We start from the raw sequence: 115343 nt of genomic DNA on the forward strand, positions 1-115343 counted from the left end.
TGCTGGGTGCCGGGCACCGACCATGCCTCCATTGCTACCGAGGCCAAGGTCGTGAACAAACTTGCGGAACAAGGAATCAAGAAGACCGACCTTACGCGCGATGAATTTCTCAGCCACGCATGGGACTGGACCCATGAGCACGGAGGCATTATCCTGAAACAGTTGCGCAAGCTCGGGGCGAGCTGCGACTGGGACCGGACGGCGTTTACCATGGACGAAACCCGCAGCAAGAGCGTCATCAAGGTGTTCTGCGACTTATATAATAAAGGATATATCTATCGCGGCGTGCGCATGGTAAACTGGGATCCCATGGCTCAGACCGCCCTCTCTGACGAAGAGGTAATCTATAAAGAGGAGCACTCCAAGCTCTTTTATCTCAAATACCGCGTCGTAGAGGACGACTGCAAGCAGGTTGCCGAGGGCAACATCATGCACAAGGACGAGAAGGGCTATTATGCCGTCGTCGCCACCACGCGCCCCGAGACCATCATGGGGGATACTGCCATGTGCATCAATCCCAACGACATCAAGAACACCTGGCTCAAGGGAAAGCATGTCATCGTGCCCCTCGTAGGCCGTGAGATTCCCGTTATTGAGGATGATTATGTAGATATTGAGTTCGGAACAGGCTGCCTGAAGGTTACTCCCGCCCACGATGTCAACGACCATGCCTTAGGTCTGAAGCACGCATTGGCCAGCATTGATATCTTTAATGATAATGGCACTATCAGTAAGGCGGCAGGACTTTATGTCGGACAAGACCGCATGGAAGTGCGCAAACAGATATCCCGAGACCTCGAGGCAGCCGGATTGATGGAGAAGGTGGAGGACTACGAAAACAAGGTGGGATTCTCCGAGCGCACCGATGTGCCCATCGAGCCCAAGCTCTCCACCCAGTGGTTCCTGAAGATGCAGCACTTTGCCGACATTGCGCTGGCACCTGTCATGAACGACGACATCGAGTTCTATCCTAGGAAATACAAGAATACTTACCGCCATTGGCTGGAGAACATCAAGGACTGGTGCATCAGCCGACAGCTCTGGTGGGGGCATCGTATACCTGCCTACTACTTCAAGGATGCCGACGGAAAGAATGCCTGCGTAGTGGCAGAGACGGCTGAGGACGCCCTGAAAGAGGCACAACGGCAGAACCCCGCGCTGAAGGCTGAAGACCTGGAGCAGGAAAGCGACTGCCTGGACACATGGTTCTCGTCGTGGCTGTGGCCGATTTCCGTCTTCGACGGCATCAACAATCCCGACAACGCAGACATCAAATACTATTATCCTACATCCGACCTGGTAACCGGTCCGGACATCATCTTCTTCTGGGTAGCCCGCATGATCATGGCCGGATACGAGTATAAAGGCACCTTCCCGTTCAAGCATGTCTACTTCACAGGTATCGTGCGCGACAAGCTCGGGCGCAAGATGAGCAAGAGTCTGGGCAACTCCCCCGACCCTATCGAGCTCATCGAGAAGTTCGGAGCCGACGGCGTGCGCATGGGAATGATGCTCTCCGCCCCTGCCGGTAACGACATCCTCTTCGATGAGAGCCTGTGCGAGCAAGGACGAAACTTCAACAACAAGATATGGAATGCCTTCCGCCTTGTCAAGGGATGGCAGACGGCAGCCCTCGAGCAGCCGTCAGCCAACCAGATTGCCGTCAGCTGGTTTGAGGCCAAACTGAAGGAAGCCAACGCGATATTGAACGAGCAGTTTGCGCAATACCGCATCTCCGAGGCGCTCATGACGGTATACCGGCTCTTCTGGGACGAGTTCTCCAGCTGGTATCTCGAGATGATCAAGCCGGAATACGGCAAGCCTATCGACCGGCCGACCTACGATGCCACGCTGCGCTTCTTCGACGCATTGCTCAAGATGCTACACCCGTTCATGCCGTTCATCACGGAGGAACTGTGGCAGCACATCTACGACCGCAAGAGCGGCGAAAGCATCATGAGGGCCACGCTGACTCTCGACGCGCCCACGGAGGCCGGCCGGCATCTCTGTCAGGACATAGAAGTGGTCAAACAGGTGGTGGGCGGCGTGCGCATGGTGCGCAACCAGAAGAACATCGGCCCGAAAGAGCCGCTCACCCTACAGGCCGTCGGCGAGAATGCCGTAGAGGCCTACATGAGCATCATCACCAAGATGGCGAACCTCAAGTCCATAGCAGTCGTCAGCGAGAAAACTGCCGATGCCAGCGCCTTCATGGTAGGCACTTGCGAATATGCGGTTCCCGTGGGCGACCTGATCGATGTCGAGGCCGAACTCCAGAAGCAGCAGAAGGAACTGGAGCACCTCGAAGGCTTCCTCGCCGGCATCAAGAAGAAGCTGGCCAATGAGAACTTTGTTGCCCATGCTCCTGAAGCCGTGGTGGTACGCGAGCGCAAGAAGCAGGCTGATTCGGAAGAGAAAATCGCAGCCCTGAAGCTGTCGATAGTAGAACTTCAAAAGAAATAGAAAGATGAGAAATCGTTTTTTCGGGATTGCCCTGGCAGTCCTCTCCATCTTGTCAATGGCCGCATGCAAGGATGACAATGGCGGCCCCGTAACACCCACTACGGCAGAGAAAACGATTTTCTTCTACATGCCGTGGACGGATAGCGAAACCTCCACCGGGCAGAGCCTGTATTCCTATTTCCTCGCCAACATCAACAATGTGGAGAACGGCATCAGCTCCCAGAACGGCCTGGGGCGGAACCGTGTACTGGTGTTCATATCCCCTTCTCCCACCTACTCCGCCCTTCTCGAGATTAAATATTCGGGCGGGCGGTGCATCAGGGATACCCTCAAGCGGTATAGCAGAATCGACTATACGGCGCCTGAAGGTATCGCGGCCATCCTGAACGATGTGAAGGCGAACGCCGAAGCCCACCAATACGACATGATTATCGGGTCGCACGCCAACGGATGGATACCCAAGGGTATGGACAACTATTATCGCACCCGCGCCTTCGGAGGGTCCACCTCACGCTATCAGACCAACATTGCCGATTTGGCAGCGGGCATTTCACGGGCGGGCATGCACATGCAGTTCATCTGCTTCGACGACTGTTACATGGCCCAGGTTGAGGTGGCCTACGACCTCAGGCAGGTGGCCGACTACCTGATAGCGTCGACGAGCGAAGTCCTTGCCGACGGCATTCCCTACGACGAGGTGTGGAAATACATCACTCCGGCTACCCCCGACTATGAGAAAATCTGTCAGACATTCCATCAGCATTACATGGCGTACACCTATCCCTACGGTACTTTGTCGACCATCAAGTGCGCAGAGATGGAGAACATGGCAGCCATCATGAAGAACCTGAATGCCAATTACACCTTCGACACCGGCAAGCTGGGCGACCTGCAGAAGCTGGACGGATATGGACAGACGGCATTCTTCGACTTTGCCGACTATGTGAAAGCCCTCTGCGGGGGCACCGTGCCTCCGGAATTCACCGCAGCCCTCAACCGGTTGGTGCCCTATTACAGCTATACTCCGCAAATCTATACCGATTTGGACGAGTATAACGGCGGCTTCAACACGGTTCCCGTAAACACCTTCTCGGGGATTACCATCTCCGACCCTACGGACAACACTTATCTGGAAGGATACAAGACGCAGACCAACTGGTGGCTTGCCACGCACTAAATTGCATCCTTTTACACGAATATCAATGACTGAAACAAGGTGTTTCTGTTATTGAATCAAAATGTTTCAGCCATTGAAACTCTGTGTTTCAACGGCTGAAACTCTTCTTCTTTACTGTCTTTCGGCCACCGAAAGACGGTTTTCAGAGCTCTGGAATGCCACTATTCAGAATCTATAACTCTCTTGATACTCGTCAAAAGCGAGGTTCTCGGTGTAGCCGTATCCTGCAAAAATGTCCAGAATAGCCCGCTGCTGCTCCTCAGTAAGCTTGTAGATGCCTTTGCTGAAGCGGTAATACGGGGTTCTTCCTCCGAGGTATTCTTGGACTTTCTGTCGTAATCCCGCGATATCCCGGGCTTTCACATCCATGAACAGGCGCTTGAATCCATAGGCCATCCGCTCCTTTACGGCAGGGCGATGAAAACCACACTTGCCCCCGTTGAGGGCATTCGGGAAAACCGCCGTCCCCCATTGCCTGTCCGGCGGGACGACTGTGCCCGCAAGATAATGCAGGCAATCGTCGCGGAGAGGGCATTCGCAATTGAAACAAAACTTGTAAGACGCTGGTACATCTTGATAATTAAGGTGAATGTTTGTACTCATTTTACTATGATTTATATTTTCCTCGCATAATATGCCTGATGGTTCTCAAGGGCGCATAGAGCATCATCCGAGGGCCTACCCACCGCATGAGGGTCCTGATTTTCTCCCTCTCGGCGGGTGCGTAGCAATGCACGGGACAGTCTCGGCATGTGGGCTTCTCATCGCCCCAGCGACAATGTGCAAGCCTGTTGGCACAGTATTCAGTAAGTTGTTGATATTCCTCGGATAGCACTTTCTGTCTTAAGTGGTGCTTGCAGTAGAGTCTTATCATGAGCGCCACCGTTTTCCGCTCCTCTTCTCTCCGTTTTCCCATGCCGAATCACCTCCTTGACTTCTGAAAATAAACAGCAAGCCACCTACGCAGGGGAAGGTCGTAGAAGCGCATGCAGAGGTAGGCGACGGCAATGCTCACGACGATAACTCCGAACGCCACCGGCAGAGCCTCGATATAAGGGACATGGTTGTCCCACACCCAGGCATAGAACAGATACATAAACGGATAGTGCACCATGTAGACCGGATAAGAGATATCGCCCAGAAACTGGCTTATCCTCACGGTGTTCCTATCATTCTTCTGCTCAGATGCTGCCATATAGACAATGCAGGGGAAGACCACGAGGATGCAGAAACTGTCGTAGAGGCCGTTCATCCACGGCTGTTCCATGCCCCCGATATGGGGAACGGCGAGAAAGGCACCCAGCAGTATCGTGCCTATCCAGAAGCTACCGCGGATGTGCAACGGCTTGAAATTCCGCGCCATCAGCATGCCCATGGAATAAGAAAACAGCATGCGCAGCATGCCTCCGAGGAAGTTATACTCACCCAGAGACCATCCCACGCCCAAATGTCCGTAACCGCTGAGATTGAAAACTCCAAAAGCCAGAAGACCGATGCCCGAGACTCCGACTACGGCAGCCAGCCATTTGGTGGGCAGACGGTGGAGCACGAGCGCATAGAGGATGTTTCCGATATACTCGAAGAAGAGCGACCACGACGGTCCGTTGAGGGGAAACATCTCGCCGTTGCCCCTCACATCGCAGCCTGCCCCGGGATAGACCGGCAACAGAAACATGCCCAAGAGCAGGGCGAGAAGTACGGATGAGAGACCCACGGGCGTGCCGTCCCAGCGCACACAGCCCTGTATGCAAAAGGTGATAACCCCAATCACGGTTCCCATCAGCACCATCGGATGGAGCCGGATGAGCCTTCGGCGGAAGAAGCCTTTCATTGACATCCTGCCCCAACGGTCGTCGTAGGCATATCCGATGACGAATCCCGAGAGGATGAAGAAGAAGTCTACTGCCAGATAGCCGTGATTAAAACGCTGGTCAACAGGACTTGTGGCGAACGCCTCGCCTACATGATACCATATCACCATGAGTGCCGCAACGCCACGGAGGCCGTCGAGCAACTGATAGTGAGGCTTTGAGTCTTTGAATATCTGAGCCATTCCAGTCTGTGATGTGCGGTTATTTCTCCCTATGGATGACGGTCCCGTTGGCCTGGTGGGTGGCCAGTACCAGCACCTCGGCTATCTGCACATGCTCCGGAGCACTTGCCGCATAGAACGCCACATCGCCTATATCGTCGCCCGACAGGGGTTTGATGCCGTCGTAAACATGACCGGCACGCTCGGCATCGCCATGGAAACGCACATTCGAGAAGTTGGTTTCAACCAGCCCGGGCTTAATGTCTGTAACGCGGATGCGGGTATGCGCCACATCTATGCGGAGACCGTCCGTAATAGACTTCACGGCCGCCTTCGTGGCACAATACACATTGCCGCCGGCATAAGCGGCATCGCCCGCCACGCTGCCGATATTGATGACATGCCCCCGATTGCGCTCCACCATTCCCGGAACGATAAGACGGGTCATGGTGAGCAGGCCTTTGATGTTGGTGTCTATCATCTCGTCCCAGTCCTCGTAGCTGCCCGCGTATTCGGGTTCAAGCCCCCGAGCCAGTCCGGCATTATTGATAAGCACATCTATGTTGCGCCATTCTGCAGGAATAGTCCCTACCGCCTTTGCGGCAGCTTCACGGTCTCTGACATCGAAGGCCAGCGTGAGCACCTTGGCTCCAAGCTGCTCCAATTCGGCCTTAAGTTGTTCCAATTTCCGTTCGTTACGCGCCGTTACGATGAGGTCATATCCTCCCCTGGCAAATCTCTTCGCGCATCCCATGCCTATGCCGCTGGTAGCGCCTGTAATCAAAGCAATCATAATCTATTAAGTTTGAATGCAAAAATACGAAAAATAAATGAGACTTCAACGCGGAAAACAAAAAAACCTTCGACAGAAATCGAAGGTTGGCGGTGCGTACGAGACTCGGACTCGTGACCTCCTGCGTGACAGGCAGGCATTCTAACCAACTGAACTAACGCACCAAAAGGGCAATGACAGAACTCAATTGCGTGTGCAAAGGTAAGGATATTTTTTTGTTCCTCCAAATGTTAGGTCTACTTTTTTATAAAAAAAATTGCATCAGAAGGGCGGCGTGATACTGCTTCCCATCAAAAAGCCAATGGCTCAAAACGGTATTCCCCTTGAAATTCTGCTTCCGGAAAAGAGACAGAGCCTCCTCGTTCTCCAGGTCAACGATCGCATAGAGTTGATGAAGATGAAGAATCCGACGACTGTAGTCAATGGCTTCCTTGAGAGCTGCCGTAGCCAGCCCCTGCCGGCGATAGCGACTCTCGATGACAATCCCGATTTCCGCTCGCAGATGCTGGGGATTGAAATCCACGAAGTCCAAGATGCCCACGGGATGCCCCCCGGTATCCTCTATCATCAGGCGAACCTGCTTGTCGGTATATATGTCATTAGAGGCATGGGCAATGTAATCATGCAGCGCATATCGGGAATAGGGCACATTGGTATTGCCGACACGCCAGAGGGAATCGTCATTCTCTATTTTATAGAGCATGTCAAGGTCTTCCGGCTCAAGCGCCCTGATATTTACCTTTTTCATATAATTACCTCACTTTCTGTAATAATTACCCTTGTATGCGGACTATAAGTTCCCAGTTTGACATTCCCTAAAGAATGGGAAGAAAGCTGGTTGAAGATTTCCATATAGCTATAGGTATCTGTGTCATAGACCATAAATACCGATCTTTTGGCAGAGCCTTCAGCAGGGCGGTCTTCGGCGGAAAGAACTTCCAGCCCTTTTTCCTGCATAAGTCTCATAAACTCTTTCCTGTTTCCCTCGCTTCCAGCAAAGACATAAACAGACTCTTGCCCGTCAGCATTGCCCGGGAAAAAGCCCAGACTCTTGCGAACTGTACCTACAGCCATAGACAGCAGGGCTGTCAAGGCTTTAAAATAGATGGCTCCCTTGATGGGAATACTCAACCAGAAGCTCAACGATCCGAAATGCTTACGGAAGAAAATGAGCATCGCCTTATAGAAGACATGCACATAGCGGAAAGAGGATTTGCGGGTGCTCAGCCCCTTGTAATGGAGTATCCGCAAAGGCAAGTACCAGTTTTCCCAGCCTGCTTTGCAAATGCGATAGGATAAATCAATATCTTCGCCATACATGAAATAATCGGTATCGAGAAGACCGACCTCTTCCAATACCTTCCGGCGAACAAGAAAGAACGCGCCGCTGACGACCTCTATCTCGGAAGGTTCATCCCAAGGAAGGTAGCTCATATAATAACGGGCAAAACGACGGCTTGCCGGAAAACGGGCACAGAGACCGCTCATCTTATAGAAAGCCGTCATCGGTGTCGGGATTCCCCTTCTGCTCTCCATGGCATCGGTGCCGTCAGGGTTCATCATCCGCACGCCTACCGCCCCTGCCCCTTCATGGGCATCCAAGAACTGGAGCGCTTCATGGAGGGTGTTCTCCGCAACAATCGTGTCAGGATTCAACAGCAAGACATAGCTGCCCTTAGCAGACTTTATCGCTATGTTATTGGCACGGGCAAAGCCGATATTATGCTGCAAGGCGATGAAGTGGACATCCGGGAAGCGTGCCTGCAGATATTCTACGGATCCATCTTGTGAATGATTGTCCACCACAAAGACCTCCGCCTCTATACCCTCAAGCGATTTCTTCAGAGAATCAAGACACTGCTCGAGATAATATTTGACATTATAACTAACTATTACGACCGTCAGTTTCATCCAGACAACGCTCTGATGAGGGGTAGACAAAGCACAGGCTTAACAGCAGAATAATGGCGAGATAGGCAAAAGCCACATGCATAAAGAGATAATATAATAAAGTGTTGAGCACCATGGGGACATAAAGCAGAGCCAGCCTGCATGTACCCCATTTCTGAAGATAGCGCTCCCCCTTTTCAGAACAAAGCTGATCGTGAATCTTCTTAAACCGAAACAGATAGAGTGCAAGCGGAATAAAGCAGATTGTAGCCAATTCCATAACTGAGGTCATAACGAATTCTGAACCTTTATCTTCACTTAACAAGCCTGTCTCCAGAATATCCGTTTCAAAAAGTACTACCAAAAGAAGGGATACAACTATTGGTATCCAAAACTCAAGCTGCAATATTTTTTGTACTTTCTTCATCTGACATAATACTTAGGATGATTACTTACCGAAGGGGGTTCTGTTAAGAATCGATCGCCCTAGGGTTACCTCATCGGTATACTCCAATTCATCACCTACCGATATTCCACGGGCAATTACACTTAACTTTACTTCCGTATGTGCCAACTTGCGCGAAATGTAGAAATTGGTAGTGTCCCCTTCCATCGTGGAACTCAGCGCAAGAATAACCTCGTTGATAGTTCCCTCTTCCACCCTATGAACCAATGAATCTATCTCGATGTCATTAGGCCCGATACCATCCATTGGAGAGATAATTCCTCCCAGCACATGATAAAGGCCATGGTATTGCTGCGTATTCTCCACAGCCATCACATCCTGAATGTTTTCCACAACACAAACTGTATGTACATCCCTATGTGTATCGGAACATATCGGACAAATCTCAGTATCACTTATATTGTGGCAGACCCGACAATACTTTACCTCCTTCCGCATTCGCTCTATCGACCGAGCAAACTCAGAGACATCTTCATTGTCCTGACGAAGCAAATGAAGAACAAGGCGCAAACCTGTTTTGCGCCCTATTCCCGGTAATTTGGAGAATTCCTGAACGGCCTTCTCCAAGAGTTGAGATGGATATTGCTGGTCCACTTTAAATGCTTAATCGTCGAAAAGATAAATGCCTAAGCCGATTTTCAGTCCGACCGTAGAGTAGTCGCTATCGTTAAAAGAGTGGTCATAATAGACTGCAGGCTCAATGGTGACTGAACGATTGATAAAAAAGGCATAGCCTACTTCCACGCCAGGCATGACATCATTATAATCATGATTCGCATGGATGTACTTCCCATTAACACCCAGAAACAACCCGTTTTGAATGATGTAATAGCGAAGGCCCGCACCGACGGTGATATGGTCGGCAACAGCTTCGGAGCCATTATGATTCAAAGATGCCTCACCTAACAACATCCAGTTGTCCCGAAACAAATATCCTGCCTTAGCCTCAACACCCAGGTTGAAACCATCAGCACCATTATAATGCAGATTCAGGCCTGTGAGCGACGCCCCCAGATAACCTTTTCCTTCTTGAAACTGTGCACTTGCCGTGATTGTCATCAACAGCAATGCGAGCATTGTTACAATTTTCTTCATAGAAACCAAATTTGTGAATATTATTTATTAATTTTTCTGTACCATATAAAAAACCACACGCATGCCACAAGCATACAGATGATACCACATACATACGCCAAAGTGTGGTCGAGGGCGAATGCCTGTTTTGAAATAAACAGATAAGTACTTACCACGGTAGTCATAAAAAGGGCGGGAATCAGCGTTACCCAGAAATTCTTCTTGCTTATGACGAGATATACCGTGATAGTCCACAGAGTGAATACCGCCAGTGTCTGGTTTGCCCATCCAAACCACTGCCAAATAACATTAAAACCATCTGGACTTTGCATTTGCCAGACAAGCAATCCAATTGCAGCCGCAAACATCGGAATGGCTATATAACAACGCTTGACAAGAGGCTTCTGATCAAAATCAAGAGCCTCTGCTATAATCAAACGGGCACTGCGAAAAGCCGTATCTCCACTGGTAATAGGAGCTGCAACAACACCGAAAACAGCTAAGATACCTCCAAAGAGTCCAAGCCACCCCGTACATACTTTCTCCACAACATTCGGAGCCGAGAAATATTGAATCAGAGACTTTCCGTCAGGAGCATTAACTTGTGCAAGGAAATCATTTACTGCATTGGCATCAAGAACTTCCTTCCAGCCACCGTCATAGAAGAAATACGCCGACACCGTGGCCCATATCAATGCTACGAGTCCTTCTGTTATCATGGCTCCGTAGAAAATAGGGCGTCCCATTTTCTCACTCTTTATGCAGCGTGCCATTAAAGGATTCTGGGTAGCATGAAATCCACTGATAGCCCCGCAGGCTATGGTGATAAACAGACATGGGAAAAGAGGATTCTTCGCAAAAAAGCTTTCTGTTCCCAATATAACCGCTGGTGTATTGTGGTTTGCCGTATCCAGATTTTCCCACAATTCAGGCAAATCAGGCATCTTTATAAATAGCATTACCATCAATGCAACCGCCATAAATAATAAAGCAAAAGCAAAGATGGGATAGAACTTTCCGATAATCTTATCAATCGGCAACATCGTTGCCAAGATATAATAGGTAAAGATAATGAGCACCCATATAAGCGTATCGAAACAAAAATCCTTCAGGATAAGAGCCGGACTGTAGACAAAGACGACTCCCACCATAACAAGCAGGAATACCGAGAAAAACAGCATCACCTTCTTGGCTGTGTTCCCCAGATAGTCGCCTACAAGCTCCGGGAGGTTTGCCCCGCCACGACGGACACTTAACATGCCCGAGAAGAAGTCATGGACGGCACCCGCAAAAATACATCCAAATACAATCCAGAGATATGCCGACGGTCCATACCATGCACCCATAATAGCGCCGAAGATAGGTCCCGTACCCGCAATATTCAGGAACTGAATCATGAAGACTTTCCAGTTGGGCATCACAATATAATCCATACCATCTGCCATCGCAACGGCTGGGGTCGGACGGTCATCGGGAACAAAAATCCGTTCAATGAACCTACCATATATAAAGTAGCCAACAACCAATGCTGCCAAAGCAACTGAAAATGAAATCATGTGCGAAAAGCTTTTATTTCTTTCATGCAAAGATACGGCAAATTATTGGAAATACAAAAAATATAAGTACCTTTGTAGAAAATTAAAAAATGAGACAAACTTTTTTTCTCCTATTATATATTATACTGATATCCACCGGCATCCACGCCCAAGGCCTTAATTATGGCTTCCGAAAGCCCAAATATGAGGCAAGGGCTGTATGGCTCACGACAATCGGGGGCATTGACTGGCCGCACTCCTATGCGCAAGACGAGCATTCCATAAGAAAGCAGAAACAAGAATTGACCGGGATTCTCGATAAACTTCAAAAGGCGGGTATCAACCAGGTATTACTGCAAACCCGGATAAGAGCCACCACCATCTATCCTTCCCAGTATGAGCCTTGGGACGGCTGCCTGAGCGGGAATCCGGGAAGAGGCCCCGGATATGACGCTCTGGCATATGCCATTGACGAATGTCATAAACGAGGAATGGAACTCCATGCATGGGTAGTTACAATGCCAGTTGGTAAATGGAATGCACTGGGATGTACGCGACTGCGAAAAAAGCATCCCGGCCTGATAAAAAAAATAGGTCCAGACGGATTCATGAATCCGGAAAAGGCACAGACTGCAGCCTATTTAGCCGACCTCTGTGAAGAGATTGTCAGCAATTACGATATCGACGGAATCCACCTTGACTATATCCGCTATCCAGAAACCTGGAACATCAAGGTTTCAAGAAGTGAAGGACGGCGCAATATCACAAACATCGTTAAAGCTATTCACGACCGCATCAAGCCGATAAAACCCTATCTGAAACTGAGTTGCTCGCCCATCGGCAAATCCGACGATCTCAGCCGCTACTGGAGTCATGGCTGGAATGCCTACAGCCGCGTATGCCAAGATGCGCAAGGCTGGCTAAGAGACGGGCTTATGGACGAGCTCTTCCCCATGATGTATTTTCAAGGACAACAATTCTTCCCTTTTGCCATTGACTGGAGCGAGAACACTTTCGGAAGAATCGTGGCCCCTGGGTTAGGCATTTATTTCCTCTCCGCAGCAGAAAAGAACTGGCCTTTGGATGCCATTACCCGCGAATTGGAGGTGCTCCGCCAATATAATTTGGGACACGCTTATTTCCGCAGTAAATTCTTTACTGAGAATACAAAAGGCATTTATGACTTTGCAGCAAAGCAGTTTGATAATAGCCTCGCACTCGTTCCTCCGATGAGTTGGCAAAACAACACAAGGCCGAATCCTCCTTCCGCATTGGAAATCAAGAACCACAAACTCATTTGGAGGAGCCAGGATGGTGAAATGTTTAATATCTACAGCAGCAGGACATATCCCGTCGATATTAATGATGCCAATAACCTCATGAAGATAAGAACCAAGGAGACTGTCCTCACAATTCCAGCAGAGGATGAACCACGCTATTATGCCGTTACCGTTATTGACAGATATGGCAACGAAAGCATCCCGCTGCAAATGAATCCGCCTGCCGAATCCACCAAGGCCATCCGCTCCCAGATGCTCTTCTGCAATGGCCGGCAACTCAAGCTACCCGCCCGGGATTCCCGAAACGATGCCGACATTCTCATCATAGAAGACCTTAAAGGCAAGAGCATCAGCAGTCATCTATGGAACAAAGACATCTTGGAAGTAAGTAGCTTGCAAGATGGAATGTATCAGCTAAGAAGCCTCAACAACAAGGGTATTACCCACCGTCTGGGCTTCTTCAGGATCAGGAGATAAAGATAAAGGTTATTAAAAGACCCAAAAGACCATCTTCCATGAGTTTGTTGGCTTATGGAGGCAGAAAATTATCATTTTGCAATTAAAATCAAAGATGGAAGGAGCTTATCCGAAAAATAATGCCTACCTTTGCACCTGGAAAAATTAGAAGACACTTATGGATTGGTTAATTAATCTATTTACAAATCAGGATTCAGTTGCGCACATTGCCTTACTCTATTCCATAGTAATTGCTATCGGCGTACTTTTAGGAAAAATCAAATTCGGCGGCATCGCCCTCGGAGTAACCTTCGTACTATTTATGGGCATTCTTGCCGGCCATATAGGCTTTACGGCTCCCGTTGCAACCCTCACATTCATGCAAGACTTCGGGCTGATCCTATTCGTTTTCATGATAGGTCTTCAGGTCGGCCCCGGATTCTTTGAGAGTTTCCGCAAGGGGGGGATAACCCTCAACATGCTTGCAACAGGGATGATTCTGCTGAATGTCATGGTTATGTTTGCCTGCTATTACCTTTTTTTTGATACCGACAATGTGAACAACCTCCCCATGATGGTAGGTACTTTATTTGGTGCAGTTACCAATACCCCGGGACTTGGTGCCGCGAACGAGGCCCTAAGCTCCGTATTCAAAGAAGGCAGCATTCCCCAAATCGCAAGCGGATATGCCTGCGCCTATCCTCTGGGTGTACTCGGAATAATCGGCGCGACCATTCTCGTCCGCTATATTTGCAAGGTCAAATTAGAAAATGAGGAGTCTGAATTACAGGCACAAGAGAATGAGAATCCACATGAAAAACCCTATCAGATGCGTTTGAAAGTGGAGAACTCATACCTGGCGGGTAAGAACTTCCAACAGGTTTCAGAATTTCTCCACCGAGACTTTGTGTGTTCCCGCATGCTTCATAACGGTGAGATTTCAATTCCAAACAGGGACTCCTTATTTAATATAGGAGACGACTTGCTCATCATCTGCGCTGAATCTGACGCTGAAGCCGTGAGAGCCTTTATTGGGCCCACCGTTGACGAGCCGTTCCCGGAAGATGACGAAAAGCAACCTCTGGTATCGCGCAGAATCGTAGTAACCAATCCTGCCATGAACGGGAAGTCGCTTGGAAAGATGCACTTCTCAAGCGTATATGGTGTGAATGTAACCCGCATCAGCCGTCAGGGGATGGATCTCTTTGCGTCGCGCTCCCACCACTTCCATGTAGGCGACAAGATCATGGTCGTGGGTCCGGAAGACAATGTAAACCGGATTGCCGACATCATGGGGAATTCAGTCAGACGCTTGGACGCTCCCAACATAGCAACTATCTTCATCGGGATTATTGTCGGGATTCTGTTCGGCAGCATCCCATTGGCTATTCCCGGCATGCCTGTTCCCCTGAAGCTCGGTATAGCAGGAGGCCCGCTGATTATCGCCATCCTGATAGGACGCTTCGGTTACCGCATACACCTCGTAACCTACACAACCAACTCGGCAAACATGATGCTTCGGGAAATCGGCCTGGTACTGTTTCTTGCCTCTGTAGGGATAAAGGCCGGCGCTGGTTTCTGGGAGACCGTAGTGCAAGGCGACGGCCTGAAATATGTCTATACAGGCTTCTTGATAACCATTATACCTATTTTAATTATGGGTACATTGGCAAGGCTGCGGTATAAATTCAATTATTTCACAATCATGGGCATGATCGCCGGCACCTATACAGACCCTCCCGCACTGGCATACGCTAACTCAATCTGCTCTAAGGAAGCTCCTGCCGTAGGCTATTCCACGGTCTATCCGCTGAGCATGTTCCTGAGAATCCTGACAGCCCAGCTCATCGTTTTATTCTGCTGTGGCGGCTAAATGTAATGGGTGCTTCCATCGGAGGCATGCCTAAGCGTAACAAAATCGGCGAGATTGTCTGACAAAATCGCCGATTTTGTCCCACGATTTCGGCGATTTTGTCGTCCTCCAGACGGTCATTTGAAATAAAGAAGGATAGCTGAAAGAAAACCCGCGGCAGTGTGTGGGCAATGTGCACACGCTAATCCGGCAGACAGACGCACAAGTTCTGCATTCGCTTCAATATAAATTAAAGATGCAAGTTGTTATTTGACTTGCATCTTTAATTTACCATCTTTTGTAACACAGACATCCACCTGAAAGGAGCTCGGCTCATCGGGAGTGGCAATAGAAGCCGTATAATGGAAGCCTTCCGCGTCGGTCTTTGAGAACAGCAAATCGCTTAGGATGCTTACTTTCAGGAATTGCGCCGGCACTTCCCTTGTAAAATCCTGCTTCCGGAAGTCCTTGGAAAACAGCCTCCGGGCTCCTTTGTAGATGCTTAAATGGATGATATTGTCATAATAGGCGTTCCCCACTTCCACCCCGTCGTCATTGTAGGAAGGCTTGATAACCTTGTATGTTGTAGGATTCACCTGCACATAGCAATGGTATTTCTCATTACTACTAATGATAACCGTATCCCGCTTGATCGTTCGATTCTGGTTTAAGGCAACCGGGCGACGACTTTCCGTTGCCTCAAAAAGAGCCAGGTCATTAGGATCCTCCGACTTCACGAGCTTCACCTGGTCGCCATTCTGATTAACAAAGACAAACAGATGAGGTGCTTGCTTCACGATGGCATACTTTACATTGCTGACTCCATGGAGCACCAAGGTGTCATGGAATATCTGAAAATATGCAGGAAGACTCAGCGAGTCGGCATAGTAAACCGTATCACCCTTCACCCGAAAGGCGACATCTTCCCCTCCATCATTCATCCAAAGGCCTTGAAACATCTCTTTGGCAGCCCTGTCTTCGTTCTGAGAGACCTGCAGGGCACTATTCCCCTTGCAGCCAGAAAAGAAGAATATGCAGAGAACCGAGCCCGCTATAGCAAAACTTTTATTCATCTTCCAATGCAATGATATATGAAGCCGACATCCTCTAATTCCCTCGGGTCAAAGATGTTACGGCCATCGATGACAACTTTTCGCTTCATGGTCTTACCAACAACTTCCCAATTGGGGAGGCGGAATTCTTTCCATTCAGTAAGCAGGAGTAGTGCATCAGCATCCCAAACGGCATCATACATATCCTTGCAGTAGGAAATGCTATCACCCACCCTCCGTTTACATTCCTCCATAGCAGCCGGGTCATAGGCACGAATGGTGCAGCCGGCCTTGAGCAGAAGGCCTATCATCACGAGTGCCGTCGACTCACGCATATCATCCGTCTCAGGCTTGAAAGACAATCCCCAAAGGGCAATGGTCTTACCCTTGAGAGATTCTTCGCCATAGACTTGCTTCAATTTCTCAAAAAGGATTTCCTTTTGTCGGGCATTTACGCGCTCAACAGCTTTCAAGACTTCCATGGAATAGCCATGATCATCCGCAGTCTTGATGATGGCTTTCACATCCTTTGGGAAACAGCTTCCTCCATAACCACAACCTGCATAAAGAAACTTCCTGCCAATACGGACATCACTCCCTATGCCCTGACGCACCATGTTGACATCAGCGCCCACCTTCTCACAAAGGTTCGCAATGTCATTCATGAATGAGATACGGGTGGCAAGCATGGAGTTTGCCGCATATTTGGTCATTTCCGCACTTGGTATGTCCATAAAGATAACACGGAAATTATTGACCAGGAAAGGCTTGTAAAGTCGAGTAAGAATCTCCTGGGCACGACTGCTTTCAACCCCGACGACAACGCGGTCCGGGCTCATGAAGTCCTTTATCGCATTGCCTTCCTTTAAAAATTCCGGATTGCTGGCCACATCAAACTGTATATCGACTCCTCGCTTGTCAAGCTCTTCCTGAATGGTGGCGCGCACTTTGCGGGCCGTCCCGACGGGGACCGTACTCTTCGTTACGACAACCATATATCTATTCAAGTTCTGCCCTATGGTCCGTGCCACTTGGAGAACATACTGCAAGTCGGCACTCCCATCCTCGTCTGGAGGAGTCCCGACCGCGGAAAAAACGATTTGCTGATCATTCAGGACAGAAGCCAAATCGGTGGTAAACTTCAGTCTGCCCGCCTTGACATTCTTCTTGACGAGCTCGTCAAGGCCAGGCTCATAGATCGGGATGTCGCCTTGATGAAGGCGTTGTATCTTCTTCTCGTCAACATCCACACAAGTAACAGAGGCACCCGTATCCGCAAAACATGCTCCTGACACAAGGCCTACATATCCAGTTCCAACAATCGCTATATTCATCTTATTCGAATAAATCTGCTTCTGCTAATGTTTTTGCCTGTAAATCTTTTTCGCTGGTGAGTACATCTTCGGGAGCTATAGGCCACTTCAAAGCCAGCGACTCGTCGTTCCAACGGATGCCCGCTTCATATTGCGGGGCATAGATATTATCCACTTTATAGGTAAAGACGGCTTCTTCTGACAATACAAGGAAACCATGCGCAAATCCCCGGGGGATAAAGAGCTGGCGCTTGTTTTCGTCGCTTAACTCCACCATGACATGCCTGCCGAATGTAGGAGAACTTTTACGGATATCCACGGCGACATCAAGCACCCTGCCTTTGATGACCCTCACAAGCTTGGCCTGGGAGTATTTTCCTTTCTGATAATGAAGCCCGCGAAGCACGCCATAGCTTGACTTAGACTCATTATCCTGCATAAAATCCACCTTGCCTACATGCGCCTCAAACTCATCTTTCTTCCATGCTTCAAGGAAATAGCCTCTTGCATCATTGAATACCTTAGGTTCTATGATGTAGACACCATCTATCTCCGTTTCTATATACTTCATTTCATCTCAGAGTTTATCTATTTAGCTACAAAGATAGAAAATAAAACTGAAGACAAAGCAGTTTGAGAAGATTATTTTCCTTTTTTCATTTTTTAAAAAGATTTACTTGTCTGATTCGACAAAAAGTGTTATTTTTGCATTCGTGATTGAACTGGAAAGACATATAGAGATACTACTCCTGAGCAACGACTGTGTAATCGTCCCTGACTTCGGAGGATTCATGGCTCATCATGTAGATGCTTGTTATGACAAGGAGGAAGACATTTTCTTTCCGCCACAGAGAACTCTTGGATTCAATCCGCAATTGACCCTGAACGATTCTCTCCTCGTACAATCTTATATAGAGGCCTATGACATCAGCTATCCGGAAGCCTTGAGACGAATCGAAGACGAGGTTCGGGAGCTCAAGCAACATCTTGAGCATAAGGCTGAATATGAATTCAACGGCCTCGGAATCATCCGGATGAACGACGAGGGAAAATATGAATTCACACCTTGCGAAGCCGGCATCCTGACTCCTGACCTCTATGGCCTTAACTCCTTCGAGATGGAGAGGCTGCAGTTGACAAGTCTCGTTTCAACGATAAACATCGAGACCAAGCCTATTACGAATGCTAAAGAGGAAGCAGAAGAATCCATTGAAGCTGAAGTGCACAAGAAGTTCAGCTCTAATATCTTTCTGGATGATGAAGACGAAGAGCCCTATACCATTCACCCTGGCATCGTGCGCAATCTCCTCGCAGCATGTGTTGCCGCATTGGCATTCTTGCTATTCCCCGCAAATATCGGCAACGGAGATTCCCACTCTATGCTTATAAGCAAGATAGATACGGGAATGCTTACTCGCATTATCTCCTCTGAAGTTACGCCGAAGCCCGTTGTCATACGGAAGATTGCCATTATTGCCAAAAGCCACGCTTCCACTTCTAAAGACTCTATAGAGTTGCCCCAAGCCCCATTCTATACCATCGTACTCTGTAGCCGGGTATCTCTAAAGAATGCGACAAATTATAAAAACACACTTCATAACACCGGTTATACGAAAGCTGAGGTTCTACAGAAAGGTAAAAGTGTAAAAGTAATTTACGGCAAATACCCAACCGAGAACCAGGCGTATAACATTCTGAACAAACTTAACAACCGCTCAGAATTTAAAGATTGCTGGGTTATGAAAGTAAAAGCAATATGAAGCGAGTCAGATGCCCCAAATGTGATAACTATATCACTTTCGACGAAACCCACTATCAGGCTGGGCAGTCCCTTGTTTTTGAATGCCCTCAATGCCATAAGCAATTTGGCGTTCGGATGGGCGTTTCCAAACTTCATAATATCCAAAAGGAAGAAAAAACCGAAGAAGCTGCTGAAGACAAGGGCTACGGAACTATTGTCGTCATCGAGAATGTGTTCCACTACAAGCAGGTCATCCCCTTGCAATTAGGTGATAACATAATAGGAAGATACATGAAAGGTTCTGGTATCAACTGTCCTATTGAGACCGTAGACCCGAGTATCGACATGAATCATTGCTGCATTAATGTATCATACGACAAGAACAACAATCTGAAATATATTCTTAGAGACGGCCCATCGAATACGGGCACCTTTGTTGATAATGAAATTTTAGGCGACCGAGAGCGTAGAGTCATTGAAGACGGAAGCCTTTTTACGATTGGAGCAACCAGCGTTATCCTCAAGATCAAAGGCAACAAAGAAGACTAAACGCTATCTCTACTATCAATTTGCGTTTATTTCCATGTTTTAGATAAATTGTTTTTCCTAACTGCGATGATTCTAATAGAAAATTCGTATCTTTGCATTTGTTCATAAACAAATGAGAATTGAAAGTCGCCATCGTAAAATACAATGCAGGAAATATATACTCTGTAGAGAATGCTCTCCGCAGAATTGGAGTTAATCCGATCCTTACCGACAAGGCTGAGGAGCTCATGTCTGCTGATAAAGTCCTTTTCCCCGGACAAGGTGAGGCAAGCACCACTATGGCTTACATCCATGAGCATCGGCTGGATGAGATTATCCGGAATCTCAGGCAACCTGTCCTTGGCATCTGTATCGGACAGCAACTTCTATGCCAGCATTCAGAGGAGGGCGACACAGAGTGCATCGGAGTATTTCCGGTAACCGTAAAACGCTTTCAACCCCGACGACACGAAGACAAGGTGCCAGCCATGGGATGGAACCGCCTGAACATAAGGGAAGAGGACGACGAAGCAGGCAAAGGGCTCCTGACGAATCTCGGCACCAATCCCTATGTCTATTTTGTACATAGCTTCTATGTGCCTCTTTGTGAGTGGACGACTGCCGAAGCTGACTATATTCTGCCTTACAGTGCTACTCTTCATAAAGAAAACTTCTACTCTACCCAGTTTCATCCAGAGAAAAGCGGGAAAGTCGGGGAACAGATTCTTAAAAATTTCTTGGACTTATGATAGAGCTTATACCCGCTATAGACATCATTAACGGCCAATGCGTCCGCCTCACAATGGGCGATTACAGCCAGAAGAAGGTTTACAACAGTAATCCTGTCGAAGTTGCTCGCAGCTTTGAAAAGATGGGCTTTCGGCGTTTGCATGTGGTAGACCTTGACGGTGCTCAGTCAAAGCATATTGTCAATGACGCCGTCTTGCATTCTATCACAGAGAACACAAGCCTTACCGTAGATTTTGGTGGCGGCATCAAGTCAGAAGAAGACATTGAGAAGGCTTTTGCCGCAGGTGCCTCCATGGTTACGGTTGGCAGCATTGCAGTTACGAATCCAGAGCTGTTCTGTTCCTGGCTGGATAAATACGGTGCCCATCGGTTAATCCTTGGGGCCGATGTGAGGAATGGTAAAATTGCTATTAATGGCTGGAAAGATGATTCAGAGGAAGAGCTCCTACCCTTCCTCAGCCAATATATTCATCGGGGAGTGATACATGTGCTTTGTACGGAAATCAGCAGGGATGGAGCCTTGCAAGGCCCTGCCATCGAGCTGTACCGCCAGATTATGCAGGAATATTCCCATCTACACCTTATCGCAAGCGGCGGCGTGTCATGCAATGAAGACCTCCACAGGCTTGAGAGGGCCGGCATCCCTGCCGCCGTATTCGGCAAAGCCTTCTACGAGGGGCGGATTGATGCAGCAGAGTTGTTGGCTTCCTATCCTCAAAAAGAGATGGGACTGGCAAAGAGAATCATTCCTTGTCTGGATGTAAAGGATGGCATGACCGTGAAAGGCACCAACTTTGTGAATCTTCGCCAAGCAGGCGACCCTGTCGAATTGGGTCAAGCCTATAGCGATGCAGGAGCAGATGAGCTCGTGTTTCTGGACATCACAGCCAGCGTTGAAGGGCGCAAAACCTTTACCAATATGGTAACTCAGGTGGCCCGTAAGATAAATATTCCATTCACGGTCGGCGGTGGTATCAATGAACTTGACGATGTTGAGCGCCTGCTCTATGCCGGAGCTGACAAGGTGAGTGTAAACTCCGCAGCAATCCGCAACCCTCATCTCATCAATGAGATTACAGGGAAATTCGGCTCACAGGTCTGCGTATGTGCCATCGATGCCCGCCTTGATGATGACGGCTGGTACTGTTATGTAAGGGGGGGAAGAGAAAAAACCAAGCTCAACCTCTTTGAATGGGCCAAAGAAGTTCAAGATCGTGGCGCCGGAGAGATTCTCTTTACAAGCATGAACCACGACGGGGTGAAGACTGGCTTTGCCTATGATGCATTAGCCCGGCTATCCGATGAGCTGTCCATACCGGTAATTGCAAGTGGCGGAGCGGGCAAGATGGAACACTTCCGTGATGCTTTCACACTTGGAAGGGCTGATGCCGCACTGGCTGCAAGCGTTTTCCATTTCGGTGAAATCAAAATACCGGAATTGAAGAAATACCTTCGTGCAGAGGGCATCAATGTAAGACTCTGAACAAAAGACAACCTTTCATAAAACGAACGATAATGAGTGAACATATGAATATCAACTTCGACAAGATGGGCGGCTTGGTGCCGGCAATCATCCAAGATGCAACGACCAGAAATGTCCTTATGCTTGGCTTCATGAACAAGGAAGCTTACGAAAAGACCATCAATACAGGCAAGGTTACTTTCTGGAGCCGTTCTCGCAACTGTCTGTGGACTAAGGGAGAGACTTCAGGGAATTTTTTGCATCTCGTTGAAATCAAGGACGACTGTGATGAGGACACACTCCTCGTAAGAGTGCATCCCACAGGGCCAACATGCCACAAAGGTACTGATACATGCTGGGGTGAAGACAATGAACAAAACCCGCTGCTCTTTCTTACAGAACTTCAAGACTTCATAGAGAAACGCCACGAAGAGATGCCAGAAGGAAGCTATACAACCAGTCTGTTTAAGAAAGGCGTGAACCGAATGGCACAGAAAGTGGGCGAAGAAGCGTTGGAGGCTGTTATCGAAGCGACAAATGGCAGTAACGAAAAACTTGTCTATGAAGCAGCCGACATGATGTATCACCTCATCGTCCTACTCACCAGCAAGAATCTCCGCATTGAAGATATAGCGACAGAATTGCAAAGGCGACATAACCCGAACTGGGACAAAAAACGCCGTGAAGAAAAATCCAAGGACAACAAAGAATCAGAATAAAATCAAATAAAGCATGTTAATCGATTATCAAAAAGTAAATATTTATCAACAAGACACTCTTGTTCTAAAGGATGTAACCTTCCATGCAGACGAGGGAGAATTTATCTATCTTATCGGAAAGGTCGGTTCCGGGAAAAGCTCCCTACTAAAAACTTTCTATTGCGAGCTGGACATTGACATGGAAGAAGATGGAAAAGCCGAAGTATTAGGGAGGAAAATCAATATCATCCGTCGTAAGGAAGTGCCTGCCCTAAGGAAAGAAATGGGTATCATCTTCCAAGACTTCCAGCTGCTTCACGATCGCAATGTATATCGCAACTTCTTGTTCGTGCTTGAAGCAACGGGATGGAAGAATCGCAATGAAATCAATCAACGCATCAATGAAGTACTCGCTTCTGTCGATATGATTGACCATAAGGAGAAAATGCCTCATGAGCTTTCCGGAGGCGAACAGCAACGAATAGCCATCGCACGAGCCCTCCTCAACCATCCAAAGATAATCGTTGCGGATGAACCCACCGGGAATCTTGATCCTGAAACGGCAAGCAACATCGTGAAGTTGCTTAAAGACATCACCCGCCAAGGCACCACCGTGGTAATGTCGACGCACAACATACCAATGCTTGACATGTATCCTGGCATCGTATACCGCTGTAAAGACGGCGTCATCACAGATGTTACCAACGAGTATAATAAAATGGACTTGACCGAAGATGGCGAGGAAGAATAAAAACTAAAAAAGCATAAACATATGAAAGTAATGAAGTTTGGCGGCACTTCCGTAGGCTCTCCCGAACGCATGAAGGAAGTTGCTACTCTGGTTACCAAATCAGGAGAGCCCACATTCGTCGTTCTTTCTGCAATGAGTGGAACGACCAACTCTCTTATCGAAATCAGCAACTATCTGTACAAGAAAAATCCAGGGAGTGCAAACGAGATAATCAATCATCTTGAGCAAAAATATATGCAGCATATCGAAGAGCTGTATACTACCGATGAATACAAAGACAAGACGCGCGACTTCCTTTGCGGCGAATTCGACTATTTACGCTCCTTCACCAAGGATCTGTTCACCTCCTTTGAAGAGAAATCCATCGTAGCCCAGGGTGAAATCATAAGCACAAACATGGTCGTGAACTATTTGCAGGAATCTGGAATGAAAGCAATGCTCCTGAATGCACTCGACTTCATGCGCACTGATAAGAATGCCGAGCCCGACTCCCCGTATATCAAGGAAAAACTGAAAGCCATCATGGATTTGAATCCCGGCTACCAGATTTACATCACTCAGGGCTTCATCTGCCGCAACGCATATGGCGAAGTTGATAACCTTCTACGCGGTGGGTCTGACTATACGGCATCTTTGATTGGCGCCGCACTACCTGCCGAGGAGATTCAGATTTGGACCGATATAGATGGTATGCACAATAATGATCCCCGGATTGTGGACGATACGGAGGCCATTCCACAGCTAAATTTCGAAGAAGCCGCAGAATTAGCATATTTTGGAGCAAAGATTCTCCATCCCACCTGTATCCAGCCTGCTAAATATGCGGGTATTCCCGTTCGTCTAAAGAACACCATGGAACCTGACGCACCCGGCACAATTATCGACAATGTCATTATGCGAGGCAAGATTAAGGCTGTTGCTGCAAAGGATAATATCACGGCAATCAAAATCAAGTCGTCAAGAATGCTTCTTGCAACAGGTTTTTTGCGAAAGGTATTTGAAATCTTTGAGAGTTATCAGACGCCTATAGACATGATTGCAACCAGCGAGGTCGGCGTCTCTATGAGTATTGATAATTCTACCCATCTGACAGAGATAGTGGACGAATTAAAGAAGTATGGCACCGTAACCGTCGACACCGACATGTGCATCGTGTGTGTAGTTGGCGACCTCGACTGGAGCAATCTTGGTTTCGAAACACTGGCTACTGACGCAATGAAGAATATTCCTGTTCGCATGATTTCTTATGGTGGAAGCAACTATAATATATCTTTCCTCATTAAGACAGCCGACAAAAAGAGGGCTCTCCAGAACCTTAGTAATGTACTTTTCAAATAAAAAAGGATGAAGGGAAGTTTTCCAATTGAGCAATTCAATCATATAGAGACTCCATTCTACTATTATGACACGGCACTCTTGCGCTCCACCCTTCAAGCCATTAATAAGGAGGCCGGGCGGCATGAGAACTTTGTCGTGCACTATGCCATAAAGGCCAATGCCAATCCAAAGGTCTTGAACATCATAAGTCTGGCGGGTATGGGAGCTGATTGTGTCAGCGGTGGAGAGATACGAGCCGCTTTGTCTGCGGGCTTTCCGGCATCTAAGATTGTATATGCAGGCGTTGGTAAAAGTGATTGGGAAATCAACCTTGGACTGGATAAGGACATTTTCTGTTTTAATGTTGAAAGCAAAGCTGAACTGGAAGTCATCAATGAGTTGGCAGAAAGGAAAGGTAAGACTGCAAGAATATGCTTTCGAATCAATCCTGATGTAGGAGCCCATACTCATGCGAACATAACAACCGGACTTGCCGAAAACAAGTTTGGTATCGCTATGAGCGATATGGATCAAATTATTGAGACCGCGATCAAGATGAGAAACATCCAGTTCTTGGGGCTTCACTTCCATATCGGTTCCCAGATTCTTGAGATGAATGACTTTGTGGCACTTTGCAATCGCATTAACGAAATCCAGAATCATCTTGAAAAGCATCACATAAAAGTAGAAAACATCAATGTAGGAGGCGGTCTCGGTGTTGACTACATACATCCTAACCGAATGCCCATTCCTGATTTCAAGGCCTATTTTGACACCTATGCCCGGCACCTCAAACTGCGTAATGGACAGAAACTGCATTTTGAACTGGGAAGGGCCGTCGTTGCCCAATGCGGCACTTTGATTACCCGCATATTATATATAAAGCAAGGCACCCATAAGCAATTTGCCATCGTGGATGCCGGTATGACCGACTTAATCCGCCCTGCACTCTATCAGGCCTATCACAAGATTGAGAATATTTGCAGCAACGAGCCTGTGGAAACATACGATGTGGTCGGGCCGATATGCGAGTCGAGTGATGTCTTTGCCAAGGCCATAGATCTCAACAAGAGCCATAGAGGCGACTTGATTGCCATCCGAAGCGCGGGTGCCTATGGTGAAATCATGGCAAGCCAGTATAATTGCCGCAAGATTCCAGCAGGCTATATTACGGAGGATTTATGACTTTAGACTATATTACGATAATTGGAGCTGCCGTCGTTATGGTTGTTTCTTTACTTTCTGTAATCATCAACCCCTTCTTCAGACGCTCCTTCCTCAAGAAAGCTTCTCCTGACGAGACAAGGGACGACTATTCCGAAGGCGACGCATTACCGCCCCTCTCGGTTATCATCACGCTCCACGACAATGCCCGCGAGATGGAAGAGAGGCTCCCCTTGTACCTGAACCAGAACTATCCATCAGACTTTCAGGTCGTCATCGTTTCCGAAGAGGGCGACAGCGAGACCGATGACATACTGAAAAGATTCGCCGGCGACAGGCATCTTTATCACACCTTTATTCCAAACAGCTCGCGATATGTAAGCCGTAAGAAACTGGCAATAACCATGGGCGTAAAGGCTGCCAAGAACGAATGGATTCTCTTGACTGACATAGAGTGCCGCCCCGCAGGAGAGAACTGGCTCCGCACAATGGCACGCAACGCAAGGAAGGAAAAGAATCTGGTGCTGGGAGTAAGCAAATATGCGGATGAGGCAAAGCCCTACTACAGCTTTGAACACATCCATACCTTATATTATGTTCTCCGCAAGGCTGCCAAGGGAACGGCGTATCGCACGAATTGTGCTAACCTAATGTTTCGCAAGAGCGACTTCCTCGCACAGAACGGATTCAGCGGGAACCTCGATTTGCAAAGGGGCGAATATGACTTTCTCGTCAATAAATATGCCGGAAAACACACCACCGCCATAGAAACCAGCCCTGACGCTTGGGTGATTGAGGATCTGCCGACCCCAAAGGAGTGGAGAAACAAGCACTTCTATTATCTTGCGGGCAGGAGTCAGATGCAGAGGAGACGGTCTTACCGATTGCTCTATAATATGGATCAATGGACGATTCACCTATCCCTGCTCTTGATAATCTCAATAATTGCTTTCGCGGTAATTACACAAAGATGGATACTCGCCGGCACCAGCGTTCTCTGCTTACTATCGATGGCCATTTCAAGAACACTAACTGGCTGGAAAGCACTAAGGGCATTTGAAGAAGATATGCCGTCATGGAAAATCTATCCCTATGAGATTAGCATCGTTTGGCATAACCTGGCGAACATCATCAGATACAAGCGGGCAGACAGACTGGATTTCACAAGCCATAAGCTATGAGGCTCATTCTATACATGTCAAAGACCGACTACAAGGAGGAAGTCAACCGTCTGTTGATGGATGCTTTGCTCGGGGCGTTCGGAGAAGATGCGGAGCTCCGGCATGAAGCATCTTTGAAAGGCACTCCCCCTACCCTTGTCCATGTCTTTGGATGTTGGAATCGCACGGCAGCAGCCATGATTTTCAAGGCTCGCAGAAGAGATATACCCACGGTCTATTCACCTTTGGGAGGCTTGATGCCCTGGAAGTTGAAAGAGCAGAAATATGACCGGCAACTGAAGATGTTGTCTTTCCAGAAAAGGATGACGGCGGAAGCCCGGGCCATCTTAGCCTTTAGCAAGTTAGAAGCAGAGCAGATTCTGAAGTCAAAATGGAACGAGCGAGTTCAACAAACTGGAAATCCCTTCGTTACAAATCAAATTTCAGAGGATGAAATGCTGCGGAAAGTACACGCGTTCTATCAGAAAGTGCTCGATTCCAATAGCTCAAGTCTGCTCGACAGGAACATGCTTGGCATTATTGGAAGCCTCCTGCAGGCCAGCTTAGACAAAGATGCCTTTCTGAACGAGGATCATAAAGCCAGGCTTCTGAAAGCCACACAGAATTTGAAAGACGAGGATTGGCGGAATATTTTTCTGTATGCCTCCGACGAACTCATCATCGATCGTCTCCGTCAGGGCATTGCCTATCTGAAGATCCCGGCACCCGACATTCCGCTTCAAGAGATCGACAGGTTTGCCCCCACCCATCAATATACGGGGCAATCCATCACTATGGTAGGTGCGGAACCGGAGAAAGTACTTGCCAAAGTGTTCAGAATGCTATACAGCGAAGTTCATCATGACTCAATGCCTCTCAGCCATCTCGCAGACCTATACCAGATACTAAGATTCGTAAATTATGATGAAAACGAATTCGAAAATATAATCAGGAAAGGCAGGCAGGAAAAATTTGTCGCCAGAATATTAGGCACTATGGCCGAGATTCTCAATCTCACGGAAGGATTTATGCCCATCCCCCCCATCAACGACGGGGAAACGGACAAGCTCATTAAGAACATTACGAAAATACGAAAATTATGAAATCCAAAGACTATAACATTGAACGGGACTTGCATTACCTGCAGCTGCTATCACAATCTTTCCCCACGATTGCCGATGCCAGCACCGAAATCATAAACTTGCAGGCAATATTGAACCTGCCCAAGGGCACTGAGCATTTCCTTGCTGATATTCACGGAGAGCATCAGGCATTCCTGCATGTGCTGAAAAACGCGTCTGGCAACATCAAACGCAAGGTAAACGAACTCTTCGGAACCACGCTCCGCGACTACGAGAAGCGCGAGCTCTGCACGCTCATCTACTATCCCGAGCAGAAACTTGAACTCGTAGAGGCTACGGAAAAAGACCTCAACGACTGGTATCATATCACAATCCACCAGTTGGTGGCAGTATGCCGCGATGTTTCAAGCAAATACACCCGGTCGAAAGTCCGGAAGTCATTGCCCGAAGACTTCAGCTACATTATTCAGGAACTTCTCCATGAACGCACCGACGATGCCAATAAGATTGCGTATGTCAATGTGATTATCGACACCATCATCAGTACCGGGCGCGCCAATGACTTCATCACGGCAATAGCCCATGTGATACAGCGCCTTGCCATCGACCAGCTCCATATCCTCGGCGATATCTATGACCGGGGACCTGGCGCACACATCATCATGGACACCCTGGCCAACTATCATAACTGGGATATACAGTGGGGCAACCACGATATCCTATGGATGGGGGCCTGCGCCGGCAACGACGCGTGCATCTGCAATGTAATCCGGCTCTCGCTCCGATATGCCAACCTCGCGACGCTCGAGGAGGGATACGGCATCAATCTCGTGCCGCTTGCCACTTTTGCGATGGACACCTATAAGGATGATTCCTGCGAGGAATTCCTGCCAAAGCTGAGCGAAGGGGCGGAAAACATCGATGAACGCCAGAAAATCCTTACTGCCCAGATGCACAAGGCCATTACCGTCATGCAGTTCAAGGCCGAGGCCCAGCTCTTCGAGCGTCATCCTGGATGGAAGATGCAGAATCGGGAACTGCTCAAGGCCATTGACTATCAGAGGGGCACCATCAAGCTGGAGGGCAAGGAATATCAGCTGACCAGCTGCCACTTCCCCACCATCGATTCCGCAGACCCCATTGCTTTCACCGAGGAAGAGAAAGTCTTGATGCAAAAACTCCACCACTCTTTCAAAGTCAGCGAGAAACTGCACAAGCACATCAACCTGCTGCTCGGGCACGGATGCATGTATGCCATCTACAATAACAACCTCCTCTTCCATGCCTCGGTGCCGCTCAACGAAGACGGTACCCTGAAAGAAGTAGAGATTTATCCCGGCCGGAAATACTCCGGCAGAGACTTGATGCACCACACGGGGATGATGATTCGCCAGGCCTTTCAGAATGATGCCCCCTCCGAGATATGCCAATATGCAAGAGACTATTTCCTCTATCTATGGTGCGGACCTGACAGTCTGCTGTTCGACAAGTCGAAGATGTCTACCTTCGAACGCTACTTCATCACCGACAAAGAGACGCACAAGGAAGAGAAAGGATGCTACTTCAAACTGCGCAATGACGAGAAAATCGTTGACCACATACTCGATGCATTCGAAGTGAGAGGAGCCAACCGCCATATCATCAATGGCCATGTGCCCGTGCATGTGGCCAGCGGGGAAAATCCCATCAAGGCCAACGGCAAGCTGATGGTCATCGACGGAGGTTTCTCGGAGGCCTACCATAAGGAAACCGGAATTGCCGGATACACGCTGGTCTATCACAGCCGGGGATTCCAGCTGGTGCAGCATGCCCCCTTCACCTCTACTATCGAGGCCATTGAGAAAGGCACCGACATCAAGAGCACCATCCAGATCGTGGAGATGAGCGCCCACCGCATGCTCGTAGCCGATACCGACAAAGGCATTGAACTGAGGCAGCAGATTAAGGATTTAGAGGAACTTCTCTTCGCTTATCGCCACGGTTTCCTGACCGAAAGGGAGCGCAAGAAGTAATTGCGGGCAGCCTGCTACAGGATTACAAGCCGTGTGTAATCGTGTTACAAGCGGCGTGTAATGCGATTACACACAGCTTGTAACAATACAGAATACGACAAAAAGAAATAAGAAAGGGCTCCTTTCGGAAGCAAAAGAACCGGAAAATGCTGATTTTCCTCATGCTAACAACACTTTTTCTCCTTTTTATTTCTTCAATCCTGAAATTTTAGTTACCTTTGCATCCGCGTTTACGAGTTAAGCGCATAAAATTCAAACCTAATTAAAAAAATTATTAGAAATGGCAACAAAAATCAGATTGCAACGCGGCGGCCACAAAGGATACGCAGTTTACAGAATTGTGATCGCCGACTCAAGAGCACCACGAGATGGTAAATTTATTGAGAAGATTGGTAATTATAATCCAAACACCAATCCTTCAACCGTAGATTTGAATTTCGACCGTGCACTCTATTGGGTTGAGGTTGGGGCACAGCCAACAGATACCGTGCGTAATATCCTCAAGGGCGAAGGCGTCTACTTGATGAAACACCTGAAAGGTGGCGTGAAGAAAGGAGCTTTCGACGAGGCTGCTCTCCAGCAGAAGTTTGAGACTTGGAAGTCTGGAAAGGAACAGAAAGTGAACACTCTCGTTACGAATCAGGCTAATGACAAGAAAAAGGCCGAAGAACTGAAATTAGAGGCAGAGAAGAAAGTCAACGAGGCCATTGCCAAAAAGGTGGCCGACAAAAAGGCTGCTGAAGCTGCCGCAAAGGCAGAGGCAGAGGCTGCTCCCGCAGAAGAGCCTACGGAGGCTCCCGCAGAGGAAGCCACAGAAGCTCCGGCAGAAGCCTGACCTCTCTCTGAAAGATATCATAAAGGCGAGTTCCAATTGGAACCCGCCTTTTCTTTTGGCATCCCCGAAGATGCTATCTCCGTGCAGGATGAATCACCTCGTTGATGGCATCGCCCACACACGCACTGGGCATCTGAATATGCAACAGCTCACAGACTGTGGGCGCAATATCTACGATGCGCGTCGGCACCGAGGTCTGCCCCTTGGCGATGTGCCATCCCATGAAAACAAGCGGAATATGACTGTCATAGGGATTCCACACACTATGTCCCGTTCCGATATAGTTTGGATCAGGAGTAGCATCCACGGTTCCCGGCTTTGTTATGACATAGAAGTCGCCGCTGCGCTCCGGGTTATAGCCGTTCACGATACGCTCACGAATCAACTGAGGCAAGGTCGTATTCAGCACATTCTCATAGTCTACCACCTGGTAAACCTTTTCATTCTTACTGAAAAAGTCCATGGCTTCCTGCTTTATCTTGTCATAGTCTGCATTTGCATTCTGGATGGCAATCCGGTCTATATAGATGCGGTCGGCGTTAGCGGCAAGCAATGGCTTGAACCCGTGCTTTGCACTATACTGCTCATTGAATATCTTTACCTCATCCCATGCCGCATAGGCATCTGCCTTGATATGGTGCCGACGCATCAAGTTATAGTTGTGGATGGCCCCATGGTCTGCCGTGAGGAAGAAAAGATAGTTGTCTTTCCCTACTTTCTGGTCGAGAAATCTGAAAAAATCCGCGAGATCCCTATCAAGCTCCATATAGGCTTCATAGTTCTCCTTGCCTCTCGTGCCGTATGTATGTCCGATGGCATCGGTGGAAGATATGCTCACAGCAAGCATGTCGGTGATTTCATCCTGGCCCATCCGTTCGTTTTCAAGAGCGGCTTTCGCCATATTGAAAGTCAGACTGATGCCTTCGTTGCTTGTCTTCACATCCTTCCCGGGAGTCTGCTGATTCTCCTTATTGAACCTCTGTGCCCATTTGGGGAGTTCTTTCATATAATAGGTACTGGAAACATAATGGCCGGCTTCAGTATCCCACCAGTAGGCGGCATCTGCACCATGTCCGGCGGGAAGAATCGCCGCGCGATCTTTCAAGGCAACCCCTATCACCTTGGCCTTATAATCAGTGGCTATCTTAAGCACATCGCCAATACCGGAAGCCAGCAGATTCCTCGGCGACATCCTGCCCGCCTTTCCATTGGAGCCTACGCTCTGCACATCATCATCCTGACAGCAATACACCTGCTTGCCGCCGATGAAGAAATCATTCCCGGCAATACCTGTGAGGGCTGGCACGGAGCCCGTATATACACTTGAATGGCCAATGGCCGTAACCGTCGGCACATAATTAATCATCGTATTTTCACAACTAAAGCCCTCTTTGACAAGACGCCTCAAGCCACCTTCGCCAAATTGATCGTAATAATAATACAGATAGTCCCAACGCATCTGGTCAACAACAAGCCCCACAACGAGTCTGGGCCTTTCAATTTGTGCATTCATGGCGAGCATTGTCCCGAAAAACAGCAAGCTTAAGAAAAGTCTTTTCATAATTTATTGTCTTGTATTAGTATGAATTATATAATGCAAAGATACGATTTTTCCCCGGTAAAGAGACAAAAAACGGTATGAATAATTCGTTAAACTGGTTAAGCTCCTGATGAACCCTGGGATTTACAGATTATTTCAACATAAAAAATTACAGCTAAATAGTTGAGAAGCCGGAATTATTACTTATTTTTGCAAAAGGAAGGAAGCCATGTAGCCCTATCCACTTGTTATGATTCTGAACACAGAATGCAAGATGAAGGAAATTGAAAAACTTTTTGAAACGGCCAAGGCTACTATCATCCGGCATGATATGAGCGATTTTTTCCAACCTACTATGAAGGTTCCTCTTCTAAGTTTGTTGTTATTTACCCTCCTGTTGACTGGGTGCAGCCGATGGAAGAACCAAGTGGAATGCAACGGGCAAATCCTCTCGCGCTGCTTGACCATGGTGAGCGAATACACTGACAGCACCGGCACGGCAAAAGATACGGTCAGCTACTATCTTGATTCAGACGGTATACCCTACATGATAAACGATGAGCCCCTATATGTAAAGAAGTCTGCAGACACGCTGTTTGCCATAGACGATATACTCACACATAGGCAAGGGATTGATACGACCTTCGCTTTGCGCATCCTACGCCACGGACTAATATGGCACAACAAGTCAAATCGCTTTACAGATTACGATTTCAGATATGATGACCATAACCGTTTAATAGAAGCCATATCCTCATGGACAGACACCTATCGCTATAAGTTCATTTGGAAAGAAGACTTGCTCACAGACATTGTCGCTGTGGGTGGATACAAGGAAGATTCCATCGTTACGCATGTTGAGTATGATTTGACGAAACACGCCCCAATGGCCGGCCTCCCTGCTCTTATGGAAACAGCACCCTCCTTATTTTGGAGTCCGACCGCTAATGTGTATCTACTGACAGGACACATGGGGAAAATTCCCGAATCACCAGTGGTTAAAATTACGACTCAGGGAAGACGGCTGCTTTACGAGAAGAAGTTTCCCTCTTCGAACTATGCCGTTGATTCCAGACTCGACAGAGAAAACCGGCTCATAGAATATTCCATAATTAAGGATGACGGAAAAACAATTAAGCGTAAATTTTATTATTAAGCATCATGATGAAACAACTTCTATTTGCTGTCCTATCCGCCATAATCCTAACAGGGTGCTCCGGTAATGACCACTCCGAGTTCATGGAATTCTTTCAGGGAATCAAACGCCTTGACTACAGCCCCTTCAAAGAGATATTGGTATCGCCTCGGGGAGAAGGGGAAATGGTCTTATTAAAAGGCCATCCACATCCCTATCAGGTACTATGGAATGATACCACAAATAGAGTCGACTCTATTTCCAACTTTATCAAATCAGACACGACGGAAGTCGTCTTGACGAAGGATGAACGAAATCGGATTGCGAAATGCCTTGCATTCTATCATAGGTATCTCTATGATTATGTTTCCATCCAAATGGACTCCACGGGAAACATAACCATGGGAATTAGCAAATGGCCCTATAGGACTTATCGCTTGTATAGATTTACGGATACCAGGTTGAGGAAGCTTAGTAAACAGCAAATCGGACAGTATACACATTTGAAAGATAATTGGTATTACACAACCGAGACTGCCGACATAATATAAGGGGCAATTATATGAGTTCTTTCCATGACTGTGGCTCCCATCAGAAGCGTCTCCCGTTATCCCCGATATCTACATAAAACGAAACTGGGGATGCTGTTTCCAACATCCCCAGTTCGCGACATTTGTGATTCCGTTGGGATTCGAACCCAAGACCCACAGCTTAGAAGGCTGTTGCTCTAATCCAACTGAGCTACGGAACCAGCAAAATCGTGTGCAAAAGTAAACAATTTGCGTGATAATACCAAATTTTTACTTGTATTTCTTCAAATATTCGTCCGCACGCGGATCGCCGAGTTCCTTTGCTTTTAGCAAAGCCTTCTCACCCTCGCGCTTGTTCTTCTTTTCCATCTGGGCTACTCCCAGCAAAATATATCCATCGGCATAATCCGGTTCCAATTGTGTGCAGACCGTAGCACTTTTGATTGCGTCTTCCAATTGGTTGAAGCGCAAGTGAAGTGAAGCCTTCTCGGCCCAGAGCGTAGGACTATCACGAGTGAGCAAAATAGCCCGATTGATATCGTTCAAAGCCTGCTGATACTGGCGGATCCGCATTTCTGCTTTCTCACGGGTATAGTAAAACTCACTACTGATAGGACGCCCCTGCATCAAAGAATCATATTGATTAAAGTCGGTTACGGCTTTACGGAACTCCCCTGCATTGAAGTATTCGGTGCCTCGAGCCAGGACATAAGGAGCCCCGACAGCATTCAATGGCTGCGGCGAAGCGGCGATGGCACTGTCAAGGAGCGCCATTACCTCTGTATGAGGCGCCTTCATCTGCGTTTTACATTGAGCAGCCTCATAAAAGAGCTCGCCGTTACGCAGATTGGTCTTCGTCAGTCCCATGAACAGGTCATAAGCCCTCTGGTAGTCTTGTTGCGAGAAAATAATCTGTGCCTGCTGATGCTGATAGAAAGGAAGGGGATTAAGCTTATAGGCGGATTCTGCTTCATCCAAGGCTTTATCCAGGCTCCATGCCGCAAAAGGCCGATCTCTTTTGAAGAGTTCTTTCTGATAGATGATCTTCGCATAGGCCGAATGAGCCTCGTCTTTCTTGCTGGCCTTACTCAATGCGGTCTCCATTGTAGATGCGGCTCCTACAAAATCATTTGCCCGGAACTGGTTTTCTGCCTTTGCCGTATAGCCTTCAATTGCCGCTGGGAAATGTTGTATATAGGCATCAATATACTTGAGATACTTTACTGAATCGTTCTGGTTTTGCGCCAAAGCCAACATTACAGCGGCCTGATCCTGATTCGCAGGGAACTCTACTGGAATGCTCGTCTGACGGAGCACAGGCTCATTGATGACAAGACCATTCTTAACATAAAAATCGTTGATATAATTGGCATCGGTTGCAAAGACTTGATCACCAGACTTACTGTGCTGTAACAATCCTATCACTTCGCCTTTGGAGTTGACGAAGGGACATGACGCACTATTTTCGGGAGCCGTGGAAGAAAAAATATAATAAGTATATTTATCCATGAATTTCTCGGTACTCTGCACATTCCGCTGGTCAATCTGAGGTTTTCGCAATGAATACCCCATAACCCATACTTTCTCGCCTCTTGCCGAAGGAATCTTAGCAAGGGGGGCAGCCTTAGTGCTACCCTTGACGCGGAACTTGCAAACATCATAAATTTCGTTGGCACCAATAATAGACATCACTTGCATTTCGTTGCCACCAGCATCGACAACGGTTGCATGGTCAGCTCCTACAAAAGGAGTCCATGTCGCAATAGCTTCACCGTCAGTTCCTACAAAAACTCCATGTGAAGAAGCGAGGATGGATCCGTCTTTATTAAATGTCGTAAGAGTGAATACCGAACGAGCCGCACGCTCTATCTGTGCACTACAGTTAAGTGATAATATGAGTGCAACTACTATGTAAAAAACTCTTTTCATATACTAATTTTCAATAATGATTTTGCATTCTCAATTGCGGCATCCGATATATCGTTGCCGCTTAACATCTGGGCAATTTCCATAATGCGCTCTTTCTGCGAGAGGGACACCATATGACTTGTCGTCCCCTGCTGCGTCTCCTGCTTGCTGACACGATAGTGCGTGGTACCCATAGCTGCAATCTGGGGAAGATGGGTGATACTGATAACCTGCCGCCCGGTTTCTCCCATTTCATACATGATCTGTGCCATTTGCTCTGCCACCCGGCCACTTACGCCTGTATCAATCTCATCAAAGATAATCGTGGGCAACTTCACGGCATTACTAATCATTGCCTTCAAAGACAACATTACACGAGAAATCTCACCGCCAGAAGCAATCTGAGCAACGGGTTGCAAGGCCGTACTTTTGTTGGCGCTGAAAAGAAACTGAACCTTGTCGGCACCATCTTCTGCAAGAGATTTCTCTAAGAGCTCAACCTTGAACCGGATATTAGGCATACCTAACGGAATGAGACGATTCTGCATTTCGCGTTCCACCTGCCCGGCAGCATGCCTCCTTGACATGGTAAGCTTGGTCGCCAAACTCTCGGCATAAGTCATGAGACGGTCTCTTTCCTTTTCAAGTACTGCCAGCTCTTCTTCGCCATATTCAATATCATGTAACTGTTGCCTAAAGTCCTCAAGGGTATCCAAAAGTCCTCTCACGGTACTGGCATGGAATTTCTGTTGAAGCGAATACAAGGTGTCAAGCTTGTCGTTTATCTCCTCTTGTTTAGCCGGATCAAAGTCTATATCATCTATACCACCACTAATTTCTTCGGAAATATCTTTCAATTCTATATAGGAAGAATTGATGCGGTCGCAAAGTCCTTTGACTTTAGGGTACACCTTTTCTATAGAATGAAGAGACTGCGAAGCCTGCTTGAGTTGTTGAACTATCCCAGTTTCGTCCCCATTCAAAAGATTATCGACAAGATAAAGCCCAGACTTGATTTCCTCAGCATGCGCTATTGTCTCACTTTCTTGCTCTAACGCTTCTTGCATACCCTCTTCAAGATGAGCCTGTTCTATCTCATTTACTTGAAAACGAAGAAAATCCTCATTCTCTTTAGTGCTTTCTATCTTCTCGTGAAGTTGCTGAAGCTGTTTCTCCGCCTTTTTATATGCCTTGAACGACGACTGATATTCGTCTTTCAGGTTTCCGTCAGCTGCTATGACATCAAGCACGCCTAACTGAAAATCTTCCTTTTGAAGTAAAAGATTCTGGTGCTGGGAATGAATATCAACCAGATGCCCTCCCAGTTCCTTCAAGATATTGAGGCCTACAGGTGTGTCATTCACAAAGGCGCGACTCTTTCCGTTAGAACTTACTTCCCGGCGAATAATACAGTCGTGAGCGTCATAGTCGATGTCATTCTCATCGAACAAAGATTGCAAGTCGTATTGTGAAAGGTCAAAATGAGCTTCGATGATACATTTATCAGCACCTGTCTTTATCTGCTTGGCATCTGCACGACTACCCAACAAAAGGCCAACGGCCCCCAGAATTATGCTCTTTCCTGCCCCGGTTTCACCTGTAATTACCGAAAAACCAGTATTGAAAGTAACATCCAACTCATCGATAAGCGTAAAGTTTCGAATGTATAGTTGTCGAAGCATAGCTATTCCTTTATCTTATTCCAAGCAGTATTCTGACTAGCGTTAATAGTAAAGAGGATGTCGTATACAGCCTCTTTTTCCTTTTGAGTACCTTTCCCCTTATAGATATTAGCAAGTTCATCTCGCTTATAATCTGTCCAAATCTGTGGAAGCATACTCATTGGACGAGCTTCATGAGCCTTCTTGAGAAGTTCCAAGGCTGCGGAGATATTTGTCCTGCCCCGTTCTGCATTGTTAGCCATCTCGTCAAGTCCCATACGGTAATAATCGTATTGCAATTGACGGAAAGGCCGCATTGCAGCATCAAGGTAATCGCTGATGATTGCATAACGATTCCTATCACTATCAAACGATTTCCATCCTGTAAAATTAAGACTCTGTGCATTATTGGAAAGATTCATACATCGTTGCAGCATATCCTCACCTCCCAAAGGAGAGAAACTATCCAAGTCAAGGCCAATAATCAAATAAGCATAATATGCAAAGAGTGCGGTAAGCTGGTTATCTATATTCTCCTCATTAAAATTCATCTGGTCAAACTGTCCAAACTCGAAATTGAAATCATTATCCTGATTGTTATATAGCGTAGAGGTGTATGCAGAATTATACACGGGACGATTCGCCTGAATCAGCGCCTTGCATGTGAAGAGATTCGAGGAAGCATCATATTTCGTTATCGTAATGTTAAAGTTACAGTTGATACGCTCTTTCTTCTGGAACTGAAGGTTGGTCCACTGCCGCTCGTTGACGAACGACTCAAGGGTTTGTTTGAGTTTTTCAAAGACACTCTCGTCAGTTCCCTGCACCTGAGAGTGATTGATTGTAATTCTGGCATTGAGCTCCTGAGCTTCACAAACCGTTGCAAAGCCCAAGAGGAAATACAGCATACTGAAAATGATTCTTCTTATAGTATCCATCAATATATTGCCTGCCAATACCGATAACAAACTAATTCGATTTCTTATTGAATTCACGAAGACGGATGCGAGTAAGCACCTGCTTGGTATCTGCCGTGAATTCTGAAGCCAACATCCAACTATAGTATCCGGGATCGCGATGCAAGACATCACTTACTACCCAACCTTTATATTTGCCGAAATTGAATACTTCCTGCCTGCGAGGCTTACCCCCACTATCCAAAAGCACATTACCATCCTTTCCTTTCATGTCCTGCCAGACTATTCTTCCGGCAAAATCTACATTATCGTTGAGTTTCGAAAACTCTGCCAAGACATCCATGTCGTTGGGAAGGGCACGATCCGGTTCCTCTGCCGTCGCTGGATTATACTTATCCAATTCGCCCTGGAGAACGCGATAGGTCGCTTCGGTGTCCTGATCTGCACGATGTGCTTCAAAATCTTCTTCCATCTTCCGACCACAGTAGAACTTATAGGCAGCTGCAAGATTTCGGCGCTCCATTTTGTGGAAAATGGTCTGCGCATCAATGAGACGACACTTGGAGAAGTCAAAGTCGATACCAGCCCTGAAAAACTCTTCTGCCAACACGGGAATATCAAAATGGTTGGAATTATAACCAGCGAAGTCGCAACCTTTGAATTTCTCATTCAAATATGAAGAACGCTCCTTGAATGTTGGGGCATTCTTGACCATTTCGTCTGTAATTCCCGTAAGGTCAGAGACCATTGCGGGAATCGGTTTCTCCGGATTCATGAAGAGGCTCTCACGCTCTTCCTTGCCATCCGGATATACCTTTATATATGACAACTGAATGATGCGGTCATTAACGATATCAAGCCCCGTCGTCTCCAAGTCGAAGACGATGAGGGGCTTTTTGAGATTTAATTTCATATTTGAGCTTCTGATTTTAATCGTTCAGCAGCATTGGCATGATGAGCATGAGCACATCCTCGTTCTCTGGTTGTACTGAAGGAAGGATAATACCTGCCCGAGAGGGGTCTGCTAATTGTATAATAACTTCCTCGCTCTCAAGGTTTGTCAATATCTCTGTGAGTGAACTGCCTTTAAACCCTATACTCATAGGCTGGCCGGTATAATCACAGGTAATGCTTTCCTTTGCGCTTGTTGCGAAGTCTATGTCTTCTGAAGAAAGCTCCAGTTTACCAATTTCGAGGTGGAAGCGAATGAGCTGACTGCTTTCACTTGCAAACGGCAATACGCGACGAAGGGCACCCAGGAGAGCCTTGCGATCTATCGTTACCTGATTAGGATTGTTTTGCGGAATCACAGAATTGTAATTAGGATATTTCCCCTCAATAAGCCTGCAACTCAAAGTGCCGCCCGCAAAATGAATCTCCGCGTTACGATCATCAAACTTGATGACAACATCCCCCCCATCCTTCGTCAAGACACTCTTCAAGAGCTGTGCGGGTTTCTTGGGAAGGATGAATGATGCCGGTGCATCACTCTTGATGGTGAAGTTCTTATTGCGGACGAGCTTATGTCCATCGCTTGCTACTATTGCCAAAGAATCTGCCGTGAGATCGAAATAGATTCCGTTCATTACGGGACGGAGCTCATCCTGAGCAGTCGCAAAGATAGAGCGATTGATATTGTCATTAAGTACGGACGAGCCAATGGTAACAACCGTGGCTCCATCTGGAATCGATTGAAAGCGAGGATATTCCGCTGCGTTCTGCGCCGTAAAATTATAAAGTCCATTCTGATAAACCACCTTGATAGTGAGGTTGTTTGTATCCACATCGAACACAAGTGGCTGTTCAGCTAATTCTTTCACTGCATCAAGGATTGTACGATTAGGTACGGCGAAACTCCCGTTGCCATCACACTCGTCAAGCGGAAGAGTTGTCTGCATTACATTCTCGCTGTCAGAAGCAGTGATGGAGAGCTGGCTGTTGCGTACTTCAAAAAGAAAGCAATCCAGGATTGGAAGTGCATTCTTGCTGCTGATAACTCTCGATAGAGTTTGTAAGCGACTGCTCAATGCAGTACTTGAAAGGGTAAATCTCATGAGTATTTATATTTTTAGTTACTTTTCATTTATTAGCTACAAAAATACAAAAAAGCATTCGGTAAAGCAAAAAAATAAGCAGAAAAGTTTCGTATTTTAGAACTATTTTATTAATTTCGCAATCTGAAAGACGGAGTCTGCAAATAGGAACTATATAATAATTAGATATTTCGACTATGGATTTACAAGGTAAGATTATTGCCGCAATGCCAGAACGAGGAGGTATTTCTGCTCGTTCGGGACAAGAGTGGAAGGCTCAGAGTTTCGTTCTCGAGACACATGATGCCTATCCCAAGAAGATGGTTTTTGATGTGTTCGGAAGCGATCGCTTAGCTCGTTTTAACATACAAGTTGGACAGGAGGTCATGGTGTCATTCGACATCGATGCCCATGAGTATCAGGGACGCTGGTTTAATAGCATTCGCGCTTATGATGTCCGCTTGGTTGACCCTGCCAGCATCGGTGTCGCAGGTGCGCAGCCAGCTGCGCAGACGAGCGTTATCAGCGATGCCGCTCCTGCTACGGATCCATTCCCACCACAGCAACCTGCTGCCGAAGGAAGTGCTGACGACCTTCCTTTCTAATCTGGCGTTTAGAGGCAAATATTATTAAATGGGCTGATGCATTGAATGCATCAGCCCATTTAATTTCTTGTAGAAATTCTCTTGGCAGAGCCTCACATCACCCCGTCTTCCCGTAGCTTGAGTTGCCATTTCCATGCGCTTGCCAGCACATCGGCAAGCGGGGTTTCAGCTTTCCATCCAAGTATGTTATTGGCTTTGGTGCAATCGCCCCAGATTTTCTCAATATCCCCTTCTCTGCGGGGCCCGTATTTCCAATTAAGCTTAACACCTGTGGCTTTCTCGAAAGTTTCTACTATCTCAAGCGTTGAATTTCCCCTCCCCGTACCAATATTAAAATATTCTATTGGTTCAGTCTCTTTATCCAAGACACGGGTCATAGCCGCAACATGAGCCTTGGCAAGATCTACCACATATATATAATCTCGGATGCAAGTCCCGTCGGGAGTATCATGGTCATTACCAAAGATGGTAAGTTCCTTGCGAATGCCGATAGCGGTTTGAGTTACATAAGGAATCAGATTGTTTGGAATCCCATTGGGCAATTCGCCTATCAATGCAGACGGATGAGCACCGATAGGATTGAAATAGCGCAATATAATACTTTTAATAGGGGAACCACTATGGATATAATCAAAGATGATTTGCTCATTAATTTCCTTGGTATTCCCATAGGGCGAAGTGGCCTTCTGGTGGGGGGCATCCTCTGTTACAGGAAGGTTCTCTGCCTTGGGCTGACCATACACAGTACATGAAGAAGAGAATATAATGCCCTTTACTTTGTATTCTGGCATGAGCTCAAGCAGGTTTACAAGCGAAACGATATTGTTACGATAGTACATCAAAGGTTTTTGCACACTTTCTCCCACGGCCTTTGAGGCAGCGAAATGGATGATGCCCTCTATATCGGGATATTTCTTGAAGACTCCCCTTACAGCCTCTTTGTCGCGAAGATCCACATTCTCAAAGGCTGGACGCGCGCCTGTTATTTTCTCGATTCCATCAAGAACCTCTATCTTTGAGTTGGAGAGATTGTCTACCACAACAACCTTATAGCCCGCTTCCATGAGCTCTACTGTCGTATGAGAGCCTATGAAGCCTGTTCCCCCCGTTACCAAAATAGTTTGTTTCATTGCTTAGTTTTATATTTATCTTCCTAACTGCAAATTTAACAATATAATTCTACTTGACAAACAAAAAAGTTGAAAAAATATTTGCCATCTCCATAAATTCCGTTATATTTGCATTGGATTTAACGATGCAATATGAAAGCTACAGAACAAACCCTGCTCCAAATCGACCGTGCCATCCGAAAGATAGCACAGAAGTTTTCCTGCGATGAAGAGACCTCGATCATAACCGACATTCATTTAAGGGTGTTTCAGGACAGCGGCGAGTTTCTGGCATTCAATGACGAAGAAGAAGAAATTACGCGTTGCGTGGTCGAGCAATGGATAGAGAACAAGGATGACAACTTCTATAAAGAAGTAACAGTCATTCTCCGAGACGAGCTTCGCAAGTTGCACGACATCGTTGATAATATGGGAATCATGAAGCCATACAGCTTTGTTCTTGAAGATGACGACAAGGAGTCTATTGCGGAACTATATGTAGCTGATGATGACACGATTATTGTCGGTGATGACCTCATGAAAGGCCTTGATCAAGACCTTGATAATTTTCTGGATGATTTGCTAAAGGACTATCATTCCTAAGCCATGAGCCGAAGGCGCATGTCCGGCCTCCGGCTTCCCTGTTTCTATAGCTTCACCTTTTTCTTTGCGGCTTTCGATTCATTGCCGACCCTATCCAGCGAAGTTACCACATAGGTATATCGCTCATTCCCTTTGTCATAGGGCAGTATGAGATGCGTGTCCGCCGTGATTTTTAGTATCTTCGAGGGATTGTCGATATCTATTTTCTCCCCCTTGGCAAAGCGATAGACGACATACTTCCGAACCTCATCTCCCCATTTCTTAGCCTTCGGTGCGGTCCAGAACAGGACATAACCGTCAGATGTCCATACCGGTTTCACTTTCCTCGGCTTCTTGGGAGCCTTATCGTCAAGAAATGGCATCAGTGGTTGCAATGCGGGATAACGCCAATAGTCAGTGCGAAGCAATGTCTCATAGTTGCCCGGATTCTGTGTAACCGACTTCGCATACCACAACACAGAACCCTTCACATTCTTACAAGCCTCGTGCAGAGCATGCTTTGCGGGGAGCTGATGACTCAGCGGATTCTGGGGATCTGTATTCTTTGCCGTGCGTTCCACATCCTCTCCTATATAGAGCGGACGCCCCCCCGCATAGCGATTCCACCAGTAAATCAGCGTTTGATAATCAGCAGCCCTATTGCCTATCTCCCAGTAAATCTGGGGCACACAGTAGTCTATCCACCCGTTGTTCACCCACTTCAGGATATCTGCATACAAGTCGTCATAGTTTTGAAGCCCGCTTGTTTCCGACCCGTTCAAGGGATCACTCTTCTTGTTACGGTAGATTCCAAAGGGAGAAACGCCGAACTTTACCCATGGCTTAAGCGCATGAATGTGCTCTCCCATCTCTTTCACGAAGGTATCCACATTATACCTTCTCCAATCTCCGCGGTTCGAGATTCCGTTATTGTAGAGCTGAAACTCCCGGTCGTCGGGTATGGGCCTGCCTGCCTCGGGGTAAGGATAGAAATAGTCGTCAATATGCATGCCGTCAATATCATAGCGCTTCACGATATCGTCTACCACACTCAGAATATACTCCCTGTTCTCTTTCAGGCCGGGATTGAGCACATAGAGTCCCCCATATTCGAAAGCACGCTCGGGATGGGTGCTCAAGATATGATTAGGAGCCAGCGCCGTAGGGGTCTTCATGCGAGCCCGGTAAGGATTTATCCAGGCATGCAGCTCCATCCCGCGCTGATGGCACTGCTCTATCATCCACTGCAGAGGATCCCAGTAAGGAGAAGGCGGCTGTCCCTGCACGCCCGTCAGATAACGGCTCCAAGGCTCAATGCTGCTTTGGTAGAGCGCGTCGCATTCCCCCCTCACCTGAAAAATGACGGCATTGGCCCCGTCCTTCTGCAGGGCATCAAGCTGCCCGAGCAGCATTTGCTGTATCTGGGAGGTCGACATGCCGAGATACATTCCGTTTACAAATTGCATCCAGGCACCACGGAACTCTCTCTTCTTGTTTCCGGCCGTTGCACCTGCGCTCATAATGAGCATCAGCACAATGAATGTGAGCATATGTTTCTTCATGCTGCAAAGGTATAAAGAAAATACGACCTGCACAACTATTTGCGTCTATTAGATTCAGAATTATGAATCTTATCCCAGTCCTCTTTCGTCATGAGTCCTTCTTTCGCATCATCAACAGAACTGGCATCTTTGTATAGCAGAAAATGAGAAAGCTCATATTCTTTTATGCCAGAAGAATATGCCTGCAGAAAATTCCATTTCTTATCACTCATAAAATTCAAAGCTTCAATCATAGACTTGAATCTTATCACCTCCCCATTTGCGTCTACAAGCTCAAGCTTACCCTCCACATCACCCCATATATCACGCGGGGGTGTCGTGCCGAAATCAAAAACAATTTTCTTTTCTCTACTGAATCCTACTTGCCGGCCTATCATTTCACAATAGTAGCGACGAGTCTGAGCCATACCGGAAACCGCCAGCAACAGGCAGCACAATGCAAATATCAACTTCTTCATAATCAGCAATTTTAATTCTTATCACAAATATATAGAATTCTACCGAAAGCTCTCTATGACCTCTCCAACAACTTCGAGCCAAAAGCCCAGCTCCGAGGCGTTTTGTAAAAGGCGGCCTTGTGTTTGACAAAATCGGCGAAAAGGATGGACAATCTCGGCGATTTCGTCGGACAAAATCGCCGAATTTGTCAGCCTGTTTGCCGCTTGCAGTCCGACAGAGAATTACAAGCCCGGTAATCGAAGCTTATTTTTCCTCCTCTGTCCGGGCTGCCAAGCCTACGGAATGAGCAGGGAGCTGTCGCCATAACTGAGGAAGCGGAAATCGTGGCTGAGCGCATAATCGTAAATACGGCGCCAGTCGCCTTTCACGAATGCGCTGACCAGAAGAAGCAGCGTGCTCTGTGGCTGGTGGAAATTAGTAATGAGCGCCTTCACTATCTTATAGGTATAGCCGGGAGCGATGATAATCTGGGTGCTGCCGTGCAAGGCCTCCAAGCCGTTAGCGTCAAGATAGTCCAGAATATTCTGAATGGCTTGCTGCCTGCTCACAGCCCTGCCCTCCACGAGCACCAGCCCCTTTTCGTCGTGCGGTAGGTCGTAAGCCTCCCATTGGGTAACATGCAGGTCCTCCTCGGAAGCCGCGGGATGGAGCTGCAACTTTACACCTATATAATACAGGCTTTCCAGTGTCCGTACACTGGTAGTACCCACGGCTATGGCCTGGCAGTCGTGGCTGAGCAGACGCTCGAAAGTGTGCCTGTGCACGACAATATACTCGCTGTGCATCTCATGAGCCTCTATCTCCACGCTCTTCACGGGCTTGAAGGTGCCCGCCCCTACATGGAGCGTGAGCTCGTCGCGCTCAATGCCCTTTTTGTCGAGTTCTGCAAGCACGGCGTCAGTAAAGTGAAGCCCCGCCGTAGGGGCGGCAACAGAGCCCTTGATCTTACTGTAGACCGTCTGGTAAGAAGTTTTATCGCTCTCCTGGGTCTCGCGATTCAAGTAAGGAGGGATAGGCAGTTCGCCCACGGCCTCAAGTATTTCGGCAAAGCTGACATCGGTGGAGTCCCAGTCGAAGTCCACCCAATAATTCGTGCCTGTGGCACTATGGGTGCTACGCCCGCGCGACATCCGGGCAGAAAGAGTGAAATCATGCCCCTTGATGGAGAACCTGCGGTGCAACGCCCCCTCCTTCCACTTCTTGAGATTACCCACCATGCACAGCCACGAGCAATGCCCGCGCATCTGAAACATCTGCTCGTAGTCGACAGGATCAGCAGGTTCCATCAGGAAAACTTCAATTAAGGCTCCCGTATCTTTACGGAAGTGGATGCGCGCCTGAATGACCCGTGTATTGTTCATCACCATCAATGCCCCCGTCGGGAGATGCTTGGGAAGGTTGTAGAAGACATCCTCGCCCACCTCGCCATGCTTATAGAGCAGCAACTTGCTATGGTCGCGCCGGGCAATGGGGAACTTGGCTATCCGCTCATCTGGAAGCGGATAGTTATAATCAGAAATCTGTATATGCTTTGTATCCATTTACTGTTTGAATCTTATCTCTCACTCATTACAATCCATGGAAGAGCTTATCCCACAATTGCAAACACCATGCTGCATATTAATGTAAATGCCATTACCGTTATGACAACATCTGCATCAGAGAGCGCATAGCCCGTACGGGTGTATTGGGACGAGACATAGTTGAGTCCCGGACTTATTTTGAAATAAACCTTATGCCAAACAAAATAAGCAATAAGGCCTGACACCGCCCCCCACAGGAATCCGACAAGGATATCCGAAGGATAATGCACACCGAGATAAAGACGGGTATAGCCGTTTAGCAATGCCCAGGCGATAATAAAGAAATTAAACACCTTGTCTCTGACCAAAAGGCTGAGAAACACGGCCAAAGACATTGTGTTGGCCGCATGGGCAGAGAAGAACGAATAGCCCGTACCACGAGTATCGAGTAAGTCGAGATGGTCCATGACAAGCGGATCATATGAGGGACGAAGGCGCGCAAAGAGAGGCTTCACTATGCCATCAGCCATCCCGTCGGCCAGCAAGATGCACAAAAACAAGCAGCCGATAGTGAGGAATATCTGCTCCATCGTCTCATTATTCTTTATCACCATGTAAAGCAACGCCAGATAGAGCGGAATCCAGGTAAGCCCATCGGTAAGGGCAGCCATCATGCCATCCAGAAAAAGGGAGTCGCTGCCATTGAAGAATTGCAGCAAGGTCTGGTCTATTCCTATGGGAAATGCATGCGTCATTGGCTAAATCTCTTCTATCTGATTCGTCAATATCCAGCCTTCACGCCCATCGGCAAGATGAATGCCTCGCCACTCCTGCATGCTCTTATCGGTAATATCAACCCGGGTTCCTTCATGAATGACAAAGTCGTCAGTTCCGCCTTTAGAAGGGGTTTTCTTTACATTCACCGCAGGAGCAATCACGATAGCCCCACTACGATTTCCAAGGGCAGCCTTCTGCTGATAGGCGAAGATATTACTTAGAATGAAAATGAGAAAAAAGATGACTGACCCGAAGAAACCCACCTTGCGGAGCAACATCCGTGAAGCAAAAAGATAGGATAAAAAGAGAACAAGAGCCAGGATGATGCAAGCCAAACCAACATACGCCCAATGGTCTACACTCGTGAAATTAACCGCGGAGCGATACCAGGTTACAAAGAACATCTCACTCTCCGGTGTTATCTTATCAATGGTCTTGCTTCGGGCAAACTGTAAATTAAAGTTTATATCCTCATTACCTGGCGAAAGCATGTGGGCCCGCTCATAGGCCAGTACGGCCTGAGTAATGTTGTCCGTACGGAAATAAGCATTGCCAAGATTATAATACAGTTCTGGTGAAACACCCTTCTTCAGCAATTCACTATACTCCTTGATTGCCTGTTGGTAATTGCCGGTCTTGTAAAGCTGGTCGGCACTCTGCTTCGTAATACTGCCAAAGAGCGTACCAGGGAAAAGCATCATCCCCCCAAAAAGCAGAATCACCATATTCAACTTCGTTGATGTCTTCTTCTTTTTCATCACATTTTCTATCTCCATGATAGCTGTCATGGCCAACTCAAAAGTCTTATTCATATTGCCTGATGCATCACCTGGGGCATAGCGCATGAATTCACACTCATCAAGGGCATCGATAAACTTGCCGACAGTAAGTTCGTCAACTTGATGACTTGAGAGATTTTCCGCGATATTATCACGAGAAAGTTTCTCGACAGGCATATTCAACTTATCTCCCACATATCCCCAAAGGGCACGAAGAACCTCGTCGTAGAACTCACTCTGCTGTCCTCGCAGCATAAGCTGGTTGGCCTTCTTCAGGCGTTTTGTAGCCACCTTGCTGGCTTTTTTGCCGCGCACGGCCACGATATCGGAATTTTCAATCGCACGCTTGCGGAAAATAATAAGCAGGGCGATGAATGCAATCAGTGGAATAAGCAAACTTATCCAATAAGCCGTACTCCCAAAGAAAAAGCTATCCACGGCATGCAGAGAACTATTTCCCGTCATGATTCCATGAATATCCTTATCCTGCTGATCTGCATAATCAGCCATATTGGCTGCCTTGCCATTACCCGGGGCAACCTCAATGGTAAACGGCTTCGTCTTCAATGTCTTATAAGCATTTGCCGATGTATCATAATAGCTCAGCTCCACAGGGGGAATTTCATATTTCCCCTGATTGCGAGGCACGGCAAGAATGTCGTAAATCATATTTCCCTCAACACCATTTGCCGTAAGTTTGGTCTTGTCGGTAACCTTAGCGTCATACTTGTCAAAGTCTTTGGGGAACTGGACAACAGGCTGTTTGATAAGCTTTAGATTTCCGGTTCCGCCAATTACTATACGCAAATTGACTGGATCACCAGCCTGGACACTGGTCTTATCTATCTGGGCAGAGATATTAAATCTGCCCACTCCACCCGAAAATCCAGCAGGACGCTCGGGAAGAGGATCAACCTGAACCGTAATACTGGGTGCAACAATGTCGCGCTTCACTTCTATATATCCCGAGCCTCCATTAAAAAAGGCTTCAAACGGATCGACCGCACGGTTCTCCTGAACAACGATGCCATGGAAAGTAATGCTCGGAATTTCCAACTTACCCGTCATCTGGGGATACATCACATATTGGCTCCAAGTAACACACCGGTAATTCCGGCCATTCACATTCTCTATATGGAAACTCTTCTGTTGGGGAAGCTTTACCTCTTGAGTATGAAAACCTGTAAGGTCAGGCATCTTACCTTCAAGCTGAGTAAGGTCCAACAAGGTATACACCTTATAGGTAAGCAGGATTGGCTCCTGCTCATGGACATGTCTTTTATTGGCACTTACTTTAATAAAAAGATCGTTGCCCGAGATCCTTGAACCTGCGCTACGCATCTGTGGGCGATCTTCTTCGTGCATGCGGGGAGCAGAATTGCCACTTGTCTGAGCATGACCGGAAATGACTACCTTGCGCGCTTGTGAAGAAATAGACTTACCTCCTATCCGCACATGGGCTGGCGGAATGGTGAATGTTCCATTTTGGTTGGCATAGAGAGTATAAGTGTAAGTGATAGAAGAAGAAGAACTTGTATGACCATTAATCATCTGATAACTCGATTGCTGAGAGGTGTAAGGCCCGGCTATCACCTCCACCTCTTCTGTACTTTTAAGCCCAGAGCGGAAATCCTCTACATCCCGCGTATTCACGGTATAAGATATTCGAAAATTCTCTCCTACCGAAACACGCGAAGGAGCAGACACCAAGACTTGCTGCGCCTTAATAAAAGAAGGGAGGAGCAACAAGAGGAATAATGAAAGACTGTACATCCTTCCCTGAGAAGGATGTAAGGCCATATTCCGTATATCTGTCAATCTTCTATTTTTCATCGATTTCTATATTCTAAATTTCAATTCCGCCTCCATGCGGCATCTACTATACATAAGCCTACCAGTTCTTCTGAAGTTGCCTTTTCTGTGGCTGGCGCATCTTTTCTTTCATGCGCTGTTGAGTAGCTTTTTCCTCCTGCATGGCAGCATTCAGAAGTTGCTCGGCATTCTCCTTGCTCATCTGTTCCTTCGGGGACTGCTGCTTAGAACTTTGCTCTTGCTTTTCCTGCTGTTGCTTCTGCTGTTTCTTTTTGTCCTTGTTTTTATCATTTTTATTGCTCTGTCCGCCACCCTCTTGCTGTTGTTGTTTCTGCTGGCGTTTACAGAGGGCAAGGTTATAGCGTGTCTCATCGTCAGCAGGATTGTTGCGAAGACTTTCCTCGTAAGCCTTGATGGCTTCGGCAAACATCTGGTGCCGTTGACAAATTACGCCCATATTATGATATATTTTTGCCTTGCGTATTTTCCCCTGTTCTATTTTCGCCGCGTTTTCATATTGTACAATGGCTGCGGAGTCCTTGTTCTGCATCATAAGGGCGCAGCCGAGGTTATAGAGCGCCTGGGGATTGGAAGTGTTTTTGGACAGGGCTTTCCTGTATTCCACCTCTGCCTTGTCAAAAGCTTGCTGGCGATAGAGGCGATTCCCCTGACGGACAAACGCCCGATCGCTCTGTGCATTGACGCTGAGTGCTGCCATGCAGGCAAAGGACAAAACTATATATCTCAAAAACTTCATTTCTTCTTAAACAATTTTATATTCTTCAGAAGCGGATTCTTTGACTCCAAAACCAGCACTTCAAGAATGAGCAACAGAACGGCAAGGATTCCAAAGGCTTGAAACTGCTCATTATATTCACTGTAGACTACGCTGCTGGTATCTCCTTTTTGCAACTTGGCAAGTTGGTCATTGAGCTTTTCCTGGGCGTCGGAGGTATTATCAACATGAATATAAGTTCCACTCCCAGCCTTGGCCACCTCTTGGCACATCTGTTCATTAAGGGCCGACATAACGGTCTGCCCATCTCTATCTTTCATATATCCTCCACTCCCCGTGGGAATTGGGCTCCCTTTAGGATCGCCTACTCCAAGAATAAAGACATTGATGCCTTTCTTCTTGGCTTCTTTCGCAGCCTCAACGCCGCCTCCCTCATGATCTTCCCCATCGGTAATGACAATAATAGCACGCCCTACTTTATCCTGCTGTGTGAAACTCTTCATGGAGAGGTTGATGGCACGGGCAATGTCCGTACCCTGGGTTGCAATCAGCGAAGGATCGATATTCTGAAGAAACATCTTCGCTGAAACATAATCACTAGTAATCGGCAACTGCACAAAAGCATCCCCGGCAAAGACCACAAGACCAATCTTATCATTAGTGAAGTTATCAACGAGATTTTCAACGAGCAGTTTACTCTTGTCCAAACGGGACGGAACCACATCCTCCGCGCGCATAGAATTTGATATGTCCAAGGCTATAATGGTCTCTATGCCATTGCGCTTTTCGTGAGAAATCTTACTTCCCATCTGTGGGCGGGCAAGCATGAGGACAAGCAAAGCCAAAACAGCAAGCAGCAGACCAAACTTAACCATTGGACGGACTCTCGACACATCAGGCATCAACAATTTAAGAAGCTCTGCGTCGCCAAGCAAACGAAACTGTCTCTTCCTGCGTCGCCAGACCAGAAACCTAATCAATACCAATATAGGTATGATAAGCAACAGCCAGAGATATATGGGATTTTCAAATCTGAACATTACGGTATTCTTCTTAATATTGTTGTACGCAATAAGATTTCTAGTAAAAGAACAACGATAGCTGCAATGGCAAAAGGCTGATAGGCCTCATGCCATTTAGAGAATTTCTTTACATCAATCTTGCTCTTTTCCAGTTTGTCTATGTCCTTATAAATCTTCTTGAGCTCAGCATTGTTAGTTGCACGATAAAAGTTTCCCTCGGTTGTCGCAGCAATATTACTGAGTGTCTTGGTATCGATTTCCACGGGAATGTTCACATATTGAACCCCGCCAGCGACGGGCATCGGATACGGAGCGACCTTGTTCGTGCCCACTCCAATAGTATAGACACGAATACCAAGGCTTTTCGCAATCTGAGCAGCCGTCATCGGCGAGATATCTCCCATGTTGTTTGAACCATCGGTAAGCAAGATGACAACCTTACTCTTCGCCTTCGACTCCTTTAGCCGACTTACGGCATTGGCCAGTCCCATTCCTACTGCCGTTCCATCTTGAATCAAGCCTCGGGCGGCAATATCGGTACGGACATTGCGAAGCAGATTGATCAGTGAAGAATGGTCAGTGGTCATGGGACACTGGGTAAACGATTCACCAGCAAAAATCGTTAAACCAATATTATCGTCAGGCCGGTCAGAGATGAATTCAGATGCCACATCCTTGGCAGCCTCCATACGGTTGGGCTTCAAATCCTCGGCAAGCATTGAGGTCGATACATCCATTGCAAGCATAATGTCTATACCCTCGGCTGTCCGCTGATCCCATGCATTATGAGTCTGAGGACGAGCCAGTACAATAATCACGAGCGTGAAACAAATGCATCGAAGTATCATAGGGAGGTCGATAATGCGCATACGCCAACTCTTTGGCGCATACTGATAAGTGTAGGTATCACTCATCTGCATCGTCGGCTCATTCTTTTTCCGATAGAGGAAATACCATAGTATATATGGTATCAGCAAGAGCAATAGCAAAAAGTATTCTTTACTTGCAAATTCCATTTTAGTTCACTAATTGATAAGCACTGTAAATGACATATACCAGTAATGCCACGACACTGACCGCAATAATGCAGATGGCTGCCAGAATAGCCATACGGGATTTCCGACTCCGCTTTGCTTCCTCGGTAATTTGAGGAATAATGCGCTCTTCAGTCGGCTGTCCCTCGAGTTTCGTCCCGTCAATGAAATTTATAGCATTCACAAGGTTGAGATCGTTTTCGTTAATCAGCGACTGGTATTTGGCAAACTTCACAAGGTCCGCTGTCTGGAACAACTCTCTCAATTCGTTTATCATCGTCTGGTCGCCGTTTTGTTGTAAATGCTCTATAATTTCAGACGAGGTCATCTCCATGGCATTGAAGCCAAAACGCTCGTTGATATAGCGGCGCAAGGTATCCGTCAGCTGCGTGTAATAAGTCTTCTGATCTTCCGAACGCTGCAAATGTTCTGCCTTTATTCTATCGATTGCATTAAGGGCCTTTTGGTGTGGAAGGATTTTTTTCACAATACGGACTTTTGCAATAACAGGCTTGTTCTGTTTCAATCTCACAAAGAGATAGACAGCTAACACGCATAAGATCAGCAGAAAGACGCTCAACCAGAAAATACAGCTCCACTCATTCCACATAAAGGGATTATCCTGTACATCCTTAGGAGGGAAGAACTGGTTAGGGTGTAGCGTATCCACATCCACCGTTATCACCTTCAATGCCGAAGTATTCCCCGTATAGGTTTTGCCATTCACCTTAACCTTTATTCCCGGAATCGGATAAAGCTTCTCGTCGAAAGAGGTTATGGTGAAAGCCTTAGTTACAGCCATAAGATTATTGTCAAGATTAGCTGTATCGGCATTTGAGGCTTCCAACACCTCTACTCCCGGCGTAATATATTGAGAGGGCTTAAACTCTGGCCATTGGATGCGGGCTCCTTTCGGTGCGGTAACTTTTACAGAGAGATGCGCCTGCTGTCCGATAAGGATCCCTATAGAATCTATCTGCTGCTCTACTGATATCTGGGCTGTTGCCGTAAGACTACATACCACACAGAACAAACTGATTATATTTCGTAACATTCTCATTTCACCAACCTACTTAGTTTCCCCGCCGGGCAAATAACAACATCATTGAACGGACATAATCCTCATTCGTCGCTATTGAGATCCAGTCGACTTTGCTCTTGGCAAAAATCTGATTAAGAGACTCCTCACGCTCCACCCAGTAGCGAGTATGAGCCTGACGAAGCTTCTTACTGGATGTATCGATTATCATCTCATGGCCGGTCTCCGCATCGCGAACTTTCATCAAGCCTACATCAGGCAGTCTCCTTGCCAAAGGATCATACACTTGAATAGCAACCAGGTCATGTTTCTGGTTCGCAATCTGAACTCGCTGAAGAAAATCTTCACGGCTATAGAAGTCGCTCAAAATGAAAGCCGTACAGCGACGCTTCATAACTCTCGTCAAGTACTCTATAGCCATTCCCACATCAGTCTTCTTGCTCTGGGGCTCAAAATCGAGCATCTCACGGATAATGTAAAGAATATGCTTGCGTCCTTTCTTTGGTGGAATATACTTCTCTATACGGTCAGAGAAAAAGATGACTCCAATTTTATCATTGTTCTGGATAGCCGAGAAAGCCAGCGTGGAAGCAATTTCCGTGGCCATATCGCGCTTCATCTGTCGGTTTGTTCCAAAGTCGAGAGAGCCAGAAACATCAATGAGGAGCATCACCGTAAGTTCCCGTTCTTCCTCAAAGATTTTTACATAGGGGCGATGGAAACGAGCCGTAACATTCCAGTCGATATCACGGACATCATCGCCGAACTGATACTCACGCACCTCAGAGAAAGCCATACCACGCCCCTTAAAGGCAGAGTGGTATTGCCCTGCAAAGATATTCTGGCTCAGTCCACGGGTCTTGATCTCGATTTTTCTGACTTTCTTTAGTATTTCAGATGTTTCCATCTTCAGACTCTATTTCTTTTCCGAATGCTTATGGCACTTCTACTTTATTAATAATCTTACTTATAATCTCCTCAGAAGTTACATTGCTTGCCTCTGCCTCATAAGACAGTCCGATGCGATGGCGTAAGACATCATGTGCTATCGCGCGCACATCCTCCGGAACCACATAGCCACGATGCTTGATAAAGGCATAGGCGCGGGAGGCCTTGGCAAGATTGATGCTGGCACGCGGACTTCCTCCAAAAGTTATCATGTCCTTCAGCTCACCCAATCCATAACGCTCGGGATAGCGCGTCGCGAAGACAATATCGGCAATATACTGTTCTATTTTCTCGTCGATGTAAACCTGATTCACAACCTCACGAGCCTTTAGAATCTCGTCGGAGGTAGTTACAGGCGTTACCGTCGGGAGGTTATCCTGCAGGTTCTCACGGATAATGAGCTTCTCTTCATCTATCGTAGGATACCCGATAACAACCTTCAGCATGAAACGGTCTACTTGGGCCTCCGGCAACTCATAGGTGCCCTCTTGCTCAATAGGATTCTGCGTAGCCATTACGAGGAACGGCTTCGGCAAGTTGAAAGTCTGCTCACCTATAGTAACCTGATGCTCCTGCATGGCTTCGAGCAAGGCACTCTGCACCTTTGCCGGGGCACGGTTTATCTCATCAGCCAATACGAAGTTGGCAAACACCGGTCCTTTCTTCACCTGAAACTTCTCGTCCTTTTGACTGTAAATCAAAGTACCGACAACATCGGCCGGTAACAAATCCGGAGTAAACTGAATACGGCTGTAATCGGCATCAATAAGTTGTGAAAGGGTCTTGATGGCAAGGGTTTTTGCCAGGCCTGGTACACCTTCCAGAAGTATGTGTCCGTCGCTCAACAGGGAGATGAGAAGTGAGTCGATGAGATGTTTTTGCCCCACGATTACGCGATCCATGCCAGTTACGAGATTGGTAACGAATCCGCTTTGTTGTTCTATCCGGACATTCAATTCCCGGATATCAATAGCTTCTGCCATAATTGTCTTTCTTTTATCCTATGATTAAAATTTAGTGCAAAAGTAGCACATTTGGGGAATAGAAGAGAAAATAAGGTAATAAATTATATTAAAAAAGTTTCCCAAATCCTATTATTTAAGAAACTTTATGGCAAAAAGGCCTATGCCTGAGTGTTTTCTCGGAAAAAGTCTCAAATGCTTAGGGGAATCCGTCCTTGCCACTTCTTTGAGAGGGAGTGTCTTTCGCCTGTTTTAGTCTCAGAGCCTGGCTATCTCCTCGTAGATTCTCTGGACGGGAAGCCCCATTACATTGAAGAAGCTTCCTTTCAGCCCCGTTACGCCGATATAGCCTATCCATTCCTGGATCCCATAGGCACCAGCCTTGTCCAACGGATGATAGCGATTGACATAATACAAGATTTCCTCTTCCGTAAACGACTTAAAGGTTACCTCGGTCGTTACATGAAAAGAACGCTGTCTGGCCGCCGTTGTGAGCGTTACTCCCGTTATCACGCGATGGGTCTTTCCGCTCAGTTTGCGAAGCATCGTGATGGCGCCAGCATCATCAGCAGGCTTTCCAAGCACCTCCTTTCCTAAGACTACGACGGTATCCGCTGTAATAATCAACTCGTTTCCTACAGCACGGTATGCCGAGGCCTTTTCACGGGAGATATACTCCGGTATCTCTTCCACGGGAAGATTTTGCGGATAGTCCTCTTCTATACCTGGAACGACCTTTACCTCGAAGGCTATGTCCAGACCTGCAAGGAGCTCCTTTCTCCTGGGGGAGTTCGATGCTAAGATTATCTTATAGTTCTCAAACATTCTTCTTTTTCATTAATGAATCCATTATATCAAACTCTTTTCCACACGATTTACGGTTGCTTCCGAATATTCCGGAAGCTGTCAGAAGAAACATCAAACATGATTCCTTTCCTTAGCAGCTTCTATCACCATCCGAAAGCCTTCGCGTCATTCAGCCATTTGCCTTGTGCCTTCAACACTTGCTCTATTACATCACGCCCACATCCATAGCCACCATTTAAATCACTGACATACAACGAAATATCTTTAATTTCCTGTGCGGCATCCCGAGGGCAGCACGGACAGCCCACAAGGCTCATTACCTCGAAGTCTGGAATATCGTCTCCCATATAGAGAATCTCCTCATTCTTCAATCCATGCTTATCTAAGAAATCGTGATAGGCTTTCACCTTCACGGAACAATGCATGTAAATATCCTCTACGCCCAGATAACGATACCGTTTTTCAATTGCTTCTGAATGCCCTCCGGTAAGTATTGCGACCCGAAGTCCCATTTTTTGAGCCAGCTGAATAGCATATCCGTCTTTGATATTCAGCGTGCGTAAAGGCTGTCCCTCACCGTCCATATTGATGGTGTTCGCGGAAAGCACACCGTCAATATCAAAGATAACGGCTCGAATTTCCTTAAGATCGAAGTTTATCATTTTACTTTACTTTTTCGCGACAAATATAATATTTTCCTCTTTCTTATATCTATGCAAAGATACGATTTTAAACCGAAACCTATCCACTTTTACAAAACTTTTCGTATTTTTGCAGTATAAACAATCAAAGACGACCCGAATCCATATGCTGACCGTGAAAATTTTTACGAGAAGTGAAGACCTGCCGGAACTTTCTCCAAGCAATTTCTTCCACAGCACGGAACTTTTCCAAATCATTGAGAAGACGCCCGGGCAATCGCCCTACATGGCCGTTGCAAGCAACGAGTCCGGCAAGATTGTCGGGCATATGCTTGCCATGCTCCGCCGGCGGGGCTCTTGGTTTCCTCCCTATGTCTTCACGCAAGGGCGCATATACGGCGAAGGAGAGTATTCGGAAAAAGCAAGCAAGGAAGAGGTTTTCGGGCTTCTTCTAAAGTCCATCACGCGCAAATTTCGCCGAAAACTCTGTTTTTTCATCGAAGTAAGCGACATCTCTCAGAAAATGTTTGGGTATAAGCACTTCCGCCAGAATAAATATTTCCCCGTACACTGGCAGGAAATCCACAACTCCCTGCACTCCAAATCGCCGGAAGAAAGGCTCTCCGGCAGAATGATAAGAGGCATCACGAAGAGCTATAAGATGGGCGTTGAGACGCGTGAAGCGGAAAGCGAGGAGGATGTTCACGCCTTCTACAAGATGCTCAGTGGATTCTATCGCATGAAGATGCGAAGGCTCATCCCGCCGGAAGACCAGTTTGCAGAGCTCCATAACAGCGAAAACGCAAAGATTTTCATAACGGTTTACAAGGAGAAGGTCATTGGCGGGTGTGCCTGTGCCTATTCCGAGGGCAACGCCTACATGTGGTATCTTGCGTCCAAGCGTAAAAGCCATCCGCTGATTCACCCTGACCGCATGACCATCTGGAAGGCTCTCCGACACGCTTATGAGCATAACTATGCCCACATGTACTTCCTTGATGTAGGCTTACCCTTCCGTAAAAACAGGTTCCGGGACTTCATTCTCAGCTTCGGGGGAAAGCCCGTCGCCAAATATCGGTGGTTCCGATTCTCCGTAGGCTGGCTCAACGGGCTGCTTTCCTGGTGGTATCGAGAATAGGAAAGACTACGATCAAGAGCCGCTGGGGTCCGGCGCAATAATATCCCATTTCGTGCGTTAGTAAAGTTATGATGAAGAAAGTATTAGCATTCTGCATATTCCTTTTCTCTTGCATTCTGCAAACGGCTGCCCAGTCATTCACATTACAGGGACGGGTAACCGACGACAAGAACAACCCCATAGAACTGGCCTCCGTGTCGTGTCTGGCACAAGGCAAGGCTACGATGACTTCACTCAAGGGCGAATTTCAGCTAACCTTGCAGTCGGCAGACTCCGTTGTCGTGAGATTCTCCATGATCGGATACCGAAGCAAGACGCGCGTGCTCCGCCATCCGAAAGGCAGGCAGACATTGCAAGTCGTCCTCTATGACGACAACATCACTCTGAGCGATGTGCAGGTAAAGGGTGAAAGAATCCAGAGCGGCCAGACGCAGGAGCTCAAGACCAAAGACATGAAGATGACTGCCAATGCGTCCGGCAACGCCGTGGAGGGCATGGTGCAGTCGCAGGCGGGGGTAAGCACGCACAGCGAGTTGAGTTCCCAGTACAATGTCCGCGGCGGCTCCTTCAACGAGAACAGCGTCTACATCAACAACATCGAGGTCTATCGTCCGTTCCTTGTCCGCAGCGGACAGCAGGAAGGGCTCTCCATCATCAATCCTGACATGGTAGAGCGCATCGGTTTCTCTACCGGTGGATTCGAGGCCCGGTATGGAGACAAGATGTCGTCAGCCCTTGACATTACCTACAAACGCCCCGAAAAATTCGAGGCCTCGCTGTCTGCCTCCATGTTAGGGGCAAGTGCCTATGCGGCTCTTGCCAACAAGAAAGTGTCATGGTTGAACGGCATCCGCTACAAGACCACCAAGTATCTGCTCGGCTCCCTGGAGGAAAAAGGGGAATACGCCCCCAACTTCCTCGACTATCAAACCTACCTGAACTATCGGCCGAACAGGTACTGGGAGATAGACTTCATCGGAAACATCTCAGACAGCCATTACAACTTCTTCCCCACCAACCGGAACACGAACTTCGGAACGATGGAGAATGTGAAGAACTTCACCGTCTATTTTGACGGTCAGGAGAAAGATCTTTTCCGCACATTCTTCGGTTCCCTCGGTCTTACCTACCATTTATCCGACAAGACTTCACTAAAGCTCCTGGCCTCGGCATACCACACCAAGGAGCAAGAGAGATACGACATTCAGGGGCAATACTGGCTCACCCAGACCGAGACAAGCGAGAACCTCGGAGTGGGAACTTACTTTGAGCATGCCCGCAACTACCTTGAGGCGACGGTGATGAGCGGGAAAGTGATGCTGAACCATAGGACCCGCAGGCATGCCATTGAAGCCGCGCTGACCTTGAAGCGTGAGCGCATCAAGGAAAACTCCGTAGAATACGAGATGCGAGACTCCGCCGGCTATAGCGTCCCGCATACGGGAAAAGACCTCTACATGATTTATTCCATGAAAGCCCGTAACGAACTGAACGCCACGCGCATGGAAGCCTATCTGCAGGACACCTGGCGCTTCAGCAGCGGCAGCGACTCAGCACAGACGCATTACACGCTGAACTACGGCCTCCGAATGAGCCATTGGAACTTCAACGGCGAGACCATCGTCTCCCCCCGACTGTCGCTGGGCATCATCCCTGCCTTCAACGACCATCTGATGTTCCGCTTCGCGACCGGCCTTTATTATCAGGCTCCATTCTTCAAAGAGCTCCGCGACACCGCCACCGTTGAGCATATCACGGCGGCAACGCTCAACCGCAGCATCAAGAGCCAGCGCTCCCTGCACTTCATTGCGGGGCTGGACTATCGGTTCCGAATGATGAACCGACCCTTCAGATTCTCTGCCGAAGCGTACTATAAGATATTGCAAAACCTCGTGCCTTATTCCGTGAACAATGTGAAGGTGGTCTATTACGGCGACAATGCGTGCAGCGGACATGCCATGGGACTCGACCTCAAGCTCTACGGAGAGTTCGTTCCGGGCACAGACTCGTGGATAACCCTCTCACTGATGGACACGAAGATGAACCTCAACGGCCGTTCCCTGCCGCTGCCCACCGACCAGAAATGGGCCGTGAACCTGTTCTTCACCGACTATTTCCCGGGCACCACACGATGGAAGATGAACCTGAAGCTGGCTTTTGCAGACGGCCTGCCCTTCTCCGCTCCCCATCGTGAGCTGGAGCGCAACTCGTTCCGGGCACCGGCCTACAAGCGTGCCGACATCGGTATGAGCTACCGCCTCGTGAACAATGAAGACCGCCACTCGCGCATCGCATTGAAGAATCTCTGGCTGGGCGTTGACTGCCTGAATCTCTTCGGCATTAATAATGTGAACTCATACTACTGGATTACCGATGTAACCAGCCAGCAGTATGCCGTGCCCAACTATCTCACAGGACGGCAGATCAATGCAAGAATCCTGCTTGAATTCTGACAGGAGGAGGCGCAACGGCGGCCTCCCCAGGGACGAAAGACGGCTACCCGCATTGTTACAAACGGCGTGTAACACGATTACACACGGCTTGTAATGCCATTACATGCCGTGTGTAATCATACGATTCATCACCCGCTATCCCAAGGGCGGCAACCGACGGCAGGCTTATCCATGACCTAATACTTGCTTTCCACCATCCCCTGAAATGACGGTTGACTGGCTTTTATCTTCTGGGCAACCGTGGCAAAGACAGCATCCACGGTCTGATAGACCGACTTACGAATGTTCGTGGCCGTTGCCGCGGCAATCCTGTTCACGATGGGAGCCAGCTTGCGCGAGTCGCCGTTCTTGTTGGCCTGGCTCTCCGTCAGCAACGGCTGCCCCTGAAGCAACGACACGCCCGTACCTGGAACGGCCAGGGCCGACGGCGTGATGCCGATGCGGAACCAGTCTACCTTGCCTTGCAAGGCCACCAACTGCATCAAGTCGTCTGTCGGACAATCGACAGGCACACGCTTAATGGCATATCCGAAAGGCGGAACCTTATAGTTCCCCGATGCCGCATAATAGCCCGCAACCCTGTTGATATAGTCTTTTCGTGCCACATTCACACGGCTTACAAATCGGGAAATATAAGGAGCGAGAAAAGCTTTGATATCCTTCACCAGAATGTTTGCCTCACAATGACCTCTATACAGACGCTCCACATCCGCCCTCCCGTCGGGAAGAAATCCACCCATCAACCCCTTGAAGGCTCCCTCGATGCTCTTCCCTATCATATTGTCCATCTGTTGCTTGCAGCGCGTCTTGAGCATTTCCAGCGAATCCAGCTCCGCCTCGCAATGTCCCTGCGCCTCTGCCTGTATCTGCGACAGCAACTCCTCACGCCGCTTCAGATACATGGTATTGACCGAATCCTGCAAGTCGGTATTCCAGAAAGCCCGCCGCAGGGAGCGCAGCTGGCCATAACTCATCGTGTCCTTGCGGCTCATATACTGCCGCACCAGCAACGGGCGAAGTTCATCCCGCTGCTCTCCGTGCGCCTGATAGTAGGCTGCTGCCTGAGCAAGCGTCCAATGCGCCACGGAATCCGGCAAGCCTTTCTCAGCATCGGCATCCCATGAAAACAATAGGAATACCGTCAACAAAAGTATTTTCTGCATCTGTCTGATTTTTAACCGATAAGGCCTGATTGCCTTATCATTGGGCAAAGATACTGAAAAATATCAGAAACGGCAAGGTACGAAGGCATTTTTCAGGAAACGGACACATAACAAATATTCTGAAAAAACGCCTAATTTCCGCATGTTTTCAATAAAAATAACTATCTTTGCGACAAATAAAATCTTAAAAAATGGAAGTCGTATGAAAAAATGTTTGCTGCTATTGACTGCTCTGATAGTGGTGATTCCCATCAGAGCCCAACAATCTCTGTTTGAGCCTAAAACGCCCATCGTATCCCCGCAGGTACATGCTGACCGCACCGTAACTTTCCGCCTCTTTGCCCCGATGGCAAAGGAGGTTCAGATAACAGGCGACTGCCTGCCAGCCCAAGTGCGTAACGGGCAGGAAGTACAGGGGTCGGTGAAAATGAAGAAAGACTCCCTCGGCGTGTGGAGCTATACTACGCCCGCCCTTGATCCGGAACTCTATTTTTACTGGTTCCTGGTCGACGGGGTCAGGGTGAACGACCCGCAGAACATCTTCAGAATCCGGGATGTAAACACCAATATGGACATCTTCCTCATCGGAGACGCTGAAACGAATCCTTATATCGTGGGCAATGTCAGGCATGGAACCGTGAGCAAGGTGTGGTATCAGCAGGCCGGAGCCCAGCGGAGGATGACCGTCTACACCCCGGCCGGCTATGAAGACGGCAAGCAGAAATATCCCGTACTCTATCTGCTTCACGGCATGGGCGGAGACGAGGAAGCCTGGCCGATGCTCGGAAGGGCGACACAGGTTCTCGATAATCTCATCGCCCAGGGGAAGGCCAAGCCCATGCTGGTGGTGATGCCCAATGGTAACATTTCGCAGGAAGCGGCTCCCGGGGAGAAGGCCGGACTGCCGGAACAGCCCAACTTCAATCTTCCGCGAACCATGGAAGGCAGCTACGAGGGCTCCTTTGGCGACATCATCCAGTTTGTGGAAAGCCATTATCGAGTACAGGCCGACAAGAAGCATCGTGCCGTAGCAGGACTTTCCATGGGAGGTTTCCATTCTTTCTGGCTCTCGGCTAACCACCCCGACTGGTTCAATTATGTGGGTTTGTTCTCCGCGGCAATCAGGAATCCGAAGGCAGGCTCGCCTGTCTACGAGGATATGGACGGCAAACTGAAAGCCCTCTTCACGCAGAAGCCGGCGCTTTACTATATCGCTATTGGCAAGACAGACTTCCTCTACAAGGCCAACAAAGACCTGCGGGCGAAGCTTGATGCCAACCACTACCCGTATTACTATCGTGAGACCGACGGCGGACACATCTGGCGGAACTGGAGAATCTACCTGAAAGAGTTTACATCCATGATATTCAGGAATTAAAAACATGAAGCATAAAGTTGAAATTGAAACTTGGGAGCGCCGCGACAACTGGCGTTTCATGAGCGATTTTGCCAATAGCTGGTATAGCATTACATCCGAAGTGGACTGCACGAAAGCCTTTGAAGAGGCAAAGGTGAACCACACCTCGTTTTTCACGAAGTATCTCTATGCCCTGCTTCGGGCTGCCAACGAGGTGAAAGAATTCGGCTACCGGCCCGACGGAGAAGGCGTGGTGTGGTTCGACAAAATCGAAGCGACGGTGCCCTTTGCCGTTCCCGGCAAGACATTCTATACCGCCCTCGTCCCCTATATAGAGGATTATGCTGCCTTCTATGATACAGTAAGGGAGATAAGCAGTCATATTCCCGAGGACGGCGACCCATACGGGGTCAACCGAAAGCTGATTGAAACGGGAGAAACAGGCGTCATCAACATCTCCGCGACGCCCAAGCTCTATTTCACGAGCATTACCTATACCTTCCACAAGCCTGGCCTCGGCAGCGACTGGCCGCTACTGAATGTGGGCAAGGTGGTCAAACGTGAGGGGCGCTGGGTGATGCCGATAGGAATCTATGTAGACCACTGTTTCGTAGACGGGGGCAACCTCAGCGACTATCTTGAAAGGGTGCAACGGTATCTTGACCTATAGCCCGGACAAAGAAAAAATCATAGTCAGATGAAGAAGGAGCTACTCTTTATTATCATCCTTGTCGCTCTGTGCTACTCGTGTGGCCGCCAAAAAGAAGATACGACACAGATTCTTACCGATTCCATCGTGGTAAGCTATTTCAGGGGCTACCCTGAATTTAACATCTCCATCTCGTTCGAGAAGTTGAAAGGCCTGTCTGAAAGGCAGGCCGTGAACGACACCATAGAGTTGGATTCGACCTATTACCAGCTGTTCAAGGACTACATCCGCTTTATCACAGACCGTCATCTCGTGCCCAACGACTCACGCTTCTACCTCAAATCAGGGGAGGCAGAGATCTCCATGAGCCATTTCGGCAATGACATAGACAAGCAATCGCCCGACTACAAGCAGCTTCACCACACCATGTACCTGCTCATGTGGAAAGCTGGATACTTCAATACCCTGGACGAGGAAGACATCAAATACAATCCATTCACCAAGGAATACGGCATCCCGAAGGACTATCTCTACCAGCAACACCCACGAAAAGACCCGCCAGAGCCTTTCGGCATCCGGAAAATAATCTTCATTTTAAAGAAATAAACATATCATGAAACGAATCACACTCACACTATTACTCGGCCTCACAGTTATGGGATCGTGGGCAGGAGACGAAATCCGACTCCTCGTAGGCACCTATACCGACAGCGGAAGCCATGGCATCTACAGCCTTTCCTTCAATCAAGAGAACGGCAGGGCATCACTCCTCGACTCCCTCGAAGTGAAGAATCCCTCTTACCTGAACCTCTCGCAGGGCGGCCGTTATATCTATGCGGTAAGCGAAAACAGCGATGCCACAGCAGCTTTGAACGCCATCCGCTTCAAGCCCAAGACGGGTAAGATGAAGCTGCTGAATACCGTCCTCACCCACGGCGAGGATCCTTGCTATGTGGAAACGAATGGAGAGCTTGCCCTTACGGCCAACTATACGGGAGGCAGCATGACTGTTTTCCCCATCTTGAAGGGAGGCCGACTGGGCAAAGCAACGGCCGTCTGTCGGGGTCATCAGAGTGGCGAGCGTCCCCAGCAGAGCTCAGCCCATATCCACATGGCACGCTTCTTGAGCGACGGACGCATCCTTGCCACCGACTTCAGCGCAGATCAAGTGCTCCGTTTCGGGGTTAACGGTTCGGAAGTAAGCTACGAAGGGGTGGCCGGAAAGGTAGAGAAGAACTCCGGTCCACGGCATATAGAACTGTCAAAAGACGAAAAGCGAGTTTATGTAATGAGTGAACTCGCGGGCACGGTAACGGTCTTTGCCAACGAGCACGGCACCCTGAAGCATCTTCAGACCGTAGCTTCCGACTCCGTAAACGGCGGGGGCGGCGCTGACATTCATCTCTCCCCTGACGGTCGTTTCCTCTATTCCAGCAACCGACTGAAAGCTGACGGCATCTCAATCTTCAAGGTGAATCCCGTCAACGGGTTGCTCACCAAGGTGGGTTACCAGCTCACGGGCATACACCCGCGCAACTTCTGCATCACTCCTAACGGCAAATACCTCCTATGTGCGTGTCGAGACAGCAACCTCATCCAGGTATATCGCATCGACAGCGAGACCGGAATGCTCACGAATACCCATCAGGACATCGTGCTCAAAAAGCCTGTCTGCGTGAAAACTCTGCTCCTGCCATAAGGAGCAGAGCTCCTGCGGAGGGATTGCCCCGTCATCCTTTAAATGCCAATAGACTTAAGGATGCTGTAATCCGTGGGCTATCAAGCGGAACAGATGGTCGATGTTTTCTTGATTGATTTCCACCTCTATCTGCCCCGGCACGCTGTCTTTACCGATGGTGAACGGATAAAAGCGCTTGTATACCCTGCCCGACGCATCATAGTAACGCCACTCCCCCACGGGAATCCTTTCGCTTGCACGATTATCGAAAAAAGCAAACCAGCCCCGACTATGTATCCGCTTGCCGGGATAATAGTTCTCCACATAGCCCAGGGAGTCGGGTGCCCCTAAGTAATCTTGCGGCACAACCTCCGTGTTCCGTTGCACCCCTCTGTACACGGAGTATAGTCTTTGGATGTCATAAGACATAATGCTGTCGGTCAACCCGCTGTAAGAATGCTTCTTCTCAGCCGTATAAGTCGTATCAGTCAGATATGATTCCTGAGCCTTGTCGGCCTCCCTCGAGGTATAGAGGCCTATGATGGTTGTGATAATAACCACTCCCGCCAATATGGCGAACGGTATAAGAGCTTTTTTCCGCATACTTTCAGTTTCTTTCCAAGTAATCTCTGTTTAGGATTGAAGTGCCGCCGAGGCCTGCCGATAGATGCTTTCAAATTCGTCCTTTGTTATCATAGTTACGGCCAGACCTATATAATCCAGCCCCTCGTCGCAGATTTCTTCCCCGGAGGAAATGGTATAGCCTTCATCTTTCTGATAATAAACAGACCGCCTCTGATAGAGGCCCAGATATTCGCAGCACCACCATTCACCGTCGGCATACGACTCCTTGACATATCTCCAGTTGTCTACGAACGGAGCGGAGGTAAGCAGCGTCTTTAGTTCCGCGTCTATCTGCCGAAGGACGGAGCCGTCTATCCGTCCCAAGGGAATGGCATAATGATAGAGCAATGCTACATTCCAGTGATGTTCCCACGATGTTTCCGCCCCTTTTATGGGGTCTATCCACCGCGCTTTGACGGCTTTCAGAATGCGCTCGGCCTGCCTGTATGCCTTCTCCGGGGTGTCTACGGGCAGGGCAGCCGTAAAATGGAGATGGACGAAAAGCCGCCTTCCTATCCAGAAACGACGGATAAACCGGATATAAATCTTGCGCGATAACAGCGTGTAAGTTATCGAGGTATCACCATAACGCCGACTGAATGTAGGGGGTATTCCCGAATCCGGGAGGGCAGACCACAGCTGGCGAAAGGAAGGGTCGCTGTCGCAATCGGGGAAAGCAGCCCTATAGAGATCCTTAAACTTCCGCTCCCGCGTGAAGTAATTGGTATAGACGACGATTTCCAGCACAAGGAGCATCCATGTGATATTCAGCAGTATGACTTTCCATTCGGGACGAATCCAAACAAGCAAAAGGACTACCGCAATCACCAACAGGTTGCAGAGCACACCAATCAGGATAATTTTTCGTTTAGGAATCATCGTCTTCTCTTTTGTCGTCAAAACTCTTTAAGCTTTCTATCTCCGACTTATTTCCTCCATAACAGATAGAGCGACCCGCCCCACAGGATAAAATTTCCCGCCAGACAGACAATATTCTGCCACAACGCAGGGGAATCAAAGCTGAAGATTGTGCCAAACATGAAGGCAAAGACAATCAGCAGCGTGGCGACGCACTTTAGTAAATATCTTGCCATAGAATAGTTTCCTTCAGTCCGTTAGCCCTCTCCGTTTAAATCAAACTGCTCCACTCTGTCCGCCGTGAGGTCAACCGTAGCATCACCGAAGTAGTGTCCCCCATCCTTAACATACAGCAAGCGATGATGAAGATTGTGCAAGGAAGCCCCATAGGTACACACCGCATTCAGCTGAACAAACACCTTCACATGCCCCGCCTGCTCGTAACCGACATACTGGCGGGCATACTTTTCCAGAGGAAGAGGCAGTCTGCTCCCGGAGAAACTGACATCCCCAGGCTGCCGATGGTCAGCCTCATATTGTCCGCTGTCAATATATTTTTTCAGAAGGTTTCTGGTCTGGGCAACCTCCTTCGGTGTCAACGCATGAAACCGGGAATGACGGTTGTCAATCAACCAGGCCACTTCCTCAAGGGTATCCGGCATCACCACATCCAAGGAATCCAAAGGATATTTCCCCGTATCAGTCCTTTCTACTCCCGCCATAGCCGGTTGTGGAGCATTCCTGCCCTGTCGGCCGGCTTTCCCGGAACATTCGGAGAGCACAACGGCAAGGAGCATCATAGTAAGTAAAAAGCCGTAAGTCTTCATGTTTGCAAATATAGGAATTTTATTTAGAACGGGTTGCGGAATGACGGATAAACTTCTCGGGACGCTCGCGCCAGGGAAGTCCCTGAATCACCAGAACGCTGTCGTGCAACTCCCGGAGGAGGCAGCGATAAGTATGGATGCCCTGATAGTCAAGCAGGAGCGTATCGCCCACGACCTTGAATGACTGGAACCACATGCTCGTGTCGCCTATGGCAGGGTCGTAGTAGGCATCAGAATCGGTAAAGGAGAGCGTCGCCGACATGTTCAGCGGCCGACGGCTTACGCTCTGCCAGTCGCCCAAGAGGTCGTGCGGCCGAATGATTCCACGGGGTTCGGAACAGCCGACAAGAATGAGAAGCAGGAATGCAATCTTCTTCATAAGCACTAAATCCATCAGGCATGGAACCCAAACCCATGCACACATCCGCAAAGTTAGTGATTTCTTTTCTAATATCCACTATCTGCCTTGACAAAAAAATCACTGACGGAGAATAGCCGCTACAACAGGAGCAAAAACTCCTTGCGTTGCAACCAGCGGCAAGGAGGATGACAAAATCGGCGATTTCGTTGTTCAAAATCGGCGATTTTGCCTGACAATCTCGCCGATTTTGTCAACCAGTTGGCCGCTATAAGCTCAATGGAGATGCATTTCCGCTATCGGAAAAGACAGCTCAATGCATCCCTCGCGGGCATGACACGCCCAAAAAAGACTTATTTCTGGAGCTTCAGGTCATAGTTCTCAGCGCCTGTTACGGCCTCCTTCAACTCCGCATTCACCATGCGCAAGGTGGAATCGTTGAGCTGGAGGAAGTTGTAAGCCTCATTCCCCTTACCTGTGCGCAGCACATAGTAGGTCTTCCCCGACTTGTCCTGGCTCTCCATAACCTTGGCTGTACCCGAATAGGTAAAAGCCGTATCTACCTCGTTCTCAGACTTCAGATACTCCTCGGAGAGGCTGAATCCATTGGTAGAATCCTGCGCCAAGGCCACCCGATAACGAATGCCGAAGCAGTCGGCAGCCGGCGTAACACCCGTGTAAACAGCCGAATCAACAGCTACAGAGTCTAAAGAATCAACACCGTCCGCATTTCCCGCGGTCTTTCCATTTCCACAAGCAGCAAGCAATGCACATGCTGCTGCGAATAAAACTACCTTTCTCATTTGTTTGTCTTGTTTGAAATTAATTACTAATATATAACCGTCTCTATTCGGAAATATTGCATAGGCAACACGAAAATTAATCTTCATGTGGTCTCCAAGTCGGAAAACCTCCTGCGTTTCTTCCAATAATATTGCCAGAGAATGCTGTAAGGCCTTCGCTCCCGGATATTCCCCGGCACCCTTGTCTGCTGGATCTGCTCCCTGTCAGCCTTAAAGTCGGGCAGCCATTTCTTGAACGCCCGCCTTGCCTTGAATATGGCCTTGAAGTCTGCGAAATTATGATTCAGGACAAGCGTCTCAAATGCTGCCAGATAATCAAGAAACCAACGCCAGCGCATCACGGGGCGAAGTTCGTCATCGGGAAGATTCTTATAAAGCATTGTCAGATTGTTGCGAAAGTTCAGGAAGGTCTTCATAGGGTTTCCCTTAGGCAAAGTTCCTCCTCCTACATGGTACACCTCACTTTCCGGAATGCAGTAAATCTTCCGCCCCAAAAGACGGAGCCGCCAGCAAAGGTCTATCTCCTCGTTGTGGGCAAAGAAGCGCCCGTCGAGCGCTCCGGCATCCCAATAATCCTTACTGCGAATCATCAGGCAGGCACCGGTGGCCCACATGATTTCCATGCAACCGTCATATTGCCCGTTGTCAGATTCCACCGTATCGAAGATTCGACCTCTACAGAACGGATAACCCAACCTATCAAGAAACCCTCCACAAGCTCCGGCATACTCAAAACGGCCTCTGTCGGCCATGGAGAGAAGCTTCGGCTGACATGCGGCAGCCTCAGGATGGGCATCCATGAACCCCAGAAGCGGGGTCAGCCAATGACGGGTAACTTCTACATCGGAATTCAAAAGCAGATAATACTCTGCCTCCACTTGGGCTAACGCCCTGTTGTAGCCCTCAGCAAAACCATAGTTCTTATCGAGAATAATGGTCTGGAGCTGCGGGAATTGCTCTTTCAGGAAATTCATGGAGTCATCCGTAGACGCATTATCGGCCACGATGACCGTGGCCTCATCACGGGAATACTCAAGCACATTGGCAAAATATCTGGCCAACATCTTCTGCCCGTTCCAATTCAATATGACAATCGCAACTTTCATTCCAATATCGCCTTCAAGGCAGTCTTGTCGTGATTGAAGTCGCCAAGACGCACCACAACCAACTGATTATCAAATTCCTCGCGAGCATCTCGCGGCGAAAGCTCCACGCGGATATAGTTTTTCGTAAAGCCATGCATGGCCTTTCCCCTTGCTGCCTTCTCAAAAAGCACCTCCGCCTGCCGGCCGATGCGGGTTGCATAAAAGGCATGCGTCTTCTCGTCGCTCAACTCGAGAAGGCGATGAGAGCGCACTTTCTTGTCTTGCTCGCTGACCACATAGGGGATGGAGAGAGCCGATGTGCCCGGCCGCTCGGAATACGGAAACACATGCAACTGGGTTATATCCAGCCCTTTCAGAAACTCATAGCACTCCTCGAAATGCTCCTGATGCTCACCCCTGCATCCTACCATGACATCGACTCCTATGAAGGCATCGGGCATCAGCTGCTTGATAAGATGAACTTTATGGGCAAACAATGCCGTGTCATAACGGCGATGCATAAGCTTCAGAACATGGTCTGAGCCGCTCTGCAACGGTATATGGAAGTGCGGCATGAAAGCACGGCTATGGGCACAGTATTCTATCAACTCGTCGTCCAGCAGGTCAGGCTCCAGACTGGAGATACGAAAGCGGTGAATTCCCTCCACCCCATCCAGGGCTTTGACAAGGTCGATGAATCGCTCGTGAGTCGTTTTGCCGAAGTCGCCGATGTTCACGCCCGTAAGGACAACTTCCTTTCCTCCCTCTCGGGCGGCCTGTTCGGCCTGCTCCACCAAAGACGCAATAGATGGATTCCTTGAGAATCCACGCGCATAGGGGATCGTGCAGTAGGTGCAGAAATAACTGCACCCGTCCTGAACCTTCAGGAAATAGCGGGTCCGGTTTCCCCGAGAGCAAGAGGGCTGGAAAGTCCGGATATCCTTGGTCTTCACGGAATAAGAGCGATGGAGATGCTCCTCGACAGGTCTGCCAGAGGTCCATGCATCAGAAAGATACTGTATCAGGTTTGCCTTCTCATTACTCCCAAGGACCAAGTCTACCCCATCTATTGCAGCAACCTTGTCGGATTCCAGCTGAGCATAGCATCCTGTTACGACAACAAAGGCTCCCGGATTTTCCTTCGCCATCCGCCGGATGGCCTGACGGCACTTGCGGTCGGCCACTTCCGTTACCGAACATGTGTTGATCAGGCATATATCTGCCCTTTCTCCTTTTCCGGCCGTATGAACCCCCATATCCGAGAGCAGCTTGCCAAATGTGGATGTTTCCGAGAAATTGAGCTTGCACCCCAGTGTATAGTAAGCTGCAGTTTTTCCTTGAAACGCAGACGAATCTATCATACCTTATTTAATTACAGATGCAAAGGTAGTAAAAAGATTAGATATGCCAACATACAGGGAGCAGTTTTTTAGTAAATTCAAGCCTTTGTTTACGAGCACAAAATGTTTAACTTTTATTAGCAGATTGGAACTCTTTGATAACCAATGCGTTACAAAAAAGTTACATAAACCAGGAAAAAAAGTCTCAAAAAAATGAACGCCGTATGAAAAAAATAGTTACCTTTGCATCGTTTTAATAAACATAATAGTTGTTTTACAGATTTAAAAAGCAAAGAAAATGAAGAAATTGGTTTTAATGTTCGTAGCTATTGCAGCTATCTCTTTCGCATCTTGTGGTAACAAAACCGCTGCTCCTACAGAGACAGCTGATTCTGATACCGCAGTAGTTGATACAACTGTTGCTGATACCGCAGCTGTTGATACTGCAGCTGTTGCTGAGTAAGCTCGAACTGAAAAATGAGAGAAACGACCGCTCGAGGCTTAGCCTTGAGCGGTTTTTCATTTGCAACGATTCAATATTCATGAATGCAATACCCCCTGAATGAGCAATTCATTCAGGGGGTATTGCTTGTAAAACTATAAAACCTTTAGTATTCTCCCCAAGCCTTGATATCGATGTCTTCGGGCTTCAAGGTGCAGAAAGCATTGATGAAAGCACTGGCCAGACGGCTATTGGTTATCAATGGAATGTTCAAATCTATGGCCGTACGGCGAATCTTGTAGCCATTGGTCAACTCATGTGGCGTAAGATCCTTAGGTATATTTACCACCATATCAATCTTGTGCTCATGCATCAAGGTAAGTGCCTGCGGCTCCAAGCCTTCGTCAGAAGGCCAATAAACACGAGTGTTCTCCACCCCGTTCTCCGCAAGATACTTTGATGTTCCTCCGGTAGCATAAAGCTCATACCCCTGAAGTTTCAGCTTGCGTGCAGCATCCAGCATTTCCGCCTTTTGCTTTGCCCCTCCCGTAGAGAGAAGTACCGTGTGCTTAGGGATGCGATGTCCGACGCTTAGCATTGACTTCAACAATGCCTGGTTTGTATCATCACCGAGGCATCCGACTTCACCTGTAGAGCTCATGTCTACTCCTAAGACCGGATCCGCCTTTTGTAAGCGGTTAAAAGAGAACTGACTTGCCTTGATTCCAACATAGTCAAGGTCGAAAAGATTCTTGTTAGGTTTCGTTACAGGGATACCTAACATCACCTTTGTGGCAAGCTCAATGAGATTAAGCTTGAGCACTTTGCTCACAAACGGGAAAGAGCGAGACGCCCGCAAGTTGCATTCTATCACCAGAATATCGTTCTCGCGAGCCATAAACTGGATGTTGAAAGGTCCGTTGATGTGGAGTGCAGAGGCTATCTCACGGCTCACGCGCTTGATGCGCCTTACTGTTTCCACATAGATTTTCTGTGGCGGGAACTGAATCGTGGCATCGCCGGAATGCACTCCGGCAAACTCAATATGCTCGCTAATCGCATACGCCAGGATTTCCCCGTTACGCGCAACGGCATCCATCTCTATCTCCTTCGCATTCTCAATAAACTTCGATACCACGACGGGATGGTCTTCACTCACATTAGCTGCAAGTTGCAAGAAACGATGCAATTCATCCTCATTGGAGCAGACATTCATGGCAGCACCAGAGAGCACATACGATGGGCGCACCAAAACAGGGAAGCCTACCCGATTGACAAACTCATCAATATCACTCATGCTCATCAGGGCGCTCCACTCCGGTTGGTTGATTCCGCGGTCAGTAAGCATGGCTGAGAATTTTGCCCGGTCTTCTGCATGGTCAATATCCTTGGCGGCCGTACCCAATATAGGTACATTTGCAGCATCAAGCCACAATGCCAGATTGTTGGGAATCTGCCCTCCCGTAGATACGATTACACCGTGCGGATTCTCCAAATCTATAATATCCATGACACGCTCGAAGGTGAGTTCATCAAAGTAAAGGCGGTCGCACATATCATAATCAGTAGATACCGTCTCTGGATTATAGTTGATCATGATGGAGCGATAGCCTTCTTTGCGTATCGTGTTCAAAGCCTGAACTCCGCACCAGTCAAATTCAACGGAACTCCCGATGCGGTAAGCGCCAGAGCCCAAGACGATGACCGAGCGTTTGTCATTATAGAAATCAATGTCCGAAGCAACGCCAGAATAGGTAACATAGAGATAGTTGGTCTGTGCCGGATACTCCGCAGCGAGCGTATCAATCTGCTTTACGACTGGCAGAATAGCATAGTTCTTACGCAGATTACGGACAACCAAAGCAGCCTTGTGCATGTTTCCGATCTCATGTTCCAGTCCTACGGCACGGGCTATCTGGAAATCTGTAAAACCATAGACCTTTGCCTTGCGCAACAGTTCCTTGTCAAGCGTGTTGATATTATATCTCTTCAAAGTTTCATCAATATCGATTATTCGCTTCAATTTCTCAAGGAACCACTTGTCTATCTTGGTCAAATCATGTATCTGATCAACGGTATAACCTCTGTGCATTGCCTTGGAAATCACGAAAACACGCTTGTCCGTAGGTTCTTGTAAAGCGGCGTCTATATCATCTATCTCAAGTTCCTTGTTCTCAACGAAGCCGTGCATGCCTTGGCCTATCATACGAAGCCCCTTCTGTATGGCCTCCTCAAAAGTGCGGCCAATAGCCATCACCTCTCCCACGGACTTCATGCTTGAACCCAATTCCTTGTCTACGCCACGGAACTTAGAAAGGTCCCATCGCGGAATCTTGCACACAACATAATCGAGGGCAGGCTCGAAGAATGCACTCGTTGTCTTTGTTACGGTATTCTTCAATTCAAAAAGTCCATATCCCATACCGAGCTTTGCCGCGACAAAAGCCAATGGATAACCCGTAGCTTTCGATGCTAATGCGGAAGAACGGCTCAAACGGGCATTCACCTCTATTACGCGGTAATCTTCGCTCTTTGGGTCAAAAGCATACTGCACATTACATTCACCGACAATCCCAATGTGCCGGATAATCTTGATAGATAACGCACGCAGCTTATGGTATTCGCTGTTGCTAAGTGTCTGGGACGGGGCTACGACTATCGACTCGCCCGTATGGATGCCAAGCGGATCGAAATTCTCCATGTTACATACCGTAATACAATTATCATATCTGTCCCGCACAACCTCATATTCTATCTCTTTCCAACCCTTCAGGCTTTTCTCTACTAGAACTTGCGGCGAGAATGAGAATGCCTTCTCGGCAAGCTTATCAAGTTCTTCTTCATTATCCGCAAATCCACTTCCAAGTCCACCCAAGGCATAAGCGGCACGAATAATGACAGGATAACCCAGTTCCGAGGCCGCCTTACGAGTTTGCTCAATACTCTCACAAGCCTCACTATTGATGGTTTTTACATCTATCTCGTCCAGCTTCTTTACAAAAAGTTCTCGGTCTTCGGTATCGATTATGGCCTGAACTGGAGTTCCCAGAACTTGCACATTGTATTTCTGAAGCACACCGCTCTTATAAAGCTCTACCCCACAATTAAGTGCCGTCTGACCGCCAAAACTAAGTAATATACCATCCGGCCTTTCTTTCTCGATAATCTTTTCAACAAAGTATGGCTGCACCGGCAGGAAATATATCTGGTCAGCAACACCTTCCGAGGTCTGTACTGTAGCAATATTCGGATTAATAAGCACAGTAATTACGCCTTCTTCCCGCAAAGCTTTCAGAGCCTGTGAGCCAGAGTAGTCGAACTCGCCTGCTTCCCCAATCTTCAACGCCCCCGAACCAAGCAATAATACCTTCTTTATATTTTCGTTCCTCATGATGTTTTACTTTAATGCTTCCACAAACTTATCAAACATAAACTCCGTATCTAATGGACCGGAACATGCTTCCGGATGAAACTGGCTGGAAAACCACGGATATTTCTTATGGCGGATACCCTCATTGCTGCCGTCGTTCATATTGACGAAAAGTTCTTGCCAGTCCCGTCCTAAAGTAGTTGCGTCCAAAGCGTAACCATGATTCTGGGAAGTTATATAGCACTTTTCTGTACCTACTAAACGGACTGGCTGATTATGAGAACGATGGCCATACTTCAATTTATAAATAACGGCTCCCGATGCCTTCCCTAACAATTGGTTGCCCATGCAAATTCCACAAATAGGCTTTCGGGAAAGTCCCATCTGCTTTCGTATAATCTTTACCGCATCCTCACAAGTATCAGGATCACCAGGCCCATTAGCCAGAAAAAGCCCATCGAAGTCCATGTCTGTGTAATCATAGTTCCAAGGAACCCTGATTACTTCCATATTTCGATTAACCAGTTCACGGATTATATTTGCCTTAACACCACAATCTACCAATACAACTTTCCTTCCTACTCCTTCATTATATCTGATGACAGACTTACAACTCACCCTATCGACAAAGTTCACTCCTTCATAATCAGCTAGCGGAATATTACCCGGATCGTCATCAAACAGGATTTGTCCCATCATTACACCGTGTTCCCGAAGGACCTTCGTAAGCTCTCGGGTATCAATACCAGTAATGCCTGGCACATGTTCACGCTTCAACCAGGCTGCAAGACTTTCTACCGCATTCCAATGAGAATACTGCTCACTATAATCTGAAACTATAAGAGCCGATGCATAAATCTTATCACTTTCCATAAAAGATGGAAGTCCGTTAGATTCTGTCATGCAAGGGGGAACTCCATAATTACCCACCAATGGGAATGTCAGCGTCAACAACTGGCCTGCATAAGACGGATCGGTAAGGCTTTCGGGATAGCCCATCATCGCTGTATTAAACACCACTTCTCCAGCTACTGGGGTTTCATACCCAAATGATTTCCCATGAAATTTCGTGCCATCCGATAACAGTAAAGTTACATTTCTCATTATAATCAGAATTTTTGTTCGTATTGATAAACCCTCTCCATATAATTAACAAAAGCTTGATTACAAAGCTTTGTTCCTCCGGGAGTAGGATATTTCCCTGTGAAATACCAATCACCCTTATGTTCAGGTATTGCCTTATGCAAGCCTTCAACAGACTGGAAGACAAGGTCTATTGGTGTCGTTACATCGGCGGGTCGCAGCATCTCCACAATTTTCTTATTAATATCTTCTATGCTAAATGGTCTATAGACATCCCGTACACAATTGCGCATTTCGCTCTTTGGCTTCAAAAGTTCTTGCTGACAATTGTGGTAGGTATCATCTATCAACTGATATAGCCCCCTCTCCTTTAATAATTCCATAGTTGCCCTGAATGCACAAAACTCCTCTAACCGAGGCATATCGATTCCATAATAATCAGGATATCGAATCTGAGGAGCGCTACTCACTACTACAATCTTCTTAGGATGCAACCTGTCGAGAATGCGGATAATGCTCTCCTTCAAGGTTGTACCGCGGACAATACTGTCATCTATGATCACAAGGTTATCCATATAAGGTTCTATGCTTCCATATGTTATATCATACACATGGGAAGCGAGATCGTTCCGCGATTTACTTTCCGTGATAAAGGTGCGAAGCTTGATGTCTTTCCATGCGACCTTTTCACTTCTCACGGAGAGACTTAGTATTTTATCCAGTTCCTCATGAGTAGGAGTATGTCCTAAATCTAAAATCGCCTGAATCTTCTTTTCGTGCACAAACTTACGGAAACCTTCTAAAAGCCCATAGAAGGCAACCTCTGCCGTATTGGGAACGAAAGATAATACCGTGTGCTCCGTATCATTGTCTACAGACGCCAAAACCAGCTGGGTTAGTTGCTCACCCAATTTTTTACGCTCCAGATAAATATCTTTGTCCGAACCTCGAGAAAAGTAAATCCGCTCAAAGGAACATGCGGAATCCCCTTTCTGGTCAAGAATCTGTTTCACCTCACATTCCCCGCTACGCTTTACCAATAAGGCACAGCCGGGGCGAAGTTCCTGTATATCTTCGCATTCCAGCTCGAATGTAGTCTGCAATACCGGTCTCTCGGAAGCAACAACAACGATTTCATCATTCCTATAATAATAGGCCGGACGAATTGCCCACGGATCCCGGATGGAAAACATCTCACCCGAACCGGTAAGGCCACACACCACATATCCTCCATCAAAGTTTTCCATAGATGTCTTGAGGACATTGGCCATTTCCACATGGTCTTCTATATAATGTGTGATCTCTGTATCCTTTAATCCTCTCTCCTGCGCCTCAACAAAGTTTCTTTCTACTTCCCTGTCAAGCCTGTGCCCCATTAATTCGAGCATAATATAGCTGTCGCTATAGATGCGAGGAAATTGTCCTTGTCGGGTAAGCCGTTCAAAAACCTCTTCAATATTAGTCATATTGAAGTTGCCGCAAAGGCAGAGATTCTTGGCTTTCCAATTATTTCGACGGAGAAAAGGATGAACAAATCGTATACCCTTCTTTCCCGTCGTAGAATATCTCAAGTGCCCCATATACAGTTCTCCGGCAAAAGGCAGGTTCTCTTTGACATATTCGATATCATTCAACCGCTCTTGTGAGAAATCCTTATACTGGGAATAGACACTGGAAAATATGTTCTGTATGGCGTCCTTCCCTTCTGCACGCTCCCGGAACATATATTCATTACCAGGCTGCGCCCCCAATTTCACGCAGGCTATGCCTGCCCCCTCCTGTCCGCGATTGTGTTCTTTCTCCATCATGAGATAGAGTTTATTAAGCGCATACATCCATGTACCATACTTCTGATGGTAATATTCCAATGGCTTAAGCAATCTTATAAGTGCTATCCCACATTCATGTTTTAGTGGTTCCAATTCTTATTTCCTTTATTTCTACTAACGATTACGAAATTATTTACGCTTTCCCTCAAAAGAAAAAAATGAAGAATGTAATGTTTCGAGTCATTATCATTCTTCATTTTCCGGTTCTTTAGTTCCTCACGATGTTCGTTATAAAGGAGGCTACCGAGATTACGATACTTACAAGCGAGAACCAGATGGTCGTCGACTGCCCGATTCCTGAGTTTTTGGCTTTAACCTTGTTTGGCTCCACATATATCACATCATTCTGCTGTAAATAATAATAAGGTGAATTTATGATATGCGCATCATTCAAGTTCAGACGGTGTGCGGTCTTCTCACCATTAGCATCCTCACGAATCAGAATGATGTTATTACGCTTACCATAGATGGTCAAGTCTCCAGCCTGGGCAATAGCCTCGAGAACACTCATTTTCTCCGTCTCTACCTGGACAACCTTAGGTGATGCAACCTCACCCATGACCGTAACATGATAACTGGACATACGAACCGTAACAATCGGGTTTTCCGTCTTTGCAAGATAAGGTGCTATCTTGCTCGCAACCAAGTCTTGACATTCGTTCTTCGTCAAACCGGCAACATGCAACTTCCCCACAACCGGGAAATTAATATATCCGTCATTATCAACCAGGTAACCTTGGAGGGAACCGGAGCCACCGTTCAGCTGTCCCCTGGAGCCAATACTATTAGATACTGCCAGGTTAAACGGAGCCGCAGCTTCTGGAGTCAAGGTGTTTACCGTGATGGTAAGCATATCCTTTGGCATGATTTTTGCATCATACAGGCCTCTCGAAGCAGCAAGACTGATAGAGTCAATATTCTGGAAATAAGCCACTTTCTTACTGCCTGCACAACTTCCGACAAGCGCAATCATCAGCAATGCGATGAATGGGATTAGGATTTTTTTCATATTATAAAATTTCGTGTGTCAATAAAAACAAAGCAAATTTAATACTATTTTTTGAAAGTCGCAAAGATTTAGCTAATTAATTAATAAAAATCTCAGAAATCAAAAAATCTGAAATAGCGATAGGCATTATTATAACTAATGTCTTCAACCATACGATAAAGTGGCTTCCCGTCTGCAGGCAACAGACCATTTTCAACATCACTCCCAAGAATATTACACAACAATCTCCTAAAATACTCATGACGGGGATAGCTTAGGAACGAACGGGAATCCGTAAGCATACCGACGAAACGAGACAACAGCCCAAGATTGGAAAGGGCCTCCATCTGCCTGCGCATGCCATCCAGGTTGTCGTTAAACCACCACCCCGCCCCAAACTGCATCTTCCCGGGTTCACTTCCATCTTGGAAATTACCGATCATGGACGCCACCATTTCATTGGCGTTGGGATTTAAGGTGTAGATGATTGTCCTGGTCAGTTTGCCTTCCGAACTCAGATAGCTGAAGAAATGGCTCATCGCCAAGGCCGTCTCGTATTCTCCTATCGAGTCAAAACCCGTGTCCGGGCCAAGCTGCTTGAACATTTTCTGGTTATTGTTACGCATCGGACCATAATGATACTGCTGCGTCCAGTCTGCATCGGCATCCATTTCTGCATTCAGGGCAAGGAAGCTCTTCTTGTATTGGTGTATCTCCTGGGCACTCAACTGCATGCCCCGCATGGCCTTGGAGAAAATGGTCTCCACCTGTGAATCTGAATAAAACTCATCGTAGAACATCTCTATGCCATGATCGGAGAGTCTGCATCCATTCTCTCCGAAGAAGTCGTGCCTCTTCTGCAAAGCATCCATCAGGTCTTTAAATGTAACAATGTTAGTATCAGAGGCCTCCGAAAGTTTATTGATATAGTCATTAAATCCTATTTTGTCTATATCCATCGCCTTGTCGGGACGCCATGCCGGCAACATCTTGATTTCAAATTCGCTGTCCCGGGTAGCCTTGTGCCAACGAAGGTCATCTATGGGATCGTCTGTCGTACAGACACATTTCACATTATATTTGCGCATCAATCCCCGTGCCGAGAATTCTGGCAGTTGCAGCTTCTCGTTGCATTCATCATAGATTTCACGGGCAGTTTCCGGCATCAGCAACTTCTGAATATCAAATGCGGTGCGCAGCTCAAGGTGCGTCCAATGATATAAAGGGTTCCTATATAAATAGGGAACGGTCTCTGCCCACTTCTCAAATTTCTCCCAGTCGGACGCCTCCCCTGTTATATATCTTTCGTCAACACCATTACTTCTCATGGCTCTCCACTTGTAATGATCGCCTCCAAGCCAAAGCTCCGTGATGTTCTTAAAGCGATGATCCTCGGCCACCATCCGCGGATCCAGATGGCAATGGTAGTCGATAATCGGCATCTTTGCGGCATGGTTGTGATAGAGGTCTCTGGCGGTCTCCGTATCTAACAGGAAGTCTTTATCCATAAACTGTTTCATGATGTATTTGATTTTTTAAGCGTTTTCGTGTGCAAATATACTAAAAATTTTGGATTTGTGAGTTTTTTGGCCTATATTTGCGGCAAAATACGACACAAAGGCTAATATGAAAAGAACCGAGAAAGTCCTTCTGATATACACGGGAGGTACCATTGGCATGGGGCGCAATCCCGAGACCGGCGCATTAGAGCCATTGGATCTCACCCATTTGGTAAAGCTTCTACCAGAATTCCACTACATCAGAACCGGCATAGATGTCTATCAGTTTGAGCCCATCATCGACTCGAGTGATATGAATCCGGAACTGTGGGCACAGCTCGTACGAATCATTTCGGAGCGATATGAGCTCTATGACGGGTTCGTGATTCTCCATGGAACCGACACGATGGCCTATACGGCATCGGCTCTCTCGTTCATGCTGGAGAACCTGACGAAGCCTGTTATCCTCACCGGAAGCCAACTCCCGTTAGGGCAGCTGCGCACGGACGGCAAGGAGAATCTCCTGACCAGCATCGAGCTTGCCTCACAGCACAACCCCGATGGAACTCCAATCGTCCCTGAAGTGTGCATCTATTTTAACGGCGCACTCCTCCGAGGGAATCGGTCAACCAAGCAGAATGCCGATGGCTTCGACGCCTTCGACTCCTTCAACTATCCGCATTTGTGCGAGTCCGGCGTAAACTTCACCTTCTACAGGCACCACATTCTGAAACCGGATTTCTCTAAGCCGATGACTCCCCATTTCGAGATGGACGGCAACATCATCGTGTTCTCCTTGTTCCCGGGGATACAGGAGCCTGCCGTGAAGCATGTGCTCGAAGCGCCGGAACTGCGAGGCATCGTGATGAGAACCTATGGCAGCGGCAACGCCCCCCATGCTCCGTGGATGACCAAACTGCTGAAGGAGGCAAGCAACCGCGGCGTGTGCGTCGTCAATATCAGCCAGTGCATATCGGGAAGTGTCGAGATGTCGAGATACGATACTGGCTATCAACTTCAGGATGCGGGGGTCATTTCGGGGCTTGACAGCACCGTAGAAGCCGCCATAGCCAAGCTGATGCACCTCCAGGCCAGATACGATGACTATGCCACCATCCGCAAGATGATGACCATGTCGCTGGCGGGTGAAATCACAATTTAGCCCTGATTTGTAATTATTACAATAAAATATTTGGATTTTTTACAGATTCTTTATAACTTTGCAGCATACAAAATACCAAACATAAACAAACTAAATTATGAAAGATTTAAAAGGAACAAAAACTGAAAAGAACCTCCAGGAGGCTTTTGCCGGTGAGAGCCAGGCACGAAACAAGTACACATATTTTGCAAGCAAGGCCAAGAAAGACGGCTATGAGCAGATAGCTGCGCTCTTCGAAGAGACTGCCAACAACGAGAAGGAGCACGCCAAGTTGTGGTTCAAGTATCTCGAGGGCGGCGAAATCAAGGACACCATGAGCAACCTCGAGGCTGCCGCCAACGGTGAGAACTACGAGTGGACCGACATGTACGACCGCATGGCCAAGGACGCCGAGGAAGAAGGCTTCAAGGAAATTGCCGCCAAGTTCCGTGCCGTAGCCGCCATCGAGAAGCATCACGAGGAGCGCTATCGCAAGCTCTTGAAGAACATCGAAGACAGCGTTGTATTCTCTCGCGACGGCGACAGAATCTGGGTTTGCCGCAACTGTGGACACATCGTAGTGGGTCCCAAGGCACCTAAGGTTTGCCCCGTATGCCTCCACCCGCAGAGTTTCTTCGAGCTCCGTGCAGAAAACTATTAATTACTTTACGGCCATAGATTTAGGGCGGAACCACGAGTTCCGCCCTTTTTGTTGCCTTGCTTTATTCACGCCCACTCTCTTCGGGATGGCTTGAGGCCCCTGGCAGGCTGCATCGGAAAGTTCGGGAAGACGACCGTCAGCCGTTCCCGGTAAAACAGTAAGCGGCAAACAGGCTGACAAAATCGGCGAGATTGAACGACAAAATCGGCGAAATCACGGGACAAAATCGGCGATTTTGTCAAACGAAGTGCCGCTGTTTCCATTCCGGAATATCCCCTGCGCCATCTCCGGCGGCATTCTCCATACAGAACACGGTACAGGAAAACGAAGACAATATCTATGGGGCAAGATGAGAAACTACAAGCTTTGCATTTCCATTTTCGGGAAAACCAGCAGCTCTACGGCCGCCGTCTATATGCGGAGATCTTTCAATATCCGGGCCATCTTGTCCTTGATCTCTATTCGGGTGGGTACCAACGGCAGGCGAAGCACATTCTCAATGTAGCCCATATCGCTGAGCAACGCCTTCACGCCGGCGGGATTCCCGTCGACGAACAGCAGCTTATAAAGCTCCGTAAACATGTGGTGAATCTTGCGGGCAGACTCGTATTCTCCCTTGAATTCCAGTCGGATCATGCGCGAGAATTCCTTGGGAAGGGCGTTGCCGATGACCGAAATCACGCCCACGGCACCGCTTGCCACCATTGAGAAGGTGAGTGCGTCGTCGCCGCTGATGACATCAAAGCGGTCGGGCTTTCCCTTGATGATCTCATCCACCTGCTCCAGAGAACCGGAAGCTTCCTTCACCCCGACGATGTTCGGGCAGTCGTTGGCAAGGCGGATAAGCGTCTGCGGCTTCATGTTCACCCCCGTCCGGCCCGGCACATTATAGAGGACGAGGGGAAGCGGACTTACCTCGGCTATAGTCTTGAAATGCTGATAGAGTCCCTCCTGGGAAGGTTTGTTATAGTACGGGCAGATACTCAGGATACCGTCAATGCCCGTCCAGTCGGTTTGCTGGATTTCCTCTATCACGGCACGAGTGTTGTTTCCGCCGCAATATTTCAATATGGGGAGCCTCCCTTGGTTGGTTTCCCGCACCAATTCCGTAATCTTATCCTTTTCTTCCTTCGATAGACACGGCACTTCTCCGGTGGTGGCAAGGATACAGAAGAAGTCGGCTCCGTTGTCAATCTGATACTCTACGAGCCGCTTCAAGGCTCCATAGTCCACTTCTCCATCGGATGTGAATGGAGTAACCAGTGCAATTCCAAGTCCCTTGAATATATGCTGTGCCATAATCGTGATGTTTATGAAAAAGTCATTCTATCTGTCTCTGCATGCAAAGATATAAATTTTCCGAAAGACTTCCAAGACTTCTACATTATTTAATAGAATCTATTTTCAGCGGGTTCCCATCCAGAGAAAGAGCATGCTGAGCAGCACCAGGGCCAGGTCGGACGCCTTGGAGCGCAGGTTCTTCTCGTGAAAGAAGAGAGCCCCCATCAGGAAACTGACCACCACCGACGACCTCCTGACCATCGAGACGATGGAAATCATCGCGCCGGGAATGCTCAGCGCATAGAAATAAACGAAGTCGGCCGCACTCAGAAAGACGCTGATCAGCACGATGGCCCAGTCCCAATGAAATCCGTCCCACGACTGCCGAACCTCCGAAGACTTGCGCCCGAGGCCCTTATGACTGACCAACAGCACCGCACCCATCATCACCATCTGATAGATATTATACCAGCTTTGCACGGCCATGCGGTCCAATCCCACCCCGCCGTCTGCCGGCGAAGCCATCAGATACTTGTCATAAAGTCCGCTCAAAGCTCCCAGAACCGCGGCGGCCAGCAGGAAATACACCCACACATCGTGCTTGAAGTCGATGCCTTCCTTCTTTCCGCTCCGGCTTAGAAGATAGAAGGAGAGGATGGCGAGCACGACTCCTGCCCACTGCCAGGCATTCAGCTCCTCGCCGAAAATCAGCAAGGCACCCACCAAAGTCATCATGGGACGGGTGGCATTGATGGGTCCGGCTATGGTGAGCGGCAAATGCTTCAGGGCAAAATAGCCGAAGGTCCACGAGCTCAACACGATGCAGCTCTTCAGGAGAATGTACTTGTGCATCTCCCATCCCCCGCTTCCGACATGGAAAATCGTGCGGTCCAGCACGCCCGTTTTTGCCGACAGCAGGATGAAAGGCAGGAATATCAACGACGAGAAGAGCGTGTTCAGAAACAGAACCGCAATCACATCATTCCCCTTAAGCGATTTTTTCTTGCAGGCATCATAGAGACCCAGCAAAGCCGCAGAGACGAAAGCTAAGGCAAGCCACATATTCGTAATCCTCAATATTTTATATCCCAGAGGAACAAGGCGTGCCCTGGCATGCTCTCGCCCGCACTGGAGCGACTGCCCGAGGCAATGATCTGCCGGAATTCCCCTATCGAAATTTTCCCACGGCCCACATCTATAAGGGTGCCCACGACAGCCCTCACCATGTTACGAAGAAACCGATTGGCCGTTATTACGAATCTCCAACGCTTCACATCGCCGTCTTCCATCAACTCCCATTGGGCCCTGGTTACATCGCAAAGGGTGGTCTTCACATCGGCTCCTGCCTTGCAGAAGGCTCCGAAATCCTTCACCGTGAGCAGCTGTCGGGCAGCCTCGCTCATCTTGTCAAAGTCAAGCTGATAGGGCATCTCCAAGGAATAGTGGCGCAAAAAAGGGTCGCGGCCGATATGGATGAAATAATAATAGGTGCGTGCGGTGGCCGAGAAACGGGCATGGAGGTCGGACGCCACTTTCTCTATCCTGCCCACCGCTATGTCGCGGGGCAGCATCCGATTGAGCCTGTAGACAAGCTGGGTCTCGTCGAAAACATCGTCGACATCGAAATGAGCCACCATCATCCGGGCGTGAACGCCGGCATCCGTACGGCCGGCACCCGTTATCTCTACCGGCTTACGCAGCAAAACAGACAGACACGACTGAAGTTCCCCTTGCACGGAAATCCCGTTCGGCTGAACCTGCCAGCCATGATAACGAGTGCCGTCGTAACTAAGATAGATAAAATAGCGTTGCATCATTTCCGCTGCAAATTTATACAAATTATCCGATATGCGCAAAACATCATCACATAAATCAGCAATGCCTGCACCCAGTTGATGCGGATACCGTCTATCGAGGCTCCCGGCAGCGAGGCTATCCACCCCACCCCAGCGTTCATCCAGCCTGCCACCAGTGCCAGTCCCTTCGCTATAAAGGTCTGGACAGCGGCTACCGGCGTTGCGACGAACAGCAAGACGGCACCATAGAGAATACAGGTGGCACACGGAATGACGATGAAATTGGTCAGGAGGAAATAGCATGAGAAGCGGCCGAAATAGAGCATGATGAGCGGTGCAACCCCTATCTGGGCAGCAATAGACACTACTATCATGCCGACAAACCAATTCAGGTGCCGGCGGGGATAAATGAGCAGGATGCCCAGAACGGCCATGAACGACATCTGGAAGCCCACATCCCACAAAATGTAAGGATTAATGACAAGCATGATGACCGCTGCCGTGGCCAAGGCATTCAGCGACATCTTGTCGCGATTGAGCAGGCTCATCAGGCCGTAGATGGTGAGCATCGTTGCCGACCGCAGCACGCTTGCCGACATGCCGACCAAAACCACATAGCTCCATATGGCTGTCAGCGACACCAACTGCACCACCACATCCGGCCATCGCTGATAAATCTCCGTCGGTTTACGGAACAACTTCACGACGCTTGTTATCAGCAAGACCAAAACAGCATATATAATGCCCAAATGGAGGCCGCTCAAAGCGAGGATATGACTTCCTCCTGAAATTGAATAATCTTCCTTAATCCGACTGGATATCATGGATTTATCACCGAGAACCATGGCGGATATCAAAGCGAGGTTATCTTCTTCAAGATTCAAATGCCGCAGTCTGTCCGTCAACTTGTGCCTGAACTTCAAGGCGGCAATCTTCACACGCTGGAAATTAGATAGCCGTGCAAGCGAAATCTGACTGCGTGCCCAACTGTCATAATAGATAAAAGTCTGTGCCTGAAACCCATGCACCCGCAGCCAGCGGGCATAGTCAAAGTTAGAATCGAAATAGAAATTGGAGGGCTCCTCTAACTTCGACTTGGCTATGATGCCATCGCCGACCTTCAGTTTTGCCCACGCATTTGTCAAGGTATCTCGCAATATGGAGGCCTTCACCTTGATGGGCTCTTGCGTGGAAGTGGTCAGCAGATCGCAGCGAAGCACCTTGCCCCTGATCTGGGGCTCGCTAATCACCACCGCCTCATATCCTATCTCTCGCTCGGGGAGCACGACTTCACGGGCATTCCTCACCTCCGTCAGCGACCAGATGCCAAACATCATCGTTGAAAGCAGCAAAGTGATACTTTGGGAAACAGGCCTTTCACGGGATACATTCACGATAACCAGCAAGGCAATCATCACGCCCAGCCATGCCACCGACGGCAGACTACCGCCCCACCGGTCGCCAATCAGAATCCCCAGAATGAGCGCACCCACAATTCGCATCATCGGGTAGAGCTGTATCTTGCCATTCACCTCCACAGACGCAAAGGTACAAATCTTTTCGTGAAATCACAGAGCCCGCCGTTAAATATTTTTCATGATTTTATGGGAATTTGTTTGAATTGTATCTAAAAATATGTATCTTTGCATTATGATATTCTATTTTTCAGGTACGGGAAATACTCGGTGGGCTGCAAAGATTCTGGCTGATAAGCTCGGCGAGCAATTGACCTACATCCCCAACATGACGGAAAAAGACTGCCGTTTCAGCCTTGAGAAGGGCGAAAGACTCGGTTTTGTACTGCCTGTCCACGGCTGGCGTCCTCCCTTGATGGTGAGAAAGTTTATCCAGGAGCTCGTCATCGAGGGAGACATAGATTACACCTATGTGCTCTGGACGGCAGGAGACTCTATCGGAAAGGCTACCGAAATTCTGACCGGCGACCTCCAGAAGAGAGGCATCGAACTGTATTCCGCCTTCTCGCTCATCATGCCCGAGGCGTATGTAGGCCTCCCCTTCATGGATGTAGACCCGCAAGAAAAGGAAATCGCAAAGAAGCAGAAGGCCGAGAAAAACCTGAACGACTTTATAAAAGACATAGAAGGAAAAGAAAAGGGAGTCGCCAAAACCGTGAAAGGACCTATCCCGGCATTCTTCAGCGGACCCGTAGGAGGCTTCTTCGTGAAGCACCTTATTACCGACAAACCCTTCCATGTAGAGAGCGAGAGATGCGTGAAATGCGGAATCTGTGCAGATGTCTGTCCGGTAAATGACATCATCGGAGGATTAGGAAAAGAACCGCAATGGAAACACAACGGGACATGCCTGAGTTGCTTCACCTGCTATCACCACTGTCCGCACCATGCCATAGAATACGGAAACAGAACTCGAAAGAAAGGCCAGTACTTCTTCGGGCGGATCCATAAGTAAGGTACCACTAAAATTGACAATGTAGAAAATATGAGACGGAAAAACAATTTGCTGCTAATCCTTACACTCCTCCTGATTACGGTAACAAGTTGGGGTGCAAAGGCTATAAGCACCCCGATTCAGGTTCAGCAGGCAGACGGAACCCAATTGACGATTTTCCTTCATGGAGACGAATACTTCAATTGGGTAACAACAGCCGATGAAGTGCTGCTGGTACAGGTCGGAAAAGGTTATTACATTGCCTCCGTCGCAAAGGACGGAACACTAACGGCCACCTCACAGCTTGCTCACGAGGCGAACATACGGCAACGCACGGAGCAGGATTTGGTAGCGTCCCAAGACAAAAGTCTTTTTATCAGAAATGTCGAAGGCAACAAAAACAAGGCAAAAACCCGGTCAATACCCATCGGAACACCTACCCCGCCCTATTTTCCTCATACCGGAAGCCCCAAGGCCTTGGTGCTGCTCGTGGAGTTCCAAGATGTGAAATTCACGACTTCCGACCCCATTGCGACATTCAAGTACTATCTGAACGCACAGCCGGGGGACCCCGTCCCTGCAAACAACGACATCAACCAAAGCAGACTCCACGGAAGCGTAAGGCAATACTTCCATGAAATGAGCCAAGGTTTGTTTACCCCCCAGTTTGATGTGAAGGGGGTATTTACCATGCCGGAGACCTCCGTCTATTATGGAAAAGGCCATGACGACCAACACTATCAAGAGATGATTGCCAATGCATGTGCACAAGCGGACGCAGCGGGAGTTGACTTCTCGCAGTATGATCAGAACCATGACGGCCTGGCAGACTTGGTCTATATCATCTACGCTGGCTACGGGGCAAGCGTCTCAGGAGATGATAACGACCTCTGGCCAAAGTCCGGCGCGGGTTCATTCGGCACCTACGATGGGGTAAAAGTTGCACGATACGGCATCAACAACGAATTGAACTATCGGGCAAACTATGTGCCCTCCGGAAGCCCGAGATACCGAATCAACGGCATCGGACTATTCTGCCACGAGTTTTCTCACACCCTGGGGCTCCCCGATTTCTATCCAAGCAACTCTGCTGCGCAGATAGACAACCAGGCTTTGGAGTATTGGGACCTGATGGACGGAGGTGAATATGTAGACAACGGATATACTCCCACACCCTATACTCCGTGGGAGATGGAGGTCATGGGGTGGATGAATCTCACGGAGTTAAGCGACGCCGGGAATTACTCGCTACAGCCCTTCGACGAAGAGCACAAGGCCTACAAGATTACAAGCGGCATCGAGAACAACTCCGAATACCTCATCCTGCAGAACATCCAGAATAATGGCTGGTGGTCAAAAATGCTGGGAAAGGGGATGCTCGTGTATCGAGTTGACTATCAAAAAGGGAGCATCAACATCGGCGATTACCCCAACAATACCGCAGGCAAGCCCGGTCTGACCATCGTTCCGGCCGACGGTCTGCTCATAACTTCTTACCGGGTATATGATCCAGAGACGGGACCTACCGCAACAAAGCCGTACAGCAGGGAAGAATACAACAACAGCCATCGGGGCGACCCCTATCCCGGCACATCCAATGTAACCCGGATTGAGAGCGTCGCCGTAAACGGGGGAACCATCAAAAAACCTATCTATCAGATTACGGAAAGTACTGACGGAACCATATCTTTCAACTTCCTGAAAGAGCCTACACCGACAGGAATACAAGATATTAAGGCCACAGGCAAGCCTAAGGACGACAAGATATACACCCTTGACGGACGATATGTCGGGACAAACCTTTCCGGTCTTCCAAAAGGAATCTACATCTATCAGCATAAGAAATATGTAGTAAAATAAATGGAAAAGAAAGATTTAAGGATTATCTTTATGGGAACGCCCGAGTTTGCGGTAGAGTCGCTGCGGCAGCTTGTCGAGGGCGGCTACCAAGTGGTTGCCGTCATAACGCAGCCCGACAAGCCCGTTGGCCGACACCAGGACACCCTGCAACCCTCGGAAGTCAAGAAATATGCCCTGTCGCAGGGACTTCCCGTATTGCAACCCGTCAAGATGAAGGACGAGGCTTTCGTCGAGGAGCTGAGAAGCTACCATGCCGATTTGCAAATCGTAGTAGCCTTTCGGATGCTTCCCGAAGTGGTATGGGCCATGCCGCGATACGGAACCTTTAATGTACATGCCGCCCTGCTGCCCCAATATCGCGGTGCCGCACCCATCAACTGGGCCGTCATCAACGGTGAGACGCAGACGGGAGTTACCACATTTTTCCTTGACAAGGACATCGACACGGGTCGCATCATCGACCGGAAGACATTCGAGATTCCCGACGAGGCCGATGTGGAATATGTCTACGACGGACTGATGCACCTTGGCGCACAACTGTGCGTAGAAACTGTAGACAAGGTGATTGCCACCGACGGCCAAGTGCCAAGCATCCCGCAAGAGGAATCTGCCGACCTAAAGGTTGCCCCGAAGATTTTCAAGGAGACCTGCCAGATTAACTGGAATCTGCCTGCCAAGAAAGTCTACGACTTCATCCGCGGCCTCAGTCCCTATCCCGGAGCTTGGACCACCCTGTTTCCCGCCGACAACGAGGGATGCGAAACCTTCACTTTAAAGATATTCAAGACAACGAAAACAAACCTGTCAGCCGATATGGAAGTAGGTTCCATCACGACAGAAAACAAGAAGCTCTATATCGCCTGCACCGACTTCTGGCTCCAGATAGACAAGTTGCAGGCCTCGGGCAAGAAGCGCATGCAGGCAAAGGACTTCCTGAACGGCATGCGCGACATCAATGTTTTCAAGGCAGGCCGATAAAGATTACACGACAAATGACACAAGCAGAAGACATCAAAAACGCCGTCGAGGTATTGAGAAAGGGAGGCGTAATCCTCTATCCCACCGATACCGTGTGGGGAATCGGCTGCGACGCCACCAATGCCGAGGCCGTAGCCAAGGTGTATGAGATAAAGCACCGGGATGATTCCAAGGCTTTAATCTGCCTCGTAGACTCGGACGGAAGGCTGCAAAGGTATGTCCGCAATGTGCCGGAAATTGCCTGGCAGCTACTGGATGTGGCTGACAAACCGATGACGGTGATATTGGACAACGCCATCAACCTTGCCCCGAATCTCATCGCCGAGGATGGTTCCATTGCGCTCCGCATCACCAAAGAGCCCTTTTCCAAGGAGCTGTGCTACAGATTCCAGAAAGCCATCGTAAGCACGAGTGCCAACATCAGCGGAGCGCCGGCAGCCCAGAATTTCAGCGATATATCGCCTGAACTTTTGGAGGCTGTAGACTATGTCTGCACTTCCCGTAGGCAGGAACACAAGCCACACACACCTTCGAGCATCATAAAAGTAGGCCAGGGCGGAGAAATCAAGATCATAAGGAAATAGTTTTCACATGGAAGCAGCGATAGAAAAGAGAGAGACCACGATGGAGAGAATCGTCAATTGGCGGAACCAGCATATCCCCGACCGCCAGATGACGCTCATACTCTCCTTCTTCGTGGGCTTCTTTGCCTCCGTCGCCGCCCTTTTCCTCCATTGGATTATCCGGCAGATCCAGATACTGCTCACTACGGGATTCACCATCACCAGTTACAACTGGCTCTACCTCCTGTTCCCCATCATCGGCATCTGGATTACCTCGATGTTTATTAAATATGTGGTAAAGGACAACATCTCGCATGGTATTACCCGGGTGCTCTATGCCATTTCCACGAAAAACAGCCATCTGAAACGGCACAACTGCTGGTCGTCGGTCATCGCGTCGGCCATCACCATCGGGTTCGGCGGTTCCGTAGGAGCTGAGGCGCCGATTGTGCTTACCGGATCGGCCATCGGCAGCAACCTCGGTCAGCTGTTCCATCTGGAAAAGAAAAACCTGATGTTGCTGGTCGGATGCGGAGCTTCTGCTGCCATCGCCGGTATCTTCAAGGCCCCGATAGCAGGACTGGTCTTCACGCTCGAAGTGCTCATGGTCGACCTGAGCATGGCCTCGCTGCTGCCCATCCTGATATCCTGCGTTACGGCAACCTGCTTCTCCTACATCTTCGTGGGCGACACCGCGCTCTTCAATTTCCACCTTGACAACGCATGGACACTCGAGCGCCTGCCCGCCTACACCCTCTTCGGACTGTTCTGCGGGCTGGTAAGCCTCTACTTCATGCGCACCATGACTGCCTGTGAGAATGTGTTTGCGAAGATGAAGAAACACACTTATGCAAGGCTCATCTTCGGCGGCCTCATCCTGAGTTCCCTCATTTTCCTCTTCCCGTCGCTGTACGGCGAGGGCTACGGAGCCATCGAAGTGCTGCTGAACGGCAACAGCGAGGCCGACTGGATGCACATCATGAACAACTCTCTCTTCTATGGCCACGGCAACTTGCTCGTGCTCTACATCGGCCTGGTATTGCTCACCAAGGTGTTCGCCACGAGTGCCACCAACGGGAGCGGCGGCTGCGGTGGAACCTTCGCACCCTCACTGTTCATCGGAGCCTTCGGCGGCTTCTTCTTTTCCCGCATCTGGAACATGTATCAAGTGGGAGTCTACCTCCCCGAGAAAAACCTCACCCTCATGGGCATGGCCGGCCTCATAGCCGGAGTGATGCATGCGCCGCTTACGGGCATCTTCCTGATTGCGGAAATCACGGGCGGCTACCAGCTCTTCATGCCGCTGATTATCGTGTGCGTGGTTTCCGTCCTCACGATCAACATCTTCGAGCCTCACAGCATCTATGCCATGCGGCTGGCCCGGGAGGGAAAGCTGCTCACCCATCATATCGACAAGTCGATTCTCATATTGATGAACCTCGACAGCGTCATCGAGAAAGACTTTACTTCCGTAAACCCCGACCTCCCCTTGTCGAAACTGGTAAGGGTCATCAGCGAGAACGACTCTGAATTCCTCCCCGTCATCGACAAGGCGGGCACCCTGCTGGGTGAGATAGACATTACCAAGATCCGCCACATCGTCTTCCGCACCGAGCTTTACAACCGCATGACGGTAGGACAGCTGATGACAAAGGCACCTGCCACCCTCGGAATGAACGACCCCATGGAGGATGTAATGCGGAAATTCGACACCACGAATGCCAATTATCTGCCCGTCGCGGATGTCAACAACATTCTCGTAGGCTACATCTCCCGCACCCGCATGTATTCCATGTATCGCAAGCTCGTGGCCGACTTCTCGGCCGAATGATATAAACGAGAAGATTACACACCGTTTGTAAGGATGTTACACATAGCGTGTAATCACATTACACACGGCGTGTAACATCTCTCTTTGCCGCCTTTCACTTGTGGAGCCACGGCACAAAAGAAGGCCCGACGCTGCAAGCATCAGGCCTTCAGGAATTATTTTATCTCCCCGAATATCAATCCGGATTAATATCCCAGCCCACGGCACTTGCACCGAGCACCGCTGCCGACGAGCCGTCCAGCACGCTGATCAGGAACTTCGGCTTATCGCGGAAGATGGTCAGAGAGTGCTCCTTATAGCTCTTTACGAGCGGCTCCATCAGCAGGTCGCCGGCCTTCGTCAGTCCGCCGAAGAAGATAAATGCCTCGGGAGACGAGAATGCCGCGAAGTCGGCACAGGCCTCGCCCAGCATCTTACCGGTAAACTCATATACTTCCTTTGCCAAGGCATCGCCCTTGCCGGCAGCAATCGACACCTCGAGAGAGGTAATGTCTTCCGGCTTATATTCACGCAGCAGAGACGCGTCATCGCGCGTAGCAAGGAATTCCCTTGCCGTACGGGCAACTCCCGTTGCCGAGCAATAGGCCTCCAGGCAGCCGCAGCGCCCACAGCCACACGGGCGCCCGTTGTCGCGACGCATGATGACATGGCCCAGCTCGCCGGCAAAGCCGTCGCATCCATAGACCACCTGCCCGTTGATGACTATGCCCGAACCCACTCCGGTGCCAAGAGTCAGCATGATGAAGTTCTTCATTCCGCGGGCCACGCCATAGGTCATCTCGCCGATGGCGGCCGCATTGGCGTCATTGGTCAGGGCAACCGGAATGCCCAGGGCCTTCGAGAAGAGGTCGGCCAAAGGAACAATACCCGTATGGCCCCACTTCAGATTGGGAGCAAACTCTATGGTTCCCGTATAGTAATTGCCGTTAGGGGCACCGATGCCCATCGCCTTGATCTTGTCAAGGCCCCCCACCTGGTCTACGATTACATGAATGGCCTCTACTGAGGCTGCCACATAATCCTCCACTTTCTCATAGGCCTGAGTCTTAATAGCCGTAGTGGCCTTGATGTCGCCACGGCTGTCTACAATACCGAATACTGAGTTCGTACCCCCCAGATCCAAACCGATAACATACGGTTTCAATTCATTGTTACCTTCCATTTCTAATATTTTGTTTGTTTTTTAGTTATTCATTTCCTCATACGCAAAGGTAAAGAAAAAGCCAGACTAAACAAAGAATATTTAAGATTATTTTATCCGAGGGAGTGGTTTTTTCGTTCTCCGCCTTTCTTTTTTCAATAATAATTTGTAATTTTGCACCCGATATGCCGTTCCCGTTTCAAATAGACATCTTGGATCTCATATTCAAAGGGATCTTGATAGGTATCATTGCCTCTGCTCCGATGGGACCCGTAGGGGTGCTTTGCATACAGCGCACCTTGAACAAAGGCCGCTGGTACGGGTTCGTTACGGGAGTGGGAGCGGCTGTCAGCGACATCATCTACGCGCTGTTCACTGGTCTCGGGATGAGCTTCATGATGAACCTCATCAACGACCCGACCAACCTTTTCTGGCTCAAGATCATTGGAAGCGTCGTGCTGCTGGTATTCGGCATCTACTGCTACCGCAGCAATCCCACCCGCAAGATACATGCAAGCAGCAATAACAAAGGTACACTCTGGCACAACGGAATCACCGCATTCCTGATTACTTTCTCCAATCCGCTGATCATATTCCTATTCATAGCAACTTTCGCCCAGTTCACTTTTGTCATTCCCCACAAGCCAATAGAGATGACCCTGGGCTATTTGAGCATCGTAGGCGGTGCCCTGCTGTGGTGGTTCGGGTTGACTTGGCTCGTAGACAAGATAAGAGGAAAATTCGATAACAACGGTATACTCATTATTAATAAGGTGATTGGCTGTGTCGTGATATTAGTCTCCCTAATCATACTCGTCGGCACGGTATTCAACCTTTACTCATTAACATCCTACTAATGTTCATCGCTCAGGAACTACGCAAGAAAAGCATTGCCGAATACCTGCTCTATATGTGGCAGGTGGAAGATATCATCCGCGCCTACGGATGCTCGCTGGTCGTACTCAACCGGGAGTATATCAGCCGGTTCGACTATGATGAAGAGCAGAAGGAGGAGCTGCGCGACTGGTACGGTAACCTCATCCGCATGATGAACGAGGAAGGCAAGCGTGAATACGGGCACCTGCAGATCAACGAGGTGCTCCTGAAGGATGTCATCGACCTGCACCGCCTGCTCCTGCAGTCAAGCAAGTTTCCTTTCTACAACGCAGCCTACTATAAGGTGCTGCCTTTCATCGTCGAGCTGCGCAACAAGGGAGACAAGGAGGTCAACGAGATAGAGACCTGCCTCGACGCCCTTTACGGTGTGATGCTGCTGCGGCTGCAGAAGAAGGAGATAACGGCTGATACGGAGCATGCCATCAACGAGATTTCCACCTTCATCGGCTTGCTCTCCGACTATTATATAAAGGACAGGAACGAAGGTTTAAAATTCGAGGACGACTGAATATGAACATTTTGGTTACAGGTGCCAACGGGCAGCTCGGGAACGAGATGCAGCTGGCCAGCAAGAATTCAAGAGACAACTATATCTTCACGGATGTCTGCGACGGGTATCGAAAACTTGACATCACCGACCTTGAGGCCGTCCGCAAGGAGGTCAGGGACAACGACATCAAGTGCATCATCAACTGCGCGGCATGGACAAATGTAGACAAGGCCGAGACCGCCGGCGACATTGTGGAGACACTGAACGCCAAGGCACCGGAGAATCTGGCCAAGGCTATGAAGGAAGCGGGCGGCTTGCTGGTACACATCTCCACGGACTATGTCTTCGGGGCAGACGCCTATAACACGCCTTGCAACGAAAATCAGCAGGGTAATCCCACCGGCGTGTACGGCCTGACGAAGCTTCACGGAGAGCAGAAAATCATCGCCACGGGTGCTGACTACCTCATTTTCCGCACGGCTTGGCTGTATAGTGAGTTCGGGCATAACTTCCTGAAGACCATGCTGAACCTCACTTCCACGAAACCCCAGCTGAAAGTGGTCTTCGACCAGACGGGCACCCCCACCTATGCAGGCGACCTCGCCGAAGCCATCCTATACATTGTCGAGAACCGAAAGTTCGTCGGAAACAGCGGCATCTACCATTATTCCAACGAAGGAGTGTGCAGCTGGTATGACTTCACGAAGCAGATTGCCGAGATTGCGGGCCATACCGACTGCGACATCCAGCCCTGCCACAGCAGCGAATACCCCTCGCCCGTGAAGCGTCCGGCCTACAGCGTGCTCGACAAGACCAAGGTAAAGGAAACCTTCGGCATCAAGATTCCCTACTGGACAGACTCCCTGAAGAAGTGCATATCCAACATGAAATAACCTCATGAACGAAATAGAAAGAAGAAGAACCTTCGCCATCATCTCTCACCCGGATGCCGGCAAGACCACCCTCACCGAGAAATTCCTGCTCTTCGGAGGACAAATCCAAGTGGCGGGAGCCGTAAAGAGCAATAAGATTCGCAAGACGGCGACCTCCGACTGGATGGATATAGAGAAACAGCGCGGTATCTCCGTATCGACCTCCGTCATGGAGTTCGACTACCGAGACTATAAGGTGAACATACTCGACACCCCTGGCCACCAGGACTTTGCCGAGGACACCTACCGCACATTGACGGCCGTAGACTCGGCCATCATCGTGGTCGACTCCGCCAAGGGCGTCGAAACGCAGACCCGGAAGCTGATGGAGGTGTGCCGAATGAGGAACACGCCCGTTATTATATTCGTCAACAAGATGGATCGCGAGGGCCGAGACCCGTTCGACCTGCTGGATGAACTGGAGCAGGAACTCAGCATCCATGTCCGCCCCCTGTCGTGGCCCATCGGCCAAGGCTTGAGGTTCAAGGGCGTATATAACATCTACGAGCAGCAGCTGAACTTGTTTACCCCGAACAAGCAGCGCGTTACGGAGAAGGTGGCCGTGGATGTACAGTCGAAGGAACTCGACCGGCATGTGGGCGAAAGGGAAGCCCGACAACTGCGGGAAGACCTTGAACTGGTGGACGGAGTCTATCCCGAGTTTGATGTCGACACCTATCGGACGGCCGAGGTAGCCCCCGTTTTCTTCGGCAGCGCCCTCAACAACTTCGGCGTGCAGGAGCTGCTCGACTGCTTCGTGGAGATTGCCCCCAGCCCGAGACCCACCAAGGCCGAGGAGCGCATGGTGAATCCGACGGAGGAAAAGTTCACCGGCTTTATCTTCAAGATTACCGCCAACATCGACCCGAACCATCGTTCTTGCATCGCGTTCTGCAAGGTTTGCTCCGGAAAATTCCAGCGCAACCAGCCTTATCAGCACATCCGGCTGGGCAAAACGGTGAGGTTCAGCAGTCCTACGCAGTTCATGGCGCAACGCAAATCGACGATAGACGAGGCCTACCCAGGCGACATCGTGGGACTTCCCGACAACGGAATCTTCAAGATTGGAGACACGCTTACCGAGGGTGAAGCTCTCCATTTCCGCGGGCTCCCCAGCTTCTCGCCCGAACTCTTCAAGTATATTGAGAACGACGACCCCATGAAGTCAAAGCAGTTCAGCAAGGGTCTGGAACAGTTGATGAATGAAGGCGTGGCCCAGCTGTTCGTCAACCAGTTTAACAACCGCCGCATCGTGGGCACCGTGGGGCAGTTGCAGTTTGAGGTGATACAGTACAGACTGGAGAACGAATACAACGCCAAGTGCCGCTGGGAGCCGGTGCACCTCTACAAGGCGTGCTGGATTGAGAGCGACGACGCGGCCGAATACGACAACTTCAAGAAGCGCAAATATCAGTATATGGCCAAGGATCTGGAAGGCCGCGATGTGTTCCTTGCCGACAGCGGCTATGTGCTGAGCATGGCGCAGCAGGACTTCAAGCACATCAAATTCCACTTCACGAGCGAGTTCTGATAATCACTCAACATACAGGAAGCGGCTTTCTGCGCAACAAAATCGCCGAAATCGTCGCACAAAATCGCCGAGATTGTTAGTCAATCTCGGCGATTTTGTCAAACTGGAAGCCACCTTCCAGAAAACAGGAAACAAAAGCTGGGCAGTCAAGAACCCATCAGCTACTTTAGCTCAAGCGGCTTGCAACACCAGCGCGACACCTTGATCATGACGGCCATGCCCGGCACTTCCTTCAGCAGATAATACTTTTTGCTCGAACGCACGAGCTTTCCGGAAAGCCCTTTCAGCGGGCCGTGCTCCACGGACACCGGCGTTCCGGCCTTCAGACGGGCCTCGTCGCCGGAAAGATACTTGCGCATCTCGAGCTCGGGATTGCACATTATCTGGAACTCCAGCATCTGCCGGTGGGGAATCTCGTAGTATTCCGGATTGTCCTTTGCCTTGCGCAGGATGCTCAACTTGTAGGGAACATCTGCCAGAATCCTGCGGGTTTCCGGCTCGGAATAGTCCTTTCGGATGAAAATCAGATTTCTGACCACGGGCATCAGGGCATGCTTCACGAGTTTTTCCGACCTCATGACATCCCGATATTCCATCGGAACGAAACAGGAGAGGCCCTTTGCCGTCAACAGATCGACGATTTCATGCTGCCGCGTCGTGAAGAGACGGGCGGCATACCAGTTCTTGCCGTCTTCCTCTACCCTGCCTCCCCAATTAGGAATGGGCAACACCTCTTCTTGCGAAACATTCTGAGAAAACTCGTCCATCTTCACTTGTTTTAGATACAAAGGTAACTTTTTTCTTCGAGAATCGATGTAGTTTGCAAAATAATTTATAACTTTGAAAAAACAAAACAAGTATCATGAAACGACTGAAAAGACTCCTATACCTCTTCTTCCTGTTGACGCCGAGCCTCTCATCAGAGGCCGGAGACGAGTTCGTGAGAATCACTTCCGAGAGCCAGCTCACGGACAGTGCAGTCTATCTGATCACCTGCAAGGACGAAACAGGATACCGGAATCTGAAATGGCAACGCTATCCGAACAGCCGGATAGACAGCATCCTCATGTTTGAGAGCACCGCCGCCTATGCCTCGCTGCCGGAACTGAAGGACCACACCCTGCTCTTCCGAATAATCCGCAAGGACGGGCACTGGCTCTTGCAGAACACGGAGAACGAGCGATTCGTAGGCGAAGTCGACGCCACGGTTATCCAGCAACAGCAATACATGAATCTCTTCCTGCACAGCAAGACTGCCGACAGCAAGTTTCTTCTCGGCTTCTCTAAGAACCAGAAAGGCATCCAGATTCTGATAGGCAACAAGAGCCTGAGATACAATACGGACGCCGAAAGCTTCCGGCTGATGGCCAAGAGCAATACCTCCATGGCCTACGCGGAACTCTACAGCGTATCGGGAAGCAAGCCGGCAGAGACCTTGACCCTAAGCCAGAACAGGGATTTAGGCGACCAGGACTTTGTCGGAACCGTGAAACTCGAGCGCACTTTCGAGAATGGATACTACAACACGCTCTTCCTGCCATTCGATATTGACTATCCACAGGATGTATTCGGCTCCGGCACCTCCTGCTATAAGCCCTCCGCATCCACGGACAGCACGGTTACTTTCACGAAGATGAGTGTAAACGAAAGCCTGAAAGCCAATACTCCTTATTTAATATACGGTACCTTCTCGGGAGCTCCCTACACTTTCTACAACATCGATTTCCTGCATCAGGAGGCTGACTCCGTGGTCGACACAGCCCTCGGGCCCATCACCATCCACGGCGTCTACAAGCTCCAGAGGGTAGGTGGAAGCAGAGCCTTCATACTTTATCAGAAAGGATTCTATGTCTGCACAAGCCTCAAATCGATGACCATAGAGCCCTATAAATGGTATCTGACCTGCCGCCAAGACAACGGGGGCAAGCTGACCCTGTTGCAAATTGACGGAGAGACCCTGGGTATCCGGAACCTGCATGGAGCCTTGCCTCAAGGCAGGTCGGCGATCTATACCCTGCAGGGCATCAAGATTGGAGACGACCGGAGCCGCCTTCCGCAAGGAGTCTACATTCAGGACGGGAAGAAAACGGTCAGACATTGAGCTGATACAACAAGCTAAAATGGGACTTGTCTCACGACAAATCCCACTGATTTTACTAAAACTAAATTAACCACTAAAAAAAACTAATCTTATCTCAAGTTATAGCATGTTGCTAACGCAACAATGCAAATATACAATAAAGATATCAAGAAACAAACTATTTTGAAACTTTTTTATCTATAAATAAACGAAATTATAAGAAAATCTGGCTGATTCCTATAGAAGAACCAGCCAGACAAGATATATTTAAAGAAGTGTTACTTCAGAACCTGTAGCCAAGAGTCAGCAACAATTGGTTGCGCTTGAAGCTTACATGTGATACTTCTGCCACATTGCTTTCGCTGGCATTTTGTGCATAATAGCTCATGAACGGGAAGAATTCTCCATCCGTCTGGCTATACTGATAGGCAAGGTCGACGCTGAATTTCTTAATCTGATAGCCCACGCCCAGCGTAAAGCGGTTGGTAGACTTCCAGTTCGTATAATCAGTAGAGGTCGCATAGGCTGTACCCGGCGATGCGATTGAACCGTCGCGGAAACCATCCTCATTGAATACCGCAGACACGAAGTTGTAGCCCAGACGGAACGACAGCGACTGGATGGGCTTGTATTCCATACCGAGTTTCAGGGTATGCACGCCCTTAAGGGTTGCCTCCGTGTGGTCGTTCATGTCGCCGTCGCTGCTGCTTTCCTCATAATATGTACCATACCAAGCATCATAATAGCCGCCGTCGTTGATACGATTATCGATGGTGCCGTAATCTGAATATTCATAGGTTGCACCAAAGGCAAGGCTGCTTCCGACCGTATGCCCGAGGCTCAAACCAAACTTCCAAGGGGTGTAAACCTTATAGTCGTAAGTAGCGGAATTGCCCTGATCGAAAGAATTTTGTGCGTCAGTCATCGTAATATCGTTGTAGCCCGTCATCTTCAGGTCATAGAATACCGGAGTATTTACATACAAGCCGATGCGAAACGGAGACTCTTCCACCGGACGGAAGATGACGCCGGCCTTGACATCAAAGCCCGTACCGGTAATCTTCAGATCTTCCCAAGACTCAGCCGAGACAGGCTGCACCGTGGCCCCTGGAACCTGTGCAAGATTCTCCGTGTAGTAGCTGTTGCTGCGATAGTGCACATCATGCTGGCCAAAGGTAAGTCCCAGATACCAGCGGTCCTTGATGTTGCCGCTGACCGTGAAGTCATATTCTCCGATATATCCTTTCTGATATTGCCCGAAAGCATAAGCCGTGGCATCATAATAATTCATGAAAGTAGTGCCATCCTGATTCTTACCAGCCAGTATCTTTTCGTAGCTGGCATCCACGCCGTTCCACATTCCTTCGTTAGCCATCGGATACTTCATCGACGAGAGCTTGTTCTGAGATGCATTCTTCAACGCTCCCGTGGCCGTGAGAATCTGATCGAAGTTGCGGCTCTTGTGGTAATTGAACCCGAGGTTCAGGAACGATTTGCCACTCGTACGATTAACCCAGACAAGGCCGATCTGGTCAAAACTGGCATTGGTCTTATCTCCGTTTATCTTCGCATTGATGCCATTTCCCGATATATTGGTATCTTCTCCGGTCTGGGCAACAAGCCCTCCGGACAGACTAATCTGACTGGAGCGGAAGAGGCCGATGCCGCCCGGGTTGGTGCTCGTGGTCGAGATGTCTGCCCCCAGGGCTTCCATGGCTCCGCCCATACCCACATATCGAGCCGTTCCATTCAAGTCGTTACCGATAAGTTTGGCATCCTGATAAGTTTCTTGGGCAGCCATTGGCATTACTGAGAACGCCAATGCTGCAATCAATAAATATTTAGTTTTCATATTTCTTATAAGTTTCTATAGTACACAATGCTGTTTGTTATCTGCGACCGCCACCGAAATGGCCGCCACCGCCACCGCCTCCACGGCTGCCTCCACCGAAGCTTCCGCTGGAGAAACCGCCTCCGAAGCTGCCCGTTGAACGACTTCCGCTATAGGACGGAGAGGTGCTCGGACTTGACGGAGTATAGGAGCGGGTACCGCCGAAAGAGCGGTTGGAAGGGCTGCTCGCACTTCGGGAAGCAGTACCCACCCGTCCGCCGAACGAACGGTTTCTGCTGCTGCGACCCGTATAGGTATTGGTTCTTCCGGCATAGGCTCCGCTCGAGCTGCCGCCAAAGTTTCTTCCCGGACCATTCCAGGTACGCGCCCCGGTATATCCTCCTGCTCCCGTGTAGTGATGGGCAATGTAGCCGCCGCCCCAATAGCCGGGATAGCCCCAGCCGTAATATCCGCCATAGTAAGGGTAGCCCCAGCCGTAGTAACCATAGTAAGGATGCCCCCAACCATAATAACCATAGCCATAATACCAAGGATCATACCAAGGATCGTACCAGCCGGCATAGCCATAATACCAGGGATCATACCAGCCATAGCGCCAATAAGGGCCGAAGCCCCAGCGATAACTGTAGAGCCACGGGTCGTAGAACCCGTCCCAGCGGTTCATGTAGCGGGAATAGGCATAGTCGTCGCCGTCGACAATCGTGTCATAATACTTCCCGACGAAGGTGGTATCGACATAGACGGAGTCTGGATAGACACCCTGACCTTTCTTAAACTCAATAATATCGTTGCCCTTTTCATCGGTTCCAATCTTCTGATAATGGCTCCAATACTTACCCCGGCGATTATATTCGTCGACATCACGGTTGCTGCCTGCATAGTAAGTAGGCTTTTCCGTAACCTTATCTTGAGCGGAGCTGACTGTCTCGGCCGTCTTCTTCGGTGTGAAGTAAAGGTCATCGTCCTGAGCCATCAGTGATAATGGCATCGCTCCAACGAGGACTGAGAGAAGAATCATCTTTTTCATTTGCACTACTCCTTTTTATTATATCTATTTATTTACGATACAAAAATAATACCAAAACCTATACAAATATACGGAAAAACCCTAAACCGTGATAGGTTTTTCCCTATTTTTTGTATATTTGCAGTGGATTTTTAACTTTAGGTCGAACAAGAAAGATTAAGCGTCATGAAATATATAGTTGCTGATTTTGATATTCGCTGCGATGCCAGCCTGCTGCAGACTTGCAAGGACCTGCTCGCCGGCGCAGCCGCCAACGCCGGTTTCGAATCGTTCGAGGAGACCGAAGACAACCATCTGAAAGGCTATGCGCAGAAAGACCTTTTCTATCGCCACGCATTAGACGAGGCCATCAAGGACTTCCCCATCAAGCAGGTGGAAATCAGCTATGCGCTGGAAGATGTGGAAGACAAAGACTGGAACGCCTCATGGGAGGAGGGCGGATTCGACCCCATCAACATACAGGACAAGATACTCATCTTTGACGCCAAGCAGCCTTTGGGAAACTTTCACATCCGCAAATCGACGATTCCCATCGCCATCGATGCCAAGCTGGCCTTCGGAACCGGCACTCACCAGACCACCCAAATGATAGTCTCGACGCTTCTGGAGCTTGACCTGGAGGGCAAGCGGGTGCTCGACTGCGGGTGCGGAACCGGCATCCTCTCCCTCGCAGCCTCAAAGCTTGGAGCCAGGGAATGTATTGCCTACGACATCGACGAATGGAGCGTGGAGAACACCCGGCACAATGCCGAAATCAACCAGGTTACCAACCTGACGGTATTCCATGGCGACGGGCGTGTCATCTCGCACATCAACGGAGTCTTCGACATCGTGATGGCAAACATCAACCGCAACATTCTGCTGGCCGACATGGACAAGTTCAAGGAGGTGATGCGCTCCTCGGCCACCCTCATCCTCAGCGGATTCTATGAAGAAGACATCCCGCTCCTTACTGAGAAAGCCGCCTCGTTAGGACTCGAGGAAACAGGCCGAAAGACCGACGACAACTGGGCGTGCCTGCTCTTGCAAAACAGAAAACTCTAATCGATTTTCCCCTTTCCGGATATTCACAAAAGCGAATATTTATTCATATTGCCCATGAGGCTCTTCCGGTCGGCTCCTTTCACTCCGGGAAGCCCGACTCGCGAAAATCGAATGTGGCGCGTTTAAAAGGCGCGTTTAATATTCATTAACATTTAAGGTTGCCCTCAAAATCCCCAAATCTGGCAGTTTATCGGACTGTTTGCCGCATTTAGGCCGGCTTTTAGCGGCTAAAAGGAAGGTAAAAGGCCGTCTCCGACAAGGCTTTTAACGGCAAAAAGGCATGTAAAAGGCGGCTATCTACCCCATCAGGAGCCTCTTTCTGAATAATTATACAGTTTCACTCAGAAAACTGGATATAATTTCCACGCTGAAAACAGAAGGGTTTGCAAGGTTGGGGAAGCCTATTGCACCTCTTCCTCCGACCCGATAGTCAGCCTCTTCAGGTCATAGAAAGAACCATTATAGATATTGAAGTCCACATATCCTTTTATGCCCGGCAGACGCCCGGCATCGGTGTGCTGCCAGAACTTCCATGCCCCCTTGTAGGCCACTTTCGGCACATAATAGTGGGCAATCCAGTAAGGATAGTCGTCGAATACCGGAGCCGAGAGATATTTCTGCTTGAAAGTGTAATAGGTATAGAGGATTGGCTTCACATGATACCTGTCCTCCACGATGTGCAGCCACGCAAGCACATCGCGCTGGAAGTCCTCGATGTCCACATTCTTAGGCGCATGCTCTATGTCGAGCACCGGCGGCAGGTCGCCCTCTTCCAGATGCACCTGCTTCAGGAAATAGTAAGCCTGCTCGCGGGCAGTGGACTTGTTGCTCCAGAAATGATACGCCCCGCGCACGAATCCGTACTCCCGCGCCTGATAGAAATTGTCATTGAAGTTCTCGTCTATGCGCGAACTGCCCTCCGTGCTCTTGATAAAGATGAAGCGGAGAGGACATCCGTCAATCTGCGCGCCCTTCAATTCGTCCCAGTCTATGGTGCCTTGATAATGCGAGATGTCGATTCCGTGAATCTCATATCCTTCCGGATAATTGGCATCGCCATAAAGAGCCCGCCAGCGGAATCCCGTCGGCCCGACGAAAAAATAATAGAAAGCCCAGATATAGAGGATGACTATAGCCACGGCCCCTACCACATAAGCCCAGCGGGGATATCGGGTGAAGAACCTGGGAAGATGAGAATGGGCATGGCTATTCGCCCGACGACGCCTCTTGGTCGATGAAGAATCTTTCTTTCCTGTATTCGTCTTGCGAGTAGCCACGCTCATAAATATTTATAGGTAGAGGCATGCCCGCCGCGAAGGAGGGCTATGCCTGTAGCCATGATTACTTCTTGCCCTGCTCCAATGCGAGCGTACGGGTGGTGCGGTCTGACACGGAAGCAGGCCCCCAATACTGGATAGGACCCGGATATACATAGCAGGTCTCCTTGGCCCACTGCGCACGCTTCTGGGCAAACTTCTTGAAAGGTGCACCGTCGAGGTCTACCAGCGCCTTGCGGATAACCGGCTTCATCTCCCCGTTGCGACGCTCCATGTTCATCATCATAGTGATGGGCACGCCTCCTGCACGCCACTCGTCCGTAGGCTCGCTGAGGTTCTTCACGATGGCCATATAGCCAGTCTTGCCATTGGCAATCAGCTGGACGGCGCTCACGCCGAGGGCGTAGCAATAGTCGGCATCGAAGTTCGACGGAGCCGCGCAACGGCCCTCATAGCCGAAGAAATGATGCAATGCCGCAAAGGAACCTACGAATCGGCCTTCCTTCTTCCACTGGGCGAGCTTATCTGCCACCATGTCGGAAATCAGCTTCTCGGTCTCTATGAGCGATACCTGCACATTTCCGTGAGGGTCGCGGTCGAGGGAGAGCTGGCGGGCCACATCTGCCGGCAGCGTCCCGAATGTCTCCGCATTCTCCTTGGAGAGGTGCGCAACGATGTATTTCTTCTGCTCCTCGGCCTCAAGATTCTTGTAGTCGTCGCCATGGGCGGCCAGAAGGTCGTTCAATTCGTCGATGAGACGCCCGATGGAAGGAATGAACTCGATAAGCCCCTCGGGTATGAGGACTACGCCGAAGTTGTTGCCGTCGGCGGCACGCTGGGCAACGGCCGTGGCAATCTGCTCCACAATCTGATTCAAAGTAAGGTCGTTCTTCTCAATTTCCTCCGAAATCAGGCAGATGTTGGGCTGCGTCTGGAGCGCGCACTCCAGGGCGATGTGCGAAGCGGAGCGTCCCATCAGCTTGATGAAGTGCCAGTATTTGCGGGCAGAGTTAGCATCACGCTCTATATTGCCGATAACCTCGGAATAGGTCTTGGTAGCCGTATCGAAACCGAAAGAAGCCTCAATCTGGTCGTTCTTCAGGTCGCCGTCGATGGTCTTGGGCGCTCCGATTACCTGCACGCCATAGTTCTTGGCGGCATAATACTCGGCCAGCACGCAGGCATTCGTATTCGAGTCGTCGCCTCCGATGATGACAATAGCCTTGATATCAAGCTTGCGGATAATCTCCAGGCCTTTCTCAAACTGGTCTTCTTTCTCCAGCTTGGTACGCCCGGAGCCAATCATGTCGAACCCGCCCGTATTCCGATATTCGTCAATAATCTCTGATGTGAGCTCCATGTAGTCGTGGTCTACCAAGCCGCCGGGCCCCATGAGGAAACCATAGAGCTTGTTTTCCGGATTCAGTTTCTTGACAGCGTCAAAGATTCCACTGATTACATTGTGGCCGCCAGGAGCCTGACCGCCCGAAAGGATGATGCCGACATTCAACTTCTGTGAGTGTTCTTCCTCGCCCGGAACAAACTCAACGAGAGGCATTCCATAAGTGTTAGGGAATAATTTCTTGATCTCCTCCTGGTCGCCTACACTCTGAGTAGGAGTGCCTTCCTGTACTTTTACAGCACCCTGAAGACCCTTTGGCAGTTTTGGCTGATACGCAGCTCTCTCTCTCTGCAAAAGACTTTTTTTCATTTTTACCTTAATTTATTTTGTTATATATAACCTATCTTCTACTACTAAACCTTAATAAATCACCGCAAAGATACTCATTTTCCATGATATGGGGAAAGATTTGCAGGAGAAAACAAAGTCTTCGAACATTTTTTTCGATGTTAGCATTGTTTTTCCCGATTTTTTCCTAACTTTGGAAAAAATTACTATTTAACATTGTCATGAGTAATAAAAGAGATTTAAAACGGACCATCAACTACATCTGCAGTGATTTGTTTGCGGAATGCATAGCGGCTTCCCTCTATTCCGGGGAGCCCGATCAGGAGAATGTGAAAGCCTTGCTTGCCTCAATCCTCAACATCCACACGAATTACATCTGCCGCATTTCCCATCCTGAACCAGGAGTGGAAAAGAAACTTTATTTTAAGAATCTCATCAAGAACTTCAACAAAGATGTCAGCGAAGTGATTGATCAAATCAATGCAATGCAATAATCTTGATATGCTAAAAAAGCTCTGTAGCTGGATACTATACACCAAAATGGGATGGCACAAGGAAGTAACAGTGCCCCTCCCCGATAAATTTATAATCAGTCTTGCCCCCCACACCAGCAACTGGGACTTCCTCATCGGACAGCTATACACCCGCTCTGAAGGCGTCAGAATCAACTTCCTGATGAAGCGGGAATGGTTTTTCTGGCCGTTAGGAGCCCTGTTCAAATCCATGGGAGGCATCCCCGTATGGCGGGACAAGCACACAAGCATGACCGACAATCTTGCCAACGAGGCCATTAAGAGCGACGCCTTCCGACTGTGTATCACGCCGGAAGGAACGCGGTCGCCGAATGCCGACTGGAAGAAAGGCTTCTATTACATTGCCTTGAAGGCAAAGATTCCCATACTCCTATATGGAATCGACTATGAGAAAAAATGCATCCAATGTACGCAAAGCCTTATTCCTACAGGAGATTTCGACAAAGAAATGAAAGAAATAAAGCTTTATTACAAAGACTTCAAGGGAAAGAATCCCGAGAACTTCATCATAGGAGATATCAAATAAGAATGCGCATAAAGATTGTTTTTTCAATTATAAACCTGCTATTATTCAGCTCTCTTGCAGCTTTCTCGCAAACTAACACATTAGACGAGAAAACGGAAAGAAAGCTGAATAACTATTTTCTTAACTATCGTTTCAAAGACTATGCCCAGTCGCATCAGGCTCGCATGAGCAAATATGATATTGACAACAGGGCCAGAATCATAACGATTTATACCAATGAATACTTTGCCAACCAGAACTTTGACGACAAACTCGTAAAGAAAATATACAAGAAAATCAGGAAGGAGCTTCCTTCCCAGTTCAAAGACTATCGCATCAAGGTGGTTACTAACGGGATGACCATAGAGCAACTCATTGCGAGGCAATCACCAATTTCCGGTGCAGTTCGTCAGGTCTGGGGAAAAATTGAATACAAGGGAACACCTTGGGTGCAAAACATAGACAAGCCCCACCAGGTTACCCAAGGACTTCAAAACCGCCATATGACAGTCTATCCGTCTCACGGCCGCTACTACGACCAAGACAAAGGCATATGGAAATGGCAACGCCCTAACCTTTTCGGCACAACGGAAGACCTGTTCACCCAGACCATCGTAGTACCGTTCCTCATCCCGATGCTGGAAAACGCCGGGGCCATTGTCTACACCCCCCGGGAGAGAGACTGGCAAACTAACGAGATCATAGTGGACAACGATGGCACTCCTGCCGGTTCTTCCTATCAGGAATATACATATTCCGGCTCGTGGAAAACCACCCAGTACAAAGGCTTTCGCTTCCATTATGGGGCCTATCTGGACAATGAGAATCCCTTTGAGGCCGGTTCTGCCCGGCAAATCAAGACCACCAAGAAATATGCGAAGACAAGTTTTATATCCTATAAACCCAGCTTCCCGGAAGAAGGGAGATATGCCGTCTATGTAAGTTACCAGACCCTTCCCAAGAGTGTGGACGACGCAGAGTACATCGTATACCACAAAGGAGGGGAGACACACTTCAGGGTTAACCAGCAAATGGGCGGCGGAACCTGGGTCTATTTGGGAACTTTTGAGTTTGACAAAGGCATCAGCGACCTCAACCGCGTTATCCTCACCAACCATTCCTCGGGGAAAGGCGTGGTAACGGCGGATGCCGTCCGTTTCGGCGGAGGCATGGGGAACATACAACGCGGGAGCTACATCAGCGGATACCCAAGAGCCCTGGAGGGTGCAAGATATTTCGCCCAATGGTCGGGAGCGCCCTATTCCGTCTATGGGAGCAAGGGTGGCTTGAACGATTATGGCGACGACATCAATGCCCGCCCGTACATGACCAACTGGCTGGCAGGCGGCAGCGTGTATGTTCCCGCTGCCGAAGGACTGGGCGTGCCCCTGGATTTATCCCTGGCATTGCATAGCGATGCGGGATTCGCTCCTAACGGCAAGGATCTCGTGGGAACGCTCTCCATCTGCACGACAGACTTCAACGACGGCAAGCTAAACGCCGGAATCTCCCGACAGGCATCGAAGACGCTGGCAAAAACATTGCTGGACAACCTTACGAACGACATAGAATATAAGTTCGGGAAATGGTCTAAGAGGTATCTATGGGATAGGAATTACTCCGAGACAAGGAATCCCGAGGTGCCTTCTGCCATCTTGGAAATGCTCTCACACCAGAACTTTCCTGACATGATAAAGGCTCAGGATCCTAACTTCAAGTTCACGGTGGCGAGGTCAATCTATAAGTCTATCCTCAAGTTTGAGGCCCTCCAGCACGGTACCGGCTATGTCGTGGAGCCCTTGCAGCCCACTAACTTCTCCATAGAGTTCGTCAAGGGCACACCCAATAAGGTCAGACTGACCTGGGATTTCCAATCTGATGCGCAAGAAGGGAGCGCCCGTCCGACTTCCTACAATGTCTATACGGCAATTGGGGAAGAAGGCTTCAACAACGGAATCAACACCTCGTCTACTGCTTGCGAATTTGAACTGGCTCCCGACAGGCAATATAACTTCAAGGTTACGGCCGTCAACGCCGGGGGTGAAAGCTTCCCTACGGAAGTCCTCTCGGCAGTATATCATCCCGGAGCAACCCAGACCGTGCTGGTCGTCAACGGCTTCCACCGGCTTTCAGCACCTGCGGTGATAGACAACGACACCCTGCAGGGATTTGATTTAGACCGTGACCCCGGGGTTTCCTACGGGCTTACAGCCGGATGGAACGGCCGCCAGACCGACTTCAACAGGAGCAAGATGGGCATTGAAGGACCGGGAGGATTGGGCTACGGAGGCGACGAACTGGCCGGAAAATTCATTGCCGGGAACGACTTCAACTATGTGGTTTCGCATGCGGAGGCCATCGCCAGCGGAAGGAAATACAATGTTGTGAGCTGCTCCAGCAAGGCTGTGGAAAGCGGCAAGGTCAGCCTTCAGCAATATCCTTGCGTAGACCTGATACTGGGACTGGAGAGATTCTCCCCCGCGGCACTTGTAAGCTACAAGACCTTTCCGACGCAGATGCAGAGCGCGTTGCGTACCTATACGGCCGCCGGAGGCAACTTGCTCGTGAGCGGTTCCTATATAGGCTCCGATATGCTGACCGCCGGCGAGCAGACATTCCTTGGCAATGTGCTGAATGTGAAATATACGCCCAGCGACAGCCTGACCGCAGAGCCTCTCATAAAAGGGCTGGGGACAAGCTTCGATATCTATCGGGACTTCAACAAATACCATTATTCCACCCCTCATCCGGAAGTCTTAAATCCCGTCGGCTCGGCCTACTGCGCCATGCAATATGCCGATGGAAACTCTGCGGCTGTGGCCTGTGAGGGGAGCAAGAGCCGCACTTTCGTGATGGGATTTCCCTTTGAATGCATCAAGTCGGAGAGCCAGAGGAAGCTTATCATGCAAGGAATCATGAACTTTTTAATGAAATAACATAAAACTGACGACTATGTATAAAATTCAAGCCAACCAATCAGGCACCAGGAGTATAGAGGTTTCAGAGCGCCATCTCGCTACCCTCGACAAATACGCCCTCCTCAAGAATCTCGTCGACAGCAATGGTTTTATCGACGAGATGGTACTCGACAAGCTGAAATTCAATGTGCGCTCCATGCTCGAATCAGAAGCCGGGAAAGACAAGGAACTGCTCGATTTGTGCCTCGATGTAATCTACAACAGCAACATGAAGGCGTTCGGACTTCACCAGCTGGTATTGCTCTACATCGACTGGAAACAGAAACAGGACGCGGAAACACCTGAAAAAGAAACCGAAGAGTAAGGAAATCAAGACTTGAAAGAATACAGACTTACAGATTTTCTGCCGACAACCAAGAAGGAATGTGAACTCAGGGGATGGGACCAGCTTGATGTAATCCTGTTCTCCGGGGATGCCTATATCGACCATCCGGCATTCGGAACGGCCGTCATAGGCCGCACTCTCGAGGCCAACGGATATAAAGTGGCCATCGTGCCGCAGCCCGACTGGCACGGCGATTACCGCGACTTCAAGAAATTAGGCCGCCCCAGGCTCTTCTTCGGAATAGCCCCCGGAGCCATGGACTCCATGGTAAACCACTACACCGCGAACCGAAGACTCCGCCATGACGATGCCTACAGCCCTGACGGAAGGCACGACATGCGCCCCGACTATCCGACCATTGTCTACACGCGGATATTGAAAAAGCTGTTTCCCGATGTCCCAGTAGTCCTAGGAGGGATAGAGGCCTCGCTCAGGCGGCTCACGCATTACGACTATTGGCAAGACCAGCTGAAGCGGTGCATCTTGTGCGATTCCGGCGGCGACATCATCATCTATGGCATGGGCGAGAAGCCCATACTCCAGCTCTGCAGGGAACTGGAGGACGGGAAAGGCATCAGCGAGATCCGGGATATCCCCCAAACGACTTATCTAAGCAAGGAAAACGAAATTCCCGGAGGCATCTCCGGGGATGACATCGTCCTGCACAGCCACGAAGAATGCCTGCGAAACAAGAAGGCGGAGGCCGAGAATTTCCGCCACATCGAGGAGGAATCCAACAAGATGCACGCGCAAAGGCTCCTGCAGGCCGTGGACGATGTCTATGCCGTTGTCAATCCCCCTTATCCCCCGATGACGACGGAAGAGCTCGACGCGTCGTTCGATCTGCCCTACACGCGCCTCCCCCACCCCAAATACAAGGGAAAGACCATCCCGGCCTATGAGATGATCAAGTTCTCCGTAAACATCCACCGGGGATGCTTCGGAGGGTGTGCCTTCTGCACCATATCAGCCCATCAGGGCAAGTTCATCACCTGCCGCTCCGAGGAGAGCATCCTGCGAGAGGTGAGGCAGGTGGTCGAGATGCCCGATTTCAAGGGATATATCTCCGACCTCGGCGGGCCTTCGGCCAACATGTATGGCATGGCGGGCAAGAACAAGAAGGCCTGCGAGCACTGCAAACGACCCTCGTGCATCAATCCGGAGATATGCCCCAACCTCAATGTCGACCACAGCAAACTGCTGGACATCTATCATGCCGTAGACGCATTGCCGCAGGTGAAGAAAAGCTTTATCGGCAGCGGCGTCAGATACGACCTGCTGCTCCACAAGAGCAAGGATGAGAAAAACAACGAGGCTGCCCGCCAATACACCCGCGAACTGATATGCAAGCATGTCAGCGGACGGCTCAAAGTGGCTCCGGAACACACCTCGGACAAAGTGCTCAAGCTCATGCGGAAGCCATCGTTCAGCCAGTTCTATGAGTTCAAGCGCATCTTCGACAAAATCAATCAGGAAGAAGGACTGCGACAACAAATCATACCCTATTTCATCAGCAGCCATCCCGGCTGCCGGGAAGAGGACATGGCCGAGCTGGCTGTCATCACGAAGAACCTTGACTTCCACCTCGAACAGGTGCAGGACTTCACCCCCACGCCGATGACGGTGAGCACCGAGGCCTGGTATACCGGCTACGACCCCTACACCCTGGAACCGGTATTCAGCGCCAAGACACCAAGGGAAAAGCTGGCTCAGCGCCAGTTCTTCTTCTGGTATAAGTCGGAGGAAAGGAGGAAGATAGAACAAGAATTGAAGAGAATCGGCCGCCCGGACCTGATAAGCAAGCTCTATGACGGACGAGGCGGAGCGCGGGTAAGATATGATTCCAAGGCCATCGGGAGCACCCCGGAGCCCTATCCCGGGAAAAAGAAATCGGAGAAAAGGAGGGCCAAGAGCTATAATCCAAACTTCAATCATGCAAATTATAGAACAGCTAATCATAGGCAAGCACAGCCAGGAGACATGCGAAGACGGAATCGTAAGTAGCCAAGACTTCATCGCGGTGATAGACGGGAGCACCAGCAAGAGCCCCGTTCAGATTCACCGGGACATGCGCAACGGGCGTTACGCCATGCTCTTGGTAGCCGACTTCATCCGGAAAATGGATGCCGCAAGCAGCTGCGAAGAATTCTGCAGAGGCGTTTCGGAACTGCTCCTGAATATCTACAGGGAGAGAAAAATCGACTTGAAGAGGCTTGAAAAATGTCCGACAGAAAGGCTGACGGCAAGTGCCGTTGTCTATAGTCCCCGCCGAAAGGAAATCTGGATGATAGGCGACTGCCAATGTCTGATTAACGAAAGGCTCTACACCAACGGCAAACCGGCGGAGGAATTGCTGGCAGACAAACGCGCAGATTATATCAAGAAAGCCTTGAGCAAAGGATATAAAATCACTGACTTCCAAACTGTTGACAAAGGAAGGGAATATATATTGCCCGAGCTGAAGGCCTCGTGCGATGAACAAAACATTACCTATGCCGTCATCGACGGCTTCGAGATACCCATGGACAGGATAAAGACACTCCGGGCAGAAGGCGAGATTGTACTGGCCAGCGACGGCTATCCCCTACTCGCAGCCACGCTGGAAGAAAGCGAAAAACTATTACAAGGGCAATTAAGCGACGACCCTCTGTGCATCCATTCGTTCAAGGCCACAAAAGGTCTCATGGCGGGTAATGTTTCTTTTGACGACCGTGCCTATGTCAGGTTTCTTACTTGAACACAATCGTCTTAAACCAGTCTTTCAGCACTCCGCCGTATTGATTCTGCGAGTCTGACACCAGAAGCAATACCCGGGAGCCGTCCCGCAAGACCGGGCCCAGGCACATTCCCTCATAATTCGCAATCTCATAGCTGAAAAGTCCTAAGCTCGTCTTCCACTCATAGACAAGGTTCTTGTCCATAAAGGTCGTTTTCCCGTCGATGGGTTTATCCCGGTCAACCTCCTCAGAAGGCCATGCCTGAAAGAGTTTGCAGTTCACGAAGGCACCGAGCTTTGACGAAGGAGTGTAGAATTCGCGCTCCAAGACCAACAACGAACCGTCCTCCAGAGCTGCCAGTTCCGGCACGCCCATGGCATAGAGTTCGGCCGGAGCCGAGGCTGTAGGAGCATCCATTCTGTAGGCATACTGTCGGAGAGGCTGCAGGGCTTCGTCGAACGACTGGAGCCTTACCACATTTGCAACGCCGTTTGTCGGAGACGCCACCTCTCCGTCGCCTTGGAGTGTAGACTCGTTACAGGTCCAGACCCGATGGGTGGTCGGCGAATAGGTCAGGGCCTCAAAGCCCTGGTTGGTTCTTACCTTGCCGAAAACCTCCGGAATGACAGCCTCGCGAATCGTCCGGTGCCCGTCCAGGTCGTATTCAAGAATCTTGCCGTCAGTCTCGCCGCTGATCAGAATCGTCTTCGTCGACGGCAGGTAGACGATGCCCTCGCCGTCCCTGTTGGCAGCCCCGGCACTCCAGAATCCCCTGTTCTCTACATTCAGAATCTCACCGGAAACGCTGTCTATGTCTATCGCAAAGACATAGAAGCCGTCTTGCGGCGACTTGTCGCTGACCACGGCATACTCGTTTCCGCCCAGATGGGTGATTCCGCTATAGTTTCCGGGAGGTATCTGCGCCTGAAAAGTCTTCTGTTCGTGAGCACGAACTACGACCACGGAGTCTCTGCGGGCATACAGAGGGATTGCCAGAAGAAGGAGGCAAAGTGTAGAATAAACGATTCGTTTCATTTTCATTGGTTTTTACTTGATTTGCAAAATGCGGCAAACTGATTGACAATCTCGGCGACTTTGTCCGACAAAATCGGCGATTTTGTGCGACGATTTCGGCGATTTTGTCAAGAAGGGGGTTGCTGGCTGGCGTACAGAAGCGTATGGGCGGAATAGTTCATCACGGTGCCTTAGTCGGAGGGCAGGTAAGCGTAGGTCAAGATATACTCCTCGTTCACCCG

Annotated in this window: 105 protein-coding genes, 2 tRNA genes and 1 pseudogene (2 of these 108 cut by a window edge); 47 read left to right on the top strand and 61 right to left on the bottom strand. The window is 48.8% G+C overall.

Annotation, left to right across the window (positions count from 1 at the left end):
• Nucleotides 1–2463, top strand: partial view of a valine--tRNA ligase gene (locus BM114_RS03345; RefSeq protein WP_092110405.1) — the 3' portion only. It extends 222 nt beyond the left edge of the window; only the last 2463 of its 2685 coding nucleotides appear in the window; the start codon falls outside the window, past its left edge; it ends in the stop codon at nt 2461–2463.
• A gap of 4 nt (nt 2464–2467) precedes the next feature.
• A complete protein-coding gene (locus BM114_RS03350; protein WP_092110407.1) occupies nt 2468–3640 on the top strand; it encodes a clostripain-related cysteine peptidase in 1173 nt (390 codons plus the stop codon).
• Between the two features lie 165 nt (nt 3641–3805).
• On the opposite strand, the gene BM114_RS14050 is transcribed toward BM114_RS03350, so the two are convergent.
• The 11 genes from BM114_RS14050 to BM114_RS03405 all read right to left on the bottom strand — a co-directional run bounded on the left by BM114_RS14050 (nt 3806) and on the right by BM114_RS03405 (nt 11451).
• Nucleotides 3806–4243: a DUF6078 family protein gene (locus BM114_RS14050; RefSeq protein ID WP_143089237.1), complete on the bottom strand. Its 438-nt coding sequence runs from the start codon at nt 4241–4243 to the stop codon at nt 3806–3808.
• 4 nt (nt 4244–4247) lie between these two features.
• Nucleotides 4248–4556 (bottom strand): nitrous oxide-stimulated promoter family protein, encoded by a 309-nt coding sequence (locus BM114_RS03360; protein ID WP_092110411.1) that lies wholly within the window; start codon nt 4554–4556, stop codon nt 4248–4250.
• A gap of 6 nt (nt 4557–4562) precedes the next feature.
• Nucleotides 4563–5693, bottom strand: a complete 1131-nt coding sequence (locus tag BM114_RS03365) for an acyltransferase family protein (RefSeq protein ID WP_092110413.1) — start codon at nt 5691–5693, stop codon at nt 4563–4565.
• 19 nt (nt 5694–5712) lie between these two features.
• Nucleotides 5713–6465, bottom strand: a complete 753-nt coding sequence (locus BM114_RS03370) for an SDR family NAD(P)-dependent oxidoreductase (protein ID WP_092110416.1) — start codon at nt 6463–6465, stop codon at nt 5713–5715.
• Nucleotides 6466–6552: 87 nt separating this feature from the next.
• Nucleotides 6553–6629, bottom strand: a tRNA-Asp gene (locus BM114_RS03375).
• A gap of 80 nt (nt 6630–6709) precedes the next feature.
• The gene (locus BM114_RS03380; protein ID WP_092110418.1) at nt 6710–7213 is read right to left on the bottom strand and encodes a GNAT family N-acetyltransferase; all 504 of its coding nucleotides are present in this window, start codon (nt 7211–7213) and stop codon (nt 6710–6712) included.
• Nucleotides 7210–8376: a glycosyltransferase family 2 protein gene (locus BM114_RS03385; protein WP_092110420.1), complete on the bottom strand. Its 1167-nt coding sequence runs from the start codon at nt 8374–8376 to the stop codon at nt 7210–7212. Before BM114_RS03385 ends, BM114_RS03380 begins: the two co-directional genes overlap by 4 nt.
• Nucleotides 8351–8782 (bottom strand): hypothetical protein, encoded by a 432-nt coding sequence (locus BM114_RS03390; RefSeq protein ID WP_092110422.1) that lies wholly within the window; start codon nt 8780–8782, stop codon nt 8351–8353. Before BM114_RS03390 ends, BM114_RS03385 begins: the two co-directional genes overlap by 26 nt.
• 21 nt (nt 8783–8803) lie before the next feature.
• Nucleotides 8804–9415: a recombination mediator RecR gene (gene recR / locus BM114_RS03395; RefSeq protein WP_092110424.1), complete on the bottom strand. Its 612-nt coding sequence runs from the start codon at nt 9413–9415 to the stop codon at nt 8804–8806.
• Nucleotides 9416–9424: 9 nt separating this feature from the next.
• Entirely contained in the window at nt 9425–9916 is a 492-nt protein-coding gene (locus tag BM114_RS03400; RefSeq protein WP_092110426.1) for an outer membrane beta-barrel protein, read from the bottom strand.
• A gap of 20 nt (nt 9917–9936) precedes the next feature.
• On the bottom strand, nt 9937–11451 hold the full coding sequence (locus tag BM114_RS03405; RefSeq protein WP_092110427.1) for a carbon starvation CstA family protein: 1515 nt from the start codon (nt 11449–11451) through the stop codon (nt 9937–9939).
• An 89-nt stretch (nt 11452–11540) separates the two neighbouring features.
• On the opposite strand from BM114_RS03405, the gene BM114_RS03410 reads away from it, so the two are divergent.
• A complete protein-coding gene (locus BM114_RS03410; RefSeq protein ID WP_092110429.1) occupies nt 11541–13187 on the top strand; it encodes a glycoside hydrolase family 10-like protein in 1647 nt (548 codons plus the stop codon).
• Between the two features lie 157 nt (nt 13188–13344).
• A complete protein-coding gene (locus tag BM114_RS03415) occupies nt 13345–15039 on the top strand; it encodes a putative transporter (protein ID WP_092110431.1) in 1695 nt (564 codons plus the stop codon).
• A gap of 245 nt (nt 15040–15284) precedes the next feature.
• Here BM114_RS03415 and BM114_RS03420 read toward each other — a convergent pair whose 3' ends face one another.
• The 3 genes from BM114_RS03420 to rfbC are packed head-to-tail and all read right to left on the bottom strand — an operon-like array spanning nt 15285 to nt 17954.
• The gene (locus BM114_RS03420) at nt 15285–16091 is read right to left on the bottom strand and encodes a DUF4738 domain-containing protein (RefSeq protein ID WP_092110433.1); all 807 of its coding nucleotides are present in this window, start codon (nt 16089–16091) and stop codon (nt 15285–15287) included.
• Nucleotides 16088–17404: a UDP-glucose dehydrogenase family protein gene (locus BM114_RS03425; RefSeq protein ID WP_092110434.1), complete on the bottom strand. Its 1317-nt coding sequence runs from the start codon at nt 17402–17404 to the stop codon at nt 16088–16090. Before BM114_RS03425 ends, BM114_RS03420 begins: the two co-directional genes overlap by 4 nt.
• A gap of 1 nt (nt 17405) precedes the next feature.
• Entirely contained in the window at nt 17406–17954 is a 549-nt protein-coding gene (rfbC, locus tag BM114_RS03430; RefSeq protein WP_092110436.1) for a dTDP-4-dehydrorhamnose 3,5-epimerase, read from the bottom strand.
• 142 nt (nt 17955–18096) lie between these two features.
• Here rfbC and BM114_RS03435 point away from each other — a divergent pair, with 142 nt between their 5' ends.
• From BM114_RS03435 to BM114_RS03495, 13 genes and pseudogenes are all read left to right on the top strand, one after another.
• Nucleotides 18097–19143, top strand: a complete 1047-nt coding sequence (locus BM114_RS03435; protein WP_092110438.1) for an HU domain-containing protein — start codon at nt 18097–18099, stop codon at nt 19141–19143.
• Entirely contained in the window at nt 19140–19673 is a 534-nt protein-coding gene (locus tag BM114_RS03440; protein WP_092110440.1) for an FHA domain-containing protein, read from the top strand. Before BM114_RS03435 ends, BM114_RS03440 begins: the two co-directional genes overlap by 4 nt.
• A gap of 119 nt (nt 19674–19792) precedes the next feature.
• Complete coding sequence (gene hisH / locus BM114_RS03445; protein ID WP_092110442.1) at nt 19793–20401, top strand: imidazole glycerol phosphate synthase subunit HisH; 609 nt, start codon at nt 19793–19795, stop codon at nt 20399–20401.
• A pseudogene (gene hisA / locus BM114_RS03450) lies at nt 20398–21102 on the top strand (1-(5-phosphoribosyl)-5-[(5-phosphoribosylamino)methylideneamino]imidazole-4-carboxamide isomerase); the annotation flags it as partial. The gene hisH and the pseudogene hisA, both read left to right, overlap by 4 nt.
• Nucleotides 21103–21126: 24 nt before the next feature.
• Complete coding sequence (hisF, locus tag BM114_RS03455; protein WP_092110623.1) at nt 21127–21885, top strand: imidazole glycerol phosphate synthase subunit HisF; 759 nt, start codon at nt 21127–21129, stop codon at nt 21883–21885.
• A gap of 44 nt (nt 21886–21929) precedes the next feature.
• Nucleotides 21930–22583, top strand: a complete 654-nt coding sequence (gene hisIE / locus BM114_RS03460; RefSeq protein WP_092110625.1) for a bifunctional phosphoribosyl-AMP cyclohydrolase/phosphoribosyl-ATP diphosphatase HisIE — start codon at nt 21930–21932, stop codon at nt 22581–22583.
• Between the two features lie 13 nt (nt 22584–22596).
• Nucleotides 22597–23313, top strand: coding sequence for a cell division ATP-binding protein FtsE (locus BM114_RS03465; protein ID WP_092110444.1), 717 nt, complete (start codon nt 22597–22599; stop codon nt 23311–23313).
• A 21-nt stretch (nt 23314–23334) separates the two neighbouring features.
• Nucleotides 23335–24651, top strand: coding sequence for an aspartate kinase (locus BM114_RS03470; RefSeq protein WP_092110446.1), 1317 nt, complete (start codon nt 23335–23337; stop codon nt 24649–24651).
• A 6-nt stretch (nt 24652–24657) separates the two neighbouring features.
• Complete coding sequence (gene lysA, locus BM114_RS03475; protein ID WP_092110448.1) at nt 24658–25815, top strand: diaminopimelate decarboxylase; 1158 nt, start codon at nt 24658–24660, stop codon at nt 25813–25815.
• The gene (locus BM114_RS03480) at nt 25812–26975 is read left to right on the top strand and encodes a glycosyltransferase (protein WP_092110450.1); all 1164 of its coding nucleotides are present in this window, start codon (nt 25812–25814) and stop codon (nt 26973–26975) included. The genes lysA and BM114_RS03480 overlap by 4 nt, the downstream gene beginning before the upstream one ends.
• Complete coding sequence (locus tag BM114_RS03485) at nt 26972–28057, top strand: glycosyltransferase family protein (protein WP_092110452.1); 1086 nt, start codon at nt 26972–26974, stop codon at nt 28055–28057. Before BM114_RS03480 ends, BM114_RS03485 begins: the two co-directional genes overlap by 4 nt.
• A complete protein-coding gene (locus BM114_RS03490; RefSeq protein ID WP_092110454.1) occupies nt 28054–30048 on the top strand; it encodes a fructose-1,6-bisphosphatase in 1995 nt (664 codons plus the stop codon). The genes BM114_RS03485 and BM114_RS03490 overlap by 4 nt, the downstream gene beginning before the upstream one ends.
• 280 nt (nt 30049–30328) lie before the next feature.
• On the top strand, nt 30329–30883 hold the full coding sequence (locus tag BM114_RS03495; RefSeq protein WP_092110456.1) for a 30S ribosomal protein S16: 555 nt from the start codon (nt 30329–30331) through the stop codon (nt 30881–30883).
• 73 nt (nt 30884–30956) lie between these two features.
• Here the strand turns inward: BM114_RS03495 and BM114_RS03500 are convergent, their stop codons facing one another.
• Complete coding sequence (locus BM114_RS03500; RefSeq protein ID WP_092110458.1) at nt 30957–32444, bottom strand: alkaline phosphatase family protein; 1488 nt, start codon at nt 32442–32444, stop codon at nt 30957–30959.
• A gap of 229 nt (nt 32445–32673) precedes the next feature.
• Between BM114_RS03500 and BM114_RS03505 the strand changes: the two genes are divergently transcribed.
• Together BM114_RS03505 and BM114_RS03510 are read left to right on the top strand one after the other, a co-directional pair.
• Nucleotides 32674–33579 carry a hypothetical protein gene (locus BM114_RS03505; RefSeq protein ID WP_092110461.1) on the top strand — a complete coding sequence of 302 codons (906 nt, stop codon included), beginning with the start codon at nt 32674–32676 and terminating at the stop codon, nt 33577–33579.
• 5 nt (nt 33580–33584) lie between these two features.
• Complete coding sequence (locus tag BM114_RS03510) at nt 33585–34109, top strand: hypothetical protein (RefSeq protein ID WP_092110463.1); 525 nt, start codon at nt 33585–33587, stop codon at nt 34107–34109.
• A gap of 125 nt (nt 34110–34234) precedes the next feature.
• Here the strand turns inward: BM114_RS03510 and BM114_RS03515 are convergent.
• From BM114_RS03515 to dnaN, 6 genes are all read right to left on the bottom strand, one after another.
• Nucleotides 34235–34309 (bottom strand) — tRNA-Arg (locus BM114_RS03515).
• 49 nt (nt 34310–34358) lie between these two features.
• The gene (locus tag BM114_RS03520; protein WP_092110465.1) at nt 34359–36017 is read right to left on the bottom strand and encodes a tetratricopeptide repeat-containing S1 family peptidase; all 1659 of its coding nucleotides are present in this window, start codon (nt 36015–36017) and stop codon (nt 34359–34361) included.
• Nucleotides 36014–37678, bottom strand: coding sequence for a DNA repair protein RecN (gene recN / locus BM114_RS03525; RefSeq protein ID WP_092110467.1), 1665 nt, complete (start codon nt 37676–37678; stop codon nt 36014–36016). The genes BM114_RS03520 and recN overlap by 4 nt, the downstream gene beginning before the upstream one ends.
• 2 nt (nt 37679–37680) lie before the next feature.
• A complete protein-coding gene (locus tag BM114_RS03530; protein ID WP_092110469.1) occupies nt 37681–38565 on the bottom strand; it encodes a type IX secretion system protein PorD in 885 nt (294 codons plus the stop codon).
• Between the two features lie 61 nt (nt 38566–38626).
• Entirely contained in the window at nt 38627–39487 is an 861-nt protein-coding gene (locus BM114_RS03535) for a 3'-5' exonuclease (RefSeq protein WP_092110471.1), read from the bottom strand.
• Nucleotides 39488–39503: 16 nt separating this feature from the next.
• Entirely contained in the window at nt 39504–40628 is a 1125-nt protein-coding gene (dnaN, locus tag BM114_RS03540) for a DNA polymerase III subunit beta (protein WP_092110473.1), read from the bottom strand.
• 176 nt (nt 40629–40804) lie between these two features.
• Here dnaN and BM114_RS03545 point away from each other — a divergent pair, with 176 nt between their 5' ends.
• Nucleotides 40805–41212: a DUF3127 domain-containing protein gene (locus BM114_RS03545; protein WP_092110475.1), complete on the top strand. Its 408-nt coding sequence runs from the start codon at nt 40805–40807 to the stop codon at nt 41210–41212.
• Between the two features lie 92 nt (nt 41213–41304).
• Here the strand turns inward: BM114_RS03545 and galE are convergent, their stop codons facing one another.
• Entirely contained in the window at nt 41305–42342 is a 1038-nt protein-coding gene (gene galE / locus BM114_RS03550; protein ID WP_092110477.1) for a UDP-glucose 4-epimerase GalE, read from the bottom strand.
• Nucleotides 42343–42474: 132 nt separating this feature from the next.
• On the opposite strand from galE, the gene BM114_RS03555 reads away from it, so the two are divergent.
• Nucleotides 42475–42924 (top strand): hypothetical protein, encoded by a 450-nt coding sequence (locus BM114_RS03555; RefSeq protein ID WP_092110479.1) that lies wholly within the window; start codon nt 42475–42477, stop codon nt 42922–42924.
• Nucleotides 42925–42968: 44 nt separating this feature from the next.
• On the opposite strand, the gene BM114_RS03560 is transcribed toward BM114_RS03555, so the two are convergent.
• From BM114_RS03560 to BM114_RS03620, 13 genes are all read right to left on the bottom strand, one after another.
• Entirely contained in the window at nt 42969–44465 is a 1497-nt protein-coding gene (locus BM114_RS03560; protein ID WP_092110481.1) for a glycoside hydrolase family 10-like protein, read from the bottom strand.
• Nucleotides 44466–44500: 35 nt separating this feature from the next.
• Complete coding sequence (locus BM114_RS03565; protein WP_092110483.1) at nt 44501–44923, bottom strand: hypothetical protein; 423 nt, start codon at nt 44921–44923, stop codon at nt 44501–44503.
• A 276-nt stretch (nt 44924–45199) separates the two neighbouring features.
• Entirely contained in the window at nt 45200–46465 is a 1266-nt protein-coding gene (locus tag BM114_RS03570) for an S-adenosylmethionine:tRNA ribosyltransferase-isomerase (protein ID WP_092110486.1), read from the bottom strand.
• Nucleotides 46466–46512: 47 nt separating this feature from the next.
• The gene (locus BM114_RS03575) at nt 46513–47202 is read right to left on the bottom strand and encodes a phosphatase PAP2 family protein (protein WP_092110488.1); all 690 of its coding nucleotides are present in this window, start codon (nt 47200–47202) and stop codon (nt 46513–46515) included.
• Nucleotides 47203–47205: 3 nt separating this feature from the next.
• Nucleotides 47206–49776, bottom strand: coding sequence for a BatD family protein (locus BM114_RS03580; protein ID WP_092110627.1), 2571 nt, complete (start codon nt 49774–49776; stop codon nt 47206–47208).
• 118 nt (nt 49777–49894) lie between these two features.
• Nucleotides 49895–50572, bottom strand: a complete 678-nt coding sequence (locus BM114_RS03585; RefSeq protein ID WP_092110490.1) for a tetratricopeptide repeat protein — start codon at nt 50570–50572, stop codon at nt 49895–49897.
• A complete protein-coding gene (locus BM114_RS03590; RefSeq protein WP_092110493.1) occupies nt 50569–51591 on the bottom strand; it encodes a VWA domain-containing protein in 1023 nt (340 codons plus the stop codon). Before BM114_RS03590 ends, BM114_RS03585 begins: the two co-directional genes overlap by 4 nt.
• Nucleotides 51591–52589, bottom strand: a complete 999-nt coding sequence (locus BM114_RS03595; RefSeq protein ID WP_092110495.1) for a vWA domain-containing protein — start codon at nt 52587–52589, stop codon at nt 51591–51593. Before BM114_RS03595 ends, BM114_RS03590 begins: the two co-directional genes overlap by 1 nt.
• A gap of 1 nt (nt 52590) precedes the next feature.
• Nucleotides 52591–53661, bottom strand: a complete 1071-nt coding sequence (locus BM114_RS03600) for a DUF4381 family protein (protein ID WP_092110628.1) — start codon at nt 53659–53661, stop codon at nt 52591–52593.
• Between the two features lie 19 nt (nt 53662–53680).
• Nucleotides 53681–54553: a DUF58 domain-containing protein gene (locus BM114_RS03605; protein ID WP_092110497.1), complete on the bottom strand. Its 873-nt coding sequence runs from the start codon at nt 54551–54553 to the stop codon at nt 53681–53683.
• A 28-nt stretch (nt 54554–54581) separates the two neighbouring features.
• Entirely contained in the window at nt 54582–55577 is a 996-nt protein-coding gene (locus BM114_RS03610; protein ID WP_092110499.1) for an AAA family ATPase, read from the bottom strand.
• 237 nt (nt 55578–55814) lie between these two features.
• Entirely contained in the window at nt 55815–56381 is a 567-nt protein-coding gene (locus tag BM114_RS03615) for a Maf-like protein (RefSeq protein ID WP_092110501.1), read from the bottom strand.
• Nucleotides 56382–56506: 125 nt separating this feature from the next.
• Nucleotides 56507–57025 carry a KdsC family phosphatase gene (locus BM114_RS03620; RefSeq protein ID WP_092110503.1) on the bottom strand — a complete coding sequence of 173 codons (519 nt, stop codon included), beginning with the start codon at nt 57023–57025 and terminating at the stop codon, nt 56507–56509.
• A 145-nt stretch (nt 57026–57170) separates the two neighbouring features.
• Here BM114_RS03620 and BM114_RS03625 point away from each other — a divergent pair, with 145 nt between their 5' ends.
• Together BM114_RS03625 and BM114_RS03630 are read left to right on the top strand one after the other, a co-directional pair.
• On the top strand, nt 57171–58142 hold the full coding sequence (locus tag BM114_RS03625) for a GNAT family N-acetyltransferase (protein WP_092110505.1): 972 nt from the start codon (nt 57171–57173) through the stop codon (nt 58140–58142).
• Nucleotides 58143–58213: 71 nt separating this feature from the next.
• Nucleotides 58214–60595 carry a TonB-dependent receptor gene (locus tag BM114_RS03630; protein ID WP_369808394.1) on the top strand — a complete coding sequence of 794 codons (2382 nt, stop codon included), beginning with the start codon at nt 58214–58216 and terminating at the stop codon, nt 60593–60595.
• Between the two features lie 176 nt (nt 60596–60771).
• On the opposite strand, the gene BM114_RS03635 is transcribed toward BM114_RS03630, so the two are convergent.
• Nucleotides 60772–61758, bottom strand: coding sequence for a hypothetical protein (locus BM114_RS03635; protein WP_143089238.1), 987 nt, complete (start codon nt 61756–61758; stop codon nt 60772–60774).
• A 202-nt stretch (nt 61759–61960) separates the two neighbouring features.
• Here BM114_RS03635 and BM114_RS03640 point away from each other — a divergent pair, with 202 nt between their 5' ends.
• From BM114_RS03640 to BM114_RS03655, 4 genes are read left to right on the top strand one after another with little or no spacing between them, the layout of a single operon-like run.
• Nucleotides 61961–63136: an esterase gene (locus BM114_RS03640; protein ID WP_092110511.1), complete on the top strand. Its 1176-nt coding sequence runs from the start codon at nt 61961–61963 to the stop codon at nt 63134–63136.
• Nucleotides 63137–63140: 4 nt separating this feature from the next.
• Nucleotides 63141–63785: a CatA-like O-acetyltransferase gene (locus BM114_RS03645; RefSeq protein ID WP_092110515.1), complete on the top strand. Its 645-nt coding sequence runs from the start codon at nt 63141–63143 to the stop codon at nt 63783–63785.
• A gap of 27 nt (nt 63786–63812) precedes the next feature.
• Complete coding sequence (locus BM114_RS03650) at nt 63813–64370, top strand: hypothetical protein (protein ID WP_092110517.1); 558 nt, start codon at nt 63813–63815, stop codon at nt 64368–64370.
• A gap of 7 nt (nt 64371–64377) precedes the next feature.
• Nucleotides 64378–65463, top strand: a complete 1086-nt coding sequence (locus BM114_RS03655; RefSeq protein WP_092110519.1) for a lactonase family protein — start codon at nt 64378–64380, stop codon at nt 65461–65463.
• Nucleotides 65464–65517: 54 nt separating this feature from the next.
• Here BM114_RS03655 and BM114_RS03660 read toward each other — a convergent pair whose 3' ends face one another.
• The 8 genes from BM114_RS03660 to mtaB all read right to left on the bottom strand — a co-directional run bounded on the left by BM114_RS03660 (nt 65518) and on the right by mtaB (nt 71358).
• Nucleotides 65518–66045, bottom strand: a complete 528-nt coding sequence (locus tag BM114_RS03660; protein WP_092110521.1) for a hypothetical protein — start codon at nt 66043–66045, stop codon at nt 65518–65520.
• A 30-nt stretch (nt 66046–66075) separates the two neighbouring features.
• Nucleotides 66076–66966: a hypothetical protein gene (locus BM114_RS03665; RefSeq protein WP_143089239.1), complete on the bottom strand. Its 891-nt coding sequence runs from the start codon at nt 66964–66966 to the stop codon at nt 66076–66078.
• A 26-nt stretch (nt 66967–66992) separates the two neighbouring features.
• The gene (locus BM114_RS14275) at nt 66993–67160 is read right to left on the bottom strand and encodes a hypothetical protein (RefSeq protein WP_177207036.1); all 168 of its coding nucleotides are present in this window, start codon (nt 67158–67160) and stop codon (nt 66993–66995) included.
• Nucleotides 67161–67181: 21 nt separating this feature from the next.
• Nucleotides 67182–67751, bottom strand: coding sequence for a hypothetical protein (locus BM114_RS03670; RefSeq protein ID WP_143089240.1), 570 nt, complete (start codon nt 67749–67751; stop codon nt 67182–67184).
• A 19-nt stretch (nt 67752–67770) separates the two neighbouring features.
• On the bottom strand, nt 67771–68130 hold the full coding sequence (locus BM114_RS03675) for a hypothetical protein (RefSeq protein ID WP_143089241.1): 360 nt from the start codon (nt 68128–68130) through the stop codon (nt 67771–67773).
• Between the two features lie 332 nt (nt 68131–68462).
• Complete coding sequence (locus BM114_RS03680; protein WP_092110630.1) at nt 68463–68912, bottom strand: copper resistance protein NlpE N-terminal domain-containing protein; 450 nt, start codon at nt 68910–68912, stop codon at nt 68463–68465.
• 83 nt (nt 68913–68995) lie between these two features.
• Entirely contained in the window at nt 68996–70018 is a 1023-nt protein-coding gene (locus BM114_RS03685) for a glycosyltransferase family 2 protein (RefSeq protein ID WP_092110529.1), read from the bottom strand.
• Nucleotides 70015–71358: a tRNA (N(6)-L-threonylcarbamoyladenosine(37)-C(2))-methylthiotransferase MtaB gene (mtaB, locus tag BM114_RS03690; protein ID WP_092110531.1), complete on the bottom strand. Its 1344-nt coding sequence runs from the start codon at nt 71356–71358 to the stop codon at nt 70015–70017. The genes BM114_RS03685 and mtaB overlap by 4 nt, the downstream gene beginning before the upstream one ends.
• Nucleotides 71359–71635: 277 nt before the next feature.
• Here mtaB and BM114_RS14280 point away from each other — a divergent pair, with 277 nt between their 5' ends.
• Entirely contained in the window at nt 71636–71800 is a 165-nt protein-coding gene (locus BM114_RS14280) for a PG1828 family lipoprotein (RefSeq protein ID WP_177207037.1), read from the top strand.
• A 145-nt stretch (nt 71801–71945) separates the two neighbouring features.
• Here BM114_RS14280 and carB read toward each other — a convergent pair whose 3' ends face one another.
• The 5 genes from carB to uxaC form a co-directional block, all read right to left on the bottom strand.
• Nucleotides 71946–75170: a carbamoyl-phosphate synthase (glutamine-hydrolyzing) large subunit gene (gene carB, locus BM114_RS03695; RefSeq protein ID WP_092110533.1), complete on the bottom strand. Its 3225-nt coding sequence runs from the start codon at nt 75168–75170 to the stop codon at nt 71946–71948.
• Between the two features lie 6 nt (nt 75171–75176).
• Nucleotides 75177–76253: a glutamine-hydrolyzing carbamoyl-phosphate synthase small subunit gene (gene carA / locus BM114_RS03700; RefSeq protein WP_092110535.1), complete on the bottom strand. Its 1077-nt coding sequence runs from the start codon at nt 76251–76253 to the stop codon at nt 75177–75179.
• Between the two features lie 5 nt (nt 76254–76258).
• Complete coding sequence (locus BM114_RS03705; protein WP_092110537.1) at nt 76259–78154, bottom strand: amidophosphoribosyltransferase; 1896 nt, start codon at nt 78152–78154, stop codon at nt 76259–76261.
• Between the two features lie 115 nt (nt 78155–78269).
• Nucleotides 78270–79070 carry a polysaccharide biosynthesis/export family protein gene (locus BM114_RS03710; RefSeq protein ID WP_092110540.1) on the bottom strand — a complete coding sequence of 267 codons (801 nt, stop codon included), beginning with the start codon at nt 79068–79070 and terminating at the stop codon, nt 78270–78272.
• Nucleotides 79071–79162: 92 nt separating this feature from the next.
• The gene (gene uxaC / locus BM114_RS03715) at nt 79163–80569 is read right to left on the bottom strand and encodes a glucuronate isomerase (protein WP_092110542.1); all 1407 of its coding nucleotides are present in this window, start codon (nt 80567–80569) and stop codon (nt 79163–79165) included.
• A 106-nt stretch (nt 80570–80675) separates the two neighbouring features.
• Between uxaC and BM114_RS03720 the strand changes: the two genes are divergently transcribed.
• Entirely contained in the window at nt 80676–81710 is a 1035-nt protein-coding gene (locus tag BM114_RS03720) for a type I asparaginase (protein WP_092110544.1), read from the top strand.
• A gap of 97 nt (nt 81711–81807) precedes the next feature.
• Nucleotides 81808–82350 (top strand): rubrerythrin, encoded by a 543-nt coding sequence (rbr, locus tag BM114_RS03725; protein WP_092110549.1) that lies wholly within the window; start codon nt 81808–81810, stop codon nt 82348–82350.
• 411 nt (nt 82351–82761) lie between these two features.
• Here rbr and dapA read toward each other — a convergent pair whose 3' ends face one another.
• The 4 genes from dapA to BM114_RS03745 all read right to left on the bottom strand — a co-directional run bounded on the left by dapA (nt 82762) and on the right by BM114_RS03745 (nt 86959).
• On the bottom strand, nt 82762–83649 hold the full coding sequence (gene dapA / locus BM114_RS03730; protein WP_092110551.1) for a 4-hydroxy-tetrahydrodipicolinate synthase: 888 nt from the start codon (nt 83647–83649) through the stop codon (nt 82762–82764).
• A gap of 105 nt (nt 83650–83754) precedes the next feature.
• On the bottom strand, nt 83755–84693 hold the full coding sequence (locus tag BM114_RS03735) for a DMT family transporter (protein WP_092110553.1): 939 nt from the start codon (nt 84691–84693) through the stop codon (nt 83755–83757).
• 11 nt (nt 84694–84704) lie between these two features.
• Nucleotides 84705–85445, bottom strand: a complete 741-nt coding sequence (gene truA / locus BM114_RS03740; RefSeq protein WP_092110632.1) for a tRNA pseudouridine(38-40) synthase TruA — start codon at nt 85443–85445, stop codon at nt 84705–84707.
• Entirely contained in the window at nt 85445–86959 is a 1515-nt protein-coding gene (locus BM114_RS03745; RefSeq protein WP_143089242.1) for a ComEC/Rec2 family competence protein, read from the bottom strand. Before BM114_RS03745 ends, truA begins: the two co-directional genes overlap by 1 nt.
• A 118-nt stretch (nt 86960–87077) precedes the next feature.
• On the opposite strand from BM114_RS03745, the gene BM114_RS03750 reads away from it, so the two are divergent.
• Genes BM114_RS03750 through BM114_RS03770 form a run of 5 tightly spaced genes read left to right on the top strand, consistent with a single transcriptional unit; the run spans nt 87078 to nt 93068 of the window.
• On the top strand, nt 87078–87857 hold the full coding sequence (locus tag BM114_RS03750; protein ID WP_092110558.1) for an EFR1 family ferrodoxin: 780 nt from the start codon (nt 87078–87080) through the stop codon (nt 87855–87857).
• A 30-nt stretch (nt 87858–87887) separates the two neighbouring features.
• Nucleotides 87888–89696: a M6 family metalloprotease domain-containing protein gene (locus BM114_RS03755; RefSeq protein WP_092110560.1), complete on the top strand. Its 1809-nt coding sequence runs from the start codon at nt 87888–87890 to the stop codon at nt 89694–89696.
• Entirely contained in the window at nt 89697–90674 is a 978-nt protein-coding gene (gene fmt, locus BM114_RS03760) for a methionyl-tRNA formyltransferase (protein ID WP_092110562.1), read from the top strand.
• A 14-nt stretch (nt 90675–90688) separates the two neighbouring features.
• Entirely contained in the window at nt 90689–91258 is a 570-nt protein-coding gene (locus tag BM114_RS03765) for an L-threonylcarbamoyladenylate synthase (RefSeq protein ID WP_092110564.1), read from the top strand.
• Between the two features lie 7 nt (nt 91259–91265).
• On the top strand, nt 91266–93068 hold the full coding sequence (locus BM114_RS03770) for a chloride channel protein (protein ID WP_092110567.1): 1803 nt from the start codon (nt 91266–91268) through the stop codon (nt 93066–93068).
• 175 nt (nt 93069–93243) lie between these two features.
• On the opposite strand, the gene BM114_RS03775 is transcribed toward BM114_RS03770, so the two are convergent.
• Entirely contained in the window at nt 93244–94230 is a 987-nt protein-coding gene (locus tag BM114_RS03775; protein WP_092110569.1) for an ROK family protein, read from the bottom strand.
• 164 nt (nt 94231–94394) lie between these two features.
• On the opposite strand from BM114_RS03775, the gene BM114_RS03780 reads away from it, so the two are divergent.
• Genes BM114_RS03780 through BM114_RS03795 form a run of 4 tightly spaced genes read left to right on the top strand, consistent with a single transcriptional unit; the run spans nt 94395 to nt 98059 of the window.
• Complete coding sequence (locus BM114_RS03780) at nt 94395–95066, top strand: LysE family translocator (protein WP_092110571.1); 672 nt, start codon at nt 94395–94397, stop codon at nt 95064–95066.
• Nucleotides 95066–95614 carry a DUF4924 family protein gene (locus BM114_RS03785; protein ID WP_092110572.1) on the top strand — a complete coding sequence of 183 codons (549 nt, stop codon included), beginning with the start codon at nt 95066–95068 and terminating at the stop codon, nt 95612–95614. The genes BM114_RS03780 and BM114_RS03785 overlap by 1 nt, the downstream gene beginning before the upstream one ends.
• Before the next feature lie 2 nt (nt 95615–95616).
• Nucleotides 95617–96489, top strand: a complete 873-nt coding sequence (gene rfbD / locus BM114_RS03790) for a dTDP-4-dehydrorhamnose reductase (protein ID WP_092110574.1) — start codon at nt 95617–95619, stop codon at nt 96487–96489.
• Nucleotides 96490–96493: 4 nt separating this feature from the next.
• Nucleotides 96494–98059 (top strand): peptide chain release factor 3, encoded by a 1566-nt coding sequence (locus BM114_RS03795; protein WP_092110576.1) that lies wholly within the window; start codon nt 96494–96496, stop codon nt 98057–98059.
• 161 nt (nt 98060–98220) lie between these two features.
• Here BM114_RS03795 and BM114_RS03800 read toward each other — a convergent pair whose 3' ends face one another.
• Nucleotides 98221–98826 carry a UpxY family transcription antiterminator gene (locus BM114_RS03800; protein WP_092110579.1) on the bottom strand — a complete coding sequence of 202 codons (606 nt, stop codon included), beginning with the start codon at nt 98824–98826 and terminating at the stop codon, nt 98221–98223.
• Between the two features lie 95 nt (nt 98827–98921).
• Here BM114_RS03800 and BM114_RS03805 point away from each other — a divergent pair, with 95 nt between their 5' ends.
• A complete protein-coding gene (locus BM114_RS03805; RefSeq protein WP_092110580.1) occupies nt 98922–100160 on the top strand; it encodes a hypothetical protein in 1239 nt (412 codons plus the stop codon).
• A gap of 262 nt (nt 100161–100422) precedes the next feature.
• On the opposite strand, the gene BM114_RS03810 is transcribed toward BM114_RS03805, so the two are convergent.
• Complete coding sequence (locus tag BM114_RS03810; RefSeq protein WP_092110581.1) at nt 100423–101991, bottom strand: OmpP1/FadL family transporter; 1569 nt, start codon at nt 101989–101991, stop codon at nt 100423–100425.
• A gap of 37 nt (nt 101992–102028) precedes the next feature.
• Nucleotides 102029–103018, bottom strand: a complete 990-nt coding sequence (locus tag BM114_RS03815) for a hypothetical protein (protein ID WP_092110634.1) — start codon at nt 103016–103018, stop codon at nt 102029–102031.
• Nucleotides 103019–103183: 165 nt separating this feature from the next.
• Between BM114_RS03815 and prmA the strand changes: the two genes are divergently transcribed.
• A complete protein-coding gene (gene prmA, locus BM114_RS03820) occupies nt 103184–104062 on the top strand; it encodes a 50S ribosomal protein L11 methyltransferase (protein WP_092110582.1) in 879 nt (292 codons plus the stop codon).
• Between the two features lie 401 nt (nt 104063–104463).
• Here the strand turns inward: prmA and BM114_RS03825 are convergent, their stop codons facing one another.
• Entirely contained in the window at nt 104464–105345 is an 882-nt protein-coding gene (locus BM114_RS03825; RefSeq protein WP_092110583.1) for a glycoside hydrolase family 25 protein, read from the bottom strand.
• A 58-nt stretch (nt 105346–105403) separates the two neighbouring features.
• Nucleotides 105404–107050 carry a diphosphate--fructose-6-phosphate 1-phosphotransferase gene (locus tag BM114_RS03830; RefSeq protein ID WP_092110584.1) on the bottom strand — a complete coding sequence of 549 codons (1647 nt, stop codon included), beginning with the start codon at nt 107048–107050 and terminating at the stop codon, nt 105404–105406.
• Nucleotides 107051–107250: 200 nt separating this feature from the next.
• On the opposite strand from BM114_RS03830, the gene BM114_RS03835 reads away from it, so the two are divergent.
• The 6 genes from BM114_RS03835 to BM114_RS03860 are packed head-to-tail and all read left to right on the top strand — an operon-like array spanning nt 107251 to nt 114107.
• Nucleotides 107251–107523: a hypothetical protein gene (locus tag BM114_RS03835; RefSeq protein WP_092110585.1), complete on the top strand. Its 273-nt coding sequence runs from the start codon at nt 107251–107253 to the stop codon at nt 107521–107523.
• A 7-nt stretch (nt 107524–107530) separates the two neighbouring features.
• Nucleotides 107531–108088 (top strand): 1-acyl-sn-glycerol-3-phosphate acyltransferase, encoded by a 558-nt coding sequence (locus BM114_RS03840; protein ID WP_092110586.1) that lies wholly within the window; start codon nt 107531–107533, stop codon nt 108086–108088.
• A gap of 2 nt (nt 108089–108090) precedes the next feature.
• Nucleotides 108091–111003, top strand: coding sequence for a golvesin C-terminal-like domain-containing protein (locus tag BM114_RS03845; RefSeq protein WP_092110587.1), 2913 nt, complete (start codon nt 108091–108093; stop codon nt 111001–111003).
• 16 nt (nt 111004–111019) lie between these two features.
• Nucleotides 111020–111349 (top strand): hypothetical protein, encoded by a 330-nt coding sequence (locus tag BM114_RS03850; protein ID WP_092110588.1) that lies wholly within the window; start codon nt 111020–111022, stop codon nt 111347–111349.
• Between the two features lie 12 nt (nt 111350–111361).
• On the top strand, nt 111362–113374 hold the full coding sequence (locus BM114_RS03855; RefSeq protein WP_092110589.1) for a YgiQ family radical SAM protein: 2013 nt from the start codon (nt 111362–111364) through the stop codon (nt 113372–113374).
• Nucleotides 113304–114107 carry a hypothetical protein gene (locus BM114_RS03860; RefSeq protein WP_092110590.1) on the top strand — a complete coding sequence of 268 codons (804 nt, stop codon included), beginning with the start codon at nt 113304–113306 and terminating at the stop codon, nt 114105–114107. Before BM114_RS03855 ends, BM114_RS03860 begins: the two co-directional genes overlap by 71 nt.
• On the opposite strand, the gene BM114_RS03865 is transcribed toward BM114_RS03860, so the two are convergent.
• On the bottom strand, nt 114100–115122 hold the full coding sequence (locus BM114_RS03865) for an esterase-like activity of phytase family protein (RefSeq protein ID WP_092110636.1): 1023 nt from the start codon (nt 115120–115122) through the stop codon (nt 114100–114102). The genes BM114_RS03860 and BM114_RS03865 overlap by 8 nt on opposite strands.
• A gap of 170 nt (nt 115123–115292) precedes the next feature.
• Nucleotides 115293–115343: the 3' portion of a 4'-phosphopantetheinyl transferase family protein gene (locus BM114_RS03870; RefSeq protein ID WP_092110591.1), read on the bottom strand. 564 nt of this gene lie beyond the right edge of the window; 51 of the gene's 615 nt are visible here — the last part of the coding sequence; its start codon lies beyond the right edge, outside the window — the gene reads right to left on this strand; its stop codon occupies nt 115293–115295.

Source organism: Prevotella sp. KH2C16 (assembly GCF_900113305.1).
Classification (GTDB): Bacteria; Bacteroidota; Bacteroidia; order Bacteroidales; family Bacteroidaceae; genus Prevotella.

Excerpts from the sequence above, each read along its gene's own strand:
- BM114_RS03570 (WP_092110486.1), bottom strand. The coding sequence starts at position 46,465 with ATGGATACAAAGCATATACAGATTTCTGATTATAACTATCCGCTTCCA.
- BM114_RS03810 (WP_092110581.1), bottom strand. The coding sequence starts at position 101,991 with ATGAAAACTAAATATTTATTGATTGCAGCATTGGCGTTCTCAGTAATG.
- truA (WP_092110632.1), bottom strand. The coding sequence starts at position 85,445 with ATGCAACGCTATTTTATCTATCTTAGTTACGACGGCACTCGTTATCAT.
- BM114_RS03800 (WP_092110579.1), bottom strand. The coding sequence starts at position 98,826 with ATGGACGAGTTTTCTCAGAATGTTTCGCAAGAAGAGGTGTTGCCCATT.
- BM114_RS03575 (WP_092110488.1), bottom strand. The coding sequence starts at position 47,202 with ATGACGCATGCATTTCCCATAGGAATAGACCAGACCTTGCTGCAATTC.
- BM114_RS03495 (WP_092110456.1), top strand. The coding sequence starts at position 30,329 with ATGGCAACAAAAATCAGATTGCAACGCGGCGGCCACAAAGGATACGCA.
- BM114_RS03480 (WP_092110450.1), top strand. The coding sequence starts at position 25,812 with ATGACTTTAGACTATATTACGATAATTGGAGCTGCCGTCGTTATGGTT.
- BM114_RS14050 (WP_143089237.1), bottom strand. The coding sequence starts at position 4,243 with ATGAGTACAAACATTCACCTTAATTATCAAGATGTACCAGCGTCTTAC.
- BM114_RS03685 (WP_092110529.1), bottom strand. The coding sequence starts at position 70,018 with ATGAAAGTTGCGATTGTCATATTGAATTGGAACGGGCAGAAGATGTTG.
- BM114_RS03850 (WP_092110588.1), top strand. The coding sequence starts at position 111,020 with ATGTATAAAATTCAAGCCAACCAATCAGGCACCAGGAGTATAGAGGTT.
- BM114_RS03505 (WP_092110461.1), top strand. The coding sequence starts at position 32,674 with ATGATTCTGAACACAGAATGCAAGATGAAGGAAATTGAAAAACTTTTT.
- BM114_RS03465 (WP_092110444.1), top strand. The coding sequence starts at position 22,597 with ATGTTAATCGATTATCAAAAAGTAAATATTTATCAACAAGACACTCTT.
- BM114_RS03350 (WP_092110407.1), top strand. The coding sequence starts at position 2,468 with ATGAGAAATCGTTTTTTCGGGATTGCCCTGGCAGTCCTCTCCATCTTG.
- galE (WP_092110477.1), bottom strand. The coding sequence starts at position 42,342 with ATGAAACAAACTATTTTGGTAACGGGGGGAACAGGCTTCATAGGCTCT.
- uxaC (WP_092110542.1), bottom strand. The coding sequence starts at position 80,569 with ATGAAACAGTTTATGGATAAAGACTTCCTGTTAGATACGGAGACCGCC.
- BM114_RS03360 (WP_092110411.1), bottom strand. The coding sequence starts at position 4,556 with ATGGGAAAACGGAGAGAAGAGGAGCGGAAAACGGTGGCGCTCATGATA.
- BM114_RS03735 (WP_092110553.1), bottom strand. The coding sequence starts at position 84,693 with ATGTGGCTTGCCTTAGCTTTCGTCTCTGCGGCTTTGCTGGGTCTCTAT.
- BM114_RS03530 (WP_092110469.1), bottom strand. The coding sequence starts at position 38,565 with ATGCTGTATTTCCTCTTGGGCTTTGCAACGGTTTGTGAAGCTCAGGAG.
- carB (WP_092110533.1), bottom strand. The coding sequence starts at position 75,170 with ATGAGGAACGAAAATATAAAGAAGGTATTATTGCTTGGTTCGGGGGCG.
- BM114_RS03535 (WP_092110471.1), bottom strand. The coding sequence starts at position 39,487 with ATGAAATTAAATCTCAAAAAGCCCCTCATCGTCTTCGACTTGGAGACG.
- BM114_RS03520 (WP_092110465.1), bottom strand. The coding sequence starts at position 36,017 with ATGAAAAGAGTTTTTTACATAGTAGTTGCACTCATATTATCACTTAAC.
- recN (WP_092110467.1), bottom strand. The coding sequence starts at position 37,678 with ATGCTTCGACAACTATACATTCGAAACTTTACGCTTATCGATGAGTTG.
- BM114_RS03780 (WP_092110571.1), top strand. The coding sequence starts at position 94,395 with ATGCCGTTCCCGTTTCAAATAGACATCTTGGATCTCATATTCAAAGGG.
- BM114_RS03710 (WP_092110540.1), bottom strand. The coding sequence starts at position 79,070 with ATGAAAAAAATCCTAATCCCATTCATCGCATTGCTGATGATTGCGCTT.
- BM114_RS03610 (WP_092110499.1), bottom strand. The coding sequence starts at position 55,577 with ATGGCAGAAGCTATTGATATCCGGGAATTGAATGTCCGGATAGAACAA.
- BM114_RS03655 (WP_092110519.1), top strand. The coding sequence starts at position 64,378 with ATGAAACGAATCACACTCACACTATTACTCGGCCTCACAGTTATGGGA.
- BM114_RS03615 (WP_092110501.1), bottom strand. The coding sequence starts at position 56,381 with ATGTTTGAGAACTATAAGATAATCTTAGCATCGAACTCCCCCAGGAGA.
- BM114_RS03510 (WP_092110463.1), top strand. The coding sequence starts at position 33,585 with ATGATGAAACAACTTCTATTTGCTGTCCTATCCGCCATAATCCTAACA.
- carA (WP_092110535.1), bottom strand. The coding sequence starts at position 76,253 with ATGAGAAATGTAACTTTACTGTTATCGGATGGCACGAAATTTCATGGG.
- BM114_RS03545 (WP_092110475.1), top strand. The coding sequence starts at position 40,805 with ATGGATTTACAAGGTAAGATTATTGCCGCAATGCCAGAACGAGGAGGT.
- BM114_RS03630 (WP_369808394.1), top strand. The coding sequence starts at position 58,214 with ATGAAGAAAGTATTAGCATTCTGCATATTCCTTTTCTCTTGCATTCTG.
- BM114_RS03865 (WP_092110636.1), bottom strand. The coding sequence starts at position 115,122 with ATGAAACGAATCGTTTATTCTACACTTTGCCTCCTTCTTCTGGCAATC.
- hisIE (WP_092110625.1), top strand. The coding sequence starts at position 21,930 with ATGAATATCAACTTCGACAAGATGGGCGGCTTGGTGCCGGCAATCATC.
- BM114_RS03490 (WP_092110454.1), top strand. The coding sequence starts at position 28,054 with ATGAAATCCAAAGACTATAACATTGAACGGGACTTGCATTACCTGCAG.
- BM114_RS03405 (WP_092110427.1), bottom strand. The coding sequence starts at position 11,451 with ATGATTTCATTTTCAGTTGCTTTGGCAGCATTGGTTGTTGGCTACTTT.
- BM114_RS03825 (WP_092110583.1), bottom strand. The coding sequence starts at position 105,345 with ATGAGCGTGGCTACTCGCAAGACGAATACAGGAAAGAAAGATTCTTCA.
- BM114_RS03380 (WP_092110418.1), bottom strand. The coding sequence starts at position 7,213 with ATGAAAAAGGTAAATATCAGGGCGCTTGAGCCGGAAGACCTTGACATG.
- BM114_RS03775 (WP_092110569.1), bottom strand. The coding sequence starts at position 94,230 with ATGGAAGGTAACAATGAATTGAAACCGTATGTTATCGGTTTGGATCTG.
- BM114_RS03785 (WP_092110572.1), top strand. The coding sequence starts at position 95,066 with ATGTTCATCGCTCAGGAACTACGCAAGAAAAGCATTGCCGAATACCTG.
- BM114_RS03565 (WP_092110483.1), bottom strand. The coding sequence starts at position 44,923 with ATGAAGAAGTTGATATTTGCATTGTGCTGCCTGTTGCTGGCGGTTTCC.
- BM114_RS03835 (WP_092110585.1), top strand. The coding sequence starts at position 107,251 with ATGAGTAATAAAAGAGATTTAAAACGGACCATCAACTACATCTGCAGT.
- BM114_RS03425 (WP_092110434.1), bottom strand. The coding sequence starts at position 17,404 with ATGAATATAGCGATTGTTGGAACTGGATATGTAGGCCTTGTGTCAGGA.
- BM114_RS03755 (WP_092110560.1), top strand. The coding sequence starts at position 87,888 with ATGAGACGGAAAAACAATTTGCTGCTAATCCTTACACTCCTCCTGATT.
- BM114_RS03635 (WP_143089238.1), bottom strand. The coding sequence starts at position 61,758 with ATGCAGAAAATACTTTTGTTGACGGTATTCCTATTGTTTTCATGGGAT.
- hisF (WP_092110623.1), top strand. The coding sequence starts at position 21,127 with ATGGGACTGGCAAAGAGAATCATTCCTTGTCTGGATGTAAAGGATGGC.
- BM114_RS03560 (WP_092110481.1), bottom strand. The coding sequence starts at position 44,465 with ATGAAGAAACATATGCTCACATTCATTGTGCTGATGCTCATTATGAGC.
- BM114_RS03600 (WP_092110628.1), bottom strand. The coding sequence starts at position 53,661 with ATGTTACGAAATATAATCAGTTTGTTCTGTGTGGTATGTAGTCTTACG.
- BM114_RS03365 (WP_092110413.1), bottom strand. The coding sequence starts at position 5,693 with ATGGCTCAGATATTCAAAGACTCAAAGCCTCACTATCAGTTGCTCGAC.
- BM114_RS03400 (WP_092110426.1), bottom strand. The coding sequence starts at position 9,916 with ATGAAGAAAATTGTAACAATGCTCGCATTGCTGTTGATGACAATCACG.
- lysA (WP_092110448.1), top strand. The coding sequence starts at position 24,658 with ATGAAGGGAAGTTTTCCAATTGAGCAATTCAATCATATAGAGACTCCA.
- dnaN (WP_092110473.1), bottom strand. The coding sequence starts at position 40,628 with ATGAGATTTACCCTTTCAAGTACTGCATTGAGCAGTCGCTTACAAACT.
- BM114_RS03770 (WP_092110567.1), top strand. The coding sequence starts at position 91,266 with ATGGAAGCAGCGATAGAAAAGAGAGAGACCACGATGGAGAGAATCGTC.
- BM114_RS03650 (WP_092110517.1), top strand. The coding sequence starts at position 63,813 with ATGAAGAAGGAGCTACTCTTTATTATCATCCTTGTCGCTCTGTGCTAC.
- BM114_RS03675 (WP_143089241.1), bottom strand. The coding sequence starts at position 68,130 with ATGAAGAAGATTGCATTCCTGCTTCTCATTCTTGTCGGCTGTTCCGAA.
- BM114_RS03440 (WP_092110440.1), top strand. The coding sequence starts at position 19,140 with ATGAAGCGAGTCAGATGCCCCAAATGTGATAACTATATCACTTTCGAC.
- BM114_RS03625 (WP_092110505.1), top strand. The coding sequence starts at position 57,171 with ATGCTGACCGTGAAAATTTTTACGAGAAGTGAAGACCTGCCGGAACTT.
- BM114_RS03640 (WP_092110511.1), top strand. The coding sequence starts at position 61,961 with ATGAAAAAATGTTTGCTGCTATTGACTGCTCTGATAGTGGTGATTCCC.
- BM114_RS03485 (WP_092110452.1), top strand. The coding sequence starts at position 26,972 with ATGAGGCTCATTCTATACATGTCAAAGACCGACTACAAGGAGGAAGTC.
- BM114_RS03860 (WP_092110590.1), top strand. The coding sequence starts at position 113,304 with ATGCAAATTATAGAACAGCTAATCATAGGCAAGCACAGCCAGGAGACA.
- BM114_RS03390 (WP_092110422.1), bottom strand. The coding sequence starts at position 8,782 with ATGAAGAAAGTACAAAAAATATTGCAGCTTGAGTTTTGGATACCAATA.
- BM114_RS03415 (WP_092110431.1), top strand. The coding sequence starts at position 13,345 with ATGGATTGGTTAATTAATCTATTTACAAATCAGGATTCAGTTGCGCAC.
- BM114_RS14275 (WP_177207036.1), bottom strand. The coding sequence starts at position 67,160 with ATGGCAAGATATTTACTAAAGTGCGTCGCCACGCTGCTGATTGTCTTT.
- rfbC (WP_092110436.1), bottom strand. The coding sequence starts at position 17,954 with ATGAAGTATATAGAAACGGAGATAGATGGTGTCTACATCATAGAACCT.
- BM114_RS14280 (WP_177207037.1), top strand. The coding sequence starts at position 71,636 with ATGAAGAAATTGGTTTTAATGTTCGTAGCTATTGCAGCTATCTCTTTC.
- BM114_RS03845 (WP_092110587.1), top strand. The coding sequence starts at position 108,091 with ATGCGCATAAAGATTGTTTTTTCAATTATAAACCTGCTATTATTCAGC.
- BM114_RS03585 (WP_092110490.1), bottom strand. The coding sequence starts at position 50,572 with ATGAAGTTTTTGAGATATATAGTTTTGTCCTTTGCCTGCATGGCAGCA.
- mtaB (WP_092110531.1), bottom strand. The coding sequence starts at position 71,358 with ATGATAGATTCGTCTGCGTTTCAAGGAAAAACTGCAGCTTACTATACA.
- BM114_RS03385 (WP_092110420.1), bottom strand. The coding sequence starts at position 8,376 with ATGAAACTGACGGTCGTAATAGTTAGTTATAATGTCAAATATTATCTC.
- BM114_RS03680 (WP_092110630.1), bottom strand. The coding sequence starts at position 68,912 with ATGAGAAAGGTAGTTTTATTCGCAGCAGCATGTGCATTGCTTGCTGCT.
- BM114_RS03830 (WP_092110584.1), bottom strand. The coding sequence starts at position 107,050 with ATGAAAAAAAGTCTTTTGCAGAGAGAGAGAGCTGCGTATCAGCCAAAA.
- BM114_RS03590 (WP_092110493.1), bottom strand. The coding sequence starts at position 51,591 with ATGTTCAGATTTGAAAATCCCATATATCTCTGGCTGTTGCTTATCATA.
- BM114_RS03805 (WP_092110580.1), top strand. The coding sequence starts at position 98,922 with ATGAAACGACTGAAAAGACTCCTATACCTCTTCTTCCTGTTGACGCCG.
- BM114_RS03765 (WP_092110564.1), top strand. The coding sequence starts at position 90,689 with ATGACACAAGCAGAAGACATCAAAAACGCCGTCGAGGTATTGAGAAAG.
- fmt (WP_092110562.1), top strand. The coding sequence starts at position 89,697 with ATGGAAAAGAAAGATTTAAGGATTATCTTTATGGGAACGCCCGAGTTT.
- BM114_RS03720 (WP_092110544.1), top strand. The coding sequence starts at position 80,676 with ATGAAAAGAACCGAGAAAGTCCTTCTGATATACACGGGAGGTACCATT.
- BM114_RS03815 (WP_092110634.1), bottom strand. The coding sequence starts at position 103,018 with ATGAAAAAGATGATTCTTCTCTCAGTCCTCGTTGGAGCGATGCCATTA.
- BM114_RS03470 (WP_092110446.1), top strand. The coding sequence starts at position 23,335 with ATGAAAGTAATGAAGTTTGGCGGCACTTCCGTAGGCTCTCCCGAACGC.
- BM114_RS03420 (WP_092110433.1), bottom strand. The coding sequence starts at position 16,091 with ATGAATAAAAGTTTTGCTATAGCGGGCTCGGTTCTCTGCATATTCTTC.
- BM114_RS03595 (WP_092110495.1), bottom strand. The coding sequence starts at position 52,589 with ATGGAATTTGCAAGTAAAGAATACTTTTTGCTATTGCTCTTGCTGATA.
- BM114_RS03500 (WP_092110458.1), bottom strand. The coding sequence starts at position 32,444 with ATGAAAAGACTTTTCTTAAGCTTGCTGTTTTTCGGGACAATGCTCGCC.
- BM114_RS03605 (WP_092110497.1), bottom strand. The coding sequence starts at position 54,553 with ATGGAAACATCTGAAATACTAAAGAAAGTCAGAAAAATCGAGATCAAG.
- rbr (WP_092110549.1), top strand. The coding sequence starts at position 81,808 with ATGAAAGATTTAAAAGGAACAAAAACTGAAAAGAACCTCCAGGAGGCT.
- BM114_RS03580 (WP_092110627.1), bottom strand. The coding sequence starts at position 49,776 with ATGTACAGTCTTTCATTATTCCTCTTGTTGCTCCTCCCTTCTTTTATT.
- BM114_RS03370 (WP_092110416.1), bottom strand. The coding sequence starts at position 6,465 with ATGATTGCTTTGATTACAGGCGCTACCAGCGGCATAGGCATGGGATGC.
- prmA (WP_092110582.1), top strand. The coding sequence starts at position 103,184 with ATGAAATATATAGTTGCTGATTTTGATATTCGCTGCGATGCCAGCCTG.
- BM114_RS03840 (WP_092110586.1), top strand. The coding sequence starts at position 107,531 with ATGCTAAAAAAGCTCTGTAGCTGGATACTATACACCAAAATGGGATGG.
- rfbD (WP_092110574.1), top strand. The coding sequence starts at position 95,617 with ATGAACATTTTGGTTACAGGTGCCAACGGGCAGCTCGGGAACGAGATG.
- BM114_RS03670 (WP_143089240.1), bottom strand. The coding sequence starts at position 67,751 with ATGAAGACTTACGGCTTTTTACTTACTATGATGCTCCTTGCCGTTGTG.
- BM114_RS03795 (WP_092110576.1), top strand. The coding sequence starts at position 96,494 with ATGAACGAAATAGAAAGAAGAAGAACCTTCGCCATCATCTCTCACCCG.
- BM114_RS03660 (WP_092110521.1), bottom strand. The coding sequence starts at position 66,045 with ATGCGGAAAAAAGCTCTTATACCGTTCGCCATATTGGCGGGAGTGGTT.
- BM114_RS03410 (WP_092110429.1), top strand. The coding sequence starts at position 11,541 with ATGAGACAAACTTTTTTTCTCCTATTATATATTATACTGATATCCACC.
- BM114_RS03555 (WP_092110479.1), top strand. The coding sequence starts at position 42,475 with ATGAAAGCTACAGAACAAACCCTGCTCCAAATCGACCGTGCCATCCGA.
- BM114_RS03750 (WP_092110558.1), top strand. The coding sequence starts at position 87,078 with ATGATATTCTATTTTTCAGGTACGGGAAATACTCGGTGGGCTGCAAAG.
- BM114_RS03645 (WP_092110515.1), top strand. The coding sequence starts at position 63,141 with ATGAAGCATAAAGTTGAAATTGAAACTTGGGAGCGCCGCGACAACTGG.
- dapA (WP_092110551.1), bottom strand. The coding sequence starts at position 83,649 with ATGGCACAGCATATATTCAAGGGACTTGGAATTGCACTGGTTACTCCA.
- BM114_RS03620 (WP_092110503.1), bottom strand. The coding sequence starts at position 57,025 with ATGATAAACTTCGATCTTAAGGAAATTCGAGCCGTTATCTTTGATATT.